Raw genomic sequence first — 114,973 nt, forward strand, 5'->3', positions numbered from 1 at the left:
GCGAGTGGATCACCATCGACGGCACGACCGGCCAGGTGATGCAGGGCGAGATCAAGATGCTGGAGCCCGAGCTTTCGGGCGAGTTCGGCACGCTCATGGGCTGGGCCGACAAGGTCCGCCGCATGAAGATCCGCGCCAACGCCGAAACCCCGCTGGACGCCCGCACGGCGCGCCAGTTCGGCGCCGAGGGCATCGGCCTGTCGCGCACCGAGCACATGTTCTTCGAGGGGGAGCGCATCGTCGCCGTGCGTGAGATGATCCTCGCGGATGACGAGGCCGGCCGCCGCGCCGCCCTCGCCAAGCTCCTGCCCATGCAGCGAGCCGATTTCGTCGAGCTCTTCACGATCATGAGCGGCCTGCCGGTCACGATCCGCCTCCTCGACCCGCCGCTGCACGAGTTCCTGCCGCACACCGACGCGGAGGTCGCCGAAGTGGCGGCCGCCATGGGCGCCTCCGAGGAGAAGCTCAAGCGCCGCGCCGCCGAGCTGCACGAGTTCAACCCGATGCTCGGCTTCCGCGGCTGCCGCCTTGCGATCGCCTATCCGGAAATCGCCGAGATGCAGGCCCGCGCGATCTTCGAGGCCGCCGTTGAGGCCGCGAAGTCCACCGGCCAGCCGGTGATCCCCGAGGTGATGGTCCCGCTCGTGATGGGCCGTCCGGAGTTCGACATCGTCCGCGAACGCATCCTCGCGATGGCGGCCGCGGTGGAAAAGGAAACCGGCGCCAAGCTGGAGTTCCAGGTCGGCACCATGATCGAGCTGCCGCGCGCCTGCCTGAAGGCCGACGAGATCGCCGAAACCGCGGAGTTCTTCTCCTTCGGCACCAACGATCTCACCCAGACGGGCCTCGGCATCTCGCGCGACGACGCCGCGAGCTTCCTCGGCCCCTACACGGCCAAGGGCATCCTGCCGTCCGACCCGTTCGTGACGCTGGACATCGAGGGCGTGGGCGAGCTGGTGAAGATCGGCGTTGAGCGCGGCCGCAAGGTCCGCCCCAACATCAAGCTCGGCATCTGCGGCGAGCACGGCGGCGACCCGGCCTCCATCGCGTTCTGCGAGCAGGTCGGCCTCGATTACGTCTCCTGCTCCCCCTACCGCGTCCCCATCGCCCGCCTCGCCGCCGCCCAGGCCGCGCTGGGCGTCAAGGCCGCCAGCAGCGCGTAACCGATCCACGTCGACGAGCAATACGGGAGGTCGGTCACTGGGTTCGCCCAAACCGCCCTCCTCGTCATTGCGAGCGCAGCGAAGCAATCCAGGGGCTGGGCGCGCTGTGCCGCCCCCGCCCAGCCCTGCCCCACCCCCTGGATTGCTTCGCCTTCAGCTCGCAATGACGAGAGGGTGGCCCATGGGCCTCGCCCAAAAACCGCCCTCCCCGTCATTGCGAGCGGAGCGAAGCAAGGGCTGGGCGCGAAGTACCGCCCCAAAGCGGCCCTGCCCCACTCACTGGATTGCTTCGCCTTCGGCTCGCAATGACGGGAGCCCGTGGGGCTCGCCCAAAACCGCCCTCCCGTCATTGCGAGCGCAGCGAAGCAATCCAGGGGCTGGGCGCGAAGTACCGCCCCAACGCGGCCCTGCCCCACTCACTGGATTGCTTCGCCTTCGGCTCGCAATGACGGGAGGGTGGCGGCCCGTAAGGCTCGCTCAAAACCGCCCTCCCGTCATTGCGAGCGCAGCGAAGCAATCCAGGGGCTGGGGCGGGGCGACCCGTTCGCCAAAAGATTTTCCTGCAACCGATGGTCGGTTCACCCGCCCAACCGGCAGCCGCATAATCAAGGGGATGAAAGCTCCCGCCGTCTACATCATGGCGAGCCGACGAAACGGCACGCTCTACACTGGCGTGACGTCGAACCTGCCTTCGCGCGTCCATCAACATCGTGAAGGCTTGCTCCGCGGGTTCACGTCCCAGCACGCCTGCAAACTGCTCGTCTGGTACGAGTGGCTGCCCACGATGCCCGATGCGATCTTCCGGGAGAAACAGCTCAAGGCAGGTTCGCGGCTTGCGAAGCTGCAACTCATCGAGGCCACGAATTCTGCATGGCGGGATCTATATCCAGATCTTGTCTGAGCGGATTTGGAACATCGAAGCCCGGCCCCGGCCTCTGGATTGCTTCGCCTTCGGCTCGCAATGACGGGAGGGTGGCCCATGTGGCTCGCCCAAGACTGCCCCTCCCCGTCATTGCGAGCGCAGCGAAGCAATCCAGGGGCTGGGCTTTGGGCTCGAACGGGCCAACGCCGTAAGCCCGCCCCTTGCGACGGCGTCGTCATTCACGGCATGGTGGCGCAGCTGCAGCGGAGCCTTGGAGCGCTTGTGATCAACCGCACGTCCGTCGTGTTCATCGGCGTTCTGGTCGGGTTCGGGGTGCTGCAGGGGCTCGCTTTCGCGCGCTGGCCGGAGCTCGAGAAGACGAGCGTGCCGAGCTTTCTGTGGCCGCTGATCGCCTCGCTGGTCATCGACGTGGCGATCCGGCCCGCCGTGGCGGCCGGGAAGCTCGCGGACCTGCGCACCGAAACCCGCTTCGCCGCCCTGCTGGGCAGCGTGCTGGCCTTCATGGCCGTGCGCTGGGCCGTCCCGACGCTCTAAGGCGCGGGTCGCCACGCGTAGGGCCGGTTTCCCCGACACTCAGAGCCCACCCACACGCCCCTCATCCTGAGGAGCGTCGCCCCTCGGCGGCGCGTCTCGAAGGATGAGGGGCATGGTGGGTTGGCAGGCCAGACGGAAACGAGACCGGCCCAGCCCTCAGGCCGAAGCCGGATCCCAGCCCGTCTCGCGGGGATCCTCATCGGCGTCGTCGGCCTCCATCGGCAGGCTCGCGCCCCGTCCCCGAAAGCCGGTCGCCAGCACGTAGAGCTCCGCCGAGTCGGCCCGGCTGGCCGACGGCTTCACGTGCCGCACGGTCGTGAAGTCGCGCTTCAGGTCAGACAGCAGCGTGTTCTCGGTGCCGCCCTGCAGCACCTTGGCGACGAAGGCGCCGCCGGGCGCCAGCACCTCGCGGGCGAAGGCGATGGCGAGTTCGGCCAGCGCGACGATCTTTAAATGGTCGGTCTTCTTGTGGCCGGTCGCGTTGGCGGCCATGTCGGACATCACCACGTCGGCCGGGCCGCCCAGCATGGCCTTGAGCCGGTCGGGCGCGTCCTCCTCCAGGAAGTCCATCACGGTGAACTCGACGCCCGGGATGGGGTCGATGTCGAGCAGGTCGATGCCGATCACCCGGCCCTTGCCCTTGCCGGAGCCGACCTTGGCGGCCGCAACCTGCGCCCATCCGCCCGGCGCCGCGCCGAGGTCCAGCACCTTCTGGCCCGGCTTGAAGAGGTGGAACTTCTCGTCCATCTCCATGATCTTGTATGCGGCGCGCGAGCGGAAGCCTTCGCGCTTGGCGCGCGCCACATAGGGGTCGTTGAGCTGGCGCGACAGCCACCGCGTCTGCGACACGGTGCGCTTCTTCGCGCTCTTGACCCGCTGCTTCAGGGACCGGCCGCCCGCGCGGCCGGAGCCCATGTCATCTGAACTCACGCGTTCGGCCTCCGGCCCGGAGCCCACACGCCATCTTCATCCATTAACTGCATCAAAATTCCTTCGCGCAGTCCCCTGTCGGCGATCCGCAAGCGGCCGGCCGGGAACGTGCGCCTTATGGCCTCGAGAATCGCGCACCCGGCCAAAACGAGATCGGCCCGCTCGTTGCCGATGCACGGATTGGCGGCCCGTTCCTCGAACGACATGCCAAGCAGGCGCTCCATCACGTCGGTGACGTCGCCGTCCTGCATCCATACGCCATCCACCTGCCGGCGGTCATAGCGCTTCAGGCCGAGATGCACGCCCGCGATCGTCGTGACGGTGCCGGATGTCCCCAGCAAGTGGAAGCGTTTGCAGCGCCGGGCCGAATCAACCTCCTGGGCGAATTCGGAAATAAGGCGCAGCACTTCGGCGACCATGCCCTCGAACCCGTCGCGGTCCACATGGACGCCGCCGTGGCGTTCGGCCAGTGTGACGACGCCAACGGGCAGCGACGTCCAGGCGCGCACCCGCTGGCGCAGGCTGCGGCGATCGCGCGCCGCGCCCGTCAGCCAGGCGAGCTCGGACGAGCCGCCGCCAATGTCGAACAGGATCGCGCCCTCGGCGTGCGGATCGGCCAGCGCGGCGCAGCCGGCCACCGCCAGATGCGCCTCCGTCTCGCGGTCCACCACTTCGAGGTCGAGCAGGGCCTCCTCGCGCACGCGCTGGATGAACTCGGCGCCGTTCTCGGCCGCCCGGCATGCTTCCGTGGCGATCAGGCGGGCGCGGGTGACGCCGCGCGCCTCCATCTTGGTGCGGCAGACCTGCAGGGCGTCGATGGTGCGGGCGATCGCGGCTTCCTTGAGCCGGCGCGATCCGCCGAGCCCTTCCCCCAACCGGACGATGCGCGAAAAGGCGTCGACGACGCGAAACCCGTCGCCGTTCGGGCGCGCGACCAGCAGGCGGCAATTGTTGGTGCCGAGATCCAGCGCCGCATAGGTGCGCCGTTCCTGGCTCATGCGCGAGCCCGCGACTGCGCCCGACGGCGCCGAACCGGCGCTTCGCCCAGGCGTCGCCAACAGCGAACTGCCAACCACGATCGGCGACGGATTCAGGGCTGTCGAAGAGCCCCGAGCGACCGATCCTGCTTCAGCAAACGCGCGAGCTCCTCCATCTTCGACCGGCGACACCGTCGGCACCCCTCTATCCACTTGGATGAGAGCTTACCAACGGGGGCCGTCCTGTCACAACAAAAACGAAGCCACCACCCGACCATCGCGGTGCGCGTGTGCGGCAAAGCGCCAAACGCGCCCCCTCAGCGGCGGCGCAGGAGCTCTTTCATGAGCGGCGCTTCGCCACGTCCGAGATCGATCCGACCGGATTTCACGATCGTTTCCACCCGGCCCCACAAGGCGCTGTGGGTCAGCGGTTTCGAGACCATGTCCCGGATTCCGACGTCCAGGGCGTTGTCGATGAGCTCGGGAGAGGGCTGGCCGGTCATCAGCAGGATCGGCGCCTGGAAATTCGGAACGCGCCGGAGCGCGCGCGCGACCTCGACGCCCGACACATGCAGGAGGTCGTCGGAGACGATCAGCAGGTCGGGGTTCGACCTGAGCGTCAGCTTGATCGCCGACGGGCCATCCGTCGCGTCGATGAAACGCTTCACCCCGGCGATGCGCAAGGTGTCGCGCACGATGCGCCGTGTAAACTCGCTGGACTCCGCGACCAATACCAGCATATCGGGAAGTTTCGGTGCGCCAATCATGTCGTCATCCCAGTTGTCTGACGACCATGCGCTCGCGTTTGTTTCCTTCAGTTGAACAGGATAGGTTAATTTAGGAAAATCTACACAACTCTAGCGGGCCCGCAATGCCATCGCTACTTACGATTGCAACTACTCGTCGCCTGAACCCGGAGAACGAAGTTTCTTTACGCCGGAGCGGCGCGATTTTGATTCGAGTCGCCTTTTCTTCGACGCCAGGGTCGGGCGCGTCGGGCGGCGCACCTTGGGGACGTGCGTCGCGCGGCGGATCAGTTCGACGAGCTTCTCCAGCGCGTCCTGCCGGTTCCGCTCCTGCGTCCGGAACCGCTGCGACGTGATGATCAGCACGCCGTCATTAGTGAGCCGGCTGCCGGCGAGAACCGACAGCCGCGCACGCACCTCGTCGGGCAGCGACGGGCTGTTCGCCACGTCGAACCGCAACTGCACGGCGGTCTCGACCTTGTTGACATTCTGCCCGCCAGGGCCCGACGCCCTGATGAAGCTCTCGTCGATTTCGCGCTCGTCGAGCGAGATGCGAGCCGTGATCCGGATCATGGCGCTCCGTTCCGCCTGCGACGGATCTTGCGGGAGACGGAACGCATGCGCAGAGTGCGAGCCGCGGCCGGCACATGAACGCACGGCCCTCGCCAGCGCAAGTCCCGGATGACGCCCAGCAAGCACCCCGTCACGACCGATGTCGTCCTCGTCGGCGCGGGCCACGCCCATGTGGCCGTGCTGCGCATGGCGGCGATGAAGCCTGTTCCGGGCGTGCGCTACACGCTTCTGACGCGCGAGGTGCACACGCCCTATTCGGGGATGCTGCCGGGGCTCGTGGCCGGGAACTACGGCTTCGACGACGCCCATATCGACACCGGGCCGCTGTGCCGCATGGCGGGCGCCCGCCTCTTCGGCGACGAGGCGGTCGGCATCGACCTCGCCGGGCGTCGGGTGATCTGCCGTGACAGGCCTCCCGTTCCGTTCGACCTCCTGTCGCTCGACATCGGATCGAGCCCCAACACGGGCGACATTCCGGGCGCCCGGGAGCACGCCATCGCGGTGAAGCCGATCGACCGCTTTCTCGCGGCGTTCGAAGCGTTGCGCGAACGGGTGCTGGCGGCCGGCGGCGCGCGCCGGATCGCCATGGTGGGCGGCGGCGCGGGCGGCGTGGAGTTGCTGCTCGCCGTGCAGGCTCGCCTGCGGCGGGACGTCGCCGCCGCCGGGCTCGACCCGGGCCGCCTCTCGTTTGCGCTGATGTCGCGCGGCGATGACATCCTGGAAGCGTTTCCGGAGGCATTCCGCCGCAAGGTCGCGGGCGTCCTCAAGGCGCGCGGCGTTTTGGTGCGGACCGGCGCGGCCGTTGTCGCGGTGGCGCCCGGCGCCGTGACGCTCGCGTCCGGCGAGACGCTGGCGGCCGACGACGTGCTGTGGACCACCCAGGCCGCCGCTCCAGCGTGGCTGCGCGATACCGGGCTGGCGGTGGACGAGCGCGGGTTCGTGCGGGTCGGGCCGACGCTGGAGAGCGTGTCGCATCGCGGGGTGTTCGCGGCCGGCGACATCGCGGCCTTCGAGGCGCGCTCGCTGCCAAAATCCGGCGTCTACGCGGTGCGGGCCGGGCCGGTGCTGGCCGGCAATCTGCGCCGCGCCGCCGCCGGAGAGGCCGGCGTGGCGTTCAGGCCGCAGCGGGAGGCCATGTATCTCCTCTCCACGGCCGACGGACGCGCGGTGGGCGCGCGCAACGGCTTCACCTTCGCGGGCCAATGGGTGTGGCGCTGGAAGGACCACATCGATCGCAAGTTCATGGATCGATTCAACAAACTGCCGCAAATGCCTGCGGGGGAATCCACAACCGACGGCGGTTTCGCCATGCGCTGCGGCGGCTGCGGGGCCAAGGTGGGCGCCACCGTGCTGGCCGGCGCCCTCGCGGACCTTCGCCCGCACAGCCGCCCGGAGGTCGTGCTCGGCCTCGACGCCCCCGACGACGCCGCCCTCCTCGACCGCGGCGGCCCGGAGCTGGACATTCAGACGGTGGATTTTTTCCGCGCGCCCGTGGACGACCCGTGGATGTTCGGGCGCGTGGCCGCGAACCATGCGCTGTCGGACGTGTACGCGATGGGGGGCGAGCCCGTGAGCGCGCTCGCGATCGTGACGCTGCCGCCGGCGTCCGAGCGGGCGCTTCGGGCGGACCTCGGCGCGCTGATGGCGGGCGCCAACGCGGCGCTCGCGGAGGCGGGCTGCGCGCTGGTGGGCGGGCACACGGGCGAAGGCGCGGAGCTCGCGCTCGGCTTCGCGGTCACGGGCTCCCTCGCGCGCGGGCGCGCGCTCGCCAAGGCGGGCGCCCGGCCGGGCGACGCGCTCGTGCTCACCAAGGCGCTCGGCACGGGCGCGCTCCTGGCCGCCGACATGCGCGGCCGCGCCAAGGCCCGCTGCGTGCAGGCCGCGCTGGCGCAGATGACGCGCTCCAACGCGGCGGCCGCCCGCATCCTGCGCGCCCACGCGCACGCCCTCACGGACATCACCGGCTTCGGCCTCGTCGGGCATTTGGGGGAGGTTTTGCGGGCTTCGGGGGTGGGGGCGGAGCTTTGGCCGGAGCGCGTGCCGGCTCTGGAGGGCGCCCGCGAGGCGCTGGCGCTGGGCGTGGCGTCGACGCTGCAGCCCGAGAACTTGCGGCAGCGCACGCTGCTGGCTGAGCCCGCGCTGGCGGAGCGGCATCCGTTGCTGTTCGACCCGCAGACCTCCGGCGGGCTGCTGGCGGCCATGCCGGCGGACGAGGCGCAGGGCTGCGTCCAGGCCTTGCGCGAGGCCGGCTACCCGGCGGCCGCGATCGTAGGGCGGATCGGCGAGCCGGGCGCGCCCCTGATCAGCCTTGCCGACGCCCCGCCGTCAGGGCTTGTCGGCGGCGCCGAGCTTGGGCGCGACGGGTGAGCCGCTCGCCACCGGCCGGGCGACCAGCGCCTCCCCGGCCCCCAGCGGCAGCAGCCGCCAGAAGATGAAGGCCGACATCATCGAGATGAGCCCGATCAACGCGAACACGTAAGGGAAATGGCTGCGATCCAGCACCTCGCCGCCCAGCACGTGGCTGGCCAGTTCCAGGCCGAGAGCCGCGATCGAGACGCCCACCGAGCCGGACAACTCCTGCAGCACGGTCGCGAAGGTGGTGGCCCGCGAGAGCTTCTCCACCGGCATGTCCGCATACGCGACGGCGTTGATCGACGTGAACTCGAGCGACCGCAGGAAGCCGCCCATCACCAGCAGCGCGGTCATCAGCACCATCGGGGTGTTGGGCCCGAACAGGCCCGGCGCGGCGACGAAGATCGACGAGATCACGGCGTTGATCACCAGCACCTTGCGAAAGCCGAAGCGCCGCAGAATAGGCGACGCCACGATCTTCATCACCAGCGCGCCGACGCCGGCCGCGAAGGTGGTGAGGCCTGAGTGGAAGGCGTCGAACCCCAGCCCGGCCTGCAGCAGCAGCGGCAGGAGGAACGGCGTCGCGCCGACGCCGACGCGAAACAGGAAGCCGCCGGTGACGCTGGCCCGAAAGGTCGGCAGGCGCAGCAGGCGCAGGTCGATCAGCGGGGCCTCGGCCTTCAGCGCATGGCGCACATAGATCGCCAGCAGCAGCAGCCCGCCGATGATCAACCCGGCCACCCCGTAGCCGGGCAAGAGCCCGAGCCCGGCCAGCGTGGCGCCGGTCAGTGAGGCGGCCAGGCCCGGCCCGACGAGCAGGAAGCCGATCGTGTCGAAGCGGGTGCGGACCTCCTCGCGGATGTCGGGAATGTGGATGGTGGCCAGCACGATCCCGACCGCCGCGACCGGGATGTTGATCCAGAAGATCCAGCGCCAGTTCAGATAGGTGGTGATGAAGCCGCCCACCGGCGGGCCCATGATGGGGCCGATCAGGGCCGGAATCGTGAGCCAGGCGAGCGCATCCACGATCTGGCTGCGGTCGATCGTGCGCAGCACCACGAGGCGGCCGACCGGCACCATCATGGCCCCGCCCATGCCTTGCAGCACGCGCGCGGCGACGAGGCTGGCGATGTCGGATGAAAAACCGCAGCCGATCGATCCGGCCGCGAAGATCCCCATGGCGAGGCGAAAGATCGTCCGGGCGCCGAAGCGGTCGGCGAGCCAGCCGGACGCGGGAATGAAGATCGCCAGCGCGAGCAGGTAGGATGTCAGCGCCAGCTTGAGGTGGATGGGGTTCTCGCCGAGGTCCTTCGCGATCGCGGGCAGCGATGTCGCCAGCACCGTCGAATCGAGGTTTTCCATGAACAGCGCCGTCGCGACGATCAGCGGCACCAGCCGTTCGGGCGGCAGGGCGACGCGGAATCTCGAGGGCGCGGGGGGCGGCATGGGCAATCGGCTCCCGGGGGCTGGCGGCCGGACGGCCCCCAATGCCACGATCGCTCCCGATGTTCCACCACGGGGGCGATCAATTTGCCGAAGGCATGCCTGCCTTGCGCGTGGGCGCCGTCTTGAGCAGCCGATCGCGTGGCGGAGCCTCACCGCGTGGTGGCAGACCTGCCCCGGGGCCTGGATTGCTTCGCTCCGCTCGCAATGACGAAGAGGGCCCTCGAGGGCGGGCCTTGAGGCCACTCTCCCCGAAAAGGCCTACACTTTTGCCRTCATCCCCGGCGGCGCGTAGCGCCGGAAAGGGGATCCAGAGGTGCGCGCCTTTCCCCTGGATCGCCTTCCCGACCCGCTGCGCGGGTCGCCGGGGATGACGGAGAGAGATGCGCCTTGCAGCACGGAGATGATGAAAGGGCATGCGCCCGCTGGACCGCGAGCCTTCAGGCTCGCATCTTTGCGGCGGCGGTGAGAAGGCGAGCCTGGAGGCTCGCGGTCCGGGTCACTGCCGCCGTTGCGCGGGGCAAGGCCGCTCAGCGGCGGCGGAACTGACCGCGCTGGGGCGGGCGGGCACCGGGGGGGCCGGCGCGCTCGTCCTTGTGGCGGAAGATGAGACGGCCCTTTTCGAGATCGTAGGGCGACATCTCCACCGTTACGCGATCGCCCGTGAGCGTCTTGATGCGGTGCTTCTTCATCTTGCCGGCCGTGTAGGCGACAATTTCGTGGCCGGTATCGAGCTGCACGCGAAAGCGCGCATCCGGCAGGATCTCGGTGACGAGACCCTCGAACTCCATCAATTCTTCCTTCGCCATTGCCAGTCCCGCGATGGTTCTTGCGGAACCGCCGTGTCGGCGCGCGGCGGTCCAAGGGTCGTTCCGGGCGCTATCAGCCGCACCCCGGCGTTCGTGCAGTCGGCCGGACGCCGGAGCGCCATCCGCAACGCGCATGGCTGCGGGATTCGGTCGCCATCCTCATATGAGATTTCGCCGCGACCCCGCAAGCCGCAAGCCTGCCCGGAGAGGCGGGATTTGGTTGAATAACCCAACATTCGCAACGCCGCCCGGCAAGGAACCTTCCTGCCTCGCTCGCGGTTAGCTCCGCAACTTCAACTCACGTCCCGGGCGCGGCCTGGCGGACGGCAACAGGAGCGACGCGATGCTGAAATGGGCCCTGATCTTCCTGGTGATCTCGATCATCGCGGGCGCGCTGGGATTCACGGGCGTCTCGGCGGCGGCCGGTCGGCTCTCCAAGATCCTGTTCGTGGTGGCGCTGCTGATCTTCGTCGTGCTGCTGGTGCTCGGCCTGATGGCCGGCGAAGCCATCTTCTAGGCGTAGATCCACTGCTCGGGGATGCGGATCTCGACCGTATCCCCGACGCGGATCACCCCTGCCCTTTCCACCCACGCCACGAGCCCGCGCTTGCGCGCGGCCTTGCGGACGAAGTCGAACGGCATGCCGGCGTCCCCGCCGACATTGCGGGCGATCATGCGGCCCGGGCCCTTGCAGGGCACGTTCTGCTCCTCGACGGCCAGCGACGCCGCGGTCGGAAAAAACAGTCGCGTGCCTCGCGGCAGCATGGACAGCGACGGCACGCCCTCGATCACCAGGTTTGCGCCCAGCCATTCGGGCCGAATCTCGGCGATCTCCATGCGGGCGGCGACTTCAGCCAGTTCCTGCGAACACACGATCGAAATCTGCCGCGCGTTGCGGATCGGCGTTCCGCGCGGATACCACGGAACCCGTGCATCCGCGGCCCGGGCGTGGCCGCGATGGCGCTCCCCAAGCAGGCCGTCGAGCGCGATGCCTTCAAGATCGACGCTGATCTGCGGAACGTCCCGCGTCTCGAACGTGTCGCCATCGGCGATCATCACCCGCCCGACGATGGCGGTGAGCTTGCGGGCAGGAACGATATCGCGCGTCATGAGGGCCTCCACGGCCATCCCTACGCGGTCGGGATTGGGCTGTCAGCCCCACAAGGAGAACCGCCTGGAGATTGAGGTCTGGATCGCCGGCTGAAAGCGCCGTCTGGAGTCCCTCGTCCTTCGAGACGCATCGCAAGGGGCGATGCTCCTCAGGATGAGGGGATCGTGGAGGCTGCTCCGCATTCAGCCCGGACCACCTGCACCCTCATCCTGAGGAGCAGGCCCGCTTGGGCCTGCGTCTCGAAGGACGAGGGCTCCAGAATGCATGATGCAGCTTACCCGCTGTATTCCTTGTCTCTTGAACTGCATCCCCGACGGCGTTGGAGCCGCTGACAGAAGTGAGGACCGCCTTACCGGATAGCCCCCGGCGGCATCCAGGGGCCGGCGGTGGCGGCTTCGTTGGCGGGGCCGGCCGACGCCATGTCCATCGCCGGGAGGCTTGCGCCGATGGCGGCGGGGGAGCTTCCGGGCCAGGGAGCGCGGTTGCGCAGCGAGGCGCCCAAGGACTGGATGCGCGATCCCACGGCGGTTTCGGCCGCCGTTTCGCGGACGTGCACGGCCACCACGCGGGCGACGACGCCGGCGGTGGACAGCGTGGCAGAGCCGGGAAGCGCCAGGCCGAAGCGCCGGCGCGCGACAACGCCGCAGCCGAGCGCGAGCGCGCCGAGCAGCGACAGGATCACGGGCATGTGCGAGCCCCCGACCGGCGCGGCGACGATCGACGCCGTGGTGACGGGATCGAGGTCGACCGCCTTGGCGGGAGCCGTCGCGGCGGAGATCGCTGCGGTGGTCGCAAGGCCGTTGTTCGCCGGAACGGTGATCGCCGGGATGGTCTTGGCCGGAACCTGGGCGGCCGCGATCAGGGCCGCGGACGCCGCCGGAGTCGCCGCGGTGGCCACCGTCGGCAGCGGCTCGGGCTTGCCGGCGGGCTTCGCGGCGGAGGCCGTCTGCGGCGGAAACGCCATCGGGGCGTTCGCCGCATAGGCGAGCGGCGCGTCCTTGGCGGCGCCCGCCACCATCACGGGGGCCGGGACGGCGTCGCCGATGGTGCGGTTCACCAGCTCGGCCATCTTGTCGTCGCGGCTTTTCTGGGTGGTTCCGCCCATCACCACCGCGATCACGCTGCGGTCGCCGCGTTTGACCGAAGCGAGCAGGTTGAAGCCGGACGCGTTTGTGAAGCCGGTCTTGATGCCGTCCATGCCTTCCAGGCGGTTCATCAGCCGGTTGTGGCTCGGCACCTTGGCGCCGGCATATTCAAAGCTCTTGGTGGCGAAATAGCCGAACAGGTCGGGGAAGCGCTCGCGCACCGCCTTGCCGAGCAGCGCGAGATCGCGGGCCGTGGTGATCTGCTGTTTGTTGGGCAGGCCCGACGCGTTCACGAACAGCGTGTTGCGCATGCCGAGTTCCTGCGCCTTCTCGGTCATCTTCTCGGCGAAGGCCTTTTCGGTGCCGGCCAGGTTCTCGGCGATCACCACCGCGACGTCATTGGCCGAACGGGTGACGATGGCCTTGATGGCGTCGTCGACCGAGATCGTCTCGCCCTTCTTCACGCCGAGGCGCGAGGGGGCCTGCGTGGTCGCGAAATACGATACCTGGAGCGGGGTATCGAGCTTCATCGCGCCCTTCTCGATTTGCTCGAACAGCAGATAGAGGGTCATCACCTTCGTGAGCGAGGCCGGGTGGCGCTGGCCGTCGACGTCCAGCCCGTAGAGCACCTTGCCGCTGACGGGGTCCAACACCATCGCGGACTGCGGCGGGGCCCAGCCGCCCGCCTTGGTGGAGCGACGCTTGGCCTCGGCCGGCGCCGAGAGGAGAAGAAGGGCCGCGCACAACAGCCACACACCCGTCGCGACGCCCGAACGAACGCGGGCCCCTATCGCGAACCGCTCCATGTCCTCACTCCAACTCAACGCGTAATGCAAGAAAGCCCCACGGACGACCAGAGCGCGAAAACGGTGAATCACGGGTTAAACGATCGAATTTTATCGGGATTTCTCAGCAGGGTTGCACACCGGGATGAGCTTGGGAGCGCTTGACAGCGGCGCCTGCGCCATGGACCGCTTGCGTTCGGATTACCGCCCCTGCGCTTCCGGAGCTGAACCATGGCCCACGCCCTCACGCCTTCCGCCACCCCGCCCCAGGCAGGGGACGGCGGCAACCAGCCGAGCCTCGACGGCGCGGCGGTGTGGGAGGCGAAGGTCGACCTCGCGGCGTGCTTTCGCATGGCGGCCCGCAACGGCTTCGAGGAGGGCATCTGCAACCACTTCTCGGCCCTGGTGCCGGGATATTACGACCTCTTCATCGTCAACCCATACGGCTACGCGTTTCGCGAGATCACGGCCAGCAAGCTGCTGATCTGCGACTTTCACGGCAACGTGGTGTCGGGCGAGGGCCAGCCCGAGGCGACCGCCTTCTTCATCCACGCCCGGGTGCACAAGAACCTGCCGCGCGCCCGCGTGGCCTTCCACACGCACATGCCCTACGCCACGGCGCTTTCCATGACGGACGGCGACCCGCTGATCTTCGCCGGCCAGACCGCGCTGAAGTTCTACGGCCGCACCGCCCTGGACGGGAACTACAACGGCCTGGCCTTGGACGAGCGCGAGGGCGACCGCATCGCGGCGGCGGCCGGGGACGCCGACATCGTGTTCATGAAGCACCACGGCGTGCTGGTGCTCGCCCCCACGATCGCGGAAGCCTGGGACGACCTTTATTACCTGGAGCGCGCCTGCGAGGTGCAATGCCTCGCTCTGGCTACGGGCCGCAGCGTGACGCCTGTGTCGACGGAAATAGCGGAGGCGGCCTCCCGCCAGATGCGCGAAGGCGACGCCGAGTCGGCCAGGTTGCACCTGCTCAGCCTGCGCCGGCAGCTCGACGCCGAGGAGCCGGCTTATCGGACGTGAGGGCACGGGCGAGGCTTCCAACCGCCTCGCAGCTTCCTTCGGCCCTAGATTGGTTCGACAGCCTCAATCCCCTCATCCTGAGGAGCATCGCCCCTTGGCGGTGCGTCTCGAAGGACGAGGGATTCCAGCTCACGCAAAATCACGAGCGCGCTGGACCCCTCGTCCTTCGAGACGCAGGCCCAAGCGGGCCTGCTCCTCAGAACGAGGGGATTTGAGCTGTGAGGGAGGGGTCCCCAGGAAGTAGCGGCTTTACTTCACCAGCTTCAACACATCGCGGAAGCGCGGGTGGCGGGCGTCGCCGAGCCACTCGAAGGCGACCATTTCGGCGGTGACGATGGCGGCGCCGGCGCCGCGCAGGCGGGCGATGGCGACGTCCTTGCTCTCCGGCCGGCGTGAACCGACGGCGTCCTGGACGAGCCAGACCCGGCGCCCGGCTTCGATCAGCCCCAGCGCGGTCTGCATGACGCAGACATGCGCCTCGCAGCCGACGACGACGATCTCGCGGCCGGCCGGCAGAAGCTCCAGGAAGCCGGGCTCGCGCACGGCGTCGAAATTCATCTTGCGGAAGAGCGTCGCGCCATCCGTAAGCAGCTCCGGCGCCGTGCCGCCGAGGCCTTCGGGGTTCTGCTCGGTGTAGATCACCGGAACGCTGAGTATCCCGGCCGCGTCGATCAGCCGGCGGGCGTTGGCCATCGCGGCCGCGCCGTCGTGGATGGACGGCATCAGCCGTCCCTGGAAGTCGATCACGAGCAGGACGGAGCGGTCCGCCGCCATCGTGAGCGCGGCGCTCATCCGCGCAGGCCCAGCCGGGTGAGGATGTCCTGCACCACCGCCTTGGGGCTCTGCTCCACGGAGACGTCGAGCACGTGCTCGTCGGGCGCGGGCCGCTCCAGCGCGGCGAACTGGCTGTCCAGCAGGCTCGTCGGCATGAAGTGGTGCTTGCGCGCCGCCATGCGGCCGGCGATCAGCGACTGGCTGGCCACGAGGTGGATCATCCGCACGCCGGGCCGGCCGCCGGCCAGCACGTCCCGATAGGCGCGCTTCAGGGCCGAGCAGGTCACGATGGCGCTGGTTCCGGCCGCGAGGTTCTGGTCGATCCACGCCGCGATGGCGGCGAGCCAGGGCGCGCGATCCACGTCGGTCAGCGCCTCGCCGCGCGTCATCTTGGCGATGTTGGCGGCGGGGTGGAATTCGTCGGCGTCCCGGTAGGGCCAGCCCAGCGCCTTGGAAAGGTTGCGCGCCGTGGTGGTCTTGCCCGACCCGGCGACGCCCATCACGACGAGAACGAGCGGCCCGCTCACGCCTTGGGGTCCTTCTGGAGGGCGGGCTTGGGCTCGACATGCCCGCCGAAGCCCTTGCGCATGGCCGACAGCACCTTCTCGGCGAAGGTGTGATCCTGCCGCGAGCGGAAGCGCGTGTAGAGCGCGGCCGTCAGCACCTCGGCCGGCACGGCCTCCTCGACGGCGGCCTGCACGGTCCAGCGGCCTTCGCCGGAATCGTCCACGTGGCCGGAATAGCCCGAGAGGTCCTCGTCGGCCGCAAGGGCCGTGGAGGTGAGGTCCAGCAGCCAGGACGTGATCACGCTGCCGCGCCGCCACACCTCGGCGATGTCGGCGACGTCGAGATCGAGCCGCAGCTCGGGCGCCAGCTGCGGGCTGTCGGCGTGGCGCAGGATGTCGAAGCCCTCCGCGATGGCCTGCATCATCCCGTATTCGATACCGTTGTGGATCATCTTGACGAAGTGCCCGGCGCCGTTGGGCCCGGCATGCAGGTAGCCGTGCTCCACGCGCGGGTCGCGGCCCTCGCGGCCGGGCGTCGGCGGGATGTCGCCCGCGCCGGGGGCCAGGGCGGCGAAGATCGGGTCCATCCGCTTCACCACGTCCTCCGGCCCGCCGATCATCAGGCAATAGCCGCGCTCGAGGCCCCAGACGCCGCCGCTGGTGCCGACGTCGAGATAGGCCAGGCCTTTTTGCGCGAGTTCGCCGGCGCGGCGGATGTCGTCCTTCCAGAAGGCGTTGCCGCCGTCGATCAGCACGTCGCCGGGCGAGAGCAGCGCGGCGAACTCCGCGATGGTGGCTTCCGTGATCGCGCCCGCGGGCAGCATCAGCCAGATGTGGCGTGGCGCCTGCAGGCTGGCCACCATGGCGGCGAGGTCCGCCACCGCGGTGGCGCCGTCCGCCGCGAGTTGCCGGCCGGGCTCGGGATTGCGGTCATAAACCACGCATTCGTGCCCGCTGCGCATGAGGCGGCGCACGATGTTCGCGCCCATCCGCCCCAACCCGACCATTCCGAGCTGCATCTGCCTCTCCGCTCAACCCTGCAACCGCCGCTGGCGCGACGCCGGACCGAACGGGAAATGACGAGCGCTGTCAATGGAGGGGCCGCAAGCGAGCAGCTCAAGCTGGCTCCGCAGGTTGGGAAAGTAGAACGACCGGCCATGTATGATGAAGTCTGAGAATCTTTATTCGCGCTGTGTCGCTGAAAGCACATCCAGCTTCATCGCGGCCATGTCGGGGCGTGCATCGGCGCAAATAGGCGCGAATCACTCCGCTCAAGCTTGTCGAATGTTCAGCAACGAGGCTGCAGCGCCGAAGATTTCATCCCCTCACGCCATCAGTACGATCACGCAGGCGTGAGCATGTGCCCCATTCCAGCCACATCCGGCCGTCAAGGACCCGTTAACCAACGACGAAGAGCCGCCCGCCAGCGGCAAAATGCTCGGAGCAAGTATGCGAGGGTCAATCGCCGAAATGCCGGCGTCCACCGACGCCGACCTTCCCGCGACCAACGCGGCAGATGCCGCCGTGTTCCCGAAAAAGACGGGTCCCGCCACCAAAGCGGTGCGCTGGTGCCTGGCCATCGTGGCCGGCACGGTTCTGTCGGGCATCGTCCCGGCGGTCGCGACCGCGCCGTCCGTGGCGTTCGTTCCCGCCAAGGAGTTCGACAGCGCCAAGCTGCCTTCCATCGCGATGGCGATCGCGCACAGCGTTCCGGGTTTCGCCGAGCGCAACGTCACCGGCCGCATCTTCGCGATGCCGAGCGACGCCTCGGCCGATGCGCCCGGCGAGGAGCTGCGCCTGCCCGAGGACAACCCGGTCGCGATCGGCCCGGATCCGGAAGAGAAGCTGCGCTTCGGCAGCCTCGGCGTGCCGCGCAAGATGGTGATGACGATGCTGCGCGCCGCCGAGCAGGCGGAGGTCGATCCGGTCTACCTCATGGCGCTCGCCGACAAGGAGTCGAGCTTCCGTCCGGAGGTCCGCGCCTCTACGTCCTCGGCCGAGGGACTGTTCCAGTTCATCGAGAGCACCTGGCTCGAAGTCGTGCACGATTACGGCTCGCGCCACGGCCTCGCCTTCGAGGCGTCGGCCATCGACACTGCCGGCGACAAGCCCGCCGTGAAGGATCCCGAGATGCGCACGCGCATCCTCGAGCTGCGCCGCGACCCCTATGTGGCGGCCGTGATGGCCAGCGAGCTCATGAAGCGCGACCGCGCCCAGGTGGCGTTCCGTATCGGCCGCGACCTCAAGCCCGCCGAACTCTACCTCACGCATTTCCTTGGCCCGTCGGACGCCGCGTCCCTGCTGGAGCTGCAGCGCAGCAAGCCTACCACGGCGGCTTCCAAGGAGTTCAAGGCGGCCGCAAAGGCCAACAAGAACATCTTCTTCGCCCGCAAGGGGCGCCGCCTGAAGCCGCTGAGCGTGGCCGAGGTCTACAACCTGATCGACTCGATGATCGGCCTGCGCCTCGCCCGCTACACCGGCGTCAGCGCCTTCGGCACGCCGACCGTCACGGCTTTGGCGGCCGATCCGAGCTGATCGACCGCTTTCGCCCGAACCTTGGCGTGGGCGCGGCGTTGAGACGCCATGCCCATGCTTCGCTCCAGCCTGGTTTTCATCTTCTTCTCGCTCGCGACGGCGCTGGCCGGCGCGCATGCCGCCTCGGCGGCGCCGCCCTCCGGCGAGAGCGCTGCGCCGCTTCCGCCGGAGCGCCCGCCCGAGTTGTCGTCTTCACCCCCGGCCGCGGCCGATGCCGTTCCGCTGCCGCCTGAGCGGCCGAGCGAACTCGCATCGCCCCAGCCCGCGCCCCAGAACGGCAAAGCGCCCGAGGCTTCACCCTCGCAGCAGGCCGCCGCGCCGCCGCCCGACGATGATCCCGAATGCCCCGAGCGCCTGGCGAAGCTCGGCGTCAAATCCAAGGCGCTGCCCGCCATCGCGGAGGGCGCCTGCGGGGCTACGACGCCGCTCGAAGTCGCCGGCCTGCCCGATGGCGTGGCGGTGTCGCCCCCGGTCACGCTCACCTGCCGCGCCGCCGAGGCGCTCGCGCTGTGGTCGCGTGACGTGGTCGGCGTGGCGGCCGACAAGGAGCTGTCCGCTCCGTTGTCGCGCATCGTGATCGGCACGTCCTATCAGTGCCGCTCCCAGAACCACCAGCAGGGCGCCAAGCTTAGCGAGCACGCCTTCGCCAATGGCGTCGACGTGGCGGGCTTCGAGTTCCACAAGCACGCTGCCGTCACGGTCGGCAAGGCCGATCCGGAAGGCCCGGAGGGGCGCTTCGCCGACGCGTCGCGGACGGGCGCCTGCCGCCTGTTCACCACCGTCCTTGGCCCCGGCACGAACGCCGAGCACGCCGACCACCTGCACCTCGACATGCGCGACCGGCGCAAGGGCTACCGCATCTGCCAGTAGGCGGGAACATGCGCCGCGCCACGGCATTGTCTCAGTTAGCAAGGTGCGGATTTGTAAGGGAGTTTTCGGATGCGTCGCGTGGCTTGGGTTCTCCTTCTCGGCGCCGTCGCGTGTCCTCTCGGCGCGCAGGCCAAATCAGGCGCGCCGAAGTTCGACCTGGAGGCCGTGAACGCCGCGGGCCTGCCGCCCGAAGCCGCGCCTCCGAAGGCCGGCAAGGCTGGCGCGAAGGCGCCGCCGGCGAAGTTCCAGCCGGGCTATCTCAAGGCCCAGGTCCTGCTCGACCGCCAGCATTTCTCGCCCGGCTCGATCGATGGCAAGGATGGAGAGAACTTCCACAAGGCGCTGTCGGCCTTCCAGCAGGCCCGACGGCTTCCGGTGAGCGGCAAGCTCGACCAGGCGACCTGGGACGCCCTGAACCAGGACGCCAAGCCGGCCCTCACCCGCTACGAGATCAAGGCGTCCGACATCAAGGGGCCGTTCACGAAGACGATTCCGGCCCAACTCGAAAAGCAGGCCAAGCTCGATCGCCTTGGCTACAAGAACCCGAAGGAGATGTTCTCCGAGCGCTTCCACCTCGAGGAGGCGCTGCTGGCGCAACTCAATCCCGGCAAAAGCTTCAAGAAGGCGGGCGACGAAATCGTCGTCCCGGACGTCGCGCGTGAAGGCGGCAAGATCAAGGTCTCGCGCGTCGAGATCGACAAGCAGGCCCGCCTGCTGCGCGCCTTCGGCGAGGACGGGGCGCTGGTGGCCGCCTATCCGGCCTCCATCGGCAGCGACGACAAGCCCGCCCCGAGCGGCTCGTTCAAGATCACGGGGGTGGCCCGCAACCCGGTCTACCACTACAACCCGAAATACGCGTTCAAGGGCGTGAAGACCACCGAGCCCTTCACGGTCGCGGCCGGCCCCAACAACCCCGTCGGCGCCGTCTGGATCGACCTGTCGGAGCCCAGCTACGGCATCCACGGCACGGCCGAACCCAGCCGCATCGGCCGCACCTACTCGCATGGCTGTGTCCGGCTCACGAACTGGGACGTTTCCGACCTGGCCGGCATGGTGAAGAAGGGCGTCGAGACCGTCTTCGAGGACACCTCGCCGCCCCAGATCGAAACCGGCGCGATCGTACAAAAATCCCCCGAGCCTCAGGCTGCGCCCGCCCCGGCAGCCCCGCCCGCAGTCGCGGACGCGAAAGCCATCCCCAGCTTCGTGGTGGCCCCGCCGTTGTCGGCCACCAAGGCGAAGTGAAGCGCACGGTGGCGCTTTCGCGGTTCGACGCCATATGGGGTTGAGCCAACTGGACTCCCTCGTCCTTCGAGACGCAGGCCCAAGCGGGCCTGCTCCTCAGGATGAGGGGCGTTGGTGCTGGACTTGGTGCAATGGCCTTCAGCCAAGAAGGATGTTGGGAAATCGTAGTGCGGCGCCGAAGTCGTAATGCGGCGCCGACCCAGAATCCCCTCATCCTGAGGAGCATCGCCCCTTGGCGATGCGTCTCGAAGGACGAGGGACTCCAGTGTGCGCCAACGGAGAGCTAAACGGCTTGCATACGAACGCGCCTGCTGGACAGCTGAGGCAAAAGCTCGAACTCTCCGCGGATGTAAGCTTCCTTTTTCTCCCTTCGCCACCCCTTCAACTGCCGCTCGGCCGCGATCGCGTCGAGCACGCGCTCGAAATGCACCGCATGGGCGAGCGTCACGGGTCGGCGCCGGGCCGTGTAGGCTTTACCCGACAGCGCCAGATTGTGTTCGCTCAAGCGCGTTTCGACGTCCTTGCGCGTAACGCCCACGTAGTAGCTGCCGTCGGCGCAAAGAAGGACGTAAAGCCAGCACCCCTGATCCATGCCGCCGTCCCCGGATCGTTGCAGCTGAGCTTGAGCTTAAGCGGCCTGTTCAAGCAAGCACGACAATGGTGCGCACTGGACTCCCTCGTCCTTCGAGACGCAGGCCCAAGCGGGCCTGCTCCTCAGGATGAGGGGCGTTGATGAAGCTGCAGCTAGTATTTTGCGCCACCCACCGTCCCCTCATCCTGAGAGCCTGGACGGGAAGTAGTTCGAAAACCCTCAATACCCTCATCCTGAGGAGCAGGCCGTCTTCGGCCTGCGTCTCGAAGGACGAGGGACTCCAGAATGCGAAGTGCTCAAGCCGCTGAGACGCAGGCTCAAGCTGGTCTGGCGTTAAGGTCTTGTGGCCGCCGGACCGCGAGGAGCTTGCAACCGCGAGCGGCGCCCCGTTCAATGCGGCATGACCGACGCTCGCATCCCCCTTCTTCGTGAACTCGAACGCCGCGTGTCCTGGCTCGCGGCGTGGACCATTCATAACGCCAATCACATTCGCCCGGCCGGCGAGGTGAAGGTGGGGGGCCATCAGGCCTCCTCGGCGTCGCTGGGCGCCATCATGACGGCGCTGTACTTCGCGGCGTTGCGGCCGCAGGACCGCGTCGCCGTGAAGCCGCATGCGTCGCCGATCTTCCATGCGATCCAGTATCTGGCGGGCAACCAGACCCGCGAGAAGCTGGAGAATTTCCGCAGCTACAAGGGGGCGCAGAGCTATCCGTCGCGCACCAAGGATGTGGACGACGTCGATTTCTCCACCGGCTCGGTGGGCCTCGGCGTGGCGCAGACGCTGTTTTCGTCGCTGGTGCAGGACTACGTGTCCGCGCATGGCTGGATGAAGAACCGCCCCGAAGGCCGGATGGTGAGCCTGATCGGCGATGCCGAGATGGACGAGGGCAACATCTACGAGGCCCTGATCGAGGGCTGGAAGCACGGGCTGCGCAACACCTGGTGGGTGGTGGACTACAACCGCCAGTCGCTCGATTCGGTGATCCGCGAAGGGCTGTGGAAGAAGTTCGAGCAGATCTTCGCCAATTTCGGCTGGGACGTCGTGATCCTGCGCCATGGCACGCTGCAGCAGGCCGCCTTCGCGGAGCCCGGCGGCGAGACGCTGCGCGATTGGATCGAGCGCTGCCCGAACCAGCTCTATTCGGCGCTGACGTTCCAGGGCGGCGCGGCTTGGCGCAAGCGGCTCTTAGACGAGATCGGTGACCAGGGGCCGGTGACCAAGCTGGTCGAGCGCCGCTCGGACGACGAGTTGCAGGCGCTGATGGTCAATCTCGGCGGGCACGACCTGCCGAGCCTCCTCGAGGCGTTCGAGCAGGCGTCCACGCACGACCGGCCTGTCTGCTTCATCTGCTACACGATCAAGGGCTACGGCCTGCCGCTGGCCGGCCACAAGGACAACCACGCCGGGCTGATGACGTCGACCCAGATGGAGAGCTTTCGCGCCCAGATGGGCGTGCGGCCGGGCCATGAGTGGGACAAGTGGGAGGCGGCCGGCGCCTCCGCGGCGGAGCTGGAAGCGTTCATCGCCAAGGCGCCGTTCTTTGGCGAAGGCCGTCGGCGGCTGAGCGCCGAGGCGGTGCCGGTGCCCGAGACGCTCGTGACGCCGGCGCCGGGCGGCAAGCCGGTGTCGACCCAGATGGGTTTCGGGCAGATCCTGAACGAGATCGCGCGCGAGCAAAGCCCGCTGGCGGAGCGCATCGTCACCACCGCGCCTGACGTGACGGTGTCGACCAATCTCGGCCCCTGGGTGAACCGGCGAGGGCTGTTCGCCCGCGAGAGCATGGCGGACACCTTCAAGGCCGAGCGCATTCCCTCGACCTATGCGTGGGAGTTCGGGCCCAAGGGGCAGCATTTCGAGCTCGGCATCGCCGAGTCCAACCTCATGATCATGCTATCGGCGCTGGGGCTGTCGCACTCCATCAACGGCGTGCGGCTCCTGCCGATCGGCACCGTCTACGACCCGTTCATCTACCGCTCGGCCGACCAGCTGAACTACGCCTGCTACCAGGACGCGCGGTTCCTGCTGGTGGCGACCCCGTCAGGCGTGACGCTGGCGCCGGAAGGCGGCGCGCACCAGTCGATCGGGACGCCGCTGATCGGCATGGCGCAGGATGGCCTCTGCGCCTTCGAGCCGGCCTTCGTGGACGAGCTCGCGGTGACGATGCGTTTCGCGTTCGACTACATGCAGCGCGACGGCGAAGGCGACCCGGACGAGACTACCTGGCTGCGCGACCAGACGGGCGGATCGGTGTATCTGCGCCTGTCGACGCGTCCGCTGGAGCAGCCGCACCGGGCGATGACGGCGGAGCTCAGCCGCGACATCGTCAACGGCGCCTATTGGATGAGGCCGCCCGGCCCCAACGCCAGCGTAGTCATCGCCTATCAGGGCGTGGTGGCCCCCGAGGCGATCGCCGCCACGGGGCTGCTGGCCGAGGATCGGCGGGATGTGGGGCTGCTCGCCATCACGTCGGCGGACCGGCTGAACGCCGGCTGGCAGGCGGCCGAGCGCGCCCGCCAGCGCGGCATGCACGACGCCACGAGCCACATCGAGCGGCTGCTCGCGCCGCTGTCGCGCGACTGCGGCATCGTCTCGGTGCTGGACGGCCACCCGGCGACGCTGGCCTGGCTGGGCGGCGTCTACGGCCACCGCCAGAAGGCGCTGGGCGTGGAGCATTTCGGCCAGACGGGCACGATCGAGGACCTCTATCGCCACCACGGTCTGGACGCCAACGCGATCGTGCACGCCGCGCAGGCGGTGAGCGCCGGGCGGACGGTGCGGTATTTGAAGGCGCTGCCTTGAACGTGCGCTCGTCAGAGGCGCGCCCCTTCTCCCCCCGGGAGAAGGTGGCCCGAAGGGCCGGATGAGGGACTAGCGGGTTGCATCGAGGCTCATCGCCGGGCTCCAGGCGTCAGACCCTCATCCGTCAGCTTCGCTGACACCTTCTCCCGGGGGGAGAAGGAGCGCGCGCAGCGGTCGCCGAGCAGGCGCCCTCCCCTTCGGGGGCGCCGCGCGCTATGTAGGGGTTTGTCTAGCCCTCGCGGCGGTCGCCCAGGATTTCCCGTGTCTCCCATCATTTCCGTCGAAGGCCTGTCGAAAACCTACGCGACGGGCTTTCAGGCCTTGAAAACCGTCGATTTGCAGATCGAGCGCGGCGAGATCTTCGCGCTGCTCGGGCCCAACGGGGCCGGCAAGACGACGCTGATCAGCATCATCTGCGGCATCGTGAACCCGAGCGGCGGGCATGTGCGCATCGACGGGCATGACGTGGTGGCGGATTACCGCGCAGCGCGCTCACTGATCGGGCTGGTGCCGCAGGAGCTCTCCACAGACATGTTCGAGACGGTGATCAACACCGTCACGTTCAGCCGGGGGCTGTTCGGCAAGCCGAAGAACCCGGCGCATATCGAGAAGGTGCTGCGCGACCTGTCGCTCTGGGAGAAGCGCGATTCCAAGATCATGGCGCTCTCGGGCGGCATGAAGCGGCGCGTGATGATCGCCAAGGCGCTGTCGCACGAGCCGCAGGTGCTGTTCCTCGACGAGCCCACCGCGGGAGTCGACGTGGAGCTGCGCCGCAGCATGTGGGAAATGGTGCGCGCCCTGCGGGCGACGGGCGTCACGGTGATCCTCACGACGCACTACATTGAGGAAGCCGAGGAGATGGCCGATCGCGTCGGCGTGATCCGGCAAGGCGAGATCGTGCTGGTGGAGGAAAAGGCCGCGCTGATGCGCAAGCTCGGGCGTCGGCAGCTGAAGCTGCATCTGCGCGAGCCGCTGGCGGCGCTGCCGCCGGGCCTCGTCGATCCGGCGCTGGAGCTCTCGGCCGACGGGACCGAGCTCACCTACACGTTCGACGCCACGGCCGACCAGGGCGGCGTCGCCGATCTGCTGCGGCGGCTCGCCCAGCACGAGGTGGATTTCAAGGACCTGCAAACCTCCGAGAGCTCGCTCGAGGACATTTTCGTCAGCCTGGTCCGGGGGCGGTCATGAACGTCTATGCGGTGAAAGCCATCTACCTGTTCGAGATGTCGCGCACCTGGCGGACGCTGATGCAGAGCATCCTGTCGCCGGTGCTGTCGACGTCGCTGTATTTCGTGGTGTTCGGCTCGGCCATCGGCTCGCGCATGGCCGACATCGACGGCGTGAGCTACGGGGCGTTCATCGTGCCCGGGCTGGTGATGCTGTCGATCCTGACCGAGAGCCTGTCGAACGCGTCGTTCGGCATCTACATGCCGCGCTTCTCGGGGACGATCTACGAGGTGTTGTCGGCGCCCGTGTCCGCCATGGAGATCGTGCTCGGCTATGTGGGGGCGGCGGCGACCAAGTCGGTGATCCTGGGGGTGATCATCCTCCTCACGGCGCGGCTGTTCGTGCCCTACGGGATCGCGCATCCGTTTGTGATGCTGCTGTTCCTGGTGCTGACCTCGGTGACGTTCAGCCTGTTCGGCTTCATCATCGGCGTGTGGGCCGACAGCTTCGAGAAGCTGCAGATCGTACCGATGATGATCATCACCCCCCTCACCTTCCTGGGCGGCAGCTTCTACTCCATCAACATGCTGCCGCCGGTGTGGCAGACCGTGACGCTGTTCAACCCGGTCGTGTACCTCGTCAGCGGCTTTCGCTGGAGCTTCTTCGGGGTGGCGGACGTGCATGTGGGCGTGAGCCTGGCGATGACGTTCGTGTTCATGGCCGCCTGCCTGCTGATCGTCTGGCGCATCTTCGCGACCGGGTACAAGCTGAAGAACTAGCCTGCCCCGTTCCAGCCTCAAACGAGGCGCAAAGCCCCGGGGTGACGGTCGACGTCCCGGGAGGGAAAAGAACACGGCCGAACCGGCAGGAAACTCAGTGCGGCGCGTCGCGTTCTCGCACACCAGGGACGAGGTCTCATGACCGACGCGCAGCTCCGGCTGGACCACCACCGCATCCTGGTGGTCGAAGATGAAGGCATGATCGCGCTGGACCTCGCGCAGGCGCTCGAGAACCTCGGCGCCGAGGTGGTCGGGCCGGCGGCGGACATCAAGTCGGCGCGGGCGCTGCTGGCCGATGCGCGCTCGCCGATCTCGATCGCGATCCTCGACATCAACCTGCGAGGCGAGCTGGTGTTTCCGCTCGCGGACGAGCTGCGGGCGCGGCAGACGCCGTTCATGTTCGCCAGCGCGTACGAGCACCCGATGCTGCCGCCCCACTTCGCCAGCGTGCCCATCTGGGGCAAGCCGCTGGACACGGCCGCCTTCGCGCGGGCGCTCGCCGGGTTGCTGGCGAACCGGCCCAAGCCGACGCATCGGCGCTGAGGCAGGGCCGACGGGCCGCAACGGCTTGCACAACGCGCGCTTGGGTTGCATTAACCAGTTCGAACGCCATTCTGCGTTTGAGGCTTGGCCATCCGTGGCCGGCGCCGCGAGGTGTGAATGCTCGATTTCCTGCGCCGAAGATCCCGCACCGTTCCGGAGGCGCCCCCGGCGCCGTCGTCGCGGCTGACGGAGGATCTGGACAGGATCCTGGCGGCCATGGATCCCGCCCACGAAGGCGACCGGTCACAGCGGGTAGAAGCGCTCACGACCGCCGTGGCGGCCCTGAATGCGCTGATGTGCAAGGGCGCGGATCACCGCTATTCGGGCATCGACTATGCCGAACTGCGGGGCGTCGTGGGCGACTACCTCGAGCGTTCCGCGTTCCCGGTTCTCGTCGGCCGGCTGGGCGACCTGCCCATCACGTTGAGCCTCGTGACGGCGGCCGCGAAAGACTGCCAAATGACCCAGACAGGGCAGGATGACGCCTTGCTGGCCGAAATTCGCAACCGAGCGGCGGCTATCATCAGCCAGCTAAACCGGTGCGTGCTGGCCTAGTCCAAGGGCCTAGTTCCCGAGAGCTATTCGGACCTCTCTCTTGCAGGGTTTTGATGAGGGATTTGTCAATTGACAAACTCGCGAGATTGCTATGGGTTCGCACTTCGGTGCGCGAAAGCGCCCGGGCCGGCGTGGGGGTCGGGGGGCCTCTGCGTGGCGGCGTGATGTCGAGGGGGCATCACGCCGCCCGGCTTTCCCAGGGCGACTTTTCGGCGTCGGTCTAGTTCCATCGGGATATGAATAAGGCGCGGATCGCTCCGCGCCTTCTCGATTCAAAGACCCATTTAGCCAGCTCTCAGTCGAGGCGGAACTTCTCAAACTCGCGATGCTCGGCCTGGATCTTGCGGACCGTGCCGGTGATCGACCGGTACACGATGGTCTCGGTCTCGATCACGTCCTTGCCGAAGCGAACGCCAGTGAGCAGCGCGCCGTCGGTGACGCCGGTCGCCGACACGATCACGTCGCCATTGGCGAGGTCGGTCATGCCGTACTTCTTCTTCGGGTCGGCGACGCCCATGCCGCGGGCGCGCTCCACCTTCTCGGGCGTATCCAGGATCAGGCGACCTTGCATCTGGCCGCCGACGCAGCGCAGCGCCGCCGCGGCCAGCACGCCCTCGGGCGCGCCGCCGATGCCAAGGTAAAGATCGATGCCCGTCTCGTGCTGCATGGCGGTGAAGATCACGCCGGCGACATCGCCGTCCGTGATCAGGCGGATCGACGCGCCGGTCTTGCGGACGGCGGCGATCAGGTCGGCGTGGCGGGGACGGTCCATGATGAGCACGGAAAGCTCATGCGGCTTGCAGCCCTTGGCCTTGGCGAGTGCGTGGACGTTGTCTGTCGGCGAAGCGTCGAGGTCGACCACGCCCTCGGGGTAACCCGGGCCGATCGCGATCTTGTCCATGTAGACGTCGGGCGCGTAGAGCAGTGAGCCGGCCTGGGCCATCGCCATCACGGCGATCGCGCCCGGCATGTCCTTGGCGCAAAGCGTGGTGCCTTCCAGCGGGTCCACGGCGATGTCGACCTTGGGGCCGCGGCCGTTGCCAACCTTCTCGCCGATGAACAGCATGGGGGCTTCGTCGCGCTCGCCCTCGCCGATCACGATGGTGCCCTCGATGGGCAGCTTGTTCAGCTCGCGGCGCATCGCGTCCACGGCGGCCTGGTCGGCGGCTTTCTCATTACCATGGCCGCGCAACCTGGCGGCGGAGACCGCCGCGCGCTCTGTCACGCGCACGAGTTCCATCGAGAGGATGCGCTCGATCACGTCCTTCGGTTGGACGTTGATGTCATGGGTAGTGTCGGTCACGGGCGATCCCCAGGCTGGTGGGTGGGCAGGAGACTCGATTCAGAGTCTGGGTTTATTGCGGCGAAGACGCACAGCTGCGCTAAAGGTTGCACCATTGCGCGATAACATTCCGGCTGGCGAATGGAACCCGCACGAAAGGTTTACGCGCGCTCGATCCGGATAACCTGCGGCGGCTCGGTGACGTACCCGTCGGCCAGCATGGCGTCGATGGCGCCCCGAATGGCCGTCTCGGTGGTGGCGTAAGTGATGAGCACCACCGGCACGGGCTCGCCCGAACGGCCGGTCATGTCGGCGGAGCGCGGACCGCTGCGCCGCTGCACGATGCTCTCCAGGGAAATCTGGCGCTCGGCCATGCGGGTCGCGATGGCGGCCGCCGCGCCGGGTCGGTCCGCGACGGAGAGGCGGACATAGTAACCGCCCTCGTGCCGCTGCATGGGCGCGCGCTCGGCCGTTTCGAGGCTGGCGACAGGCTGGCCGAAGGGATGGAGCGCGACGCCGCGCGCCACGTCGACCAGATCGGCCAGAACCGAGGACGCCGTTGCGTCACCGCCGGCCCCCGGGCCCACGAGCGTCAGTTCGCCGACCGGGTCGGCCATTACGTTCACGGCGTTTGTGACGCCCATCACCTGGGCGATCGGCCAGGTCTTCGGGGTCATGGTCGGATGGACGCGCTGCTCGATGCCGGTGGCGGTGCGCTCGGCGACGCCCAGCAGCTTGATGCGATAGCCGAGGTCGTCCGCCATCTTGAGGTCCAGCGGCGTGATGGCGCTGATGCCTTCCACATGGATCGCCTCGGCGTCGATTTGGGTGCCGAAGGCCAGGCTGGTCAGGATCGCCAGCTTATGGGCGGTGTCGAAGCCGCCGACGTCGAAGGTCGGGTCCGCCTCGGCGTAGCCGAGGCGCTGCGCATCGGCCAGGACCTCGTCGAAGCCGAGGCCTTCCAGCTCCATGCGGGACAGGATGTAGTTGCAGGTGCCGTTCAGGATGCCGGAGATCCGGTGCACGGCGTTGCCGGCCAGCGTCTCGCGCAGCGCCTTCACGATCGGGATGCCGCCCGCCACCGCGGCCTCGAAGCCGATGGTCGCGCCGTTGCGCTCGGCCAGCGCCGCCAGCGCCGCGCCATGGTGGGCGAGCAGCGCCTTGTTGGCGGTCACCACCGGCCGGCCGGCCGCCAGCGCGGCCTCGACGACCGCCTTGGCGGGCCCGTCCGATCCGCCCATCAACTCCACGACGCAGTCGACGCCCGGCGCACGCGCCAACGCCACGGGATCATCGAACCATTCGAAGCCCGAGAGATCGACGCCGCGGTCGCGGGTGCGATCGCGCGCCGAAACGGCCGCCACCACGAGAGACCGGCCGCAGCGCGCCTGCAAGGCGTCGGCGTTGCGCGCCAGGAGGCGCACGAGCGACGCCCCGACGGTGCCAAGGCCGGCGATGCCGATGCGGAGCGGCTCAGCCATTCTGGATGATTCCTGTACGATAGAGGCGCGGGACAACCCGCGCGCCGCCTGTGCGAAAGAGGCGTGGTATCAACCGCGCGCCGCCAATGGAACGACGTTGTGCAATGTTTTCTCGGCCGTTTCAAGAAAGCGGCGGACATTGCGGGCGGCCTGCCGGATGCGCTGCTCGTTCTCGACCAGGGCGATGCGGACATACTCGTCGCCGTGCTCGCCGAAGCCGATGCCGGGCGCGACCGCGACCGAAGCCTTCTCGACCAGGATCTTGGAGAATTCCAGGCTGCCCATCTCGCGGAACGGCTCGGGGATCTTCACCCAGGCGAACATGGAGGCGTTGGGCGCGTGGAAGTCCCAGCCGGCGCGCGAGAACGAATCGACCAGCGCGTCGCGGCGCTTGCGATAGACCTCGCGCATCTCGCGAATGCAGTCGTCCGGGCCGTTGAGGGCGGCGGCCGCCGCGACCTGCACGGGCGTGAACGCGCCGTAGTCCAGATAGCTCTTCACGCGCGCCAGGGCGGCGAGAAGCCGCTCGTTGCCGACCGCGAAGCCGACGCGCCAGCCGGCCATCGAGAAGGTCTTGGACAGCGACGTGAACTCCACGGCGACGTCCATCGCGCCGTTCACCTGCAGCATGGAGGGCGGCGGGTCGTTCTCGTCGAAATAGACCTCCGCATAGGCGAGGTCCGACAGGAGGATCAGCTCGTGCTTCTTCGCGAAGGCGACGAGGTCCTTGTAGAAATCGAGCGACGCCGTGAAGGCGGTCGGGTTAGCGGGGTAGCAGGTCACCACCGCGATGGGCTTGGGGATGGAGTGCACGACCGAGCGCTCCAGCGCGCGGATCATGTCCTCGTTCGGCTCGGCCGGCACGGAGCGGATGACGCCGCCCGCCATCAGGAAGCCGAAGGCGTGGATCGGGTAGCTCGGGTTGGGCACCAGAACGACGTCGCCGGGCGCCGTGATGGCCTGCGCCATGTTGGCGAAGCCTTCCTTGGAGCCGAGCGTCGCGATGACCTGCGTGTCGGGGTTCAGCTTCACGCCGAAGCGGCGGCCGTAGTAGTTCGCCTGGGCGCGGCGCAGGCCGCCGATGCCCTTGGAGGCGGAGTAGCGATCCGTGCGCGGTTTGCCGGCGGTTTCCACCAGCTTGTCGATGACGTGCTTTGGGGCGGCGAGGTCCGGGTTGCCCATGCCGAGGTCGATGATGTCGGCGCCAGCGTTGCGTGCGGCGGCCTTGATCCGATTCACCTGCTCGAAGACGTAGGGAGGCAGTCTCTTGATGCGGTGGAAATCGGTCGTCATGGCGCTTGGTCCCGTGAAAACAAATCCCCCTGCCCGGCCCGTCCGGTCGGGGGCGTTGCAATGAACCCGGCGCGTCACGCAACGACGGCCGGCGTCCGCCGCCGCGCATGCGAAGCAGCGCGCCTGCTTACCACCAAGCAGGCGCGCTCGCACGCATTCGTTGGTTGAGCAGCCTGGATCGCGGGCTAGAGCGGCGCCGCCGGCTTCGGCTTGGGCTTGTCGCCGGGCTTGGCCTTGGCGGCCGTGACCGGCGGCTTGCGGCCGCCGAGGCGATCGTGCCGGGCGCGCGTGCCTTCCATCTCGGCCTCGAGCGCCTTCACCTGATCGGGCTTTCGCGGAGCGGGGCCGCCGCGGGCCGGCGGCACGACGCCCACCGGCATGTACTCCAGCGACTGCGGCCGGCTCTTGGCCACGAAATCCGCCGGGGGCGGAACATTGGTGGTGATGTTGAGCTTGTCGGTGACGCCCTTGACGCCGGGGTTCTCCGAAAGCGGCTGCGCCGAGCAACCGCCGCCGCCGACGGCGAGAATTACGAGCAGAATTCCGGCGCCAAAGCGCTGGCCAAACTTGCCTGGGCGTCCGATTCTCACGAATGCTTCTCCGTCATTCGGCGTTGATACCAAACGCCTAGGAATGCCCGACGATTTTTTTGGCCTTAAACGGCGCGTCGCCCGTTATTATGTCGGCAACGAGCGCCCCGGCAAGGGACGCCGTGACGCGAAGGGGACTCAGGGACATGCAGGGCGGCGACCAGAACCACCAGACTCAGTTCCCTGTTGCGGATGCGGAAGCCCTTGCAACCAACTCCGCGCGCCTCATGGAGGAGCTCGGAAAGGCGACCGCCGCAGCGTTGAAGCCCGTCGAGGAAGGCCGCGTCAAGCCCGGCGTGAGCAGCGAAGTCAGCGACATGGTGAAGACGCTGGGCCAGGTGGCCGAGCACTGGGTGGCGGATCCGCAGCGCCTGATCATCGCGCAGACCAGCCTGACCAAGGGCTTTCTCGACCTGTGGACCGGCTCGATGAAGCGCATGCAGGGCGAGCACCCCATGCCGGTGGCCACGCCGGAGCCGAGCGACAAGCGCTTCAAGGACCCGGAATGGTCCGAGAATCCGGTGTTCGACTTCATCAAGCAGGCCTACCTGATCACCTCGCGCTGGGCCGAGGACCTGGTGAAGGAAGCCGATGGCATCGACCCGAAGACCAAGCACAAGGCCGAGTTCTATGTGCGCCAGATCGCCAGCGCGCTGGCGCCGACCAATTTCGTCGCCACCAACCCCGAGCTGATCCGCGAGACCCTGAAGGAGAACGGCGAGAACCTCGTGCGCGGCATGAAGATGCTGGCCGAAGACATCGAGGCCGGCCAGGGCACGCTGAAGCTGCGCCAGACCACGGCGGGCAATTTCGCCGTCGGCGTCAACATGGCGACCACGCCCGGCAAGGTGGTGTTCCGCAACGACCTCATGGAGCTGATCCAGTACGAGCCCGCGACCGAGCAGGTGTTCAAGCGCCCGCTGCTGATCGTGCCGCCGTGGATCAACAAGTTCTACATTCTCGACCTCAACCCCGAGAAGTCGTTCATTCGCTGGGCCGTGTCGCAGGGGCTCACGGTGTTCACCATCTCCTGGGTGAACCCGGACGAGCGGCAGGCGACCAAGAGCTTCGAGGACTACATGCGCGAGGGCGTTTTCGCGGCCCTCGACGCGATCGAGAAGGCGACCGGCGAGAAGAAGGCGACGGCCATCGGCTATTGCGTCGGCGGCACGCTGCTCTCGGTGGCGCTGGCCCACATGGCGGCGACGGGCGACGACCGGATCGACAGCGCGACGCTGTTCACCACGCAGGTCGACTTCACGCATGCGGGCGACCTTTCGGTGTTCGTGGACGAGGAGCAGGTGCGCCACACCGAGGACAAGATGTATGCGCGGGGCTATCTCGAAGGCTCCAGCATGGCGTCGGCCTTCAACATGCTGCGGCCGAACGACCTGATCTGGCCCTATGTGGTGAACGTGTACCTGAAGGGGCAATCGCCCTTCCCGTTCGACCTCTTGTACTGGAACTCCGATTCCACCCGAATGCCGGCCGCGAACCACTCGTTCTACCTGCGCAACTGCTACCTGGAGAACAAGCTCTCCAAGGGCGAGATGGAGGTGGGCGGGATCAAGCTCGACCTCTCCAAGGTGACCATCCCGATCTACAACCTGGCGGCGCGCGAGGACCACATCGCGCCGGCGAAGTCGGTGTTCCTAGGCTCGCAGAGCTTTGGCGGCGAGGTCACCTACGTGCTGGCGGGCTCGGGCCATATCGCGGGCGTCGTGAACCCGGCCGGCAAGCCGAAATATCAGTACTGGACCGGCGGCAAGCCGCAGGGGCTGCTGGAAGACTGGATCGACAACGCCAGCGAGCACCCGGGCTCCTGGTGGCCGCACTGGATCCAGTGGATCGCCGCGCAGGCGCCCGAGAAGGTGAAGGCGCGCAAGCCCGGCGGCAAGAAGCTGAAAGCGCTCTGCGACGCGCCCGGCGAATACGTGAAGGTGCGCGCCTGAGCGGTGTGGGCAGCATCACTGGCTGTTCTGGACATCCGACAATGCCCTCGTCCTGAGGAGCAGGCCCGCTCGGGCCTGCGTCTCGAAGGACGAGGGTTCCAGGAGGCTCAATCATCGTGCGCTCTGGAGTCCCTCGTCCTTCGAGACGCATCGCCAAGGGGCGATGCTCCTCAGGATGAAGGTTTTCCAAGAGCTCCTGCGGTTTCGCCCTAAAGCTACTAACGCTTGAACAACCCGCCAGACACTCAGAGAAATGCGCCAGTCTGCAGCCAGGCCTGCGCTCGTTAACTCCCGCTCAACCTTACTCATCGATAACTGAAATCGTTCGACCTTTCGGTCTTTACGGTCACGTCCGAGTAACGGTTCTCGCGCGTCGCGCGATATCGGGTGGGGTTGCGTTCGCATGGTTTCGAGTGTGCGTTGGGCGTGCGGAACGGTGGCTCCCTGGGCCCTGGCGGCCGGCGTTCTCGTTTCGATGGCGGCCGACGCCGGCGTCGACGCTTCGGGCGGATACCAGGTGGCCGCGATGTCGGCCGCGCCGGTCGGGATCGCCGGCATGCTGGTGCCGCCCTCCGGCGGCGGGGTCGCGCAGCTCGGCTTCGGCCCCACGGTTTCGCCAGGGCGCTACGGCCTGATCCACACCGCCCGCCTGCCCGCCGTGGAGCCTTCGGCCGACGCCTATGCGGGCGCGCCGCAGCCGCGGGCGGAGCTGAAGACGCAGACCAAGGGCTTCCCGGTGGTGGATCGCAGCCACAAGGGCGACCCCATCCTGGTGCTGCGCCCGAGCCTTTCCCGCTCGGCCCCGCTGCGCCGGGGCGACGGCATCGCGACGGGCATGAATGTCGACCTGCTGCCGCCCACCATCCTGCTGCCGCCGAGCTACGACGCGCCCGATTCGGTGACGAGCTTCGAACCCAGCGCGGACGCGACGTCCACCACGCCGGTCGGCACGGCCGATTCGTCGGGCTCGGGCCAGTCGCAACTCACATCCGCATCGCGCGCCTCCGGGGCGACCACCACGGGCGTGGGCTCCACGCCGACCGTGCCGCGCGCCGTGGCGCTGTCCTCGGCGACGCCCGCCCCGGCCGACGCCACCCCAATCGAGATCGCGGCCGCGCCGGTGTCGCTGGACGGGCTCAACGCCCTGAAGGCGCGCCTGCCCGCAGGCGGCGGCATGACGATCGTCGCCAAGCCGGACGAGAGCGGCCGGCCCAGCTACGCCAGCCTGATCGACCCGGAAAACCTCAACAAGGAAGAGCGCTGCCTCGCCGAGGCGGTGTATTTCGAGGCCCGCAGCGAGCCCGAGGAGGGCCGTGCGGCGGTCGCCCAGGTGGTGCTGAACCGCGTGAAGAGCGGGCTCTATCCCAGCACGGTCTGCGGCGTCGTCTACCAGAACCGGGCGCGGAAATTCGCCTGCCAGTTCTCGTTCGCATGCGAGGGCAAGGCGCTGAAGATCACCGAGGCCGAGAGCTGGAAATCGGCCGTGCGCATCGCCCGCGAGGTCACGTTCGGGCAGACCTACAACGCCGAGGTCGGCGGGGCCACGCACTACCATGCCAACTATGTGCGGCCGTTCTGGGCCAAGCGCCTGAAGAAGATGGACGTGATCGGCCGCCACATTTTCTACAAGCTGAAGCCGGGGCAGACCTGAAACGCCGAGCACGCGCGTAAAAAGGCAATCCACAACCGATATAAATTAACTTGATTTTCGTTATTACAAGCACTCCGGCTGTCTGCTTCGCACTGGTCCTCGGGCTTCCACCAGATCGACGCAACGCAGACAGCCCGGTCCTCGGAGCCCCACCGGGCGCTCAAGTCATCTCTGTTCGTCGAAGGCCAGCGCGCGGCGCCGTGCGCTGGCCCGGCGAAAGCATGATCTAACCCGAGATGGCGATATCCAGCCCGAGATCCAGCACCGGCGCGGAGTGCGTCAGGGCGCCGACCGAGATCATGTCCACGCCCGACTCGGCGATGGCCTGGACGCTGTCCAGATTGACCCCCCCGGACGCCTCGGTGCGCAGCCGGCCAGCGATGCGACCGACCGCGACCGCCATGTCGGCCGGGGCCATGTTGTCGAGCAGCACCACGTCCGCGCCCTCGGCCAGCACGGCGTCGAGCTGGTCCAGCCTGTCGATCTCGATCTCGATCTTGACCAGGTGCCCGACCGCCGCCTTGGCGGCCCGCAGCGCCTGCGTGACGCCGCCCGCCACCGCGATGTGATTGTCCTTGATCAGCACCGCGTCATCGAGCCCGAAGCGGTGATTGGCGCCGCCGCCGCATTTCACGGCGTATTTCTCGAACGCGCGCATCCCGGGCGTGGTCTTGCGGGTGCAGACGATGCGGGCCTTCGTGTGCTTCACCCGCTCCACGAAGGCGGCCGTCATGGTGGCGATGCCGGACAGGCGGCCCATGTAGTTCAGCGCCACGCGCTCGGCCGACAGCACCGACTGCGCCGGACCCGAAATCCTGGCCACGACGCCGCCGGGGACGACGCGGTCGCCGTCCTGCAGCGCGGGCTCAAAGCGCACGGCCGGATCGAAGATGCGGAACGCGGCCGCGGCGAGCGGGAGGCCCGAGATCACGCCCGCCTTGCGCGACGCGATCACGGCCTCGGCGGTCGCGCTCGGCGGGATGGTGGCGAGCGTCGTGATGTCGCCGGCGCGGCCGAGGTCCTCCTCCAGGGCGCGCCGGACGGCGTCGTCGATCAGCAGAGGATTGAGGAACAGCGTCGTCATGGAGGGATCCTGGTCAGGCCGCGCGCGTCTGGCTGGCGAGGAAACGCGCCTCGGACAGGTTCAGCCGCGAGCGGCGCGCGAAGAGCGGATTCGGCTCGGGATAATCCGAGCGGTAATGGCCGCCGCGGCTTTCGGTGCGGGCCAGCGCGGAGGCGGCGATCAGCGTCGCGGTGGTGAGCATGTTGCGAACAGTGGCGCCCTGCGCCTCGCCCGTCATGGCGGTGATCTCCCGGCAGGCCTCGGCAAGCCCGGCGCCGTCGCGGATCACGCCGACGCGCGCGCTCATGGTCTGCCGCAGGCGCGCCAGAATGGGCTCGTCCTCGGCCGCAAAGCCGCTCGCCGGCGCGTCCTCGGCGGTCCGGGGTTCGGCGTCCAGCATCGGCAGCGGGGTGGACCCGAGGTCCGCCGCGATGCGGGCCGCGAACACCACGGCCTCCAGCAGCGAGTTGGACGCCAGGCGGTTGGCCCCATGTACGCCCGTCGACGCGACCTCTCCGGCGGCCCAGAGGCCCGCCACCGTGGAGCGGCCGCGGACATCCGTCCAGACGCCGCCCATGTGGTAGTGCTCGGCGGGCGCGACCGGGATGGGCTGCGTGACGGGGTCGATCCCGGCCTGCATGCAGGCCGCGTAAACCGTCGGGAACCGCTCCGGGAACTCCGCGCCGACCGCCTGCCGACAATCGAGGAACGCGCCTCGACCGGCCGCAATCTCGGCGAAGACGCCCCGGGCCACGATATCGCGCGGCGCAAGCTCCCCGTCCGGATGGATCGCCTGCATGAAGCGGCGGCCCTCACGATCCACCAGCCAGGCGCCATCGCCGCGCAGCGCCTCGGTGGCGAGCGGCGCGGGATCGCGCCCGATGTCGATCGCGGTGGGGTGAAACTGCACGAACTCGGCGTCGGCGATCAGCGCGCCCGCCTGGGCGGCCAACGCCACGCCATGGCCGTTGGCCTGCGGCGGGTTGGTGGTGACCGCGAAGAGGTGGCCGACGCCGCCGGTGGCGAGCACGACGGCGGCCGCCGGCAGCACACGGGCGATCGCGGCGCGGCCGCCCTCGCCCCGGCTCACCACGCCATTGACGCGATCGCCATTGCGAACGAGGCGTTCGGCGACCTCGCCCTCCAGCACGGTGATGGACGGCGTCTTGCGCACGGCCGCGACCAGCGCCTCCATGATGGCCTTGCCGGCCATGTCGCCGCGCACGCGCACGATGCGGCGCTCCGAATGGGCGGCCTCTCGCGACTGCACGAGGTGGCCTTCCAGGTCCTTGTCGAACGGCACGCCGTAGGCCAGCAGGTCGTGGATGCGGTCACTCGCCTCGCGCGCCATGCCGAGCGCCACGGCCTCGTCGACCAGGCCGGCGCCGGCCACCACCGTGTCGGCGGTGTGCTTCTCGGGGCTGTCGCCCTCCGACATCGCGGCCGCGACGCCGCCCTGGGCCCAACTCGAGGAAGCGCCCTCCCCGATCGGCGCGGCGGCCAGCACGGTGACGGGGCGCGGGCTGAGCTTCAGCGCGCAAAACAGCCCCGCGAGGCCACCGCCGACGATGATGATGGGTGCGGCCATGAGGATGGCCCTTTCTTGAGAGCGGACGAGGGCGCGGGCCACGAGGTCCGCCGTCGAGGCGCAACGCCGTGTGGGCCGCAGGCTGCGGAACGGCGCGGAGGGATGCGGAAGCGGGACGGGCGCCCGCTTCCGCCGCAGCTCAGTTCTTCAGGTTGATCATCCGCTCGATCGGCAGGCGGGCCTTTTCGGCGATCGCCGGGTCGATCAGCACCTCCTCGCGCATGTTCACCAGGCTATCGAGGATCTTCGGCAGCGTGATGCGCTTCATGTGCGGGCAGAGGTTGCAGGGGCGGACGAACTCCACCTTGGGGGCTTCGGCCGCCACGTTGTCGGCCATGGAGCACTCCGTGACCATGACGACGCGGCGCGGCTGCTTGGTCTTCACCCAGTCGATCATGTGCGCGGTGGAGCCGGTGAAATCGGCTTCCGCGATCACGTCCGGCGGGCATTCCGGGTGAGCGATGATCCGGATGGTCGGGTCGGCGTCCCGGTAGGCGCGCAGCTCGGCCCCGGTGAAGCGCTCATGTACCTCGCAGTGGCCCTTCCAGAGGATGAGTTGCACCTTGGTCTGCGTCTGGACGTACTTCCCGAGATACTCGTCCGGCAGGAAGATCACCCGGTCGACGCCCAGGCTCTCCACCACGTGCACGGCGTTGGAAGACGTGCAGCAGATGTCGGTCTCGGCCTTCACGTCGGCGGACGAGTTCACATAGGTGACCACCGGCACGCCCGGATACTTCTGCTTCAGCAGCCGCACGTCCGCGCCCGTGATCGAGGCCGCCAGCGAGCAGCCGGCGCGGCTGTCGGGGATCAGGACCGTCTTCTCCGGGCTGAGCAGCTTGGAGGTCTCGGCCATGAAATGGACGCCGCACTGGACGATGATGTCCTCCTTCGCCTTCGCGGCGAGGCGGGCGAGCTGGAGGCTGTCGCCCACCACGTCGGCGACGCAGTGGAAGATCTCGGGCGTCTGGTAATTGTGCGCCAGGATCACGGCGCCGCGCTGGGCCTTGAGCTCGTTGATGGCCTTCACGTAGGGCGCAAAGAACGGCCACTCCACGGACGGGATGACGTCCTTCACCTTCTCGTAGAGGTGCGCGGTCGCAGCCTCGACTTCGGGCGTCCACGCGATGGTCGGCATGGGCAGCACGCCAAAGCGGCGCTGGGCCGGCGTCAGCTCGGACGCGGGCGCGACAGGCGGGAGGGGAGCGCGGGCTCCGGCGGCGGCGAATTGGGCTTCCATGGCGACCCCCTAATGCTCACATTGAGCATAAGAAGAACCGGACAAGACCGACCAGGCCTGGAAGCGAGATCGGTCCACTTATGCTCACTGTGAGCATAAGTATTATAGGCACGGCGCCCGGGCTTGGAAAGGGGTCGCGACGAATTTGTGACGCCCGCCCGGGCCGTGCTTCAGCGCGGCCGCATCCAGACCGGCAGCATCAGGCGCATCGTCGCGGTGCTCAGCGACAACCAGATCCGGAACGCCTGCTCGACCGCGACGACGGGCAGTATCGCGGCCTTGATGGAGTCGTCCTGCCGGTTCACGAAACGGGGCTGCCCATCCGAGAACGCGTCGATATCCGATTGTGTGATCATGACGTGTGCTCCGACCAGGCCAGAAGACCTGTTCTCGCTGCAACGCAGCATAGGGCAGGATCGATCCATCGGAAAGCATTCCACCACCCGGGTTGCGCGCCGGCGCTTGGCGAACCACCGATAGACGTGTATCTACACATCATGGTTCGCACACCCCTCCCTGTCGACCTGCCGCAGGATCTGCCGCTGTGCTTCGCGCGCTCCGCCAGCATGGCGGCGCGCGCGCTGGTGCGCGTCTATAACGCCCATATGCGCGAATCCGGGCTGCAGATGGCCCAGTTCTCCGTGCTGGCGGGCCTCAGGATCGATCGCTACGACAGCCTCTCCCACCTGGCGGACGGGCTGGCGCTGGAGCGCACGACACTTTTGCGCAACCTCGACCAGCTGCGCCGCGCCGGCATGGTGGCCCCCTGCGAATCGGAAGGGCGCGGCAAGCGCTACCGGCTCACACCGGCCGGCGAAGCCGCGTTGGCCAAGGCCATGCCGTTCTGGCGGAAGGCGCAGGACGCTTTCGCGGCCGAACTCGGGCCCGATGCGGCGCTCACCTACAAGCGCGAGCTTTCGACCCTGCGCCGCGCCGCCGAGACGCTGGCGGCCGATCTCGACGCGGACCCCGAAAGGAAGGCCGCGCCCGACGCGCCTTCCCGCTGACACGCACCGTTTGCAAGGAGCGCCCATGTCCCCCGATACCGTCGCGCTGAATCCCGCCGATGAACAGCCCGCCATCCGCTACGGCGTTCTCCCCCTCCACGAGGTCGCGGCCGTGTCGGGCCTCGACTTCCTGCGCGGCATGATCGCCGGGATCTATCCGGCGCCGCCGATCGCCGAGATCTCCGGCATGCGCCTCGGCCGCGCCGACGAGGGCGAGGTGGAGTTCGAGGGCGCGCCCACGCACGCCTTCATGAACCCGCTCGGCACCATCCATGGCGGCTGGACCTCCATCATGCTCGACACCGTGATGGCGTGCGCGGTTCACACCATGCTGAAGGCCGGCCAGGGCTACACCACCGCCGAGTTCAAGGTGCATTTCGTGCGGCCCGTGCTGCCGAGCTCCGCGCCCGTGCGGGCGGTCGGTTCCGTGATCCACGCCGGCGGCCGGCTGGCGACCTCCGAGGGCAAGCTTTACGACGCCCGCGGCCGCCTGCTGGCGCATGGCACCGAGACCTGTTTCGTGTTCGACGTCCCGAAGGCGGCCGCGGCGGCTTGATCGATCGCATTCGGCGATCGAAGCCATCACAAGCCCTGACTTTTAGAATCCAACCCGCGCGCCTAGCATCGCGCTCCTCGCTTCTCCCCCGGAGTTGTCCATGAGCACCGCAGCCGATCCATCCATGGCGCGCAAGGCTTCGCGTTATGCGCCGGAGTTGATCCTCGCCGCCGGCTGCCTGTGCGGGCTGATCACCTTCGGTCCGCGCGCCACGGCCGGGCTGTTCCAGATCCCGATGAGCCAGGAGTTCGGCTGGGGCCGCGAGGTGTTCTCCTTCGCGATCGCGATCCAGAACCTGCTGTGGGGCGTCGGCCAACCCTTCGCGGGCGCGCTGGCGGATCGCTTCGGCACTGTCCGGGTGCTGATCCTCGGGGCCGTGTTGTACGCCGCCGGCCTCGGGGTGATGTCGGTCGCGAGCACGCCCGGCATGATGACGGTGGGCGCGGGCGTGCTGATCGGGTTCGGGCTTTCTGGCTGCTCGTTCAACCTGGTGCTCGGCGCCTTCGGAAAGATCCTGCCTGAGAAGTGGCGCGGGCTGTCGTTCGGCCTCGGCACGGCGGCCGGCTCCTTCGGCCAGTTCCTGTTTCCGCCGATCGGCTCGATCCTGATCGACCGCATCGGCTGGCAGCAGACATCGGTGATCTTCGGCCTCACGGTGCTGCTCGTGATCCCGCTGTCCTTCATGCTGGCGACGCGCGGCAACGCCTCCGAGGCGGCCGCGAAGGGGCCCTCGCAGTCGATCACGCAAGCGCTCGGCGAAGCCTTCCGGCATCCGAGCTACGTTTTGCTGGTGCTGGGCTTCTTCACCTGCGGCTTCCAGCTCGCCTTCATCACCGCGCACATGCCCGCCTACCTCAAGGACCAGAACCTCCCGGCCTGGGTGGGCGCGTGGACGCTGGCGATCATCGGGCTCGCCAACGCGGTGGGCTCGCTGACGTCGGGCTGGCTCTCGGGGCGGATGTCCAAGCGCTGGCTGCTGTCGGGCATCTATCTCGCCCGGTCGGTGGCCGTGCTGGTGTTCATCATGATGCCGCCCTCCCCGGCCAACGCGCTGAGCTTCGGCGTCGCGATGGGGCTCCTGTGGCTCTCCACCGTGCCGCCGACCTCGAGCCTCGTGATCCTGATGTTCGGCACGCGCTACCTGTCGATGCTGTTTGGCTTCGCCTTCTTCTCGCATCAGGTCGGCGGCTTCCTGGGCGTGTGGCTCGGCGGCGTGCTTTACGAGAAGACCGGCTCCTATGACGTGGTGTGGTGGCTCTCGATCGCGCTCGGCGTGGCGTCGGCGATCATCAACATCCCGATCCGCGAGGCGCCGGTGGCGCGGCCCGCCCTGGCCTGAGATCGGGCTTCCGGTCTGCGCAGGCCCGCACCTCCGGCGGGCTTGCGGCCTCCCGGGCGCGGCGCCACAACTTCGCGCAAGAGAAGCGCTCAGGCGAGGAGATGGGTATGGCGACGTTCCGCGCGGTGGTGGTCGACAAGGGCGAGCAGGGCTACGGCTGCGGCTTTCGCGACTTCGACGAGGCCGACCTGATGGACGGCGACGTCACGGTGCGGGTCACGCATTCGACCGTGAACTACAAGGACGGCCTCGCGATCACCGGCAAGGCCCCGGTGGTGCGCCGCTTCCCGATGATCCCGGGCATCGATTTCGCCGGCGTGGTGGAGAGCTCCAGCCATCCGGACTGGAAGGCCGGCGACGAGGTCGTGCTCGACGGCTGGGGCACGGGCGAAACGCATCTGGGCGCCTATGCGCAAAAGGCGCGCGTGAAGGGCGACTGGCTGATTCCGCGACCGGCGGGCCTCAGCCCGGCCGAATGCATGGCGATCGGCACGGCCGGCTACACGGCGGCGCTCGCCGTGATCGCGCTGGAGAAGCATGGGCTGACCCCCGACAAGGGCCCGGCCGTGGTGACGGGCGCGGCCGGCGGCGTCGGCTCGGTCGCGATCGCGCTCCTGTCCAAGCTCGGCTGGCATGTGATCGCCTCCACGGGGCGGCCCGAGGAGGCCGACTACCTGAAGGGCCTCGGCGCGGCCGAGATCATCGACCGCAACGAGTTGTCCGCGCCCGGCAAGCCGCTCGGCAAGGAACGCTGGGCGGCGGGAGTCGATTCGGTCGGCTCCACCACGCTGGCCAATTTGCTGGCGCAGACGCGCTACAACGGCGCGATCGCGGCCTGCGGGCTGGCGGGCGGCATGGACCTGCCCTCCTCCGTCGCGCCCTTCATCCTGCGCGGCGTCGCGCTGCTCGGCGTCGACAGCGTGATGGCCGCCAAGGCGCGCCGGCTCGAGGCCTGGTCGCGGCTGAACCGCGACCTCGACCGCGCCAAACTGGCCTCGCTGACCACCACCGTGCCATTCGACAAGGTCATCGAGACCGGCAAGGCCATCCTCGACGGAACCGTGCGCGGCCGCGTGGTGGTGGAGATCGGCTGAGCGCCAGAAGCGCGTCGTTCACCGTCATCCCCGGCGACCTGCGAAGCAGGTCGGGAAGGGGATCCAGGAGACTGGGCTGGGTCTCGGCGCTCACGCCTGGATCCCCTTCCCGGCGCTGCGCGCCGCCGGGGATGACGGAGAGAGTTGCGCCCGAATGCCCCGATTGAAGATCGCGACCCAACCGCGCAAACAAAAACGCCGCCGGTTGCCCCCCGGCGGCGTCAACTCTCTGATCCGAGCCCGGATCAAGCTCTTGGCGCTTCTGGTCCCGGCTGTCCCGCCGGGATGGCCGGCCTCAGAACAGTCCGAGGACGACGGCGCCGACCAGCGCGAAAGCCGCGCACATGGCCATCATGTTGAGCCGCTGCACCAGGGCCATGAGGTCCTCCTCCTGCGGTTAACATTGCACTAACGCTAGCAGCCTCGCCGTGTTCCGCAAGCCCTTTTGTTGCTGCGGCGCAACGTAGGAAAGTTATTTCAAATGCTGCGCAGTCCGTTCATGCGCCCGTCATGTTTTTGCTTGTCAACGTCCCGCGAATCCAGACGCTCAACTCTTGCGACTTGGATCCGCGAAGTTTTGGAATGCATCCTACCGGGAAACCCTCGAAGAAGACGCTTTGATTTCTATTGCAGCGCCTTGATCGCCAACTCGAGGAAACGAGCGGCCGCGAGTGCGCGGGAATCGCGCGCGAAGGGCGTCACGATCTGGATTCCGATGGGCAATCCGTCGCTTGCGCGCAAACCCGGAACATTCACGCAAGGCGTGCCCAGCAACGTGAACAGCCTGTTGAAACGCGCCTCGCCGGTTGTGGCCCGCGCGGGCGCGGGTCCGGGCGCCGAAAGCGTCAGCAGGACGTCGACTTCCGCAAAGAGGTCCTTGGCGGCGTTGCGGGCCCGTCGGGCCGCGCCGCGCGCGCGGTCGTAGTCGTCGGTGGACACGGCCTCGCCTGCCGCGAGCGCCGCCGCGAGGCCGGGCGGGATCGCGGCGCGCTGGGTGCGCCACTCCCAGCCGAGCGAGGCGTGCAGCTCGTACTGGTAGATGGTGGGCTGCAGCCGGTCCGCCTCCACGAGCGCGTCGGGCAGCGTGACCGAGCGGACGGAGGCGCCCTGCCCGGCCAGGGCCGAGGCGGCCCGCTCCAGCGCGGCTTCCGATTCGGGGCTGCGCTCGCCCGCATGCGGCATGGTGGAGACGCCATAGCGCAGGCTCGCCGGATCGTCCGCGAACGCCATGTCGCGCCCGCTGATCGCCGCAAGCGCATAGGCAAGGTCGTCCGCGGTCGCCGCGAAGAGGCCGAGCGTGTCGAGCGTCCAGGCGGTGGTCTTGGCGCCAACCGTCGGCAGGAGCCGAAAGGATGGCTTGATGGCGGCGACGCCGCAGAAGGACGCCGGGCGGATCACCGACCCGGCCGTCTGCGTGCCGATCGCGAGCGGGATGAGCCCGGCCGCCACGGCGGCGGCAGACCCGGCCGAGGAACCGCCCGGCGTCCGCGTTGCGTCGTGCGGGTTCAGCGTGGGAGCGGGATCAAGATATGCGAAGGCGGTGGTCTCGGTCTTGCCGATGATCGAGCCGCCGAGCTCCCGCACCCTGTTGACGATGGCGGCGTCGGCCCGCGGACGCCATCCGCCATAGATGGCCGCGCAGCCCATCTCGGTCGGCAGGTCGGCGGTGTCGATGATGTCCTTGACGCCCACCGCGACGCCGGCCAGCGGCCCCGCGCCGGGCGCGGCGGCGCTATTCGAGGCGAAGCTCGCGAAGGCCTTCAGGTCGCCGTTGCGCGCCTTCGCGGCCGCCATCGCGGCCTCCACGGCGGCGGCAGGCGCAAGCTCGCCGGCCTCGATGCGGCGGTGCGTCTCGATGAGCGACAACATGGTTCGGCTGCTCCGTGCGAGCGACCAGGCCCCACGTCCTCGGCGTGGCCTGGCGCTCGGCTGAGATGGCGATCAGGACGCCTCGGCGTCCCCATCGTGCTGCGGCTTGATGGACTGCAGCAGCCGCTGGCACTCCACCAACTCCGACAAGGCGCCTTGCAGGCGCCGGATGGCGTCCGGCGACATCACGATGCCGCCGGCGGTGGACACGAGCGCGCCGCGCGTGGCGCCGGTCTCGGGCGGCGACAAGGGGTTGTCGTCCCCGTCGTCGCTCTCGCGCTCATCCGGCTCGAAATCGTCGTCGTCGCCTGCCCGCCCCTGGCTGGGCGGCGGCATGGGAGCCGTGATCTCGCCGCGACCGAGAGCCTGGACGGAGCGCAGGCCCTGTTCCTTCAGGATGCGCTGCACGCCCTTGATGGTGTAGCCCTGCCCGTAGAGCAGCTGGCGGATGCCGCGCAGCAGGTCCACGTCGTCCGGGCGGTAGTAGCGCCGGCCCCCGCCACGTTTCAGCGGCCGGATCTGGGCGAAACGCGTCTCCCAGAACCGCAGGACGTGCTGCGGCAAATCAAGGTCGTCAGCGACCTCGCTGATGGTGCGAAAGGCGTCAGGACTCTTGTCCACCGCTGGCCCCCGGGCAGACTGTCACGCAAGATTGGCCGCGCCGTTTACGGTTCGGCGGCCGGCGGCTTCGACCGCGATGGTGGGTCAATCCTCTTCGCTTCCGGCTTCGAGCCCGTTGATGCGGGCCTTCAGGATGTTGGATGGCTTGAAGATCATGACGCGGCGGGGCTCGATCGGCACCTCGACGCCGGTTTTCGGGTTCCGGCCGACGCGCTCGCCCTTGGAGCGCACCACGAAGGACCCGAAGGACGACAGCTTCACGGTCTCGCCCTCGGCGAGGCAGTCCGAGATTTCCTTCAGCACCAGCTCGACCAGCGCGGACGATTCCGTGCGAGACAACCCCACGCCCTTGTAGACCGCCTCGCTCAGCTCGGCTCTCGTGATGGTGCGTTCAGCCACGCTCGTCCCCCGACTGGTCATTCTTCGTTGAGAATCGCTGGGCCTTGCGACGAGAAAACGCCGGTAGCCCTCTGAAAACCGAAGGCTATTCGCGCGCGACGGGCTGGTCAACGCTGATGATCTGCCTCTGGTGGATTACAACTTCGACGCGAAACTACAGAGCGGATCACCAGCGGATCAGCGCCGAGCCCCAGGTGAAGCCGCCGCCCATGGCCTCGATCAGCACGAGCTGGCCCGGCTTGATGCGCCCGTCCGCGCAGGCGGCGCCCAAAGCGAGGGGAATCGACGCCGCGGAGGTGTTGCCGTGATCCTCCACGGTGATCACCACGCGCGACGAATCGATGCCCAGCTTGCGGGCCGTGGCGTCGATGATCCGGCGATTCGCCTGGTGCGGCACGAACCAGTCGATCTGGTCGGCGGTGACGCCGGTTTGCCGGAAGGTTTCCTCGATGGTCTCGGCCAGGTTGGTCACCGCGTGGCGGAAGACCTCCTTGCCCTCCATCCGCAAATGGCCCGTGGTGGCCGTGGAGGACGGGCCGCCGTCGACATAGAGCTTGTCGAGATGCCGGCCATCGGCGCGCAGATGCGTCGAGAGGACGCCCCGGTCGCTGAGTTCGCCGTCACCGCGCCGGGCTTCCAGCAGCACCGCGCCGGCGCCGTCGCCGAACAGCACGCAGGTGGTGCGGTCGGTCCAGTCGAGAATGCGCGAGAAGGTCTCGGCGCCGATCACCAGCGCGCGCTTGGCCGCACCCGTGATCAGGAACTTGTCGGCCGTCGCGAGCGCGTAGACGAAGCCCGAGCACACCGCCTGCATGTCGAAGGCCGCGCCGGTGCTGGACCCCAGGGCCGCCTGCACCTGCGTGGCTGTGGCCGGGAAGGTGAAGTCCGGCGTCGCGGTGGCGACGATGATGAGGTCGACGCTGGAGGCGTCCACGCCCGCCGCGTCCAGCGCCGCGCGCGCCGCCCGCGTGGCCAGAACGGAGGTGGTCTCCTCCTTGGCGGCGATGTGTCGGTGGCGAATGCCGGTGCGCTCGAGGATCCATTCGTCGGAGGTGTCCACCATGGTGGACAGCTCGGCGTTGGAGAGAACGCGCTCGGGCAGGCTATGGCCGCAACCGATGACAACAGAACGCAATGACATCACTCAGAAGTCTCCGGCGACGCGACGGCTTCGGCGGCCGCGTTCGGGAAGTTGACCTCGAGACTGTCGCGAATCTTCGACAGCAGATCGTGTTTGACCATGTCATAACCCAGATCGATGGCGGCTGCGAACCCCATTGCGTCCGTGCCGCCATGGCTCTTGATGACGATGCCGTCGAGGCCCAGGAAGACGCCGCCATTGGCCCGGCGCGGGTCCATCTTGGCGCGCAGCGCGTCGAACGCGCCCTTGGCGAAGAGGTAGCCGATCTTGGCCATGAGGGTGCGGCTCATGGCGCTGCGCAGGTAGGAGGCGATCTGCTTGGCGGTGCCTTCGGCGGTCTTCAGCGCGATATTGCCGGCGAAACCCTCGGTGACGATGACATCCACCGTGCCCTTGCCGATGTCGTCGCCCTCGACGAAGCCCGCATAGGTGAGATGGGGAAAGTTCGTGTCCTTCAGGATGCGCCCGGCGGACTTCACCTCCTCGACGCCCTTGATCTCCTCCACGCCGACATTCAGCAGGCCGACGCTGGGCCTGTCGATGTCGAACACGATCTGCGCCATGGCGGAGCCCATGATGGCGAGATCCACGAGGTGGCGCGCATCCGCCCCGATGGTCGCGCCGACGTCGAGCACGATGCTCTCGCCCTTCATGGTGGGCCAGATGGCCGCGATGGCGGGCCGGTCCACCTGCGCCATGGTGCGCAGGCAGAACTTGGACATGGCCATCAGCGCGCCGGTGTTGCCGGCCGACACGGCGGCGTCGGCCTCGCCCTTCTTCACCGAATCGAGCGCGCGCCACATGGACGACTTGTAGCGGCCCTGGCGCAGCGCCTGGCTCGGCTTGTCGTCCATCCGGATAGCGACGTCGGAATGCACGAAGGTGGTGACGGCCTTCAGCGCCGGGTGCTGGTCCAGCAGCGGCAGGCACTCCTCCGAGCGTCCGTGAATCACGAAGGCGGTGTCGGGGCGGCGCACGAGCGACAGGGCGGCGCCGGGAATCACCACGGAGGGACCGTGGTCTCCCCCCATGGCGTCGAGCGCGATCCGCACTTTGGTGTTCATTCGAGAAGGCCTGCCCGGAAACGGAAGGATCACGCCATGCGGCGCGCGGGCTCGCGCGGCCGGCGGACAATAGCGAAGCGGCGGCGCGAGGCAACCTTGATCTCGGCTATGTCCGGCCCGCCGACTCCCGCGCGGCGGCTCAAGACGGGTCGTCCCGCTTGGCGGCCGCGAGCGCCGCGAAGGGCGAGTCGGCCGGCCCGACGTCCTCCTCGTGCGCGAAGGTCTCGACGCCGGGCTTGCGCGGATAGGGATCGAGCCCGAGCGCCAGGAACTCGGCCGTGAGCGCGCCGAGATCGATCTTGCCGTTGATGATGGGATCAGGCGCGTCGATCATCTCGGAGGAGCGCTCCTCGTCGCCCTCCTGGGCGCGCGGCTCGGGCACGTCCTCGGAGTATTTGAGGTCGACCTCCTCGGACACCGCCGAGGGGAACTCCTCCAGCGTGACGACGCAGGTCTGGCGGATGTCGCCCGTCACCATGCCTTTCACCGTCACGGTGCGGCCGCGGCCCGAGACCTTGAACCGGCCTTCCAGCCGGTCGACGCCGACGAGCTTGTACTCCTGCGCCAGCGCGGCCCGCTCGGCCTCGGTCGCGACCACGACGACGTCCGAGCCGCCGGCCTTGATGGTGTTGACGTCGAAGGGCCGCGACAGAAGCGGCGGCGGGCCCGGCGGCAGGGTCGTGGTTTGGGGCTGTCTCATGGCGCGCCTTTGAAAAACGGATCAGGCTGCGGGAACGGCAGCGTCGCGCTCGCGATGGTCTCGAAGCTGGCGGCGTCGAACGCCGCCACGGAAGCGCGCAGGTAAGCGGCGAGCGCGGCGGCCTGCGGGGCGCGCTCGGGAGCCTTGGCGTAGACGTTGCGCAGCAGGGCGTCCTCGAGCGGCTCGGCGCCGCCCAGCGCGTCCTCATAGGCCTTGGCGCGGCCATAGAACGCGCTCGCCAGGGTCTTCATGCGCTTGGGCACCACGACGTCGCCGACGCCGAGCTCGCGCAGCGCGTGGTCGAGATGCTTGAAGGTGGCGTCCACCAGGTCCTGCGCCAGGTCGGGGCCGGGCTCCGGCAGGGTCTTCAGCCGCCGCAGCACCACGAATGCATGGATCACCAGGAGATCGAAGCGGCCGTCCACGGTGTCGGGCACGGCGCCTTCGCGATACAGGGCCGGCGCGCGCGAAGCCTGCGCGACGGCGGCGTAGAGGCGATCGACGATGTCGGCGTTGGGATCGCGTCGCCTGAAAAGGCCCAAGATCATGTGCGCAGTTCCCGCGGCGGGAGAGGTCGCGTTGCTCCAGGGGCCCGCCGCGGCGCTCCTTGCAATTCGGTCGGACGCGGGTTACGGCATCCCGGCCGGTTCCGGCAAGAGAAATCGTCGGCGCGAGCCGATCCCCACCTCTCACCGGCCCGAACGGGCGGCTTCCTGGAGTGATTACATGGCGCTTCACAAGTTGTCGGAAAGGTCCCTCTTCGCCGCATGGACGCTGCGCGCCGCTTTCGGCGCCGCGCTCGCGGTCGGCCTTTCCGCCTGCAACACCGAGCCGCAGACACGCGGCTATGTTCTGGACGAAAAGCTCCTGAACGAGGTGCGTGTCGGCACGGACGCCCAGAAGGTGCTGTCCACCATGGGCTCGCCTTCAACGGTGTCCACGGTCGGCAACCAGACCTGGTACTACATCAGCCAGAAGACCTCGCGCCCGCTGCAGTTCATGAACCCGACCGTGATCGACCAGCGCGTGCTGGCCATCAACTTCAACAAGGGCATGCGGGTGGAGAAGATCGCCTCCTATGGCCTGCAGGACGGCGTCGTGTTCGACTTCATCAGCCGCACGACGCCCACAGGCGGCAACGAGCTCTCGGTCGTGCGCCAGCTCCTGCGCGCCACGGGCCAGGGCGTGATCTGAGGCCCCTGCCCGGCCGCACGGCCCGGCGAGCGCCTTCCTCCCGCCAGAAACGACGAAGCCCGCGGCGAACCGCGGGCTATTTTGTTGGCTATGCTTGTGGGGGCTCGCGTGAAGTCTCCGGCCGCTCACCCTCGATACCCTCATCCTGAGGAGCGTCGCCTCCCGGCGATGCGTCTCGAAGGACGAGGGACTCCAGTTCGCGACTGACTTCGAGGCTCCTGGATCCCCTCGTCCTTCGAGACGCAGGCCCGAGGGGGCCTGCTCCTCAGGATGAGGGGCGTTGAGGAACGCCATCCCACTCTGGAAGCGCTACGTTCAAAGCGCCACTATCGAAACGCCGTCCCGCGGAGCGGGACGGCGGTGCGGATCAGGCCGCGCCGATATGGGCGAGGATCGCCAGCAGCAGCAGGGCCACGATGTTGGTGATCTTGATGGCCGGGTTCACGGCCGGGCCGGCGGTGTCCTTGTAGGGGTCGCCGACTGTGTCGCCCGTGACCGAGGCCTTGTGCGCGTCGCTGCCCTTCAGGTGCTTCACGCCGTCCTTGTCGATGAAGCCGTCCTCGAAGGACTTCTTGGCGTTGTCCCAGGCGCCGCCGCCCGACGTCATCGAGATGGCGACGAAGAGGCCGTTCACGATCACGCCCAGCAGCGAGGCGCCGAGCGCCGCGAAGGCCGAGGCCTTGGAGCCCGACAGCGCCAGCACGCCGAAATAGGCGACCAGCGGGGCGAGCACGGGCAGCAGCGAAGGGATGATCATCTCCTTGATCGCCGCCTTTGTGAGCATGTCCACCGCGCGGGCGTAGTCCGGCTTCTCGGTGCCCTGCATGATGCCGGGCTTCTCCTTGAATTGCCGGCGCACCTCCTCGACGACCGATCCCGCGGCGCGGCCGACGGCCGTCATCGCGATGCCGCCGAAGAGGTAGGGGATGAGCCCGCCGAAGATCAGGCCCGCCACCACATAGGGGTTCGACAGGTCGAACGAGACCTGGCCGACGCCCTTGAAGTAGGGGAACAGGGTGGAGCCTGCCTTGTTCGCCTCGCCGATGAAGTATTGCAGGTCGTAGCTGTAGGCCGCGAACAGCACGAGCGCGCCGAGGCCGGCCGAGCCGATGGCGTAGCCCTTGGTGACCGCCTTGGTGGTGTTGCCCACGGCGTCCAGCGCGTCGGTGGAGTGACGCACTTCCTTGGGCAGGCCCGCCATCTCGGCGATGCCGCCGGCGTTGTCGGTGACGGGGCCGAAGGCGTCCAGCGCGACGATCATGCCGGCGAGGCCGAGCATGGTCGTGACCGCGATGGCGGTGCCGTAGAGGCCGGCGAGCTGGAAGGTCGAGATGATGCCGCCGACGATCACCATGGCGGGCAGCGCCGTCGACTCCAGCGAGACCGCGAGGCCCTGGATGACGTTGGTGCCGTGGCCGGTGACCGACGCCTGGGCGATCGACACCACCGGGCGCTTGCCGGTGCCGGTGTAGTACTCGGTGATCCAGACGATCAGGCCCGTGACGACGAGGCCGACGACGCCGCAGATCAGCAGGCGCGTGCCGTTGACCACGATGTCGCCGCCCATGGCCTTGACGGTGCCGATGTCGCCGAAACCCACCGTGCCCCAGGTCGCAATCGCGAGGCCGACGACGGAAAGCAGCGTGCTCGCCCACAGGCCCTTGTAGAGTGCGCCCATGATGGAGTTGTCGCTGCCGAGCTTCACCATAAAGGTGCCGACGATGGAGGTGACGATGCACACCGCGCAGATCGCGAGCGGGTACAGGATCGTGGCGCTGAGCACGGGCTGGCCGGCGAAGAAGATAGCGGCGAGCACCATGGTGGCGACCACCGTCACCGCGTAGGTCTCGAACAGGTCGGCCGCCATGCCGGCGCAGTCGCCGACATTGTCGCCGACATTGTCCGCGATGGTGGCGGGGTTGCGCGGGTCGTCTTCCGGAATGCCGGCCTCGACCTTGCCGACGAGGTCGGCGCCGACGTCAGCGCCCTTGGTGAAGATGCCGCCGCCGAGGCGGGCGAAGATGGAGATCAGCGAGGCGCCGAAGCCGAGCGCGACCAGCGAGTCGATGATGACGCGCAGTTGGGCCGGATCGTTGATCGACAGGCCCATGGGGCCGATCAGGATGGTGTAGTAGACGGCCACCCCGAGCAGCGCGAGGCCCGCCACCAGCATGCCGGTGACCGCGCCCGCCTTGAAGGCGACGTCGAGGCCGGCCGCGAGCGAGACCGAAGCCGCCTGGGCGGTGCGGACATTGGCGCGCACCGACACGTTCATGCCGATGAAGCCGGCCGCGCCCGACAGCACCGCGCCGATCAGGAAGCCGATGGCCACCTTGAGGCCGAGCAGCCACGCAATGATGACGAAGAGGACGACGCCCACCATGCCGATGGTGGTGTATTGCCGCTTCAGGTAGGCCTGTGCGCCTTCCCGGATGGCGGCCGCGATTTCCTGCATCCGCTGGGTGCCGGCGTCGCGACGATTTACGTCGGCGCTCGCCCACACCCCATAGACGACCGCCAATAGGCCGCCAATGATGATCAACGCTAAAGTCATTGTGCCGTCCTTGCAGTTCCCACGCGGTGCAGCCCTGTTCCACGGGTGGCGGACGGGCCGTCATCATTGCGCGCCCCATGCAGGACGCGGCGCAAGCGTTGCAAAAACGCGAGACGGACGCAAACGGACTTTCGCCTGAGTTCAGGGATTTCGGCCGGTTTCACCGCGTCGCACCATCGCGGCGCGCTCGCGGGGCCGCGGCCCTGCTGAACAAGGCCGCCAAAGCCGCGAGCAACGCCGGGGCCACAACCATGTTGACGATGCTCCACCCGCCCGACGCGAGCAGGCCGCCGGAAAACAGCGAGCCGGCCGCCATGGCGCCGAAGATGATGAAATCGTTCAGGGACTGCCCGCGGGTGCGCTCCTCGGGGGCGAGGCTTTCGACTACGAGCGTGGTCGCGCCCACAAAGGCGAAGTTCCAGCCGACGCCGAGCACCGCGAGGCCGAGCCAGAACCGCCAGAGTTCGATACCGCCCAGATTCACCACGATGGCGAAACCCAGCAAGGCGAGACCGGCCAGGATCATCCGGCGCGCGCCGAAGCGACTGACCATCGCGCCCGACACGAAGCTCGGCGCATACATGCCGAGCACATGCCACTGGATGCCGAGGTTCGCGTCCGCGTTGGAGTGGCCGCAGAGCGTCATTGCGAGCGGCGCTGCCGTCATCACCATGTTCATCACCGTGTAGGCCACCAAACCGCAGAACACCGCCAGGAGATACGGCGGCCGCCGCAGCAGCGCCGAGGCGGGCGTGGGCGGCGCGCCTGACGGCGTCGCAGCCAGAGGCGCCCGGAAGAACGCGACCGCCACGAGCGCGAGCAACGCCAGCGCGCCCTGCGCGAGATAGCTCGCCACATAGGGCGCGGGGCCAAGGTCGAAGCTGTGCTGGACGGCCTGGGGCCCGAGAATCGCGGACGCCACGCCGGCCACCAGCACATACGAGATGGCCTTCGGGCGGAACGCATCCGTCGCCCCGTCGGTGGCGGCGAACCGATACGTGAGCGACACGGCGGCGTGAAAGCCGTTCAGGAAGCAGGCCAGCAGAAACAGTTCGAACGACGCCGCCACGATGGCGTAGCTCGCCAGAGCGCCGGAGAGGACGCCAAGGGTCGTTCCGAGCAGCAGGGCCGGCCGGCGTCCCCACCGCCGCGAGATCGCCCCGACCGGCACCGTGCTGAGCGCCATGCCGACCACGAAGATCGAGATGGTCGCGGTGGCCCAGGCGGGCTCCGGCGCAAGAGTGGCCCCCACGATGGCGCCGGTCGCAAACAGCACCGTGATCGCCGCGCCCGAAAACGCCTGGGTGACCGACAACGCCAGGGCGTTTCGACGGGCGAGGCCGTCGCCTATGAGTTCACGCGGTGACACGCCGTCATGCTGGACCGGCGTGGCCCGCCTCTTCTGTGAAGCAAGTCACAGAAGAGGGGGCGATCCGCAAACTTTACTCGCGAAGATTGTATTTATTTGTGCGGCTCAATCGAATTTCATCGAGAATGAAAGTATTCTTGCTCGTCAATTGAGATTACGTGGCCATTCGCGGCCGCATTCCTCTCCAGGCCAACAGCCCCAGCCCGAGAAGCGCCGGCAGGAACACCACCTGGTTCACGGCGGCCCAGCCGGCGGTCGCCAGGATGTGGCCGGACGAGAACGAGCCGATCGCCATCGTGCCGAAGACCAGGAAGTCGTTGAAGGCCTGCACGCGCGTGCGCTCGGCGGGCTCGCAGCTTTCGGTGACCAGCGCCGAAGCGCCAATGAAGCCGAAGTTCCAGCCAAGCCCGAGCAGGATCAGGCCCGTCCAGAAATGCGCCACGGTGACGCCGGAGATGTCGACCAGCCCGGCGCCGCAGAGCAGCACCAGTCCGGTCGCGATGACACGCGGCGCGCCGAAGCGGGCGATCAGCGAGCCGGTGAAGAAGCTCGGCCCGTACATCGCGATGACGTGCCACTGGATGGCGAGGTTGGAGTCCGACAGCGGATGGCCGCACATGCGCATCGCGAGCGGCGCTGATGTCATCACGAGGTTCATCAGCGCGTAGCTGATGACGCCGCAGAGCGCCGCCACGATGAAGCGCGGCTGGCGCACTATCACGGCCAGCGGCCGGGCGCCCCCTCCCCCGTCCGGACCACGAGGCGGCAAGGGAATGCGGACCCGCGACAGCACCGCCATGGCCACCATGGCGACAACCGCCTGGGCGAGATAGCTCGCCGCGAACACGTAGGGCGGCCAGGAATCCATGGTGAACTGGATCAGCTGCGGGCCGAAGACGCCCGCCACGACGCCGCCCGCCATCACGTATGAAATCGCGCGCGGCCGGAAGCCCGGGCTTGCGGTGTCGGCCGCCGCGAAGCGGAAGGATTGCGCCACGGCGGCGTAGAAGCCGCCAAAGAATGTCGCGAGCGAAAACAGCGCGAAGGACCCCTGCAGGATCGCCAGGCAGGCGAGCAGGCCGGTCAGCGCACCAGCGCCTGCGCCGGTCATGAACGCCGCGCGGCGACCGTAGCGGCGCGCGATGGCGCCCACCGGCAGCGTGCCGGACGCCATGCCGAGCACGAAGATGGAGATCGGCACCGTCGCGTAGGCGGGATCGGGCGCGAGCTGCGCGCCGATGATCGCCCCGGTGGCGAAGATCACGGTCGCATTGGCGCCGGCCAGCGCTTGCGCGATGGCGAGGATCAGCGCGTTGCGCCGGGCGAGGCGGTCGTCGATGAGCGGGGCGTGCATGGGGGCTTTCAAAAGTGGCTGAACGAGCCCTGGGCGAGGCTCACAGGGGCGCCGTCGCGGCTGAGAAGAAGCTCCGCGGCCGGGGATGCGACGACTTCGCCGATCGGCGTCATCGGCACGCCGAGCGCGGCCGCGTGGGCGCGAAACGCGTCCACGTCCGTGTCCGCGACCGTGCACAGGATCTCGTAATCGTCGCCGCCCGTGACGGCGCGCTCCAGCAGCGCCGGCTCCCGCGCCACCGCCGCCGTGGCGGGCGGCGAGAGCGGCACGGCGTCGAGCGCGAGGCGGCCGCCGAGGCCGGAGGCCTTCAGCATCTTGCGGAGGTCGCCGACGAGCCCGTCCGAGACGTCCATGGCGGCGCGCGCATGGGCGAGCAGCGCCGGGGCCAGCGCCAGCCGCGGCTGCGGGCGCAGGTAGCGGTCCAGCAAATGGGCGCGGCCGGGGGTGTCGAGCGCGCTCGCCCAGGGAGCGTGCGGGTCGAGCCGCAGCGCCAAGCCGAGCGCGGCGTCGCCGATCGTGCCGGACACCAAAATGGCGTCGCCCGGCCGGGCGGCCATGCGCACCGGCATGCGGCCGGCCGGGACGGAGCCCAGCGCCGTCACCGAGATGGTGAGCGGGCCCGGCGTCTTCACGGTGTCGCCGCCCAGCAGCGGGCAGCCGGTCGCGTCGGCGCCGGCCTGCAGGCCGCGGCTGAAGGCGGCCAGCCAATCCTCCGTCCAGTCGGGCGGCAGCGCGAGCGCGAGGAGAAAGCCGCGCGGGGCGGCGCCCTTGGCGGCGAGGTCGGACAGGTTCACGGCCAGCGCTTTCCAGGCGATGTCGGCCGGTGGGTCGTCGGCGAAGAAGTGGACGCCCGCCACGATGGCGTCGACCTTGAGCACGAGGTCGCGCCCCATCTCGCCGGGCAGGCGCGCGGCGTCGTCCAGGAGGGCCATGCCGCCCTCCCCGGCCATGGGCCGAAAGTACTTCGCGATCAGTTCGTCTTCGGACGGCCGATGGGACGTGATGCCAACCTCCCGCCGTCGCTCTTGGCCGCTCAGGCCCGCTGCTTGGTCAGCTCGTCGCCGCGCACGTCGCGCGCGATGGTGTCGAGCACGCCATTGACCATGCCGGCCTCGTCGCCGTCGTAGAACGCGTTCGCGACGTCGACATATTCGGTGATGGCGACCCGCGCCGGCACATCCTGGCGGCGGATGAGCTCGTAGGCGCCAGCACGCAGGATGGCGCGCAGCACGGCCTCGATGCGCTTCAGCGGCCAGCCCTTGGCCAGCGCGGCGTCGACCTTCTGGTCCACGAGCCGCTGGTCTTCCACCACGCCGGACACGATCTCGCGGAAGAAGCCGGCGTCGGCGGGCTTGAACTCCATGTCCTCGATCTCGCGACCCATCCAGTAGGCCTCGAACTCGGCCACAGCGTCGAGCACGCCCTTGCCGGACAGCTCCATCTCGTAGAGCGTCTGCACGGCCGCGAGCCTGGCGGCGGAGCGCTTTTCGCGTTTGTCGCCGCGGTTATCGCCCCGGTTCTCGCCCTTGGCCATTCGGTCAGATCCTTCCCGCCGCGAGGCGGCGCTTGATACGGAGCACGGCGAGAGCCGCTTCGGCGGCGCCGCCGCCCTTGTTCATCTCGGCGACCCGGGCGCGCGCCCAGGCCTGCGCGTCGTTCTCCACCGTCAGGATGCCGTTGCCCAGCGGGATGCGGCGCTGCACGGAAAGGTCCATCAGGGCGCGGGAGCTCTCGCCCGCCACGATGTCGTAGTGGCCGGTCTCGCCGCGGATCACGCAGCCGAGCGCCACCACAGCGTCGAAGGGCTGGCCGGCCGCCTCGGCGGCGTCCAGCGCGATCGCGATCGTGGCGGGGATCTCCAGCGCGCCCGGCACGGTGAGCACCGTCACGTCCGCCTGCTCGGCCTCGGCCACGCCCTTGGCGCCGGCCAGGAGTTCGTCGGCGAGATCGTCGTAGAAGCGCGCCTCCACGATCAGGAGGCGGCCCTTGGTGGGCACGCCGTCATGCGTGGCGCGGGCTGGGCGGGGAGCGGCCATGGGCGGAACTCGGCAAATCTTCGCGGGATCGGTCGTCGCGGGAGCGGCTGTCAGTAGCCCTGCTCGCGCGCTTCTGCAAGCCGCGCGGCGTAGCGGGCCATCTGGTCGACCTCCAGGTTGATCTTGTCGCCCGCCTTCCAGCCGCCCAGCGTGGTCACCTCCAGCGTGTGCGGGATCAGGAACACGGTGAAGAGGTCGCGCTCCACGCTGTTCACCGTGAGCGACACGCCATCCAGCGCCACCGAGCCCTTCTCGGCGATGAACTTGGCGAGGCCCTTGGGCGCGCGCAGCGTAAAGCGGGCCGTCGGCCCCCAGGCGCCGCCCTCCTCCGAGGTCACGTCGTCGCGCGCCACGATCTCGGCGACGCCGTCGACGTGGCCGGAGACGAGATGCCCGCCGAGTTCGTCGCCGATCTTCAGCGAGCGCTCCAGGTTGAGCCGGCGGCCGACCTGCCATGCGCCCACGGTGGTGCGCGCCAGCGTTTCGGCGGCGGCGTCCACCGTGTACCAGCAGCCGCCCTCCGGCCGCGGGCCGAACCCCGTGACGGTGAGGCAGGGCCCGCCGGTCGCGATGGAGGCGCCCATCTCGATGGTGGCGGCGTCATAGGCGGAATGGACGCGCAGGCGCTTCAGCGAGCCCTGGTGATCCTCCACGGCGACGAGTTCGCCCACGTCCGTGACGATTCCGGTGAACATCAGCGTCTCCTTGCGAAGCTTTGCCAGAGATCCCGGCCGAGCGGGACCGGCGCGGTCCGCTCCACATGGGGATCATGATCGATGAAACGCGCCAGCGAGGGGCCGATCGCCGGCAGGCCCGGTCTGCCGAGCGGCTCGGGCCCGGTGAGCAGCTCCAGCGCGTCGACCTGCCCGACCGCCGCGAGGGCGTCGGCCAGCGTCGGCCCACCCTCGCACAGGACGCGCGTGACGCCCTGCGCGGCGATTGCCCCCAGCGCGGCGAGCAGATCAAGCCCCTGCCCTTTCGCAGCGCGGGGAACGCGCAGCACCGTCACGCCGGCTGCCGCCAGCGCGGCCTCGCGACCGGCCGGCGCGTCGGCGGCGGCGACCACCCAGGTCGGGACCTCGCGCGCGGTCCGGGCGAGCACGCTCGTCGGCGGCGTCCGCAGATCGGTGTCGAGCACCACCCGGACGGGCGAGCGCCCTTCCAGCCCCGGCAGCCGGCAGGTGAGCAGCGGATCATCCGCCAGCACGGTGCCGACGCCGACCAGAATGGCGTCGTGCTGCGCCCGCAGCATGTGGGCGCGCGCCTGCGCCTCCGGCCCGGTGATCATGAGCCGCGGCCCGTCCGCCGCGCCCGCGAAGCCATCGGTCGTCTGCGCGAGCTTCGCCGTCACCATGGGCCGGCCCTCGACCATGCGCTTGATGAAGCCGCGATTGCCCCAGCGCGCCTCGCGGCCGAGCACGCCGACCGCGACGTCAATGCCGTGCGCCCGCATCATGATGTGGCCGCGGCCGTTGACGCGCGGATCGGGATCCTCGATCGCCGACACCACGCGGGCGATCCCGGCCTCGATGATGGCGTGGCTGCACGGCCCGGTCTTGCCGAAATGGGAGCACGGCTCCAGCGTCACCGAGAGCGTCGCGCCGCGCGCCGCCTCGCCGGCCTGCGCCAGCGCGACGGGTTCCGCGTGCGGCCTGCCGCCCGGCTGCGTCCAGCCGCGCCCAAGGATGATGGGCCCTTGCGGGCCGGGCCTCCACACCACCGCGCCGACGGCGGGGTTCGGCCAGGTGTTTCCCAGCCCGCGCCGCGCCAGCGCCAGCGCGATCCGCATGGTGGCGACGTCGTCGGTGGCGGCTTTGTCGGCCGTCGCGAGGCTCATGACGGCTCGCGCGCGCTCGCCTTTGCGCGCGGCGGCGTCGCGGCCTCGTCCGGCCCGGAGAGTTCGCCCAGCAACTCCTCGAAGTCCCTGGCTTCGCGAAAATCCTTGTACACGGAGGCGAAGCGCACATACGCGACGTCGTCGAGCGCCTTCAGGCCCTCCATCACGAGCTCGCCGATGGTGGCGCTCGGGATCTCGCCGTCGCCGAGGCTTTCAAGCTGGCGCACGATGCCGTTGATCATGCGCTCTACCCTCTCGGGCTCCACCGGCCGCTTGCGCAGCGCGATCTCGAGCGAGCGCACCAGCTTGTCGCGATCAAACGGGATGCGCCGTCCCGAGCGCTTCACCACCATGAGCTCGCGCAACTGCACCCGCTCGAAGGTCGTGAACCGCCCGCCGCAATCCGGGCACACGCGCCGGCGCCGGATCGCGGAGCTGTCGTCCGTCGGGCGCGAGTCCTTCACCTGCGTGTCGAGGCTGGAGCAGTAGGGGCAGCGCACGGGCTTGGTGTCCTGACCTGTTTACTTCACGCCCCAGGATACCCTGATCCTGAGGAGACATTGTGCAGCGGCGCCGTCATCCCCGGCGGCGCGGAGCGCCGGGAAGGGGATCCAGGGCCGAGGCGCTCACTCCTGGATCCCCTTCCCGACCTGCTGCGCAGGTCGCCGGGGATGACGGGGAGAAATTCAGGCTTGAAGCCTCACGCGTAGATCGGGAACCGCCGCGTCAGCTCGGTGACCTTGGCCTTCAAGGCCTCCTCCACGCCGGCGTTGTTCTCCTCGCCGTTCTTGGCCAGCCCATCCAGCGTCTCGACCACCAGCTCGCCGACGCGCTTAAACTCGGCGATGCCGAAGCCGCGCGAGGTGGCGGCGGGCGTGCCGAGGCGGATGCCCGACGTGATGGTCGGCTTGGCGGTGTCGAACGGCACGCCGTTCTTGTTGCAGGTGATGTGGGCGCGGCCGAGCGAAGCTTCGGCGGCCTTGCCGGTGAGGCTCTTGGGCCGCAGGTCGACCAGCATCAGGTGGTTGTCGGTGCCGCCCGTGACGATGTCGTAGCCGGCGATCCTGATCGTGTCGGCCAGCACCTTGGCGTTGTCCACCACCGCGCGGGCGTAGAGCTTGAACTCGGGCGCCAGCGCCTCGTTGAACGCCACCGCCTTGGCGGCGATCACGTGCATCAGCGGGCCGCCCTGCAGGCCGGGGAACACGGCCGAGTTCATTTTCTTGGCGATGTCCTCGTCATCCGTGAGAATCAGGCCGCCGCGCGGGCCGCGCAGGGTTTTGTGCGTCGTGGAGGTGACGACGTGGGCGTGTGGAAACGGCGACGGATGCGCGCCGCCCGCCACGAGACCGGCGAAATGCGCGATGTCGACCATGAAATAGGCCCCGACCGCGTCGCAGATCTGGCGGAAGCGGGCGAAGTCCCAATGGCGGGCGTAGCCGGAGCCGCCCGCGATGATGATCTTGGGCTTGTGCTCCTGGGCGAGGCGCTCCACCGCGTCCATGTCGACCATCTGGTCTTCAGGCCGCACGCCGTAGCTCACCACGTTGAACCACTTGCCCGACATGTTGGGCGCGGCGCCGTGCGTGAGATGGCCGCCGGCCGCCAGATCCAGGCCCATGAAGGTGTCGCCCGGCTTCATGAGGCCAAGGAACACGGCCTGGTTGGCCTGCGAGCCGGAATTCGGCTGGACGTTGGCGAACTTGCAGCCGAACAGCCGCGTGGCGCGCTGGATGGCCAGCGTCTCGGCGATGTCGACGAACTGGCAGCCGCCATAATAGCGCCGGCCCGGATAACCCTCGGCGTATTTGTTGGTCATCACCGAGCCCTGCGCCTCCAGCACGGCGCGCGAGACGATGTTCTCGGAGGCGATCAGTTCGATCTCATCCCGTTGCCGACCGAGTTCCTTGCCGATGGCGTCCGCGATCTCGGGATCGCGATCCGCCAGGGAGGCGGCGAAGAAGCTGTTCGACATGTGGCTCTGGCGCGCTTGGCTGGACATCGGGTGGGTCTCCGGCCCCATGGGCGTTTGGACGGGTCGGTTATCGGCGGCTTGGCGTCGCGGCGCATCCCGGCGAGCGACATGGAGCGTCGCATCCGCAAGATGTGGGGGGTCTATACTCCACTGCGCCCCAGATTGGCCAGTGGGCAGGTTGGCGCTGCGCACAACCCCGGCACCCCTCCCCGTCATTGCGAGCGGAGCGAAGCAATCCAGGCGCCGGGCGTAGCGCCCGGCATCAGCTGGATTGCTTCGCTGGCGCTCGCAATGACGGAAGCGGTTCGCCGTTTTCTACGCCCCCGACGATGCTCACTCTCTCCGTCATCCCCGGCGGCGCAAAGCGCCGGGAAGGGGATCCAGGGGTGAGCGCGGCGGCTCTGGATCCCCTTCCCGACCTGCTGCGCAGGTCGCCGGGGATGACGAGGGAGAGCTCGCAAAGCAGGAGCTGCAGCGTGCTGTCTGGCGGTGACACCCTCCCCGTCATTGCGAGCGAAGCGAAGCAATCCAGGCGCCGGGCGTAGCGCCCGGCATCAGCTGGATTGCTTCGCTGGCGCTCGCAATGACGGCGGGGATTGCATTCACACGGCCGGGAGCGTGGCCTTCACCCTGGCGTGGCCGCCCAGGTAGGCGGCGCGAATGTCTTCGTTGCCCCAGAGGTCGGCGGGCTTGCCGCTGAGCACGAGGCGGCCGGTTTCCAGCACGTAGCCGCGGTCGGCCACCGAGAGGCCCATGCGGGCGTTCTGCTCCACGAGCAGCACCGTGGTGCCGAGCCGGCGGATCTCGGCGATGATCGAGAACACCTTCTGGACGATCACGGGCGCGAGGCCGAGCGAGGGCTCGTCCAGCAGAAGGAGCTTGGGCTTGGCCATCAGCCCGCGCGCCACCGCGACCATCTGCTGCTGGCCGCCCGAGAGCGTCCAGCCGAGCGCGTCCGCGAAGGGGCGGATGTCCGGGAAGAGGTCGAACATGCCGTCCGCCTCGGCGCGGATCTGCGCCTTGGTGAGGCCCTTCCGGTTGGAGGCGCCCAGCATGATGTTCTCGCGGGTGGAGAGGCCGGGAAACACCCGCCTCCCCTCCGGCACATGCGCGATGCCGCGCCGGACGATGTCCTCCGGCCCGGCGCCGAGGATCGACTGGCCCTCGAACAGGATGTCGCCCGACACGGGCTTCACCAGCCCGGAGATGCTGCGCAGCGTGGTGGACTTGCCGGCGCCGTTGCCGCCCAGCAGCGTCACCACCTCGCCGGCCTCCACGGCGATCGTCAGGCCGTGAAGGGCCTCGATCTCGCCGTAGCGGACCACCAGATCCTTGCACTCAATGAGGGGCATCTGGCTCGCTCCCGAGATAGGCGGTGACGACGTCGGGGTGGTTGAGCACCGACACGGGGTCGCCATCGGCGATGCGGCGGCCGAAATTCAGCACCGTGATGTGCTCGGCCACGTCGCTGACCAGCGTCATGTCGTGGTCGATGATCAGGATGGTGAGGCCCTTGGCGGCGATGCGCTTCAGGAGGCCGGTGAGCTCCACCTTCTCGGTGGAGTTCAGGCCGGCGGCCGGCTCGTCCAGCAGCAGCAGCGTCGGGTTGCCGGCCAGCGCCCGGGCGATCTCGATCAGGCGCTGGTGGCCATAGCTGAACGAGGTCACCATCTCGTCGGCCCGGTCGCCCAGCCCGACGAAGGCGAGCGCCGCGCGGGCCCGGGCGTCCAGCGCGTGATGCGCCTTGCCGACCGGGTTGCCGGGATGCTCGGCCCCGATGATCACGTTCTCGACCGCCGTCATGGAGCGGAACAGCCGAATGTTCTGGAAAGTGCGGCCGAGCCCCGCGATGGTGCGGCGGTGCGGCGGCAGGTTGGAGACGTCGGTTCCGTCCAGCACCATCTTGCCGGCGGTGGGCGTGTAGATGCCGGAGAGGACGTTCAGCGTCGTGGTCTTGCCCGAGCCGTTCGGCCCGATCAGCGCATGGACGCTGCCGCGCTTCACCGTGAAGCTGACGCCATCCACCGCCTTGAGGCCACCGAAATGCTTGGCCAGCCCCTCGACGCGCAGCACCTCGTTGTCGTGGCCCACCGAGCCGCGCAGCTCCAGGGCGGCGGCGGCGGCCGGAACGGCGGCGACGGCGGCTTTGCCGAAGCGACGCGTCCATTGCGAGAACCAGCCCCAGATGCCGTCCGGCATGAACAGCACGATCAGGATCACGGCGAGGCCGTAGATCGCCAGATAGAGGCCGGGGATCGCCTTCAGGAAGCGCAGCCATTCGGGGATCAGGATCAAGAGCCCGGTGCCCACCACCGCGCCGATGGGCGACGCGACGCCGCCGAGCAGCACCATGGTGAGGAACACGATGGACTCGGCGAAGGAGAACTGGTCCGGGCTCACGTAGGCGAAACCGCCGGCGAACAGCGCGCCGCCGAGCCCGCCCAGCAGGGCGCAGATCGCGAAGGCCGTGACCTTGGTGCGCTGGACGTCGATGCCCGCCACGCTGGCGGCGAGCTCGTTGTCGCGCACCGCCCGCATGGCGCGGCCGAGCGGCGATGCCGGCAGGCGCCAGACGATGTAGCCGACGACGGCCAGAACGGTGACGCAGAACGCGAGGTAGCCCTGCGCGGAGGTGAACAGGCCGGGGCGCGGGATGCGCGACACGCCGTCCGGCCCGTGCGTGACCGGGATCCAGTTCACCATTACGAGCGTGACGATCTGCTGGAAGCTGATCGTCACCATCGCCAGATAGTGCCCGCCGAGGCGCAGCGTCGAGGTGCCCAGGAAGGCGCCGGCCGCCAGCACGAGCACGAGGCCGATGCCGATGCAAAGCCAGAAGTTCAGGCCGTAGTCGACCGTGCCGAGCCCGACCGCATAGGCGCCAAGGCCGAAGAAGGCGGCCTGCGCGAGGTTGATCTGGCCGCAGAGGCCGAGCACCACCGTGAGCCCCATCACGGCGACCGAATAGGTCGCGGCCTGCATGAGGATGTTGGTGATGTAGCCGTCGAAGGGGTGCGTGGCCGCGTAGTAGACCACCACGGCGGCGAGCGCGATGTAGCCGAGGAGGCCGATGGGGGCGGTTCGGCGAACCGCCGGAGGAGCGTCCGTGATGCTGGTCATGCCTTTTCAGCCACCCGTTCGCCGAAGAGGCCCTGCGGCCTGAACACGAGGAAGAGCACCAGAACCAGGAAGGCAAAGCCATCCTTGTAGGGCACCGAGATGTAGGCGGCCCCGAAGGTCTCGATCACGCCGAGCGCCAGCCCGCCGATGATCGCGCCCGCAACGTCGCCGAAGCCGCCGATGATCGTGGCCGCGAAGGCCTTCAGCGCGATGGTGCCGCCCATCTGGATCGACACGAACAGGATGGGGGCGACCAGGATGCCGGCGAGGCCGCCGAGCACGGCGCTGTACACGAAGGTGATCATGATCATGGTGGCGACCGGGATGCCCAGCAGCGAGGCCATCTCCTTGTCCTGCGAGGTCGCCTGCAGCTTCTTGCCGAGCAGCGTGTGCTCGAAGAACCAGTACTGGAAGGCCACCAGCACCATCGTGACGACGATGATCAGCAGGTACTGGCTGTCGAGGTAGACCGGGCCGACATTGAAGCCGGGCGTCTCGAACACGGGCGACAGCACCTGCGGCTGCGGGCCGTAGAGCGCCAGCATGGTGTTGGCCACCAGGATGGAGGCGCCTATGGTGGAGATGATCACCGGCAGGTAGGTGCGGTGGCGCAGCGGGTAGTAGACGCCGAGGTTGAAGATCACCCCGTAGAGCGCCATTCCGGCCAGCGCCAGCAGGAAGGAGAGCCAGTAGGGCCACTCCAGGTCCACGGCGAAGATCACCATCAGGAAGGCCGCCACCATGGAGAACTCGCCCTGGGCGAAGTTCACCACGTTGGTGGCGCGGAAGATCAGCACGAAGCCCAGCGCCACGAGGGCGTAGACCGAGCCGATGCCGATGCCCGTGAAGAGCAGTTGCAGAACGAGATCCATGACGACCTTTCGAAGCTGCCTGGCAGGAGACCAGCAGGCAGCGCGCGTTTGAAAAGCGTTCGATCAAACGCGCCGTCATCCCCGGCCGGAGCGGCGCAGCCGCGGAGGGGAAGGGGATCCAGGCCTCTTCGGAGAGACTGCGCTGGATCCCCTTCCCGGCGCTGCGCGCCGCCGGGGATGACGGCGGAGGGAAACCTCAGTCGTTGAACTCGATATGCTTGGCGAAGGCGATCTTGCCGCTCTTGTTCTGCACGATGTTGTAGCCGTGCAGGCCGTCGCCGTTCTGGTCGAAGTTGTACTCGCCCTCGGCGCCCTTGTAGCCCTTGATGGACAGCATGGCCTCGCGCACGGCCTGCGGGTCGGTCTTGCCGGCCTTGTTGATGGCGGTCGCGAGCAGGCTCACGGCGTCGTAGCACCAGGAGGACTGGTTGTCGGGATCCACCTTCATGACGGCCCGGTACGCGTCGGCGTAAGCCTTGGCCTCGGGGCTGGAATCCTCGGCGTAGTCGGCGACGCCGTAGGTGTTGTAGAGCGCCGGGCCGGCGAGCTTCAGCGCCGTCACGTTGACGATGGAGGGCGAGCCCACCCACGGCGCGGTGACGCCGAGCTGGCGCAGCTGGCGGGCGAAGATGCCGAGGTCGTTCTCGAAGGTGAAGTAGGAGCCCAGCACGTCGATGCCGGCCTGCTTCAGGGCGAGCACGACGGGCGTGAAGTCCTGCGACTGGTTGCTGTAGCCCTGGATGATGGCGGGCTTCACGCCGGCCTTCTCGAGCGCCTCGGCCAGCGCCTTCGCGCCATTCGTGCCGAAGGCGTCGGTGGAGTGGACGATGCCCCACTTCTTGAGCTTCAGCTCATCGAGGCCAAAGGTCGCGATCACGCGGCCAGAATAGCCGTCGTTCGGCCGGCAGCGGAACAGCCAGGGATTGCCGAGCTTGGTGAGCGTCGGGTCGGTGCCGCCGAACATGGTCGGCTTGGCGTTCTTCAGGATGTCCGGCGCCATGGCGTGCATCTGCGTGGAGCGGATGGAGCCGATGAAGGCCGAGATGTCGGCGTTGGTGGCGAGCTTGGAGAAGGCCAGCACCGCGCCGGGGTTGGTGGTCTGGTCGTCCTCGGTGACGATCTCGAGCTGCTTGCCCAGCACGCCGCCGGCCTTGTTGACCTTCTCGAGCGCGAGCTTGGCGCCCGCCATGGCGTATTTGCCGGCTTCCGCCGCCGGGCCCGTGATCGGCACGACCTGGCCGATCTTGATCGTGCCGCCCTGGGCGCTTGCGCCCCGCAGCACCGCGGGAGCCGCGAGGCCAATCGCCAATCCGGACGTGAAGACGCGCCTGGTCACCTGCATGGACAGTTCCTCCGTGATGCGCCGTCTGCTCGCGGCGTCATTCAGCATTGAATCCATTAGAGGATAGCGGCAGGAACTTTGTCCACGCCGTTTCGCGCAAATAACGGTGATTGACTGCCGATTAGGCAGGATCTGCGCAGCCGGCGGTTGCGCTCAGCCCGAAACCAGCCAGGCGGCGAGCGGGAACGTCAGGGTCGCCAGGACGGTGGAGACCAGGATCGCACCCGCCACCGGCCGGTCGCCGGTGCCGTAGCGCTCGGCGATCACGAAGGCGTTGGCGGCCACCGGCACGGCCGCATAGAGCACGCCGGCCTTCACCCAGAACGGATCGAGCCCGAGCGCGCGCAACGCCAGGAATACCGCCAGCGGATGCAGCACGAGCTTGGCCAGCGCCAGCGGAACCACCCGCCACAGGTCCGGCCGCACCCATTGCGCCAGCGCGAGCCCGAGCGCGAAGACGCCGGCCGGCGCCGCCGCCCCGCCCAGAAAGGCGAGGAACCGATCGGCCGGCTCGGGCAGCGCGATCCCGGCCAGCGACAAACCCGCGCCCGCCATGATGGACATCATGAAGGGGTTCAGCACCGTGCCCTTGGCGAGCCGCCACGCGATCGCGCCGGGGGAACCGACGCCCCTCCCCGCCTCGATCAGCCCGATGCAGAGCGGCACCACCAGGGCCGTGTCGCAGATCAGCCCCATCGCGACCGGCGCGGCGGCGCGCTCGCCCAGAAACGCGATGGTGAGCGGAATGCCCAGGAACGCGAAATTGCCGCCCACCAGGCATTGCGCCCGCGACACCGATTCCGGAAACGGCAGCCGCGTGACCCGCCGCGCGGCCTGCAGGCCGACGCCGAGCAACGCGACGGCCACGATCGCGAGGCCGCCGATATAGGCCGGGTTCCACAACTCCGCGATGGGCTGGCGGGCCATCACGCGAACCACCATGGCGGGCGTCGCGATCATGAACGCGAAGGTGTTCAGCACCTTCACGGCCTCGGGCGCGAACAGCCCGCGCCGGGCTGCCCAGACGCCGACCGCGATCACGGCGAAAAAGGGCGAGCTCGTCGCCAGGAACTGCAGCATGGGGGAGCGCCGGCCGCCCGCACAGCCGGGCCAAGCCCGTTTAACCCATCGGGCGCGCCAGTCGAGCGCCGAAACGGCGCAGCAGCCGCGCGCCGGCGCTGAGCGTCCACTCTCCCCCCCAGGGAAGAGGGACAGGGTGAGGGCCGCTGGGCGGGGATCTCGGAGGTTCAACAAGGCGGCGGCGCCCTCACCCCAGCCCTCTCCCTGTTCCATGGAGAGGACGCGCGTTTGGGCGCTGAAGGATAAATGAACGGTCCATGGCGCCGCGCGTCCCCTCTCCCCCGCCAGGGGAGAGGTACAGGGTGAGGGCCGCTGGGCGAGGATCTCGGAGGTTCAACAAGGCGGCGCCGCCCTCACCCCAGCCCTCTCCCTGTTCCAGGGAGAGGGGGCGCGTTTGGGCGACGGAAAGAATTAGAGGCTCGCGACCACCACGAGGCGCTTGATTTCGCCGCGCATGAAGGCCTGGAGGAAGCGGTCGTAGTCGCGGATGGAGACGCAGCCGTTGGAGTCACCGCCTGGTCCGAGCATGAAGGTGTGCGCCAGCAGGCCGTCGCGGCCGTAGATGGCGGCCGTTCCGCCCACGGGCGTGAGGCGGATGGCCTGGACCCCGTGGAAAAGCGTCTCGCGCAGCGTCAGGTCGTAGGTGTGGGGCGGCGTCGGGCCCTTCATCCGCTCGCGGACGTAGCGGATGTCGTCCTTGCGGTCGCCCAGGCCCGAATGCGCCTCCAGCTTTTCGCCGCTGGGCAGGTGCACGGTGCGGGACGCGATGTCGTAGATGGCCGTGCCGGCCGTGGCCGTGCTGGGGGCCGGCGTCACGCGCTGTAGCGGGCCGCGCATCAGGAGTTCGTCCTGCGGGGCCGCATAGGCGAGCTGCGGGCCGTTGTTCTGCTTGGGCTGCGAGCCGAAGAGCTTCTCGAAGAAGTTGCGGTCGTCGGCCGGGGCGGCCTGCGCGACGGCCGGGACGCCGCGCCGACGCGGAGCCTCCATGGCGATGCGCGGCCCGCCTGGAACGGGCAGCCGGAACTCGGAGGGACGCGGCAGCGGCAGCGGCGCGGCCTTGGCGATCACGGTCTCGGCTTCCGGATCCTCCGGGTCGTCCTCGGCGTCCGCAACCGCGGGCGCGGGAACCGAAGCGAGAACGATGGCGGGAGCGCGCGACGGCTCCGCCGCGCCCCAAGCGAAGCTCGCGGGCATCGGGGCGCTCTGCGCCAGCGGCTTGGCCGGAACGCCGAGCGAAAAGCCGGGCTCCATCAGGGGCTGCATCTGCGCGTAGGCGACCTCGAACGCCTTGGCGGTGAAGGCCGCGGGCGTGGCCGAGCCGTTTTTCGGCTCCAGCGCGTAGGAATCCTCGAAGGTCTTGGCCGTGAAAGCCAGCGGCGAGGCCGGGCCGTTCACCCGAACCGGCGAGCGGTTGCTGGTGGTCAGCGGCGCTTCGGGAGCGGGCGCGGTCATGACCGCCCAGGCGGCCGCGCCCGCAGTCATGCAGGACAGAACCACCACCGCGGCCGAACTGAATCCGCGGCGTGAGCTGGACCGGGCAACAACGCCGTTTGAACGCGAAGAGAAGGACCGCATACGCTACGTTCTCTCAAGCACAGCCCGCTGTGGATTGGCACAAGCCCAGCTCTAGGCGGGTCACTCAACTGTGCTCAATAAGGCGCGCGCATGGTTAATCGGCCGTGAAGCGCAGAAGCATTGCCTCAAAAAAATGCGGACTGCAAGTTGCACTGGGATTCTACGGACGCGCTCAGCGGCGCGCGACGAGGCCCAGATCCTCCCGGCGCTGCTGTTCGGCCACCGAGGTGGACAGCCGAAACACGTCGCGCGAGCGGATCGCGCCGATCAGCCGATCGGGCTTTTGCGGGTCCACGACGGGCAGCACGCCGCGGTCGTCCTGGCCGAAGATCGCCACCACGTCGGCCAGTGTCGCGGTGGGCGAAACCCGCACCACCGGCGTGCCGATCAGGTCGGCGGCCGCCAGAGGCAGGTCGGGCTCGTTCTCGACGACCTCGACCAGCGCGGGATCCACGAGGCCAAGCAGGCGGCCCTTGTCGTCCTGCACGGCCACGGCCTTGTTGCCGGCGTGCGACACGGCCCGCGCCACCTGCTCCAGGCTGGCGCTGGCCGGGAGCACGAATTTCGCCGGCCGGATCAGCTCGGCGATGCTCACCGTGGTGAGCCGGCTGATGTCGTGGCCGCCCTCCAGCGCGAGGCCGCGCTGCTGGAAGCGCCACGTCGCGAAGCTGTAGCCAAACAGCCGGTCGGTGACGAGCGACGACAAGACGGCGCCGAGCGCCACCACGAGGGACGCCTCGTAGTTGCCGGTGCTCTCCAGCACCAGAAAGGCCATCGCGAGCGGGCTGCCGATGATGCAGGCGCCCAGCGCCGCCATGCCGACCAGCGCGCACAGGGTGGGGTTCGCGACCGGCACATAGGGAAGCAGCTGCGAGAGCCAGGCCACCCCCTGCCCCAGTAGCGCGCCGATAAACAGCGAGGCGCTGAACAGGCCGCCGCGAAAGCCCGCGCCCAGGCTCAGCGCGGACGCCAGCGCCTTGGCGCCGAGCAGCCCCACCGCGAGGCGTCCGACGATCTCGCCGTTCACGGCCTCGTCGATCGCCGCGTGGCCGCTGCCCAGGATGCCGGGCGCGAGAAAAGCCAGCGACGCCAGGCCGAGCGCGCCGAGGACCCGCCTGATCGTTTCGGATTTCGTCAGCCGCGCCAGGGCGCGCTCGACGCCGCCGACAAGCACCATGACGGCGATGCCGAGCAGCGCGGCCAGGATGCCGATCACGGCCGAGACGGGGTAGTCCGTCCACACGGCCGAGGCCGTTTGCCGGATCACGAACGGCCTCGGGCCGCCATCCAGCGCCGTCACGGCCATGAAGCCGCAGATCGCCGCCAGCGCGACGGGAGCCAGAGATCGCTTGTTGTAGGTGCCGAGCACGAGTTCGAAGGCGTAGAGCATGCCGGCGATGGGCGCCTGATAGGCGGCCGAAATGGCGGCCGCCGCCCCCGCTCCCACGAGCAGCCGCAGGTCCGAGCGCGGCAGCTTGAGCCGCCGGCCGAGCACCGAAGCCAGCACGGCGCCGGTCTGCGTCACCGCGGCCTCGACGCCCACGGACGCGCCGAAAGACACCGACAGGAGAATGGGCAACACCACCGCGACCCCGTCCTCCCAGGTCAGGTAGCCGCCATGCAGGGCGTTCGCCTCCACGGCGTCGGAAGGCGGCCTGTCGGACAGGCGCGAAGTGAGCCAGGTGGCGAGCGAGACCAGCAGGGCCCCAACCACCAGCGCCGCGCCGACGCGCCAGGGCGCGGTGTGGTCCGGCACCGCGACGCGGTTCTCGGCCGCGAAGCCCAGCGCCGCCCGCTGCGCCCAGATCACGAGATGATGAACCGCGAACACGCAGGCGCCGGCCGCCACCCCGACCAGGCAGGCGCTGGCCAAAAGCGCCAGCGGCGTTCCGGAGCGGTTTCGAAACAGCCGGCGCCAGCGCGAGGTCGCGACCGTTCCGGCCGCCGCGGGCGTCGGGGTACGACGGCCCACGCGCTTCCCCAGACGGTCCATGCCGTCCCGCCAGAGCGCGCCAAAACCGCTGTCCGCCATGCCGTCCGTCCCGATCGGCCGAGATTGATCGCCTAGCCGCGACCGCGAAGCCTCGCCGTTCGTACCACGAACGCGCCGCCCTGCCCGAACGCTTCAAACGGAACAGGGATGCGTGCGACGCCGTCGCGCTTTCGGGCCGAGGCGGCCCGCGGGTCCGGCCTCGGGCGCCAGCGCCGGCGGCAATTTCGCCCGAGCGTCTTCGCGACCTGCGGGATTGGCCGTACAACGGCCAACATTCGTGCCCTTGTTGAAAGCAGAACAGCCTGAAAGCTCCGCTTAAGCTCACCTGCCCTTCGTAGTGAGCCGGACTGGATCATTCCTGTTCAACGTGTTTCCTTTCCGGCCTGCATCGCCGGTTCAGCCGCAAGCGGGCCGGAAAGCGATTCATTTTCGTGTCATCTTCACCTGGACTTGCCGTGATCCGATTCATCTCAAGCCTGTCGAAGCGTCTGTCCCGTCGCGCCCTCTTTGCGCTCTGCCTGGTTCTCGCCGCCGCCGTCACGGCCGCGATCGCGATTCCGGTGGTGCGCATGCAGCCGGCCGACATGTCCTACACGGCCTTCGCCAAGGCGGCGGCGAGCGGTGAAATCGCCCGGGTGACGGTGGGCGAGGACGCGATCCTGGTTTACCGCCGCACCGGCGGCGACGCGGTCGTGAAACTTCCGGCCGGCTTGCTGGACGCGGCCTACCTGGATCGCCTCGCGGCGTCGGGCGTCGAAGTCGACCTCAGCGGACGCCATTGGGACCTGCTCGGCGTGCTCGGCGGCCTGGCGTCCTTTCTGCTGATGGGCGTCGCCGTGGTTGTGATGGGCCTGCAGCTCGACCTGCGCGGCAAGCTCTCCTGGCCGGCGACCGCCAAGGCGACGCCCTTTCGGTTCAGCGACGTCGCCGGGCTGGAGGAGCCAAAGGCCGAGGTGGCCGAGATCGTCAGCTTCCTGAAGAACCCAGAGTCGTTTGCGACCGTGGGCGCGCGCGCGCCTCGCGGCGTGCTGATGGTGGGACCTCCGGGCACCGGCAAGACGCTGCTGGCGCGGGCGCTGGCCGGCGAGGCCGAGGTGGCGTTCATGGCGGTCTCGGGCAGCGACTTCTCGGCCGCGCTGGTGGGCGTCTCCAAGAGCCGCGTCGCCCGGCTGTTTCGTGAGGCGCGCCGCAAGGCGCCCTGCATCCTGTTCATCGACGAGCTCGATTCGATCGGCAAGAAGCGCGCCGCCGGCGCCTCGGCGGCCGAGCGTGAATACGACACCACCCTCAACCAGCTCCTGGTGGAGATGGACGGCTTCCACGGCTCGGACGGCGTGATCGTGGTGGGGGCGACCAACCGGGTCGACGTGCTCGACCCCGCCCTGCTCCGGCCGGGCCGGTTCGACCGTCAGGTCCATGTCGGGCTGCCGGACATCGCCGGGCGCGCCGCCATCCTGGCCGTGCATTGCGCCAAGCGGCCGCTGGCCGAGGACGTCGAGCTGCGCGTGATCGCGCGCGGCACGCCGGGCTTCTCGGGCGCGGAACTGTCCAACCTCGTGAACGAGGCGGCCGTTCTGGCCGCCCGCGTCGGCGCGACCACTATCACGGCGGAGCATTTCGCCGGCGCGCACAAGAAGCTGCTGATGGGCCTCGAGCGGCGCAGCCTGGTGCTGGACGCCGGGGAATTGCAACTCGTCGCCGTGCACGAGGCCGGCCATGCGCTCTGCGCGACGCTGCTGCCGGCCGCCGACCGGGTGCATTCGGCCACCATCGTTCCGCATGGCGGCGCGCTCGGCATGGTGATGCGGCTGCCCGAGAAGGACCGGCTCTGCGTGCCGCTCGACAAGCTGCGCGCCGACCTCGTGGTCGCGATGGGCGGCCGGGCGGCCGAGGAAGCGGTTTTCGGCCCCGACAAGGTGACCACCGGCGCGGCCTCCGACATCGCGTTCGCGACCGACCTCGCCACCCGCATGGTCACCGAATGGGGCATGAGCGCCGCCACCGGCAAGATCAAGGTGACGCTGCGCGACGGCGACCTGCCGCAATCGGTGCGCGACGAGGTGCGGGCGCTGGTGGAGCAGGCCTACCGGGCGGCCCGGCTCATCGTGGACGACCGCCGCGACGCGCTGGACCGGCTGACGCAGGCCCTGCTCGACCGCGAGACGCTGAACGGCGCAGAAGTCGTTGCCGTGATCGAGGGCGCGGCCTCCGACGGCGCGGAGCCGCTGCGGGCCGCTTAAGGCCGGTTCCGACGGCCCCAAGATTCCGGTGTTTCTCTTGAAAGCCGGCCAGCGAAAGAGCGCTGGCCGGCTTTTTCGTGAGCAAAACCGCGAGGCAGGCAAAGCGATGGCATTAACCTGGAACGCTTAATGATTGGCTCGATTGGACTAGTCCAAAGGTTAATCGTCGAATGGTTTTCAAAGCATCAGAGCTCTCTCGAATAGGCTTTAAGGATGCTCTTTAACTAGGTTGAACAACCTAGGGTTGCTATTTGAATTGAATTGTAACTACTTGAGGCGACGTTACGGGAGCTTGTCGCCCAGGTGCTCATCCAGCTGACCCAGTCGGAGGCCGCCAGCCGCAAGGCTGGCCGCAAGGTTGCGATCGTCGGCGCGGGGCCGGCGGGGCTGACCTGCGCGGCGACGCTGCTGGACGCCGAAGCCGGCCTGGCCATCACGGTTTTCGAGGAGACGGCCGACATCGGCGGCATCTCGCGCACGGTGGTCTACAAGGACTGGCGCTGCGACATCGGCGGGCACCGGTTCTTCAGCAAGGTCGAGGTCGTGAACGCCTTCTGGCAGCGCATGCTGGGGCCCGACTTCATCGACGTCGACCGGCTGAGCCGCATCTACTACCGCGGGCGGTTCTTCCAGTACCCGATCAAGGTGCTGGACGTGCTGTGGAAGCTCGGGCTCTACGAGAGCGTGCGCGTCGGCCTCAGCTACCTGAAGTGGCAGGTCCGCCCCAGCCGCACCGAAGAGTCCATGGAGCAGTGGGTGATCAACCGCTTCGGCGGGCGGCTCTACAAGCACTTCTTCCGCAGCTACACCGAGAAGGTCTGGGGCCGCTCCGGCTCCACCATCCGGGCCGACTGGGCCGCGCAGCGCATCAAGTCGCTGACGCTCTGGGGCGCGCTGAAGAACGCCTTCACGGGGACCAGCAAGGAAACCTCGCTGATCGACCGCTTCCGCTACCCGCGGCTCGGCCCCGGCATGATGTGGGAGCGCGTGCGCGACTACTGCGTCGAGCGCGGCGCGACCGTGACGATGCGCAGCTCCGTCTCCCGCATCCGCCGCGACGGCGACCGGATCACGGGCGTCGAGACGATGTCGGAGGGCGGCGAGACCGCGTTCCACCCCTGCGACGCGCTGGTGTCGTCCATGCCGCTGCAGGACCTCGTGCTGCGCATGGATCCGCCGGCCCCGCCGGCCGTGCAGGACGCCGCGCGCCGGCTCGGCTATCGCGACTTCCTGATCGTGATGCTGATCCTGGACCATCCGGATCCGTTTCCGGACAACTGGGTCTATGTGCACGAGCCCGACGTTCAGGTCGGCCGCATCCAGAACTTCCGCGCCTGGTCGGCCGAGATGTGCCCGGACCCGACCAAGGCCTCCATCGGCATGGAGTATTTCTGCCAGGAGAACGACCAGCTCTGGGCCTCGTCGGACGCCGACCTCATCGCGCTCGGCGCGCGGGAGCTGCAATCGATCGGCTTCGCGCCCGCCACCTCGGTGGTGGACGGCACGGTGATCCGCCAGCCCAAGGCCTACCCGGTCTACGACGAGACCTACAAGGCCAATGTCGACGCCATCCGCGACTGGCTGAACACGCTCGAGAACGTCCAGGCGATCGGGCGCAACGGCATGCACCGCTACAACAACCAGGATCACTCGATGCTGACCGGCATGCTGGCGGCGCAGAACATACTGGGCGGCGACCACGACCTGTGGGAGGTCAACACCGAGCGCTCCTACCACGAGGATTTCGTGGTCCGCGAGCCGAAGGGCGAGCATGTTTGAGGCGCCCGCCACACCGGCCGGCGCGTCCCTCCAGCCCGGCCTCCTGCCCGGCCCCATCTCCGGCGCCTCGCCCCGCGCCCCCCTGCCCGGCAGCCTCGCGGTCGTGATCCCGGCGCGCAACGCGGCCGCGACCATCGGCGCGTGCCTTGCCGCGCTGGCGGCGTCCGAGCGCCCGGTCGGAACCGTGATCGTGGTCGACGACGCCTCCACGGACGACACCGGCGCCATCGCGCTCGCGGCCGGCGCGCAGCTCATCGTCAATCGGCAGGTCCGCGGCGCGGCGGAGTCGCGCAACATCGGCGCAAGCGTCAGCGGGGCCGACCTCCTCGTCTTCGTGGACGCCGACGTGGCGGTTGCGCCGGATGCAATCGGCCGCCTCGAACAGGCCTTCGCGTCCGAGCCCATGCTCGCAGCCGCTTTCGGCAGCTACGACGACGCCCCGCACGCGCGCAACGTCGCATCGCTCTACGGCAATCTGCGCCACCATTACGTTCATGCCCGCGAGCGCGAAGGCGCGGAGGCGACGACCTTCTGGACCGGGCTCGGCGCCGTCCGGGGCTGCGTGTTCGAGAAGCTCGGCGGCTTCGAGCCCGGCCGCATGGCGATAGAGGACATCGAATTCGGCATGCGGGCCAGCGCCGCAGGCCTCCTCATCCGCATCTTTCCATCCGCGCAGTGCAAGCACCTCAAGCGCTGGACGGTCGCGTCGCTCATGCGCACCGACATCTTCGTGCGCGCCATTCCGTGGGCCGAGTTGATCCTGAGCGGGAACGGGCCCGACACGGCCCTGAACCTGCGCCTCGGCGAACGCCTTTCCGCCGTCGCGGCCTGGATGGCGGTGGTTTTCGCCTTGGCGACCGGCTTCTTTCCGCCGCTTTGGGTCGTGGCGGCCTATGGCCTCGCCATGTGGCTTGCGATGCAGCTCGGCTTCCTGCGGCTGCTGATGTCGACCGCCGGCTGGAAGACCCTCCCGGTGCTGGGCCTCCATTTCCTCTACTATCTCTACGCCAGCGTCAGCTTCGCGTCGGTGTCCGCCCGCAACGCGATCGCGCCCCGCTCCTGGATGGAGCCCGAACCGTCGCCGGCGGCGGGCCGGCGCTTCGCGCTATGACGTCCCCCGCCATCAGACAGGCTCCGGGTCCGGCGTCCGGCTCGGCCCCCGGCGCAACGGCCGGGCTGCGCGCCGGGCCCTGGCTGGTCGGACTCGCTGCCGCGCTGCTGGTGGCGGCCGCCGTCGGGGCCGCCCTGCTGGCGACGTGGGATCCCGCCGCGATCGCACGGTTCGCCCAGGCCAACCGGGCGGTCAGCGCCAATGAGGGCCAGTTCCAGCTCGATATACCCGGAATGCAGACGCGCGCCGCCTGGGCGGCAGCCGTCTATGCGGTTCTCGCGCTCGGGGTGATCGCCGGCGCTCGCCCGCTCTCCGGCGCGTTCGACCGGGTGTTTGGCGAAACCGGCCGAATCGTCGGCCACTGGCCGGCGGCCCTGCAGGGCATGAGCTTCGACATCTGGTGGGTCGGTGTCCTCACCGGGTGCACGCTGGTGGGGCTGATCGTGGCGGGCGCGCTCGTGCCGATGCGGCTCGATGAGAGCACCACCTTCCTGAACTTCGCCAATCGCCCGGTCGCGATCGCGCTCGGCTACTACGCCACGCCCAACAACCACATCCTGCATACGCTGCTGATGAAGGTCTCGGTCGCGCTGTTTGGCGAAAGCCCGCTCGCCATCCGGGCGCCCGCGATCCTGTTCGGCGCCATGCTGCCGTCGCTCGCCTATGTGGCCGCCCGTCGGCTGTTCGATCCGACCATCGGGCGCGTGTTCTCGGTGCTGTTGCCCGGGAGCGCGTATTTCCTGGAGATCGCCGCCAATGCGCGCGGCTACTCGATCGTGCTCGCGGCCTTTCTGGCCGGGATGGCGTTGCTGCCCGGCGCCCTGCGCGGCCGACGCGCCGCCGCGGCCGGCCTTTGCCTCGTGGGCGTCGTCGGCGCCTATGCGGTGCCGATCATGGTCTACCCGTTCGCGATCCTGCTGCTGTGGCTCGTGATCGGCGGCATGGTGGGCCCGACCGCCACCGCGATCTCCGGCCTTCGCACCGCCGTGATGATCGGGGCCATCACGCTGGTCGTCACGCTGCTGCTGTACTCCAGCGTGCTCGTCGTCACGGGCGTGGCGGACGCCGGGCCGGTCCAGATCATCGCGTCGGGGCTCGACGCTGGCGCTCCCGCCGACGTGGCGGCTCCGGACGAGCGTTTTCTCACGCTCGCCCAGTTCCTGCGCGAAGCCGTGGGCCAGTGGCTCTTTCCCCTGACCGGCTGGGCTGCCCCGGCGGCGGCCGTCCTGGTCCTGGTCGGCGTCGTCGCCAGCATCGCGCATTCGTGGCGCGGGGCCAGCCTCGTGGCCGCCACCACGCTTGGCGTCGCGACCGTCTACCTGATGAGCGCCCGTGCGGCTCCGCCGCCGTGGTCGCTTTGCTTCCTGTACGTGCTGGCGATCCTGATGGCGTCGTGCGGCTGGGTCTCCTGCTGCCGGCTCGCTCTGCCTCGACGCATCGCCACGCCCACAGCGGAAGCCGGCTCCGTCGCATTGGCGCTCGGCCTCGTGGCGGCGACGCTCGCGTCGTCCTTTCCGCATGGCGTGCCGAAAGCCTTCCACTTCCCGGATGGCCCGGTCGTGGCCCGCGCGGTCGCGGACCTGCTCGGGGACGACGACATGATCCTGAGCCGCGAGGCCGAATATCCTCCGCTGCGCTACGCGCTGCGCCGCCTTGGCGCTCCGTGGCGCCAGCCCCGCATCGCCCCGAACGCCGAGCGCGAGATCCCGCCCGGCCGCGGCGTTCTCGTGGTGGACCGCCGCGACAGCGGCGAGCCGCCTCTCGAGGAAGGGCGGCTTCCGGCCTCGTTCCACCTCGTTCGATCGTTCGATTTCAAGGACGCGGTAGTCCGCTATTATCGCGCGGAAAGCCCACCGCCTTCTCCCCCGGCGCAATCGCCATGAGCCTCTTCATCGAGAGCCCCATCGCCGTCAGGGAGCGCCGCTCGTGACCGCAGTCGTGTTCGTTCTGCAGATTTTGGCCGTAACGGCCGCCTCGGTTCTGGCGGCGGCGCTGGGCGTCGCGATCCTGCGCCGCAACGCGCTGACCGCCCTTGCGGTATTTGCATATCGGCCGCCGCCCTCCATGCGCCGTCCGGACGCACGCTGCCCGAGGCTCTGGGTCGCGGTCGCGTGCCGCAACGAGGAAAAGCGCGTCTTCGAACTCGCCGATGCGCTCGGCCGGCTGGATTATCCGGCCGACCGCATCCGCTTTGTTCTGATCGACGACACGTCCTCCGATTCGAGCGCGCGCCTCATGGCCGAGATCGCCGCCGCCCGCGGAGCGGCCTGGACGAGCGTGGCTCTCTCCGGGGCGCAGCGTGGCAAGGCGCAGGCGCTGCACGAAGGCCTCGCCGCCGTCACGATGGAAGACGACGACCTCCTCCTCGTGCTCGACGCCGACCACCGGCCGGAGCCGGGCGCGGCGCGCAGGCTGGTGGACTGGTTCGACGATCCCACAGTCTCGGGCGTCGCCCTGCACCATCCGGTGATCGCCGCGAGCCGGAGTCTGGTGTCGGCCTTCTGCTTCCTCGAACAGGCGATCACCGAAGAGGTGACGTCGCGCGGCCAGGACGCCGCCGGGCTGGCGATCAAGTTCGCCGGGTGCTGGGCCTGTCGCGGCGCCATATTTCGCAGGCACTATCCGGACGGGGCGGCGCTCGACGGTTTCCAGATCATGGATGACAGCCTGTTCACGGCGTCCATCCAGGGCCAGAACGGCCGCATCCGCTACGCGTCGGACGTCCGCGTCTGGCAGGCCGTGCCCTCGACGGTGCGGGGCTATGTCGACCAGCACCTGCGCTGGTCGTCGAGCCTGACCACCACCGCTCCGGTCAGCATGCGCCAGGCCGGCCAGAACGGGAGCGCCCTCGCGCGGGCGGACGCCTATCTGGCGCATGCCGGCTATTTCGAGCGTCCGGCCCTCGCAGCCCTGCTCGCGCTGGCGGCCGTCAGCGGCCTCGCGGGCCTCAGCATCGTCCCCGCGGTGGCGCTGCTGATCGTGATCTGCGCTTATCTGGCGACGGTCGCCGCCCAGGTCGCGGCCGCGCTCGTGCTCGAAAAGGCCGATCCAAAACTTTGGGCGATGACGATCGCGTCGCTGGCGCTGTTGCCCCTCGACGCCGCGGTCGCGGTGCTCGGCTCCTGGCGAGGTCTGCGCCGGCAGCGGTTCGAGTGGACCGTGGAGCATCGGTCGTGACGCAGGTGGAGCACGCCGCCACCCGGGGCGGCAGACACAACGGGCAACTTCACGTCATCCAGGCCGCCTCCGGCTGGCCGACGCTCGACCTGCGTGCGCTGTGGGACGCGCGCGAGCTCCTGATGCTGCTGGTCTGGCGCGACATCAAGGTGCGCTACAAGCAGACCGCGCTCGGCGTCGCCTGGGCGGTGCTGCAGCCGCTGCTCGCCACCGCGATCTTCACGGCCGTGTTCGGTCGGCTGACCTCGACGCTGGCGGAGGGCGCGCCCTACCCGGTTTTCGTACTCGCCGGCATGACGCTCTGGACGCTGTTCTCGAGCGGCCTTTCGGGCGCGTCCGACGGTCTCCTGAAGAACGAGCAACTGGTGAAGCGGGTGTATTTCCCCCGCCTCGTGATCCCGCTCGCGGCGGTGCTGTCGCCCGTGTTCGACGCCGTGTTCGCCAGCGTGGTGCTGATCGTCTGCCTGCTCGTGTACGGGGTGGAGCCACGGGCGAGCTGGCTTTTCGCGCCCGTCTTCATGCTGTTGGCCGTCGCGGCGGCCTTCGGGATCGGGGCGATGCTTTCGGCCCTGAATGCGCGCTACCGCGATGTCCAGCACGCGGTGCCCTTTTTTATCCAGGTTGGCTTCATCGCATCGCCGATCGCCTATGCGTCCAGCAGCCTTCCGGAAGGCTACCGGACGCTGTTTGGCCTGAACCCCGTGGCGGGGCTGATCGAGGGCTTCCGCTCCTGCCTCTTCGGGACTGCGCTGCCGGTGGGCGAGCTATCGCTCTCCCTCGCGGTGATCGCCGTTCTGGCCGTGGTCGGCGCCCTGGCGTTCAGGCTCGGCGAGCGCACGCTCGTCGACGTTCTCTGAGGGGCCGCATGGACGCCATCAGGGCCGAGCGCCTCAGCAAGAAATATCTCGTCAGCGCTGCGCGCGACAGCCACCCGACGCTGCGCGACGCCCTTGCGGGGATCGGCCGGCGGCTGAAGGGCGCGGGCGACCCCGCCGACCGCCAGCCCTTCTGGGCGCTGCGGGACGCGAGCTTCACGGTGAAGCAGGGCGAGGTGCTGGGCCTCGTGGGCTCCAACGGCGCGGGCAAGAGCACGCTTCTCAAGATCCTGTCGCGCGTGATCGAGCCGACCGGCGGGCGCGCCGAGATCCGCGGCACGATGGGCTCTCTGCTGGAGGTCGGCACCGGCTTTCACCCCGAGCTGACGGGGCGCGAGAACATCCTCCTGAACGGCGTCATCATCGGCATGTCGCGCCGAGACGTGCTGGCGCAGTTCGACGCGATCGTGGCCTTTTCGGGCGTGGAGCGCTTCATCGACACGCCGGTGAAGCGCTATTCCAGCGGCATGTATCTGCGCCTCGCCTTCAGCGTCGCGGCGCACCTGCGCACCGACATCCTCCTGGTCGACGAGGTGCTGGCGGTCGGCGACGCCGAATTCCAGAAGAAATGCCTCGGCAAGATCGGCGAGATCGCGGGCGACGGCCGCACGGTGGTGTTCGTCAGCCACAATCTCACGGCCGTCCAGAACCTGTGCACGCGGGCGCTGCTGCTGCGCAACGGCGAGGTTGTGGCAGACGACGCGCCCCGCGCCGTGGTGGCGCGCTATCTCGACAGCGCGCCCGACGTGGCGGCGGAACGCCGCTGGAGTGCCGTTGACGCGCCCGCCAATGACCGTGTCCGCCTGCGCCGCGCCGCCGTTGCGCCGGAAGGCGGACGGCCTGGCGATCCCATCACGGTGCGCACGCCCATCGTCGTGGAGGTCGACTACGATCTGCTGGAGAACGGCCCCGAGGCGGCCGGCGCGCTGGTAGTGTTCAACGAAGCCGGGCTCGTGGTGTTCAGCGTCGGGCCCCTGCGTCCGCCAAGGTCCGTCGCGGCGGGCCGCTACCGGGACCGCTGCCTGATTCCGGGCGACCTCATGAACAACGGCCGATACCGCATCGAGATCAGCTACACGGTTGCGGGCGCGTCGCATGATCTTCAGGTTGCAGACGCGATTGTGTTCGCCGTAGAGGATGCGCCGGACTTCCGGCATGGCTGGCAGGGCGAATGGCCGGGCGCGGTTCGCCCCGCCCTGCCGTGGGACACGGTCCGCCTCGATGAACCGAAGGACGTTTCGGCTCGGCGCGGCGCGGGCGCACGGACGGAGGCTTGCTGATCATGAAAGTCAGCGTCCTGATCATGACCTACAATCACGAACGCTATGTCGGTCGCGCGTTGGACGGCGCGCTGATGCAGCAAACGTCGTTTCCGTTCGAGATCCTGGTCAGCGAAGACGCGTCCACGGACGCGACCCGGTCGATCGTGCAGGAGTACGCAGCGCGCCATCCCGACAAGATCCGGCTGATCCTGTCGGAACGAAATGTGCACACGAACGAGATCGTCACCCGGGGGTTGCGCGCCGCGCGCGGCGACTACGTGGCGCTGCTCGATGGCGACGACTTCTGGACCGCTCCCGACAAGCTTCAGGCGCAGGCCGACTTCCTGGACGCCAACCCGGATTGCGCCCTTTGCGTCGCCAATTCGTATGTGGTCGACGAAGCGGTCGATCCCGTGCTGGGGGAGCTCTGGACCAGCTCGGCCGAAGCGCCCGTCCGCGGCTTCGACGAAATGCTGCACGGCAATCCCTTCACGACCAACACGGCGGTGCTGCGGCGAAACGGGATCCCGCTGATCGGCGACTGGTACACGGCTTTGTTTCCGGCCACCGACTGGCCGCTCTACCTTCATCAGGCGCAATATGGCTCGGTGTGCTTCATCAACCGGCCACTCGGCGCCTACCGCCTCCATGCGGGCGGGCTGTACTCGCCGCTCAGCCGGGCGACCAAGCTGCGGGCCTGGGCGAACCTGTACGACAAGGTCGCGCTGGCGATGCCCGAGCGGGCCCGCGCGGTGCGCCGGGCCGGCTTCCGCTCCCTTCAGGACTTCGCCTGGGCCTATCTGCGCGAGGGCGACGCCGCCGGGGCCCGCCTGGCCGTTCGGCTCGCGCTGGGGCTGGGCTGGCCGTCGCTTCGGGCCGCGCCCGAACTCGTCCGCTTTGCGATCGAAGCCCTGCTGCGCCGCGCCGCGCCGCCCGCGCCGGGTCCGGCCCCATGAGCGCTCCCGTCATTCCGCCCGTCCCGCCCGGCGTCCACCGCCCGTTCTGGTCGGTGATGATCCCGGCCTATGACTGCGCCGCCACCCTGGGCGACACCCTCCGCTCCGTCCTCTCCCAAGCCCCCGACGCGGGGGTGATGGAGATTTCTGTTTTGGATGACGCGTCCCCGGGCGCGGGGGTGGGCGAGGTCGTGCGCGCGGTGGGGGGTGGGCGCGTCGGCTATGCGCGCAACCCCGCCAATTTGGGCGTGGGCGGGAACGCGAACGCGTGCCTCGCGCGGGCGCGCGGGCGGGTCGTGCACCTGCTGCACGCGGACGACAGCGTGGACGCGGGCTTCTACGCGGCCATGGGCGCGGCCTTCGCGCGCACGCCGGGCCTGGGCGCCGCCTTCGCGCGGGCGCGCTACGTCGACGCGCAGGGCCGCGAGCTCGGGCTCAGCCCGGAGGCGCCCGCCGGCGTGATCCCGGGCGCGGCCGCGTTCCTGGCGCGCGAGCAGCGCATCATGACGCCCGCGATCGTGGTCGCGCGCGAAGCCTACGAGCGCGTGGGCGGCTTCGACGCGCGCCTGCACGCCAGCGAGGACTGGGAGATGTGGGTGCGCGTGGCCGCGCGCTATCCCGTGTGGGGGGAGGCGCGGGTGCTGGCGTCGTACCGGGTGCACGAGGCGTCCAATACGGGGCGGCACGCGCGGGTCGGGCGCGACGCGTATTTCAACGCGCTGGCGATCGACATCATGAACGCGCATCTGCCGGCCGACGTCGCCGCCGAGGTGCGGCGGGCGGCGCGCGCCACCTATGCGCGTTCGGCCCTGGAGGCGGCGGCGGCGGCCTTCGTGGCGGGCGACATGGCGCGCGGCTTCGCGCAGATCCGCGGCGCCTTGCGGCTGAGCCTGTCCGGCGAGGTTCTGCTCGGAGCCGCCGCCGCGCCCCTGCGCGCCGCCTCGCGCCGCCTTCTGGGCGCGGCGCGCCCCCACCCTGCCGCGCCCCCGCAAAGGAACGCCCCTTGACCCCGTCCAGCGCGCCCCGGCCCTCCGCGCCGCCACAGAACGCCCAAACCATCACGGTGGTGGTGAACGTCTACGCCGAGGAGCCCGCCCACCTGCGCGAGGCCCTGCGGAGCGTTTTCGACCAGACGCGGCGCCCCGAAGAGGTGGTCGTCGTGGAGGACGGCGCGAAGCAGGATTACGGCGCGGTCTACGCCGAGTTCCCGGGCGTCCGGGTGATCGCGCAGCCCAATGCCGGGCTCGCGGCGGCCCGCAACGCTGGCTGGCGCGCCGCGACGGGCGCCTTGGTGTGCTTTCTGGACGGCGACGACCGGCTCGCGCCCGCCGCGCTGGAGACCAACGTCGCCAGCCTGGCGGCCCACCCGGATGCAGCCTTCGCGTTCGGCGGATACCGCTTCGTGGACCGCAACGGCCGGCCGACGCTGGACGCCATTCAGCCGCAGGTCGGCGACAACGCCTGGCGCGCGTTTCTTCGGCAGAACGTCGTCGGCATGCACGCGACGGTGCTCTACCGGCGCAGCGCCATCGAGGCGGCGGGCGGCTTCGCCGAGGACCTGCGGGCCTGCGAGGACTACGACCTCTACCTGCGCCTCGCGCGACGCCATCCGGTGGCGCAGAGCCGCGAGATCCTGGCCGACTACCGACGCCACGACGAGAACATGTCCAACGACCTGCCGATGATGATGCGCACGGCTCTCGCCGTGCTGGAGCGTCATCGCGCCGAGGCCGAACGCGACCCGCAGGACCGGACCGCCCATCAGGCCGGCATCCGTTTCGTGAAGACCTTCTACAGCGGCCAGCAACTCCTGCAGGCGCGCGACCGCCTCGTCGCCCAGGGTCCGGGCGGCGTGCCGGTTCGCAATCTCCTGGCGGTGTGGCGCGAGGCGCCGGTCGATCTTCCGCGCATCGCGGCCCGCGAGATCGTGTCCCGGGCCCGCACGGCGCTGAGCCGCGGCCGGATCGACATGGGCAGCCTCGACCGCGCGACCCCGGTGAGCCGGCACTTCGGCTATGACCGCGGCACGCCGGTGGATCGCCGCTACATCGAGCAGTTCCTCGAGGCGCATCGCGCCGACATCCAGGGCCGCGTCCTCGAAGTCGGCGACAACGCCTATACGCGGCAGTTCGGCGGCGAGCGGGTCACGCTCAGCGAGGTGGTGCACATCAGCCCGGACGTGCCGGGGGTGACCTATGTGGCGGACCTCGCCGACGGCGTCGGGCTACCCTCCGACACGTTCGACTGCGTGATCTGCACCCAGACGATCCACCTGATCTTCGACATCCAGGACGCGGTGCGAACGCTGCACCGCATCCTGAAGCCCGGCGGCGTGCTGCTGATCACCGTTCCGGGCGTCTCCAGCGTCGATGGCGGCGAATGGGGCGGCAACTGGCTGTGGTCGCTAACCCAGGCGGCCCTGGACCGGCTCCTCGGCCTCGCCTTCCGCAAGGACGACTGCGAATTCACGACCTATGGCAACGTCTACGCGGCGGTAGCCTTCCTGCATGGCCTCGCGCAGGAGGAAGTGGACCTCGCCAAGGTCGACGCCCGGGATGGCCAGTATCCGATGATCGTAGCGGCGCGCGCCGCCAAGCGGGCCGACGCCGTCCATGGCGCCTGACTGGCGCAGGGCCCTGCTGCGGCTTCGCCACGGCCCCGAGCGGCCCGGCGATCCCGTGATCCTGATGTATCATCGCGTCGCCACGCCGGCGCATGATCCCTGGGAGCTCGCCGTCAGCCCGACCCGTTTCGCCGCGCAGGTCGAGGCGCTGACGCAGCGCCGTCGCGTCGTTCCGCTGGATTGGCTGGCCAGAGAGCTCGCCGAGGGTCGGACGCCGCAGGGCGTCGCCGCGATCACGTTCGACGACGCCTATCTGGACGTGCTGGACAACGGCGCGCCCGTGCTGGAGCGCTTCGGCGCGCCCGCCACCCTCTACGTTCCGACCGGCTTGCTCGGGCGCCCGGGCGAGTTCTGGTGGGACGCGTTGGCGCGGCTGATCCTGGGCGCGCCAACCCTGCCGCCGCGGTTGATCGTGGACCCCAAGGCGCCGCCGATCGACGCCGGAGGCGACCGACGGGCCGTGATGCTGGCCGTGTGGAAAGCCCTGCGGGTCTATTCGGACCGGGACATCCAGAATCATCTTACGTCGTTAAGTCAGCAATTTGCGGGCGTTCCTTCGCCTGATGCGCAAAGTCGTCCCATGACGGCCGAACAGGTTTCGCGGCTGGCGGCCGGCGGGCTCGTCCAGATGGGCGCGCATACGCGCACTCACGCGTCGCTGCCGCGGCTCGACGCCGCCGCGGCCGAGCGCGAGATCGTCGACAGCGTGGCGGCCCTGCGGGAGATCACCGGCAAGTCGCCATCGGGTTTCGCCTACCCGTTCGGGGATCACGACGCCGCAAGCGTCGCGGCGGTGCGCAGGGCCGGGCTCGCCCACGCCACCACGACGCGACACGGCCGGGCGCGCGCCGGCTCCCACCCGTTGAGGCTGCCGCGCGTCGCCGTCGGCGACTGGGATGCGCCGACCTTCGTGCGCCGCGCCCTCGGGGACGCGGCATGACGGCCACGGCTCCGATCGTCTCTGTGATCATCATCTTTCTCAATGCGGAGCGGTTTCTGGCGGAGGCGATCGCCAGCGTGCGCGCGCAAACCCTCGACGCGTGGGAGTTGATCCTGGTCGACGACGGGTCCACGGACGCCAGCCGCGAGATCGCCGAGGCGGCCGCGCAAGCCGATCCCGCGCGGGTGCGATACCTCCACCATCCCGGCCGCGCCAATCTCGGCATGAGCGCATCCCGCAACGCCGGGGTGCGGGCCGCGCGCGGGACCTATGTGGCGTTCATCGATTCCGACGACGTGTTCAAGCCCGCCAAGCTGGAGCAGCAGGTCGAAGTCTTCCGCCGGAACCCCGACGTGGAATTCGTGTACGGCCGCAGCCTCATGTGGTTCAGCTGGGCCGGGGCCGAGGCCCCACAGGAGGATTTCTGCTACGATCTCGGCGTTCCGGCCAACTGCCGCTACGCCCCGCCCCGCCTGTTTCGCGTCCTGATCCACAATCGCGCCCAGACGCCGACGCCGTGCAACGCGATCATGACCAAGGCTCTCATCGAGCGTGTGGGCGGGTTCGACGAGAGCTTTCGCGGGCTGTTCGAGGACCAGTTCTTCTTTGCCAAGGCTCTTTTAGCGGCCCCCGCCTGGGTCGATGACCGGATCTGGGCGCTGTATCGCCAGCACCCGGCGAGCTACATGGCGCAGTTGCGGCCGGGCAAAGAACTGGACGGCCGGCGTCGCCGGTTTCTCGACGCCGTATCGGCCCATTTGGCGCAGCAGGCGCGCGCGCCGCTGGGCGCCCGGCTGGCGCTCTGGCGCGCGCGGCTCGACATCCTCCTCCGGGCGCTGCGCCGCGTCGCGCGGGCCGGGCATTTCGGCGGGGAGCCTGCATGACGCCCCGCGTGTCGGTGATCATGCCGTTCATCCGCGAAGCCGCCTTCATCGGCGAAGCGATCGCGAGCGTCCGGAACCAGTCCTCCGGCGCCTGGGAGCTGATCCTGGTGGACGACGGGGCACAGGACGGGAGCCGACCGATCGCGGACGCGGCGGCGGCCGCCGACCCCGCACGCATCCGCGTGCTCCCGCCCGACCCGGCCTCGAAAGGGGCCGCGGCGGCGCGCAACCGCGGGATCGCGGAGGCCCGGGGCGAGTTCGTGTGCTTTCTGGACGCCGACGATCTGTTCCTGCCGGGCAAGATCGCCAGCGAGCTCGCGATCCTGGAGGCGCATCCGCGGGTCGGCATGCTGTATGGCCGGACGCAATGGTGGTGGGAGGACGGCGCCCGTCGCCCGCGCACCGATCGGCTGGGGCTTCGCCCCGACCGCGTCTACGAGCCCCCTCGCCTGCTCGACCGGATCCTGATCCGCCGGCGGGGCGACAGCCCGTGCACCTGCGCGGTGATGATCCGTCGCGCGCTCGTGCTGGAGGCCGGCGGCTTCGACGAGCGCTTCCGGCTCTACGAGGACCAGTCGCTGTGGGTGAAGCTCTTCTTGAGAACACCCGTTTTCGTATCCTCGCTGGTGAACTGCCGCTACCGGCAGCATGCCGGCTCCACGTCCGCGATCGCCACGCAGGACGGCGAATACACGCCCACCGGCCCGCACGCCGCCCATGCGGCCTTTATCGCCTGGATCGAGGACGAAATCGGACGCGCCGCGCCCGACCCCGCGCTAACCAGGGCGCTGGCCTGGCAACGCTCGCTCTACGGCTTGCGAACGGACACGCCCCTGCGACGCCTGTGGACGCGGCTGCGCTGGCGTTTCGGGGTGTGACGCCGTGAGCGGCGTGCTGAGTGACATGCGGATCCGCAGGGCGGCGCGAAGGACGAGATGTCCAGCGCGCACGACTGTTGAGCTTGCTGGAGCCCTCCTGCTCCGAGACGCCTCGCCAAGCGGCGATGCTCCTCGGAGCCTGGCCGAAACGTCGTTAGCACACCCTCGATACCCTCATCCTGAGGAGCAGGCCGTCTTCGGCCTGCGTCTCGAAGGACGAGGGAGACCAGCTTGGGCGACAAATTCAGCCTTCTGGAACCCCTCGTCCTTCGAGACGCCATGCGAAGTCGCATGGCTCCTCAGGATGAGGGGCGTTGAGCGATCTCAGGGTGAGGGGATTGTTGCGTTTTCGGCTAGGTTTTCGAGATGACAGAATCGGCGGATCATCGGCCGGGCGCTCAGGTCGGGACACGGACCCTCACAAGCCGCTTGGCGGATCGCATCCGGCACAGGTTGCTGGATTGGCTGGATGCGGTCGGGGGCACGCGGCCGGACGCGCCCGCGGCGGCTACGGCTGGCGAGCCTACCGGGATCGCGTTCGTGGGCTGCGGCTTCGTAGCCGATTTCTACGCGGCCAACCTCCCCCTGCACCCGGACTTGCGGCTCCGGGGCGTGTTCGACCACGACGCCGGGCGTTGCGCGGCGTTTGCGGCGCGCAATGGGTGCCGCGCCTATGGATCGCTGGAGGCGCTGCTGGCGGACGACGCGGTCTCGATTGTCGTGAACCTCACCAACCCGGCCAGCCACCATGGGGTGAGCCGGCGGGCGCTGGAGGCCGGGCGGCACCTTTATTCCGAGAAACCGCTCGCGATGACGCTGGAACATTGCGTCGACCTGGTCGATCTCGCGGCCGAGCGCAAGCTGCGGCTGGCGGCGGCGCCCTGCATCATCCTGGGCGAAACCGCGCAGACGTTGCGCGCCCTGCTGGCCCGCAACGAGATCGGCGCGGTGAGGCTGGTTTATGCCGAGCTCGACGATGGCAAGGTCCACCAACTCGAGCCCGATGAGTGGCGCAGCCCGGCCGGCACGCCCTGGCCCTGGCGCGACGAATTCACCGTCGGGTGCACGCTGGAGCATGCGGGGTACCATCTCGCCTGGCTGGTGGACCTTTTCGGGCCGGCCGCCACCGTGACGGCGTTCGCCACGACGGCGGCGCCGGGGAAGCATGCCGCCCTGCCGGCGCGCGAGGTGGGGCCCGACTTTTCGGTGGCGTGCATCCAGTTCGAGAGCGGCGCGGCGGCGCGGCTGACCTGCAGCATCGTCGCGCCACATGATCACACGCTGCGGATCATCGGCGATGCCGGCGAGATCACGGTGGACGAGTGCTGGCATTTCGGCGCGCCCGTGCGGGTGCGCCGCGATGGCGGCGTGGCGCAACGGGCCGATTCGCACCCATGGGTGCGACGCCACCCCGTTCTGCGGCGGCTGTTCGGCCTTATGGGGCGCGTCTCCGAGCTGAGCCCCAAAGCGGGCTGGCGGCGCGCCCTGCGGCGCCACGAGATGGACTACGCGCTCGGGATCGCCGAACTGGCCGCCGCCATCCGGGAGAAGCGCCCGTGCCGGATCACGCCGGAATTCGTGCTGCACGTGAACGAAATCGCGCTCGCGATCAGCAGCGCGGTTGGCGGCGCGGGACCGGTTCGGCTCTCGACGGGCGCGCGGCTGCGGGCGGTTCTGCCGGAAGCCGGGGCCGCCGATGTGGGATGACGACGCCGACGCGGTGGACTGGGCGCCGGCGCGTGACATCGCCGTGCTCGGCGCGGGCTTCATCGGGACGCGCTGCGTCGAGATGCTGTCGGGCGATCCGGGCTGGCGCGTGCGGCTGGTGACGCGCCATGCGGCGGCCCCCGCTCGGCTGGCCGGCCTGGCCGAGCACAGGCAGGCGGACGCGCTGGACGCGGCCGCGTTGGCGCGCGCCCTGGAGGGCTGCGCCGTGGTGGCGAACTGCGCCGGCGGCGACTGCGATTTCATCCTCGACGCCGTGCGCCCGCTCGTGGATGCGGCCGCGAAAGCCGGCTGCGGGCGCATCGTGCATCTGAGCACCGCGGTGGTGCACGGGCAGGCGCCGCCGCCCGGCTGCGACGAGACGACGGCGCTGCCGGCCGGGCAGCACCTGCCCTACAATCTGGCGAAACGGCGGGCCGAAGCGGAGCTGTTTCGGCGTGGGCGCGCGGCGGGCGTCGATGTCGTGGCGCTGCGGCCCGGCATCGTCTACGGGCCCGGCTCGCGCTGGCTGGCCGAGCTTGCGGCGGCCGCACGCAGCGGATCGCTGGCGCTGGTGGGCGGAGGCCAGGGCCTGTGCAACGCCATCCATGTGGACAATGTCGTCACCGCGATCGCGCTGGCCGCGACCGTGGAGGCCGCGGCCGGCGAGGCGTTTCTCCTCGGCGAAGGCGACGGAACGCTGACTTGGCGCGCGCTGGCCGAGGCCGTGGCGTCGGCCGTGGGGGTGGCCGGCTTGCGGGTGGCGGACCGGCTCCCGGTCCGGCTGATGTCGCCCATGGAGGATAGGCTGGAGGACCTGCGCTGGACGACGCCGGTGCGGTCGGCGGCGCGCCATGCGCCGGGGCGGCTCGCCTGGGCGACGGAGGCTGTGGTTCGGCGCGCGCTGGGAACGCCGGCCGCGGAAGATCTCGAGGCGACGCTGCTGCACACGGCCTCGGCGCGGCCGGGCTGGAGCAAGGCCGCGGCGGCGCTCGGCTACCGCCCGCTGACGCGGCGGGAGGACGCCTGGCCGGAGATCGCGCGGTGGTTAAGGGAGACGCCGGCGGGGTGACGTGAGAGCCGGAAATCTAACCAGGGGTTGCATTGCCGATGCGCGCCGTGGAACATCCCCGGCATGGCTCAGACTTACAAGCTCAATCCCGCCCGCGGTGAGACGCTCGCCAACCAGATGGGCCGCCTCAACGGCGCGATGGCGCCCGGCGACGTGATCCAGCTCGCGGCCGGATTTCACGGCGACCCGGTCATCACGAAGGCCAATGCGGGCGCAGTGACGGTGATCGGCGAGCCCGGCGCAGTTGTCGGCCACACTGTGCTGGCGGGCGCCAAGCAGTGGTCGTTTCGCGGGATCAGCTTCCGCGGCGTGGACCCGGCCGCCAACGAGCGCGCCCTGAACCGGCTGGTGGACGTTTCGCCGACCAGCGCCGACATCGTCTTCCAGGAGTGCACCTTCGCGACCGTGGACGACAGCGCCGCCTGGACGGCGGACGACTGGGTCGTGAAACCCTATAACATCGCGCTGATGATGCGCGGCGACGCATGCTCGGTGGTGAAGTGCCGCTTCTTCAATGTTCGCAACGCGCTCTCGCTGTCGGGGCGGGGCAATCGCGCCACCGATAACGTCATCGAGCATTTCGGCAACGACGCGATCCAGTTCGGCGCCGACGGAATCGTGATCGCCCGCAACGTAATCCGGCTCGGCCGCCACACGCCGCGCGAACAACTGCACGCCGACGGCATGCAGGGTTATCCGCGCCCGCAGGAGGGCGTCTATTCGGACGTGCTGATCGAGGACAACAGCATCGACATGACCGGCGCGCCCGGAGACTCGCTGCAGGGCATTTCGGCGTTCGACGGGCGCTGGCGCAACGTGCGGGTGCTGCGCAACCGCGTCACCATCCGTGCCTGGCACGCCATCACGTGGTACGGCGTGGATGGGATCGAAATCGCCGGCAACGCCGTCGCGCTGGCGCCGGGATCGGATCCGAAGCTGACGCCGTGGATCAGCGTCGACAAGGCCAAGGACGGCCGCCCATCAAGCGCGATCAACGTGCACGACAACGACTGCCGGACATATCGGCTGCCACCGGGGGTGAGACGCTAGGCCCGGCTGAAGACGGGGGAGGTTCCGCTCATGATGAAATCCTACCTGAAAGGCAAGGTGCGCCGGCTGCAAAGGCAGGGACGGATGCCGCTGTTGACCCGAACGGCCGCAATGCTGTGGCAGCAGCACAAGCTCCTCAAGGATTACATGAACTTCCCGGCCGTGAACGCAGCCCTGGATCGCGGCGCCTTCGACGGCGACCTCGCGGCGAGCGCCGACCTGGTGCTCGGCGGCTTCAACGGCGCAATCCGGCCGATCCAGAACCGGGACGAGCTGGTTGAGTTCCTGCACACGGTGCAGGCCCTCAAGCCGCGCACCGTGATGGAAATCGGAACCGCTAAGGGCGGCACGCTCCTGCTTTTGTGCAAGGCGGCGAGCCCGGACGCCACGGTGATCAGTCTCGACCTGCAATATGGCCGCAATGGCGGCGGCTACCCACGCTGGAAGGAACGCACTTTTCGCAAGTTCGTGAGCCCGGGGCAGACGCTGCATCTCATCCGCGGCGACAGCCACCAGCCGTCGTCGCTAGCGCAGGTCGAGCGGTTGCTCGACGGACGGAAGCTCGATCTGCTCCTGATCGATGGCGACCATTCCTATGAGGGCGTGCGCAAGGACTTCCAGATGTACAGCCCGCTGATGTCGGAGACGGGCGTGATCGCCCTGCACGACATCGTCGAGAACGCGTATGACGAGTCGATCGACGTGCATCGCTTCTGGAACGAGCTCGAGGGCTCGCGTCGAACGGTCAGGATTACGCGCGCGGTTCATCGCAACATGGGGATCGGGCTCGTTTTGCCGGACGAGACGTCGCAGCCGGCCGAGGCGACCACCCCGCATCGCGTGGCGCCGCTGCCCTAGACCCGGCGGCGATCGCGCCTTAAGGATCGAGCCCGGAACGGTCCCGGCGTGACCGACGTCAAGGCATCTCCTGTTTAGCCGGCGACGTTAACAGCCGTTTCAACGTGGCGTCCGGGACCTCCCGTTCGCGCGAGCGGCTTTATCGCTCGTTCGGCCCAAGGCGTGCCTCCCGCATGGACACGCCTCCCTCACCCGGAGTTTTCTGGATGCTGATCGCCCGACACCGCCCGTCCGCGAAAGCCGATTTCGACAGCATCCAGTATCTGCGCTTCGTCGCGGCCAGCATGGTCGTGATGGTTCACGCCTTCCAGCAGGTCGCCCGTTACCTGAACACGCCTGGCGAACGCCAATTCGAATTCGGGGCGGCCGGCGTCGACATCTTTTTCGTGATCAGCGGGTTCCTGATGGTGTTCATCACCCAATCGCGGGAGAAGAGCGCCGGCCAGTTCCTGGCGCATCGCTTCCTGCGCGTCGGCCCGATCTACTGGATCATCACGCTGGCGACATGCCTGATCGCTCTTGTCGCGCCCCAGGTGTTCTACACGACCGTGCTGGACCTGCCGCACATCATTGCGTCGATGCTGTTTATCGCGTGGCCGCATCCCATCATGAAAGACGCGTGGCCGGTTTTCACGATCGGATGGACCCTGAACTACGAGTTCGCCTTCTACGTGATTTTCTCGGTCGCGCTGGTCATCAATCATAGGCGTCGGCTCGCCATCACGTCGGCCATTCTTGCCCTGCTGGTGCTCGGTGGAGCCATCCTCCAGCCCGAAAACGCCATTCTGGCCTTCTACACGAACCCGATTCTTCTGGAGTTCATCTTCGGCATGCTGGCGGCCGAATGCGTGATCAAGGGCTACCATCTCAGGCTCGGCGCTTCGATCATCCTCCTCGTCGCCTTCGCGATCGTGGTCACGGTCGAGCAGATGGCGTCGATCAATTTTTCACGCGTGTCGTCCGGGCGGGTTCTGTACTGGGGCATCCCGGCCACCATGCTGTTTGTCGCCGCCGTTTCGCTCGACATCCAGGGCTATATCGGCCGGAGCCGGGTTCTCCGCCTGCTCGGCGACGCCTCATACTCGATCTATCTGACCCACATGTTCTGCGTGGGTTTTCTGGGCATCGTCTGGAAGAAGCTCCCGGTCAGCGGCGCAGTGGGGGGAGCCACGCTGGCGGTCGCCTGCCTGCTGCTCTCCTGGGCCGCCGGAACGGTGTTTCACCTTCTGGTCGAAAAACCGGCCGTCAACGCCGCGAAGCGCATGGTGCTCACGCGCGCATCCAGACCCCGATCAGACGCCATCGCGGACAAGCCGATCTAGGCCGGCCCGAAGGCGGCCGGCAGCCGCGCCGGCTTTTCCGCTCTCACCAGAGCCCGTCCGGCGATGGGTGGTTCCGCGTCGCGTTTCCCGTGCGGCGCGACAGCAGCCGGCTGGCCTGCTTCGTCGCGAGAGTCGGCATGCGCGTTAAGCGAAAATAGCTTTGCGTCAAGCGAAAATATCTTGCCAACAGTCGATTAGTTTTTTCTGCACAAAGCTCCAAGCAGCACAGATTTTCACGTGCTTGGCATCCAGGCTGATTTACAGAGTTTACTCTATGCAACTCTTTGGACAACGTCGAAACTATTGAGTAATATGCCGTTTCAATTCTTTTGTAAGTGGTTTCACGTATGCGATAAATCTGTTTGAAGCTGAAACGGTAGCGTTAATGATGCCTTAATCTGCCCGTAGCCAAATCGGATCCGGTCAACGAATCGGGACATCCAAGGATCATCTAAGGCGGGCCGGCGAGCTCGCCAGCGGGGCAGAGATCACATGATAGCTACGACGGAACTGCGCTCCATCGCGTCTCAGAACGCATTGTCCACTTTGCCGGCTGCGCAAGGGACTGTCGGCGCCACGACCGCTACGACTTCAATGCAATCGTTCAAGAGCCTGGACGCGTCCGACGGCGTCTTCTACGCGCGCTCCATCAACACGCTGGCCGTCACCAAGGCCGGCGCCGTGTTTGAAGGCGTCGACTTCTCCGGTGTGCAGGTCAACGTTCAGGCTGACAACGTTCAGTTCCGAAACTGCCATTTCGACGCACGCGTCGGCGCCTATGGGGTCAACGCGTTCGCGGGAACATCCAATCTCACCATCGACCACTGCACATTCGACGGCCTCAAGCTCGACCGTCCCTATGCGGACTTCGTCACGTCGCGCGGCGCCAATACGGTGATCACCAACAGCGCGTTCATCAACGCGCCCGAGGATGCGCTCGCGATCGTGAGCGGAAAGATTTCCGGCAACTACATCAGCGGCGGCGGCTTCCGCACCGCGGCGCACAGCGACGCCATCTATATCGGCAAGACGATCGGTCCGGTGACGATCGACGGCAATATCGTCGACTGGCGCACCTCCGCGGGGGCGCGGGCCGAAACCAACAACGCCGTGCGGGTCACCGGCGAGGCCGGCAACGTCGCCAACGTGCTGGTGACCAAGAACATTCTTCTGGGCGGCTCCAACACGGTGCTGGTGACCGACGGCGCCACGATCACGCATACGGCGGGCCAGATCGGCTCCGTCACCGGCGTGCGGGTTGTCGACAACGTTGTCGACTTCGGCAAATACGGAAACCTTTACCTGCAGGACCGGCCGGCCGATCTCGTCTACACGGGCAACCACTACGCGACCGGACCCCTGGCGCATGCGGGCTCCGCCTCCGTCGCCCCGGCGATCAACCTGTCGCTCCTGCACGCCGTCGTGGCCACCACGGCGACCGCCACTCTGAACGGCACGGCGGCCGCCGACAAGCTCATCGGGGGCGCAGGCACCAACCTCGTGATGGCCGGCTCAGGCGACGACTACATCCAGGGCAATGGTGGACGCGACTTCCTGAGCGGCGGGCTTGGCCGGGACGTCTTCGCCATCAAGACGCTCACGGACGGACGCGACTTTGTCTCGGACTTCATCCAGGGCCAGGACAAGATCGACCTTTCGGCGCTCGCGCCCGGAATGAACGTCACGAATTGGACATGGGCAGGAGCGAAGGCCTTCACCGGTGCGCCGTGGCAGCTGCACTACATCATCGCCAACGGCAAAACGGTGGTGGAGCTCGACAAAAACGGCGACATGCAGGCGGACTTCGCGATCGACCTCCAGGGCTCCCACGCGATGACGCTGGCAGACTTCGTGCTCAGCCATTCCGGCGTGAGTTTGCAACCCGTGGTGACCGCCCCGTCGACCCCCATCCTGCAGCCGACGACGCCCACCGAGCCCGCCCCATCCGACACCGGCAACAGCAAGCCGGTGACGACAGCCGGGGCCGCGCTGGCCGCCGTGTCTGATCCCGTATCCGCGTTTGCGCCGGCAAAAGTCGCAAAGGTCGGGAGTTTCGCCTTCACGGACGCCGATATCGGCGACGGGCACCATGTGTCGGTTTCGACACTCGGAGCGGGGTATATCGGCTCTGTCACCGCCACGGTCGCCAAGGAGGCGTCCGGACAGCAGGTCGGGGCCGTGACGTGGAAGTACGAGGCTGCAACCAAGGCGCTCGACGCGTTGTCGGCCGGCGAGGTCGCGCACCAGCGCTACGTGATCCGTGTCGACGACGGCGAGGGCGGCGTCGCCAACAAGGTGGTCGCCGTGACGCTCACCGGCACGGAGGACAAGCCCAAGATCGCCGGCTCGACGCAAGCCGCCGCCTATGAGGGGCAGTCCGCCACGATCTCGAAGCATGGCGTCCTCAACGTTTCCGACATCGATCGCCGCGACACTCTGACGACGTCCGTTGTCAGCAAGGAGGTTCACCTCACGGGCGCGGCCGGGCAGGACCTGACGCACGAGTTGACGACGGCGCAACTCGATCAGTTCAAGCGCGCGATGGATTTCGACACCGGCGCGGTGGGCGGCAACAAGGGAACGGCGGACTGGTCCTTCACCCTGAGCGACCAAGCCATCCGCTTCCTGGACGCGCATGAAACGTTGAGCGTGGAAACCACCGTTGCGGTGGCCGACCAACATGGCGGACGGGCGACGACCGACGTCGTGATCACGCTCAAGGGCGTGGACGACCACGCCTCGGCGCTGTCGGCCGCGATCCACTCGGATTACCTGCTGGTCTGAAGCTGAAGGACCCGACACGAATCAGAACGCGCGGGACAGGGTCCCGCGCGTTTTGCGTTTTGGAGCTGAGCTTCTGGCGGCCTCAGGCGACGCCGCTGGACGCCAGCCGTTTGCGGTTGGCGCGCCAGAGCAGGAGCCCGAAAGCGATCGCGACGACCCCCGAAAACCCTGCGCCTGCGGTCGGCCCCGGCACGGTGACGACCGGCGGCTTGACGGCCGTCGTGGTGGTTCCGACCAGGCTCGCGAAGGCGGCCCGGGCGGAGCGCCCTGCCCCGCCGCCGCCGAAGCCGGAGCTGGGGATGCCGCCGCCGGCCTGGGAGACGCCTCCGGAGCCGGCCTCGCCGACGCCGCCGCCGATGAGGGACGCGTTGGTGCCGCCCAGCGGGCTTGCGGCGGGCGCCGGGGACGACGCCGCGCCGATGCCGACGGCCGCCGTGGAGACGTCGCCGGTGGCCTGGCGGAAGGCCGTCATGATTTCAGGATTGGAGACCGTCAGCACGGCCGCCTGGATCTGCTGCGCCACGTCGGGCGAGGTCTTGGAGCAGGCCTGCGTGACTTGGCCGAGCGCGGCGCCGATGGAGGAGCGCTGCTCGGCGTTGGCGTTGGCCGCGAGAGCAAGGACGGACTGCGTCAGGTCGGTGTTGGCGAGAAGCAGCTCGCGGACCTGCTTCACCATGAGGCCGCCGCCCTCGGGGCTGGCCGTCATCAGCGAGGTTGGCTGCGCGATGAAGCTGTCCATGTCGGCCGCGCTGGCGCGGCCAAAAGCGGAGCGGCACTCGGCCGCCTGCACGACATTGATGGTTGCAGCCACCGCAAACAACGCGACGGCGCCGGCAAAAGCCCGCATCTCATTCCCCGACGAATCAAAGCCCGGTTGGGCGATCGTGACGATAACTCCAGCAAATTGAATGCCATAGTTTCATTCTCATTTAGCTCAATTCGCGGTGCATTTAGCGCCAGCGATGTTGCCGGGCAGCAACGTTTATGAAACGCGACGCGACTGTTCGTTTCAAAATGGAGCGTAAGCTAAGCAAGCTTATCGCAGTTGCGAGGAGAGAATTTCAGAGGCCGGGAGCCTCCTGTTTCCAAACGGCTTTCCAGCTTGAGCGCATCTGCTGGCGAACGGCGCAGGACGTCGGGATTCGCCTCCGTAGTTTGACGCACCGCACAATAGGGGGTAATCACAAGGGAGATTGTTCGGGCAACGTGTGAACGCGACAGAGAGGTTAATCTTCCATGCAGGTGACGACCCTGGACCTTGTCGGCCCACTTCTGGTGAAACCACAGGTTTTCGGCGACGCGCGTGGCTGGTTTTCCGAGACCTTTCGTAAAAATGTACTCGAACAGGCTGGCGTTGACTGTGACTGGGTTCAGGACAACCAGTCTTTCTCGGTGAATGCTGGCACGGTGCGCGGCCTTCACTTTCAGCTGGCGCCGCACGCGCAGGCGAAACTGGTGCGCGTCCTGGCGGGCAGCATTCTCGACGTCGCGGTGGATCTGCGCCGGTCGTCGCCCACTTATCTGAAGCACGTGGCCGTGAAGTTGGACGCCGAGCATGGCGAGCAGCTCTATGTTCCGGCAGGCTTCGCGCACGGCTTCTGCACGCTCGAGCCCAACACCATGGTGGCCTACAAGGTGAGCGCCTACTACAGCCGCGAGCACGACCGGAACCTGGCCTGGAACGATCCCGAACTCGGGATCGCATGGCCGGTCACGGCCGCCGACGCCGTGCTGTCCGACAAGGACCTCGCCGCGCCATCAATTGGCCAACTCGGCCACGCATTCGATTGAGCCTACGCGGCGCTGATTTGTTTTCGGAGATTCCACCCATGCGCATTCTGGTCACCGGCGGTTGCGGCTTCATCGGCTCGGCGCTCGTTCTGCAGCTCGTGCAGGACCTCGGCCACGAGGTTCTCGACGTCGACGCCATGACGTATGCGGCGAACCCGCTGTCGCTGGCTCCCCTGGCCGGCAACCCGCGCCACAAGCTGGTGGAGGCCGACATCTGCGACGCGTCGCGGATGCGGGTGCTGGTGTCCGACTTCAAGCCGCAGGCGATCATGCATCTGGCCGCCGAGAGCCATGTCGACCGCTCGATCACGAGCCCGGGCGCCTTCGTGCGCACCAACGTGGCCGGCACGCAAAGCATGCTGGACGCGGCGCGCGCCTATTGGGACGGGCTGCCGCCGGCCGAGAAGGAGGCGTTCCGCTTCCTTCACGTGTCGACGGACGAGGTCTACGGCTCCCTGGGACAGGACGGCTTCTTCACCGAGGACAGCCGCTACGACCCGCGCTCGCCCTACTCGGCCTCCAAGGCGGCGTCCGACCATCTGGCCCGCGCCTGGGGCGAGACCTACGGCCTGCCGGTGCTGATCTCCAACTGCTCCAACAACTACGGCCCGCGGCAGTTTCCCGAGAAGCTGATCCCGCTGATGATCCTGAACGCGCTCGCGGGCAAGTCCCTGCCCGTCTACGGCGACGGGCTGAACGTGCGCGACTGGATCCATGTGGACGACCACGCGCGGGCGCTGATCGCCATCCTGGAGCGCGGACGGGTCGGGCACACCTATCTGGTCGGTTCGCGCTCCGAGCGCACCAACATGCAGGTCGTGAACGCGTTGTGCGCCGCCTTCGACCGACTGCGCCCGCAGGCCGGGCCGCACGAGAAGCTGATCACCTTCGTTACCGACCGCCCGGGTCATGACCGGCGCTACGCCATCGACCCGACCAAGGTGGAGCGCGAGACCGGCTGGAAGCCGCAAAAGAGCTTCGAAGAGGCGCTGCAGGAGACCGTGGCCTGGTATCTGGCGAACGAGGATTGGTGGCGGCCGATCCAGCAGGGCGTATACCAGGGCCAGCGGCTCGGCCTCGCGGCGGCGCGGGCGTGACGATGCGGGTTCTCGTTCTCGGCGGCGCCGGGCAGGTCGGCCTCGAGCTGCAGCGCTTGCGCTGGCCTGAGGGCGTGAGCGTGGTCGCGCCGGGGCGCGACGCGCTGGACCTCGCCGACGAAGGCGCCATCGAGCGCGCGATCGCGGATGGCGGCTTCGGGGCGGTGATCAACACGGCCGCCTACACGGCCGTGGACAAGGCCGAGCAGGACGTGGCCGCCGCATGGCGCGCCAACGCGATGGCGCCGGCCATCCTGGCCGCCGCTACCGCGCGGGCGGGCGTGCCGATCGTGCATGTCTCCACCGACTATGTTTTCGACGGCCGCAAGGGCGAGCCATACGAGGTCGGCGACGCGGTGGCGCCGCTCGGCGTCTACGGGGCCAGCAAGGAAGGCGGCGAGCAGGCGGTTCGCACCGCCAACCCGCGCCACGCCATCGTCCGCACGGCCTGGGTGGTGAGCCCGCACCGGGCGAATTTCGTGAAGACCATGCTGCGGCTGGCGGGCGAGCGCCCGGCGCTGCGGGTGGTGGACGACCAGTGGGGCAACCCCACGATCGCGGCGGACCTCGCGGCCGCGCTGGCGCAGATCGCGCTGCGATTGGCGCAGGATGCGACCGCGCCGGCCGGGACCTACCATTTCGCCAACCGCGGCGACGTGTCGTGGCGAGGCTTTGCGGCCGAGATCATGGCGCAATCGCAGGCGCGGGGCGGTTCTTGCGTGCCCGTGGAGGCGATCACGACGGCGGATTTCCCCACCCCGGCCCGGCGGCCGGCCAATTCGCGGCTATCCACGCGCGCCGTCACGGCGGCGTTCGGGATCGAGCCCAGGCCGTGGCGTGACGCGCTCGGCGACATTCTCGACACTCTGCTTGGTCCCGGACGGACGGGCTGATGCGCATTCAGGAGACCAGCAGATGAAGGGTATCGTCCTGGCCGGCGGCTCCGGCACGCGGCTGCACCCCGCCACGCTGGCGGTGAATAAGCAGTTGTTGCCCGTCTACGACAAGCCGATGATCTACTATCCCGTGTCCGTGCTGATGATGGCCGGCATCCGCGAGATCCTGATCATCTCGTCGCCCGAATATCTCGACAACTACAAGCGCCTGTTCGGGACCGGCGAGCAGTTCGGCGTCACTTTCAGCTATGCGGTGCAGCCTCGCCCGGAGGGGCTGGCGCAGGCCTTCGTGATCGGCCGCGATTTCGTGGGCGACGACCAGGTCGCGCTGGTGCTGGGCGACAACATCTTCCACGGCGCGGGCCTGATCGAGCTTTTGCGCCGGGCGCGCAGCCGGGCTACCGGCGCGACCGTGTTCGCCTATCATGTCGAGGACCCCGAGCGGTACGGCGTGGTGAGCCTCGACAAGGCCGGCAAGGCCGTGAAGATCGTCGAGAAGCCGACCAAGCCGGAATCCAACTGGGCGGTCACGGGGCTTTATTTCTACGACAACGCCGTGCTCGACATCGCGGCCGCCGTGAAGCCCTCGCCGCGTGGCGAGCTGGAGATCACGGACGTCAACGCCGCCTATATGGAGCGCGGGTCGCTGCATGTGGAGCTGATGTCGCGCGGCTATGCGTGGCTCGACACGGGCACGCATGACAGCCTGCTGGAGGCGAGCGAGTTCGTGCGCACCATCCAGCATCGCCAGGGCATGCAGATCGCCGCGCTGGAGGAGATCGCCTTCCTGAACGGCTTCATCGACAAGGCGCAGCTGCTGGAACGCGCGACGCTGTTCGAGAAAACCGCCTATGGGCGGGCGCTGCGCAAGCTCGCGGACGATCCGCGGCCGCTGGTTTAAACGCTCGGCGAGGCCGCGCGTTGTCGTTCTTTGCTGCCGAAGCGGAGACGGAACATGAGATTGATAGCCATGCTGCTGGGCGCGCTTGCGCCCGCGGCCCCCATTGCGCTCGCCGCACAGGTTCGGCCGCCCTGCCCGCCCGGCGAAACCGTGGATCGGCGCTGCCCGAGCAGCCCGGTCTACAACCGGCGCGGAGTCGACATTCAGCCGGACCGGCCGAGCGGCAGTCCGTTCCAGAGCCCTTTCGGCAACCAGGGTTCGTCGAACGGTCTCACCGACCAGCAACGCCGGATCCAGCAGCGTAACCAGGGCAACTGAACACCGTTGCCGAAGCCGCCTTCACGCGGCTTCATCGCACCTTATCGCGACGCCGCCTTACACGGCTTCGCCGCATTGCATGAAAGGGCACTCGTCTTGGACGCAGCCGCCAACACAACGTCGCTCGCCGCCTCCCACACGGGCCCTGCCCGCTCCTGCGTGATCGTGGTCGAGAACCTGCCCGTGCCGTTCGACCGCCGCGTCTGGCAGGAAGCGCGCGCCCTGCGCGCCGCCGGGTGGAAGGTGACGGTGATCTGCCCGCTTACCGACAAGTACCCGCTCAAGCGCGAGACGATCGACGATATCGAGATCTATCGCCACCCGCTGCCTTTCGAGGCGCGCGGCGCGGCCGGGTTTCTGATCGAATATGCGGCGGCGCTGTTTCACGAGGCGCGGCTGCTGATCACGGTGGCGCGCAACGAGGGCTTCGACGTCATCCAGGTCTGCAATCCGCCGGACCTGCTGTTTCTGGTGGCGGCGCCGTTCAAGCTTTTCGGCAAGAAGCTCGTCTTCGATCATCACGACGTGTCGCCGGAGCTCTTTGCGGCAAAGTTCAACAAAAAGGGCTTCCTCCATACGGCGCTGCTGGCGGTCGAGAAGATGACCTTCAAGGCCGCCGACCTCGTGATCTCGGCCAACGACACGTTTCGCGACATCGCGATCGCGCGTGGCGGCAAGAAGCCGGAGGACGTCGTCGCGGTCTACAGCGTGCCGGACCGGTCGCGCCTGCGCCGGGTGGAGCCCGACGCTGCCGTGCGCCAGGGCGCCCGGCTGCTGCTCGGCTATGTGGGGATCATCGGCGACCAGGACGGCGTCGACCACCTCGTCCGGGCGACGCACATCCTGAAGACGCGCCACGGCGTTCCGGACATCCGCACCGTGATCGTGGGCGACGGACCCGCCCTCGCGAGCGTGCGCGAGCTGGCGACGAGCCTCGGCGTCGCCGACATGGTGACGTTCACGGGCTACCTCTCGGGCGAGGCGCTGCTCGCGCATCTGAGTGCGTTCGATCTCGGCGTGATCCCGGATCCGGTGAACGAGTACAACGACAAGATTTCGATGAACAAGGTCTTCGAATACAGCGCGCTCGGCATTCCGATCGTCTCGTATGACCTCACGGAAACGCGCCGTCTTCTCGGAGAGGCCGGCAACTACGCCAAGACGCCCGATCCCGAGGGCCTGGCCTCGACGATCCTGGAGATCCTGTCCGATCCGGAGCTGCGGGCCAGAAAAGCGGCCCTGGCCAAGAGCCTCGCGGACGCGGCGTTCAGCTGGGACCGCGAGGCCGCCAAATACGTCTCGGCGTTCAATCGCCTGGCGCCCGTAACGGCTTGAACGCGTTATCGTCACGTTCACGCCGCGATGATGTCATGCAATCGCGTCATGCGCTGCCCGAAATATTTTGGTTTCAGGTATCGTCAGCGCGAAGGCGCGTTTAGTCGACGCCGATCACAAGCGAGATGACGCCGTCCATGCTCGACGCGCCCCAGCGAGCCCCCTTGAAACGCATCAGCGCCGCGGACCTAGGTCCGTCGGATGCGGGAGAAATTGCGTTCTTCATGGGCGTCCTGCGCAAGCGCAGGCGGTTGATCGGCGGCATCACGGCGCTGGGCGCCATCCTCGGCGTGCTCGTGCTGTTCACCGCGACGCCGACCTACAAGGCCCGCTCGGTGGTGCTGATCGACTTCAAGCGTCTCGCCGCGCTGGACGAGGACTTCTCGACCTCGAGCGGGCGCATCGACAGCTCGGCCGTGCTCAGCCAGATCGAGATCCTGAAGTCGGAAAGCGTCGTGAACCGGATGGTGATCGACGAGAAGCTCGACGAGGACCCCGAATTCGTCGGCAAGCTGCCGCTGCCTTTGCGGCTGCTGGGCGTCGTCGGCATTCTGCCGAACCCGATGGACGCGCCCCAGGCCGAGCGCCGGCGCCTCGCCGCCGAAGCCGTCGTGAAATCCATGGCGGTCGACCGGATCGACCTCTCCTACGCGATCTCGATCGACTTCGTCGCCCGGACCGCCGAAAAGGCCGCCCGCTTGGCGAATTCCGTCGCGGCCATGTACATCCAGGACCAGCTGGAAGCGAAGCGGGACGCCTCCGAGAAGGCGAGCTCCTGGTTCAGCGGTCGCATCGCCGAGCTGCAGGCGGACGTGGACGCGGCCGACCGCAAGGCGGTGGAATACCGGCTGCGTAACGGCATCATGAGCTCGGACGGCAAGTTCATCGACGAGCAGCAGCTCGCCGACGTGAGCCAGAAGCTCCTGCAGGCGCGGCTGACGCGGTTCAGCGCCGAAGCCAAGATCGCCCAGATCGGCCAGATCATCGCGACCGGCGCCGTGCAGGGCGCGCTCGTCGACGAGCTCTCCAACGAGGTGATCGTGCCGCTGCGCAACGCCTACCTCGAGGCCAAGCGACAGGCGGCGGAGATCTCGCTCCGCTATGGCGCGAAGCACGAGTCGGTGACGCGCATCCGCCAAAGCATGGTGGAAATCGAGAATTCCATCGCGGACGAGTTCAAGCGAATCCAGCAAGGCGCGAAGAGCGACGTCGAGATCGCCAAGAGCCGCGAACAGACGCTGCAGAACGAGCTGAACGAATTGGCGCGCCTGTCCGCCGCCGCCCAGGGCGCCCGCGTGGAGTTGAGCCAGCTCGAGAGCACGGCCTCGGCCGTGAAGAGCATCCGCGACACCTTCATGCAGCGCTATGTGGAGGGCATCCAGAAGCAGGGCTTCCCGATCACCGAGGCCAGGGTGATCACCAAGGCGCCGACGCCCGTGAACCCGAGCTTCCCGACGCCGAGCAAGGCGATCGGCGGCGCGACCTTGCTGAGCTTCGGCTTCGCGTTCTGCCTTGCCATAGCCCTGGAGGCGTTTTCGCGCCGTATCCGCACGCGTCGGCAGGCCGAGGAGGCCACTCTGGCGCCCTGCATGGGCTTTCTGCCGATCATCGGGCAACAGCCGCAACTTGCGACGCCGGCCGGCGCGGAGGACGACCGCCACCGCACGCGCCGCAATGCCCGCCTGCAGTTCGCTACGCGTGCGCCGTTCAGTCTCTATGCCGAAACGCTGCGCGCCCTGAAGGTTTCGGTCGACATCCAGCGTCCCGGCGAGTCCGTGGTGATCGGCGTCACGTCCTGCGCCAGCGACGACGGTGGAACGACCGTCGCCGGAAACCTGGCCGAGCTCTGTGCGCGCGGCGGGGAGCCGACACTGCTGATCGACGGCAACATGCGCCGCCCCTCCCTCTCCAATCTGCTCGCCCCGCACGCCACCGCGGGCTTGCAGGAGGTGTTGCGCAGCGAACGCCAGTTGGCCGACGCGCTGTTTCGGGCGGAGAACCCCGCCCTCACCTTCATCCCCGCGGTCGGCTACGGCCAGAACGCCGCCGAAGCGGGCGGCCGAGTGATCGAGCTCACGGCTTTCGGGCGCCTGGTGAGCGTTTTGCGCGAGCACTACCGCTACATCATCATCGACCTGCCGCCGATCGGCGCCGTCGCGGATGCGCGGCTGTTGTCGGACCTGATCGATTCATTCGTCCTGGTGCTGAAGTGGGATCGCACCGAGGCGCATGTGGTGCGCGAGTGCCTGCGGGCCAACCGCGAGGTGGCCCAGAAGCTGATCGGCACGGTGCTGAACCACGCCGACATGCAGGGGCTGGTGCAATCGCGCGAAGCCTATGCGGTGCAGTCCGCGTATCTCAGCCATCCGTCGTGAGTTCCTGCATGACCATGGCCCACCGCAATGCATTCTCAGGAGCACGATGAATGGTTTCTGCTGACCTGAACGGCTCGACGCCTCCGGGCGCGAACCCGACGGCGGCGCCGCGCATCGCGGTCGTCATTCCCCACTACCAGGATCTCGAAAACCTCGGACGTTGCCTCGACTGCCTGTCGCGGCAGACGCTTCCGGCAACGGACTTCGAGGTCATCATCGCGGACAACAATTCGGCCTGTGGCCTTGCGGCCGTGGAGGCCGTGGCGCAGGGGCGTGCGCGCGTCATTCTGGCCAGGGAGCAAGGGGCGGGTTCAGCACGGAACGCGGGCGTTGCGGCCTCGGCATCGGAATTCATCGCATTCACGGACAGCGATTGCCGCCCGGAACCCGGCTTTCTGGAAGCAGGCGTCGCGGCGCTCGCGAGGGACGACATCGTGGGCGGCTGCGTGAGGGTCGACACCGACGATCCCGCATCGCTGACGCCGAGCGAGGCCTACGAGAAGATCTTCGCCTTCAAAAATGAGCGGTACATCCGCGAAAAAAGCTTCTCGGTGACGGCCGCGCTGTTCGTGAGCCGGCGCGTGTTCGACGCCGTGGGCCCGTTCCGCAACGGCGTTTCGGAAGACTATGAGTGGTGCGTGCGCGCGGTCGGCCTCGGCTACCGGCTGGGCTACGCGCCGGATGCGCTGGTGGGGCATCCGGCGCGGCGAAACTGGGCGGAGCTGCGAAAGAAGTGGCGCCGGCTGACGCAGGAGTCCTACGGGGTCGCGCTGGAGCGCCCGCTGGGGCGTTATCTCTGGCTCGGTCGGAGCTGGGCCGTGCTGGCGTCAATCTTGCCTCACACGGTTCAGATCGCGATGTCGCGCGACGGCGTGCACGGCAGGAACAAGCTCGAGGCCGCAGCCGTGCTGGTGCGCCTGCGACTGATGCGCTTCATCTGGGCGCATCAGGTGGCGTTGAGCTCGCCTCCCCGCTCGCAGGCTTCGGGGCAACCCGGGCATCCGCCCGGAGCGCCTGCGGACGGAAAGGACCAGCGGCCGCCCTTATAGGGCTGTCGCGCTTCGAAAGGCTTGGCGAGCGTAAACAAAGGAGAAGACTTAATCGGCGAATAACCTTAACACACGCAATACAACCTCTCAGTTGTATCAATTTAACGTACTGTGGATCAACGTGGATGCAGTGTGCCTGTCTGGCCACACGCACTGTGGAATCTAAGTCCGCCTAGCCTCGATGACTCGCGATAATGCTCAATGGCCTTTATGGCTTCCTGTTGGACGCATGTGCCGCAGCGTTTAGGATCCGTGCTTATGATTAAACCGATGCCCAACACGCGCGTCGCCCTTGTCGTCGCGATGGCGTTCTTGTCGGGCTGCGACACGCTTCCGACCTCGGGCCCCGGCCTGATGACCAACCCGCCGGTGGTCGACCCCCAGGAAATCCTCCCGCATTTGATGATCCAGGCGACCCCGAGCGTCGCCGCGATGGTTTCGCAGGCCGTGGAGACCGGCAGCCTGGGTTCCTTCGCGTCGCGTGGCGGAGCCGCCGACATCCGGCTCGGCGTCGGCGACGTCGTGAGCGTCACGATCTTCGAAGCCTCGGCCGGCGGCCTCTTCATCCCGAGCGAGGCCGGCTCGCGCGCCGGCAATTTCGTCACCATTCCGGACCAGCAGGTCGACCGGAACGGCACCATCTCGGTTCCGTATGCGGGCCTCGTGCGCGTGCTGGGGCGCCGCATCCCGGAGGTTCAGGCCGACATCGAGCAGCGCCTGCGCAACCGCGCCATCGAACCCCAGGTGATCGTGGCGCTGCGCGACCAGAAGGCCACGCAGGTGAGCGTGCTCGGCGAGGTCAACCAGCCCGCCCGCTTCGCCGTGAACCCGGCCGGCGAGAAGATCCTCGACGTGATCGCGCGCGCCGGCGGCCCCAAGGGCCAGGGCTATGAGAGCTTCGTGACGTTGCAGCGCGGCACACAGAAGCGCTCGGTGTATTTCAACCGCATCGTCAACGACCCGAGCAACAACATCTATGTGCGGCCCGGCGACACCGTTTACGTGTATCGCGAGAACCGCTCCTTCGTGATCCTGGGCGCGGCCGGACTGAACGGGAAGTACAACTTCGAGTCCGAGCAGCTCACCGCGGCCGAAGGCGTCGGCAAGGCGGGCGGCCTCCTGGACGAGCGCGCCAATCCGTCGGCGGTGTTCATCTACCGCACCGAGCCCCGGAGCGTGGCGGCGCGGCTGGGCCTCGACCTGACCAACTGGCCGGCCGGCGACGTGCCGATCATCTACAACTTCAACCTGCGCAGCCAGGAAGGGTTCTTCACCCTCAAGCAGTTCCAGCTGCGCGACAAGGACGTCGTTTACGTCGGCAACGCCGCCGCGGTGGAGCTCGCCAAGGCGCTGAACATCATCCGCATCGGCGTTGCGACCGTGAACGAAGGCAACGACCTGCGCTACCTGCGCCGGTAATCGCCCAAGGGCGCCGCGCATACGGCGGCGCCCGGAGCCGCAATCCTGACCATTCAGCGCCGGCGCGCCTCTCGCGCCGGCGCAAACGATTCCGACAAGGCGCTGATGACAAACTCCGTATCGATCGTCTCGTGCTCGAATTCGGACGAGATCCTTCGCCAAAACCTTCTTCGGTCCCCGGACGTGGCTTCCGGCGCAATGTCCGTCCGGGCGCTCCAGGGCAAGCGGTCCGCAGCGGCGGCCTATGCCGAAGCGCTGCTGGATCCTCCCTCCCCCATCGTGGTGTTCGCCCACCAGGACATCTATTTTCCGGCCGGCTGGCTCGAGAAGCTGCACAAGGCGATCGCCGACATCGAGGCCGTTGACCGCAACTGGGCGGTGATCGGGATCTATGGAGCCAAGCAGGACGGTTCGCAGGCCGGCTACCTCTACGACACGTCGACGCGCCGGCTCCTGGGCTCGCCGCTGGTGCGGCCCGAGAAGGTCGCGATCCTGGACGAGATCGTGCTGGTGGTTCGCGCCGCGAGCGGCGTCACCTTCGATCCCGACCTGCCGGGCTTCCATATGTACGGCACCGACATCGCGCTGTCGGCCGCGAAGGCGGGCCAGAGCGTCTGGGTTGCGGACATCCCGGTCGTGCACAATTCGGCGTCGATCCCGACGCTGGACGCCAGCTTTGGGGAGGCCTGGCGGTTCGTGAGCCGCAAATGGCGGTCCGTGTTGCCGGTGCCGAACCTGATGTGCAAGTTTTTGGACGGCGGCGACTGGCCGCTCTGGAAGTGGCGCATCAGGAATCGGATCTACGTGATGCTCGGCAAGCGGAAGCTTTACCGACGCCTGGACGATCCCACCCCTTACGCGCGTTCGTCCGGCTTCGAGTGAAGCCGGACGATTGTTGCTCGATCGGTTGGCGTGGAGCGCTGCTACACCAGCAGCATGTGGCTGAGCTGGGTGGTGAGCTGGGCGTTGAGGGCGGCCGGGTCCATGTCGTGGTGCAGGGTGACTGAGATGTCCTGCTTGGCCGCGCCGCCGTGGCCGTCGTTGATCATCAGCGTGTAGGTCTGGACCTTGTCCACCGTGAGCTTGGACAAGGCGGCGTCGTCGACCTGGAACGTCCAGTTCACGGCGTCATGGCCGTTCGGCGCGTCGAAGACGGAGGCCTTCAGCGTTCCGAGATAGCCGGTCTGGGCTGCCCGCACGGTGACGGTGTGCTTGTCCGAGAGATCCGCGTCAAAGAACGAGACGGCCCCGGTCTCCTGGTGGAGGCTGGTTTGTCCGGGGACGAGATCCGTGGTGGAGCCGCGATAGACGTCACCCGCGACATTGGCGGCGGTCTGCACATCGAACAGCGGGTTGTCGTTGATCCCCTTCATGGTGATCACGACGTCCTTGGTGGTCTGGCCGCCATTGTGGTCGTCGACCAGCACCTTGCTGGTCAGCGTGACGCTGTCGTTCTGGCCGAGGAAATCCAGCGTCTTGTCAGTCGCAAAGTAGCTCCAGGCCGCCGTACCCTTGTTGGAGCCGATGTCCCCGGTCTGGATCGAGAAACCCTGCTTGATGGTGTCGATCTGCGCCTGGCTCAGGAGGCCGCTGAGGTTCACGCCCGCAGCCGACTTCAGGACGACGTCCTGGCCGACGAGTGAGGTCGTCAGCTGGTCAGTGAGGTCGGCGTCCGCAAAGGTCAGCACGCCCGTCTTCAGGTAGGTCGAGGCCCCGCCCTCGTACCAGGCGGCGCTGGAGGAGCCCGTCACGGTGGGAGCGTCGTTCGCGCCGACGAGCACGATCGAGATGTCCTGCTTGATCAGGCCGCCCTTTCCGTCGTTGAGGGCGACGGTGTAGAGCTGCGTCTGCTGCTGGCCTGCTGCGAGCAGGTCGAGCGCGCGATCGGGGGCGCTGAACGTCCAGACCACTTCGCCGATCTTTGCGCCGGTGGAGTCCTGGGCCACGCTCGCGTTGAGCGCTCCGATGTAGCCCCGGCCGACGGCCGCGACGGAAACGACATGCCGGTCGCTGACGTCGGCGTCCGTGAACTGGAAGCCGCCCTGGACGCTGCGAACCAGATTGCTGGCGGTCAGGCCGGCCGTCTCGGCGAGCGTCGCGGATGCGATGGCGCCGGGATTGATGACCGGCCCGTCATTCTGGCCGGCGATCGTGATGACGATGTCCTTGGTGGCGAGCCCACCATGGAGGTCGTCGGCGATGACCTTTGTGGTCAGGGTCAGGGTCTCGTTCGAGCCGAGGCTCGCCAGGGTGGCGGCCGACGCGCTGTACGTCCATACGGTGGAGCCACCGTCCCCGGTGGTCGTGCTGGACAGGCTGAACCCCGCCTTGAGCGCGTCGAGCTGAGCGGCCGTCAGGTAGCAGGTGTTGTCGACGCCCATGCCGTTCTTGAGGACCGCGCTTTGCGCGCCGACTTTGAATGCAACGGCGTCGTGGTCGGCATCCGTGGCGATCAGAACGCCGGATCCAATCAAGCCTGCATTCTTCTGCTGCACAAAGGCCGCTGACGCCGCGCCGCTCAGGGTGGGAGCCTGGTTGAGCGGAGCGAAGTCCTTGCTATCGAGCAGGATCAGGTCCGACAGCGAGATGGGCTGCGTCCCGTTCAGCTGGACGCTGAAGTCCGCATTCATGTCGCCGTTGATATCCAGCTGCAGCAAGGTCGTGCCGGCCTGGAAGGTGTATCTGAGCTGCCAGGCCGCTCCTGTGAACTGCTCGGAGCCGGTCCACGACCAGCCGGACAGTTCCTTTGGAGCTCCGGTGAAGTGGGCGAGATAGATCTTGTCCTCGCCCTTGGTGAAGTCGGAAATCCAGTCCATCCCATCGGCGACTGAATTGAAGACGAAGATGTCCTTGCCGGCGCCGCCGCTGGTGTAGTCGCGACCGCCGCCGCCGATGATGACGTCGTTGCCCGCGCCTCCCTCGATCAGGTTGGTGCCGGCGCTGCCGACGAGATAGTCCGCCCCCGCGGTCCCGGCGACCCGGTCGGTCAGGCCGATCGCCGTGATGGTCTTCATCCCGGCCATGTCGGGCAACGTGCCGATCACGCTCGCGTCCGGGTGCATCGGCGTCCCGCTGGCGTTGTGGTTGCCCGAGTAAAGCAGGTCGGCCGGCTTGTTGAGCTGGTAGAGATTGCCGAACTGGCCGTAGTCGACGACGTTGTTGACCACATCCACATTCGTGACGGTGCCGACCTGCGAGGCCGTATGCGTCATGGTCGCCCCATCGGTGACCAGAACGCTGTAGGAGCCGCCCAGGATGATGTTGCCCTTCACGGTGACGTCAGAGACGTCGCCCGCCTCGCCGGTGATGCGGACCGCGTTGTTGGTGCCCGTCGCGGCGTCCGGAGAGGAGCGCCAGTCGATCACGTTGTCGGAGATCATGACCGGGCCGATCGTCTTGCCGATCCAGACGCCGTCCGCATGCGCGCCGGTGACATAGCCGCCACCGCCGATGTAGTTGCCCGAGATCGTGCCGCTCTGGATGCTGATCGCATCGGAGGGGGCGTTCACGAACACGCTGTTCGTCACGACCGTGTTGAGGCCGCGCGACGTGATGAAGTCGTTGTAGAACTTGTCGAGCTTCAGGCCGTCGAAGTTGCAATGATCGATCGTCAGGTTGCTCGTGCCGGGCAGACCATTGATCGCGTAAGTCCCGGCTGAAGCATCGAAGTTGCAGTTCTTGAACGTGACGTCGTTTACCTGAACGTTGATCGAAACGCCGCTGAAATCGATGTCGGAGAAGTTCACGCCGCTCTTGGTGATCACGAGCGTGTTCAGAGCCTTCGCGTAGTAGACGCCGTCCGCGGGGGTCAGCGTCGTGAAACTCCGCATCGCGGAAACTTGCGTCGTGGCGCCCACGTCACCCGTGATCGCCGCTAGTCCAGACATACCGTTGTTGCCAGCAATCTGCTGAAGATCAGCCGCCATAATCACGAGAGTGCCCCCAGGGTTTTTACTGATAAGCGCGTCTAAACGCTTCCTGGAGACAGTTCTGGCAGAGCTCTTTTGATTGGCTGTTTAACGTATCGGTCTAATTTTACGGGCTTCTACTTTATCTTTTCATTAGCCTTTTTGCGGCCGCAATCGCGGTGTCCCGCAGCGCTCGCATGGGTTGAAAGATGGCGGTCTCGGCCGCTTGTTCGGCGGGCGAGATCTCGTGAAGCGGCACCCCATCGCTCAAGGCGAACTGCCGGCGGATCGCGCCGGGAGAGATGCGGCGGCCCCGGACGCGGTTTGAAACGTTCTGGCCGTGGATCACCTGCATCCAGCCCGGGTCCCCGGCCACCTGCTTGATCGGCGCGACCCGGCTCAGCTCCATGTGCGGCGCGATAAAGATTGTCGAGCAATCTGCGAGCGACTCCGACAGCGACGCGAAGGCGTTGGACAGATGCTCATGCCGGTAGACGCGGCCGCCGCTCCAGATCACGCCCTGTGTGACATTGAGCACCTGCATGACGCCCGGCGTGGCGGCATTGCGAACGCGTTCGACGAAATCCCTGGCGAGAGCGTCGTCATTGTCGAGCCGCGTCGTGATAACCCAGTCGTCGCCAGGCGCGGCCGAGCGGACCACATCCTCCTGGATGCGCGCCAGGCTGAAATCGTCCAGGTCGCCGAACCGCACCCGAAGCTGCGGCATGGTGTCCGCATAAGCGGCGGCTCGTTCCTTGTAGGGCGACGGCGTCTCGGCGTCGAAATAGACGTACCAGGTAAAGTCGCCGTTGGTTTGCGCCTTCACACTGGGAAGGCAGAATGTCTCGAAGAGTTCGAACCTGTTCTTCAGCCAGTCGGCGCTCGCCCTGATCGTCCCTTCGCGCCCCAGCGTGGGGATGTTGAAGCGCGTGAGTATGACGTGGGTGACCATGGGATGCTCGCTCCTCGTTAAGAGACGGCCCGCTCGCGACCGTTGATCGGCGGCCCGAACATGGCCGCCGGAACCGGAGGCATAGCCGCCCTACCGATTATGCGCAAAGCCCTGAAGCGTTAAACCGGGGGGATGGACGCCTGCAACGGCCGTTCTCGGGGCCTGACAGCCCAAGCACCCGTCTGCCAGAAAGGCGAGCCGTAGCTTCCGGCGGTCCGCCCTTTGTTAGGCGGCCTTTACCGTGCCGCCCTTGCACGAACAGCTACGGCAGGCCGCGGCCCACGGTCATGGACGTTTTCACGCAAGTGAAATCAAGCGGGCCTCGCCCGCCATGCGGGGCCAGACAAGAACGCCACGCGAGTGGCGCCTTGCCTGATTTGCCGTCCGCCAGCTCCGACGAAGATTTCAGACGACCAGGAAGTCTCCCGCGTGGAGATCCTTGACGAAGCCGAAGTGGGCGAGCGTCGTTACGTGATGCTGCCCGGAAGCATCGACCGTGCTCCAAAACAGGTTGTTTGCGCTCGTGTCGAGCACGAAGGTCTTGTCGCCAGCTGTAGCCGCCGCGCCGGTGACGAACTGCGCCGAGGCGATTTGCCCGGTCGGCAACCCGAATGTCCCACCGCTTACGGCGATCGAGTCCCATCCGCCAACAAACGAGTCGATGGCCTTGGGGACACTCGGCAAAGCCGAGAAGTTGAACTGATCGGCCGCCTCATGGGTCAGCGCGATCGAGACGTCCTGCTTGACGCTTCCACCACGCCCATCGCTGATGGTCAGAGAGTAGGTTTGAACGCGGTCGCCGATGAGCTTTTGCATCGTGGCGTCGTCGACGTCGAAGCTCCAGCCTACTACGCCGCCACCCGGGCCATCGGACATCGTCGCCTTGAACACCCCGACATAGCCGGTCTGAGCCGCCCGGATGGACACGCCGTGAGCATCCGTAAGGTCGGCGTCGGCGAAGCCGACCGCTCCGGTCTCGTGATGAACGAGAGCCCCGTTCACGAGGGCCAGATCGTAGGTGTCGCCCTGAACGACCTTTCCGGCCAAGCCGGCGTCGTTGGAAGCACCCGGCACAATGGTCGGGGCGTCGTTGACGCCCTTCATGGTGATGACGACGTCACGCGAAACGAGCCCGCCGTTCTTGTCATCGACCTGGACCGTGGTCGTGAGCGTCACGGCGTCGTTCTGCCCTAAGAAATCCAGACCCTTGTCCGAAATGTTGTACGTCCAGGTCGCCGAGCCTTTGTTGGACCCGAGTTCGCCGACCGGCATCGCGAAGCCGTTCTTGATCAAAGCGATCTGGTCCGCGGACAGCAACGCAGTGACATCCACGCCGGCCGCGCTCTTGAGCACGACAGACTGCCCGGCGATTGAAACGGCCAGCTTGTCGGTCAGGTCAGCATCCAAGAAGCTCAGAACACCTGATTTCGTGTAGCTCGTGGCTGTCCCCTCATACCAGGCCGCCGAGGACGTGCCTGTAATGGTCGGCGCGTCATCGGTTCCGATCAGATTGATCGTGACGTCCTGCTTGGTTGAACCGCCCTTCCCGTCCGCGATCGTGACGGTGTAGACCTGCGTGAGTTGCTGGCCCGCGGCCAGGAAATCGATACCGCGGTCCGGGGTTGAATAAACCCAGTTGATCGACCCTGCACTGCCGCCTGTGGTGTCGGTCGCCACACTGGCGGTCAATGAACCGACATAGCCGCCCTGCTTCGGCGTGACGCCCACCACGTGGCGGTCTGAAACGTCCGCATCCTTGAAGGCGAACCCACCCTGCACCGCCCGCACGGTGGAGGACGCAGTCATGCCGGCCGTTTCGAGCACGCTCGCATTGGTGATGGCCGCGTCCGGCACAATGACCGGTCCATCATTGGCGCCCACGAGAGTCAGGACGATGTCCTGGCTGGCGACGCCGCCGCGGTGATCATCGACCTGCACGCTGGTGGTCAGCGTGGCGAATTCGTTTGAACCGAGCGCATCAAGAATTGCGTCCGAGCCGCTGAAGAACCAGGACGCCTGTCCGGAATTCGACCCGATGGCGCCGCCGTTGATCCCGAACGCGCCCTTGATGGCGCCGAGCCGATCGGCGGAAAACAGGGCTGTGGTGTCGACGCCCATGCCGGTCTTGATCGACAGGGTTTGCGCGGACGCCGCAACCGTCAGCACATCCGTCGCATCCGGGTCTGAGACCGTCAGGAGGCCGCCCGGGGCGTAGCTCGCCAGAACGCTCTCCGTCACGGTGGCTTTCGCAGCGCCGGTAATGGTGGGCGCGCGCTCGGGTCCACCAAGATGGATCACGAGGTCGCCGGACGCGGATCCACCCTGCCCGTCACTCACCGTCACGGTGAACTGATCGGCGAGATCGAGCCCAACATAAGCGGGGGCCGCCTGATAGCTGTA

Annotated in this window: 98 protein-coding genes and 1 pseudogene (2 of these 99 running past the window's edge); 51 read left to right on the plus strand and 48 right to left on the minus strand. The window is 68.3% G+C overall.

What is annotated here, in order from left to right:
* The 3 genes from ppdK to AC1DSZ_RS10495 form a co-directional block, all read left to right on the plus strand.
* Nucleotides 1–1,163: the final stretch of a pyruvate, phosphate dikinase gene (ppdK, locus tag AC1DSZ_RS10485; RefSeq protein WP_476838308.1), read on the plus strand. The gene continues 1,516 nt to the left of window position 1, outside the view; 1,163 of the gene's 2,679 nt are visible here — the last part of the coding sequence; its start codon lies beyond the left edge, outside the window; its stop codon occupies nt 1,161–1,163.
* Between the two features lie 613 nt (nt 1,164–1,776).
* Nucleotides 1,777–2,064, plus strand: a complete 288-nt coding sequence (locus tag AC1DSZ_RS10490) for a GIY-YIG nuclease family protein (RefSeq protein WP_476838309.1) — start codon at nt 1,777–1,779, stop codon at nt 2,062–2,064.
* 243 nt (nt 2,065–2,307) lie between these two features.
* A complete protein-coding gene (locus AC1DSZ_RS10495) occupies nt 2,308–2,580 on the plus strand; it encodes a hypothetical protein (protein ID WP_476838310.1) in 273 nt (90 codons plus the stop codon).
* A 156-nt stretch (nt 2,581–2,736) separates the two neighbouring features.
* Here the strand turns inward: AC1DSZ_RS10495 and AC1DSZ_RS10500 are convergent, their stop codons facing one another.
* The 4 genes from AC1DSZ_RS10500 to arfB form a co-directional block, all read right to left on the minus strand.
* Entirely contained in the window at nt 2,737–3,495 is a 759-nt protein-coding gene (locus AC1DSZ_RS10500; RefSeq protein WP_476838495.1) for an RlmE family RNA methyltransferase, read from the minus strand.
* An 11-nt stretch (nt 3,496–3,506) separates the two neighbouring features.
* The gene (locus AC1DSZ_RS10505) at nt 3,507–4,508 is read right to left on the minus strand and encodes a Ppx/GppA phosphatase family protein (protein WP_476838311.1); all 1,002 of its coding nucleotides are present in this window, start codon (nt 4,506–4,508) and stop codon (nt 3,507–3,509) included.
* Nucleotides 4,509–4,804: 296 nt separating this feature from the next.
* Nucleotides 4,805–5,254, minus strand: a complete 450-nt coding sequence (locus AC1DSZ_RS10510; protein ID WP_476838312.1) for a response regulator — start codon at nt 5,252–5,254, stop codon at nt 4,805–4,807.
* Nucleotides 5,255–5,383: 129 nt separating this feature from the next.
* Entirely contained in the window at nt 5,384–5,806 is a 423-nt protein-coding gene (arfB, locus tag AC1DSZ_RS10515) for an alternative ribosome rescue aminoacyl-tRNA hydrolase ArfB (RefSeq protein ID WP_476838313.1), read from the minus strand.
* 108 nt (nt 5,807–5,914) lie between these two features.
* On the opposite strand from arfB, the gene selD reads away from it, so the two are divergent.
* Nucleotides 5,915–8,173: a selenide, water dikinase SelD gene (gene selD / locus AC1DSZ_RS10520; RefSeq protein WP_476838314.1), complete on the plus strand. Its 2,259-nt coding sequence runs from the start codon at nt 5,915–5,917 to the stop codon at nt 8,171–8,173.
* Here selD and AC1DSZ_RS10525 read toward each other — a convergent pair.
* Nucleotides 8,132–9,604 (minus strand): DHA2 family efflux MFS transporter permease subunit, encoded by a 1,473-nt coding sequence (locus AC1DSZ_RS10525; RefSeq protein ID WP_476838315.1) that lies wholly within the window; start codon nt 9,602–9,604, stop codon nt 8,132–8,134. The genes selD and AC1DSZ_RS10525 overlap by 42 nt on opposite strands.
* A 527-nt stretch (nt 9,605–10,131) precedes the next feature.
* Nucleotides 10,132–10,410 carry a translation initiation factor IF-1 gene (gene infA / locus AC1DSZ_RS10530; protein ID WP_188517410.1) on the minus strand — a complete coding sequence of 93 codons (279 nt, stop codon included), beginning with the start codon at nt 10,408–10,410 and terminating at the stop codon, nt 10,132–10,134.
* Nucleotides 10,411–10,753: 343 nt separating this feature from the next.
* Here infA and AC1DSZ_RS10535 point away from each other — a divergent pair, with 343 nt between their 5' ends.
* Entirely contained in the window at nt 10,754–10,927 is a 174-nt protein-coding gene (locus AC1DSZ_RS10535; protein ID WP_476838316.1) for a DUF1328 domain-containing protein, read from the plus strand.
* On the opposite strand, the gene AC1DSZ_RS10540 is transcribed toward AC1DSZ_RS10535, so the two are convergent.
* Nucleotides 10,924–11,520, minus strand: a complete 597-nt coding sequence (locus tag AC1DSZ_RS10540) for an MOSC domain-containing protein (RefSeq protein WP_476838317.1) — start codon at nt 11,518–11,520, stop codon at nt 10,924–10,926. The two genes, AC1DSZ_RS10535 and AC1DSZ_RS10540, sit on opposite strands and share 4 nt — an antisense overlap.
* A 350-nt stretch (nt 11,521–11,870) precedes the next feature.
* Nucleotides 11,871–13,412 carry a D-alanyl-D-alanine carboxypeptidase family protein gene (locus tag AC1DSZ_RS10545; protein WP_476838318.1) on the minus strand — a complete coding sequence of 514 codons (1,542 nt, stop codon included), beginning with the start codon at nt 13,410–13,412 and terminating at the stop codon, nt 11,871–11,873.
* Nucleotides 13,413–13,622: 210 nt separating this feature from the next.
* Between AC1DSZ_RS10545 and AC1DSZ_RS10550 the strand changes: the two genes are divergently transcribed.
* Nucleotides 13,623–14,423, plus strand: coding sequence for an aldolase (locus AC1DSZ_RS10550; RefSeq protein WP_476838319.1), 801 nt, complete (start codon nt 13,623–13,625; stop codon nt 14,421–14,423).
* 249 nt (nt 14,424–14,672) lie between these two features.
* Here the strand turns inward: AC1DSZ_RS10550 and AC1DSZ_RS10555 are convergent, their stop codons facing one another.
* From AC1DSZ_RS10555 to gnd, 3 genes are read right to left on the minus strand one after another with little or no spacing between them, the layout of a single operon-like run.
* Entirely contained in the window at nt 14,673–15,215 is a 543-nt protein-coding gene (locus tag AC1DSZ_RS10555) for an isochorismatase family protein (protein WP_476838320.1), read from the minus strand.
* A complete protein-coding gene (locus AC1DSZ_RS10560; RefSeq protein ID WP_476838321.1) occupies nt 15,212–15,724 on the minus strand; it encodes a gluconokinase in 513 nt (170 codons plus the stop codon). The genes AC1DSZ_RS10555 and AC1DSZ_RS10560 overlap by 4 nt, the downstream gene beginning before the upstream one ends.
* On the minus strand, nt 15,721–16,722 hold the full coding sequence (gene gnd, locus AC1DSZ_RS10565; RefSeq protein WP_476838322.1) for a phosphogluconate dehydrogenase (NAD(+)-dependent, decarboxylating): 1,002 nt from the start codon (nt 16,720–16,722) through the stop codon (nt 15,721–15,723). Before gnd ends, AC1DSZ_RS10560 begins: the two co-directional genes overlap by 4 nt.
* 430 nt (nt 16,723–17,152) lie before the next feature.
* Between gnd and AC1DSZ_RS10570 the strand changes: the two genes are divergently transcribed.
* From AC1DSZ_RS10570 to AC1DSZ_RS10580, 3 genes are all read left to right on the plus strand, one after another.
* The gene (locus AC1DSZ_RS10570) at nt 17,153–18,238 is read left to right on the plus strand and encodes a transglycosylase SLT domain-containing protein (RefSeq protein WP_476838323.1); all 1,086 of its coding nucleotides are present in this window, start codon (nt 17,153–17,155) and stop codon (nt 18,236–18,238) included.
* Between the two features lie 48 nt (nt 18,239–18,286).
* A complete protein-coding gene (locus AC1DSZ_RS10575; RefSeq protein ID WP_476838324.1) occupies nt 18,287–19,108 on the plus strand; it encodes an extensin-like domain-containing protein in 822 nt (273 codons plus the stop codon).
* A gap of 69 nt (nt 19,109–19,177) precedes the next feature.
* Nucleotides 19,178–20,350 carry a L,D-transpeptidase family protein gene (locus AC1DSZ_RS10580; protein ID WP_476838325.1) on the plus strand — a complete coding sequence of 391 codons (1,173 nt, stop codon included), beginning with the start codon at nt 19,178–19,180 and terminating at the stop codon, nt 20,348–20,350.
* Between the two features lie 283 nt (nt 20,351–20,633).
* Here the strand turns inward: AC1DSZ_RS10580 and AC1DSZ_RS10585 are convergent, their stop codons facing one another.
* On the minus strand, nt 20,634–20,942 hold the full coding sequence (locus AC1DSZ_RS10585; RefSeq protein WP_476838326.1) for a GIY-YIG nuclease family protein: 309 nt from the start codon (nt 20,940–20,942) through the stop codon (nt 20,634–20,636).
* Between the two features lie 400 nt (nt 20,943–21,342).
* On the opposite strand from AC1DSZ_RS10585, the gene AC1DSZ_RS10590 reads away from it, so the two are divergent.
* From AC1DSZ_RS10590 to AC1DSZ_RS10610, 5 genes are all read left to right on the plus strand, one after another.
* Entirely contained in the window at nt 21,343–23,742 is a 2,400-nt protein-coding gene (locus AC1DSZ_RS10590; RefSeq protein WP_476838327.1) for a transketolase, read from the plus strand.
* A 261-nt stretch (nt 23,743–24,003) separates the two neighbouring features.
* A complete protein-coding gene (locus AC1DSZ_RS10595; RefSeq protein WP_476838328.1) occupies nt 24,004–24,930 on the plus strand; it encodes an ABC transporter ATP-binding protein in 927 nt (308 codons plus the stop codon).
* The gene (locus AC1DSZ_RS10600) at nt 24,927–25,688 is read left to right on the plus strand and encodes an ABC transporter permease (RefSeq protein ID WP_476838329.1); all 762 of its coding nucleotides are present in this window, start codon (nt 24,927–24,929) and stop codon (nt 25,686–25,688) included. The genes AC1DSZ_RS10595 and AC1DSZ_RS10600 overlap by 4 nt, the downstream gene beginning before the upstream one ends.
* Nucleotides 25,689–25,826: 138 nt before the next feature.
* On the plus strand, nt 25,827–26,231 hold the full coding sequence (locus AC1DSZ_RS10605) for a response regulator (RefSeq protein WP_476838330.1): 405 nt from the start codon (nt 25,827–25,829) through the stop codon (nt 26,229–26,231).
* A gap of 117 nt (nt 26,232–26,348) precedes the next feature.
* A complete protein-coding gene (locus AC1DSZ_RS10610) occupies nt 26,349–26,786 on the plus strand; it encodes a hypothetical protein (protein WP_476838331.1) in 438 nt (145 codons plus the stop codon).
* A gap of 295 nt (nt 26,787–27,081) precedes the next feature.
* Here the strand turns inward: AC1DSZ_RS10610 and glpX are convergent, their stop codons facing one another.
* From glpX to AC1DSZ_RS10630, 4 genes are all read right to left on the minus strand, one after another.
* Nucleotides 27,082–28,089 (minus strand): class II fructose-bisphosphatase, encoded by a 1,008-nt coding sequence (gene glpX / locus AC1DSZ_RS10615; protein WP_280514641.1) that lies wholly within the window; start codon nt 28,087–28,089, stop codon nt 27,082–27,084.
* A gap of 140 nt (nt 28,090–28,229) precedes the next feature.
* Nucleotides 28,230–29,549 carry a homoserine dehydrogenase gene (locus AC1DSZ_RS10620; protein WP_476838332.1) on the minus strand — a complete coding sequence of 440 codons (1,320 nt, stop codon included), beginning with the start codon at nt 29,547–29,549 and terminating at the stop codon, nt 28,230–28,232.
* A 69-nt stretch (nt 29,550–29,618) separates the two neighbouring features.
* Nucleotides 29,619–30,842: an LL-diaminopimelate aminotransferase gene (locus AC1DSZ_RS10625; protein WP_476838333.1), complete on the minus strand. Its 1,224-nt coding sequence runs from the start codon at nt 30,840–30,842 to the stop codon at nt 29,619–29,621.
* A 185-nt stretch (nt 30,843–31,027) separates the two neighbouring features.
* Nucleotides 31,028–31,432: a hypothetical protein gene (locus AC1DSZ_RS10630; protein WP_476838334.1), complete on the minus strand. Its 405-nt coding sequence runs from the start codon at nt 31,430–31,432 to the stop codon at nt 31,028–31,030.
* A gap of 146 nt (nt 31,433–31,578) precedes the next feature.
* On the opposite strand from AC1DSZ_RS10630, the gene AC1DSZ_RS10635 reads away from it, so the two are divergent.
* Together AC1DSZ_RS10635 and AC1DSZ_RS10640 are read left to right on the plus strand one after the other, a co-directional pair.
* Nucleotides 31,579–33,384: a PHA/PHB synthase family protein gene (locus AC1DSZ_RS10635; protein ID WP_476838335.1), complete on the plus strand. Its 1,806-nt coding sequence runs from the start codon at nt 31,579–31,581 to the stop codon at nt 33,382–33,384.
* A gap of 436 nt (nt 33,385–33,820) precedes the next feature.
* Nucleotides 33,821–35,035, plus strand: coding sequence for a cell wall hydrolase (locus tag AC1DSZ_RS10640; RefSeq protein WP_476838336.1), 1,215 nt, complete (start codon nt 33,821–33,823; stop codon nt 35,033–35,035).
* 226 nt (nt 35,036–35,261) lie between these two features.
* Here the strand turns inward: AC1DSZ_RS10640 and nadC are convergent, their stop codons facing one another.
* The 4 genes from nadC to AC1DSZ_RS10660 form a co-directional block, all read right to left on the minus strand.
* On the minus strand, nt 35,262–36,119 hold the full coding sequence (nadC, locus tag AC1DSZ_RS10645) for a carboxylating nicotinate-nucleotide diphosphorylase (RefSeq protein ID WP_476838337.1): 858 nt from the start codon (nt 36,117–36,119) through the stop codon (nt 35,262–35,264).
* Nucleotides 36,120–36,132: 13 nt separating this feature from the next.
* Nucleotides 36,133–37,686, minus strand: a complete 1,554-nt coding sequence (locus AC1DSZ_RS10650) for an L-aspartate oxidase (protein ID WP_476838338.1) — start codon at nt 37,684–37,686, stop codon at nt 36,133–36,135.
* A 139-nt stretch (nt 37,687–37,825) separates the two neighbouring features.
* Nucleotides 37,826–38,926, minus strand: a complete 1,101-nt coding sequence (gene nadA, locus AC1DSZ_RS10655) for a quinolinate synthase NadA (RefSeq protein ID WP_476838339.1) — start codon at nt 38,924–38,926, stop codon at nt 37,826–37,828.
* Between the two features lie 170 nt (nt 38,927–39,096).
* Nucleotides 39,097–39,282: a hypothetical protein gene (locus AC1DSZ_RS10660; RefSeq protein WP_476838340.1), complete on the minus strand. Its 186-nt coding sequence runs from the start codon at nt 39,280–39,282 to the stop codon at nt 39,097–39,099.
* A gap of 141 nt (nt 39,283–39,423) precedes the next feature.
* On the opposite strand from AC1DSZ_RS10660, the gene AC1DSZ_RS10665 reads away from it, so the two are divergent.
* The 4 genes from AC1DSZ_RS10665 to acuI all read left to right on the plus strand — a co-directional run bounded on the left by AC1DSZ_RS10665 (nt 39,424) and on the right by acuI (nt 42,922).
* Nucleotides 39,424–39,933, plus strand: coding sequence for a MarR family winged helix-turn-helix transcriptional regulator (locus AC1DSZ_RS10665; RefSeq protein ID WP_476838341.1), 510 nt, complete (start codon nt 39,424–39,426; stop codon nt 39,931–39,933).
* 25 nt (nt 39,934–39,958) lie between these two features.
* On the plus strand, nt 39,959–40,489 hold the full coding sequence (locus AC1DSZ_RS10670) for a PaaI family thioesterase (protein ID WP_476838342.1): 531 nt from the start codon (nt 39,959–39,961) through the stop codon (nt 40,487–40,489).
* Between the two features lie 100 nt (nt 40,490–40,589).
* The gene (locus AC1DSZ_RS10675; RefSeq protein ID WP_476838343.1) at nt 40,590–41,828 is read left to right on the plus strand and encodes an MFS transporter; all 1,239 of its coding nucleotides are present in this window, start codon (nt 40,590–40,592) and stop codon (nt 41,826–41,828) included.
* A gap of 107 nt (nt 41,829–41,935) precedes the next feature.
* Entirely contained in the window at nt 41,936–42,922 is a 987-nt protein-coding gene (acuI, locus tag AC1DSZ_RS10680; protein WP_476838344.1) for an acrylyl-CoA reductase (NADPH), read from the plus strand.
* 624 nt (nt 42,923–43,546) lie between these two features.
* Here acuI and AC1DSZ_RS10685 read toward each other — a convergent pair.
* The 7 genes from AC1DSZ_RS10685 to AC1DSZ_RS10715 all read right to left on the minus strand — a co-directional run bounded on the left by AC1DSZ_RS10685 (nt 43,547) and on the right by AC1DSZ_RS10715 (nt 49,264).
* Nucleotides 43,547–44,791: an amidase family protein gene (locus tag AC1DSZ_RS10685; protein WP_476838345.1), complete on the minus strand. Its 1,245-nt coding sequence runs from the start codon at nt 44,789–44,791 to the stop codon at nt 43,547–43,549.
* Nucleotides 44,792–44,863: 72 nt separating this feature from the next.
* Entirely contained in the window at nt 44,864–45,412 is a 549-nt protein-coding gene (locus AC1DSZ_RS10690; RefSeq protein WP_188517382.1) for a MerR family transcriptional regulator, read from the minus strand.
* Between the two features lie 84 nt (nt 45,413–45,496).
* On the minus strand, nt 45,497–45,811 hold the full coding sequence (locus AC1DSZ_RS10695) for an integration host factor subunit alpha (RefSeq protein ID WP_188517381.1): 315 nt from the start codon (nt 45,809–45,811) through the stop codon (nt 45,497–45,499).
* Nucleotides 45,812–45,977: 166 nt separating this feature from the next.
* On the minus strand, nt 45,978–46,955 hold the full coding sequence (locus tag AC1DSZ_RS10700; RefSeq protein WP_280514640.1) for a beta-ketoacyl-ACP synthase III: 978 nt from the start codon (nt 46,953–46,955) through the stop codon (nt 45,978–45,980).
* Entirely contained in the window at nt 46,952–48,016 is a 1,065-nt protein-coding gene (gene plsX / locus AC1DSZ_RS10705; protein WP_476838346.1) for a phosphate acyltransferase PlsX, read from the minus strand. The genes AC1DSZ_RS10700 and plsX overlap by 4 nt, the downstream gene beginning before the upstream one ends.
* A 139-nt stretch (nt 48,017–48,155) precedes the next feature.
* Nucleotides 48,156–48,716, minus strand: a complete 561-nt coding sequence (locus AC1DSZ_RS10710; protein ID WP_476838347.1) for a YceD family protein — start codon at nt 48,714–48,716, stop codon at nt 48,156–48,158.
* A complete protein-coding gene (locus tag AC1DSZ_RS10715) occupies nt 48,713–49,264 on the minus strand; it encodes a ubiquinol-cytochrome C chaperone family protein (protein WP_476838348.1) in 552 nt (183 codons plus the stop codon). Before AC1DSZ_RS10715 ends, AC1DSZ_RS10710 begins: the two co-directional genes overlap by 4 nt.
* 178 nt (nt 49,265–49,442) lie before the next feature.
* Between AC1DSZ_RS10715 and AC1DSZ_RS10720 the strand changes: the two genes are divergently transcribed.
* Nucleotides 49,443–49,910, plus strand: coding sequence for an outer membrane protein assembly factor BamE (locus AC1DSZ_RS10720; RefSeq protein WP_476838349.1), 468 nt, complete (start codon nt 49,443–49,445; stop codon nt 49,908–49,910).
* A gap of 367 nt (nt 49,911–50,277) precedes the next feature.
* Here AC1DSZ_RS10720 and AC1DSZ_RS10725 read toward each other — a convergent pair whose 3' ends face one another.
* From AC1DSZ_RS10725 to AC1DSZ_RS10800, 16 genes and pseudogenes are all read right to left on the minus strand, one after another.
* Nucleotides 50,278–52,464, minus strand: a complete 2,187-nt coding sequence (locus tag AC1DSZ_RS10725; RefSeq protein WP_476838350.1) for a sodium-translocating pyrophosphatase — start codon at nt 52,462–52,464, stop codon at nt 50,278–50,280.
* A 160-nt stretch (nt 52,465–52,624) separates the two neighbouring features.
* Nucleotides 52,625–53,851 (minus strand): annotated as a pseudogene (locus AC1DSZ_RS10730) (MFS transporter); the annotation flags it as partial.
* Between the two features lie 136 nt (nt 53,852–53,987).
* Nucleotides 53,988–55,187 carry an MFS transporter gene (locus AC1DSZ_RS10735; protein ID WP_476838351.1) on the minus strand — a complete coding sequence of 400 codons (1,200 nt, stop codon included), beginning with the start codon at nt 55,185–55,187 and terminating at the stop codon, nt 53,988–53,990.
* Between the two features lie 8 nt (nt 55,188–55,195).
* Nucleotides 55,196–56,119, minus strand: a complete 924-nt coding sequence (thiL, locus tag AC1DSZ_RS10740; protein WP_476838352.1) for a thiamine-phosphate kinase — start codon at nt 56,117–56,119, stop codon at nt 55,196–55,198.
* Nucleotides 56,120–56,220: 101 nt separating this feature from the next.
* Nucleotides 56,221–56,721, minus strand: coding sequence for a transcription antitermination factor NusB (nusB, locus tag AC1DSZ_RS10745; protein WP_476838353.1), 501 nt, complete (start codon nt 56,719–56,721; stop codon nt 56,221–56,223).
* Between the two features lie 4 nt (nt 56,722–56,725).
* Nucleotides 56,726–57,223, minus strand: coding sequence for a 6,7-dimethyl-8-ribityllumazine synthase (gene ribH, locus AC1DSZ_RS10750; RefSeq protein WP_476838354.1), 498 nt, complete (start codon nt 57,221–57,223; stop codon nt 56,726–56,728).
* A gap of 50 nt (nt 57,224–57,273) precedes the next feature.
* Nucleotides 57,274–57,918 (minus strand): riboflavin synthase, encoded by a 645-nt coding sequence (locus tag AC1DSZ_RS10755; RefSeq protein WP_476838355.1) that lies wholly within the window; start codon nt 57,916–57,918, stop codon nt 57,274–57,276.
* Complete coding sequence (gene ribD, locus AC1DSZ_RS10760; RefSeq protein WP_476838356.1) at nt 57,918–59,060, minus strand: bifunctional diaminohydroxyphosphoribosylaminopyrimidine deaminase/5-amino-6-(5-phosphoribosylamino)uracil reductase RibD; 1,143 nt, start codon at nt 59,058–59,060, stop codon at nt 57,918–57,920. The genes AC1DSZ_RS10755 and ribD overlap by 1 nt, the downstream gene beginning before the upstream one ends.
* Nucleotides 59,057–59,560 (minus strand): transcriptional regulator NrdR, encoded by a 504-nt coding sequence (gene nrdR / locus AC1DSZ_RS10765; RefSeq protein WP_476838357.1) that lies wholly within the window; start codon nt 59,558–59,560, stop codon nt 59,057–59,059. The genes ribD and nrdR overlap by 4 nt, the downstream gene beginning before the upstream one ends.
* A 200-nt stretch (nt 59,561–59,760) precedes the next feature.
* The gene (gene glyA, locus AC1DSZ_RS10770) at nt 59,761–61,062 is read right to left on the minus strand and encodes a serine hydroxymethyltransferase (RefSeq protein ID WP_476838358.1); all 1,302 of its coding nucleotides are present in this window, start codon (nt 61,060–61,062) and stop codon (nt 59,761–59,763) included.
* 575 nt (nt 61,063–61,637) lie between these two features.
* Complete coding sequence (locus AC1DSZ_RS10775) at nt 61,638–62,387, minus strand: ABC transporter ATP-binding protein (protein ID WP_476838359.1); 750 nt, start codon at nt 62,385–62,387, stop codon at nt 61,638–61,640.
* Nucleotides 62,374–64,155 carry a branched-chain amino acid ABC transporter ATP-binding protein/permease gene (locus AC1DSZ_RS10780; protein ID WP_476838360.1) on the minus strand — a complete coding sequence of 594 codons (1,782 nt, stop codon included), beginning with the start codon at nt 64,153–64,155 and terminating at the stop codon, nt 62,374–62,376. Before AC1DSZ_RS10780 ends, AC1DSZ_RS10775 begins: the two co-directional genes overlap by 14 nt.
* Nucleotides 64,152–65,027 (minus strand): branched-chain amino acid ABC transporter permease, encoded by an 876-nt coding sequence (locus AC1DSZ_RS10785; protein ID WP_188517366.1) that lies wholly within the window; start codon nt 65,025–65,027, stop codon nt 64,152–64,154. The genes AC1DSZ_RS10780 and AC1DSZ_RS10785 overlap by 4 nt, the downstream gene beginning before the upstream one ends.
* Before the next feature lie 196 nt (nt 65,028–65,223).
* Entirely contained in the window at nt 65,224–66,369 is a 1,146-nt protein-coding gene (locus AC1DSZ_RS10790; RefSeq protein ID WP_476838361.1) for an ABC transporter substrate-binding protein, read from the minus strand.
* 153 nt (nt 66,370–66,522) lie between these two features.
* Complete coding sequence (locus AC1DSZ_RS10795) at nt 66,523–67,449, minus strand: AEC family transporter (RefSeq protein WP_476838362.1); 927 nt, start codon at nt 67,447–67,449, stop codon at nt 66,523–66,525.
* Nucleotides 67,450–67,860: 411 nt separating this feature from the next.
* Entirely contained in the window at nt 67,861–68,901 is a 1,041-nt protein-coding gene (locus AC1DSZ_RS10800; protein ID WP_476838363.1) for a DUF2778 domain-containing protein, read from the minus strand.
* On the opposite strand from AC1DSZ_RS10800, the gene AC1DSZ_RS10805 reads away from it, so the two are divergent.
* Nucleotides 68,900–69,079 carry a hypothetical protein gene (locus tag AC1DSZ_RS10805; protein WP_476838364.1) on the plus strand — a complete coding sequence of 60 codons (180 nt, stop codon included), beginning with the start codon at nt 68,900–68,902 and terminating at the stop codon, nt 69,077–69,079. The two genes, AC1DSZ_RS10800 and AC1DSZ_RS10805, sit on opposite strands and share 2 nt — an antisense overlap.
* A gap of 117 nt (nt 69,080–69,196) precedes the next feature.
* On the opposite strand, the gene AC1DSZ_RS10810 is transcribed toward AC1DSZ_RS10805, so the two are convergent.
* On the minus strand, nt 69,197–71,056 hold the full coding sequence (locus tag AC1DSZ_RS10810; protein WP_476838365.1) for a chloride channel protein: 1,860 nt from the start codon (nt 71,054–71,056) through the stop codon (nt 69,197–69,199).
* Nucleotides 71,057–71,472: 416 nt separating this feature from the next.
* Here AC1DSZ_RS10810 and AC1DSZ_RS10815 point away from each other — a divergent pair, with 416 nt between their 5' ends.
* From AC1DSZ_RS10815 to AC1DSZ_RS10905, 19 genes are all read left to right on the plus strand, one after another.
* A complete protein-coding gene (locus tag AC1DSZ_RS10815) occupies nt 71,473–73,257 on the plus strand; it encodes an ATP-dependent metallopeptidase FtsH/Yme1/Tma family protein (RefSeq protein WP_476838366.1) in 1,785 nt (594 codons plus the stop codon).
* 303 nt (nt 73,258–73,560) lie between these two features.
* Entirely contained in the window at nt 73,561–75,036 is a 1,476-nt protein-coding gene (locus AC1DSZ_RS10820; RefSeq protein WP_476838367.1) for an NAD(P)/FAD-dependent oxidoreductase, read from the plus strand.
* Nucleotides 75,029–76,147: a glycosyltransferase family 2 protein gene (locus AC1DSZ_RS10825; protein WP_476838368.1), complete on the plus strand. Its 1,119-nt coding sequence runs from the start codon at nt 75,029–75,031 to the stop codon at nt 76,145–76,147. The genes AC1DSZ_RS10820 and AC1DSZ_RS10825 overlap by 8 nt, the downstream gene beginning before the upstream one ends.
* Complete coding sequence (locus tag AC1DSZ_RS10830) at nt 76,144–78,030, plus strand: hypothetical protein (protein WP_476838369.1); 1,887 nt, start codon at nt 76,144–76,146, stop codon at nt 78,028–78,030. Before AC1DSZ_RS10825 ends, AC1DSZ_RS10830 begins: the two co-directional genes overlap by 4 nt.
* Before the next feature lie 43 nt (nt 78,031–78,073).
* The gene (locus AC1DSZ_RS10835) at nt 78,074–79,324 is read left to right on the plus strand and encodes a glycosyltransferase family 2 protein (protein ID WP_476838370.1); all 1,251 of its coding nucleotides are present in this window, start codon (nt 78,074–78,076) and stop codon (nt 79,322–79,324) included.
* Nucleotides 79,321–80,181 carry an ABC transporter permease gene (locus AC1DSZ_RS10840; protein ID WP_476838371.1) on the plus strand — a complete coding sequence of 287 codons (861 nt, stop codon included), beginning with the start codon at nt 79,321–79,323 and terminating at the stop codon, nt 80,179–80,181. Before AC1DSZ_RS10835 ends, AC1DSZ_RS10840 begins: the two co-directional genes overlap by 4 nt.
* A gap of 8 nt (nt 80,182–80,189) precedes the next feature.
* Nucleotides 80,190–81,479: an ABC transporter ATP-binding protein gene (locus AC1DSZ_RS10845; protein WP_476838372.1), complete on the plus strand. Its 1,290-nt coding sequence runs from the start codon at nt 80,190–80,192 to the stop codon at nt 81,477–81,479.
* A gap of 2 nt (nt 81,480–81,481) precedes the next feature.
* Nucleotides 81,482–82,417 carry a glycosyltransferase gene (locus AC1DSZ_RS10850; protein ID WP_476838373.1) on the plus strand — a complete coding sequence of 312 codons (936 nt, stop codon included), beginning with the start codon at nt 81,482–81,484 and terminating at the stop codon, nt 82,415–82,417.
* Nucleotides 82,414–83,424: a glycosyltransferase gene (locus AC1DSZ_RS10855; protein ID WP_476838374.1), complete on the plus strand. Its 1,011-nt coding sequence runs from the start codon at nt 82,414–82,416 to the stop codon at nt 83,422–83,424. Before AC1DSZ_RS10850 ends, AC1DSZ_RS10855 begins: the two co-directional genes overlap by 4 nt.
* Complete coding sequence (locus AC1DSZ_RS10860) at nt 83,421–85,040, plus strand: glycosyltransferase (RefSeq protein WP_476838375.1); 1,620 nt, start codon at nt 83,421–83,423, stop codon at nt 85,038–85,040. The genes AC1DSZ_RS10855 and AC1DSZ_RS10860 overlap by 4 nt, the downstream gene beginning before the upstream one ends.
* Nucleotides 85,030–85,980 carry a polysaccharide deacetylase family protein gene (locus tag AC1DSZ_RS10865; protein ID WP_476838376.1) on the plus strand — a complete coding sequence of 317 codons (951 nt, stop codon included), beginning with the start codon at nt 85,030–85,032 and terminating at the stop codon, nt 85,978–85,980. Before AC1DSZ_RS10860 ends, AC1DSZ_RS10865 begins: the two co-directional genes overlap by 11 nt.
* Nucleotides 85,977–86,864: a glycosyltransferase family 2 protein gene (locus tag AC1DSZ_RS10870; RefSeq protein ID WP_476838377.1), complete on the plus strand. Its 888-nt coding sequence runs from the start codon at nt 85,977–85,979 to the stop codon at nt 86,862–86,864. The genes AC1DSZ_RS10865 and AC1DSZ_RS10870 overlap by 4 nt, the downstream gene beginning before the upstream one ends.
* Complete coding sequence (locus tag AC1DSZ_RS10875) at nt 86,861–87,742, plus strand: glycosyltransferase (protein ID WP_476838378.1); 882 nt, start codon at nt 86,861–86,863, stop codon at nt 87,740–87,742. The genes AC1DSZ_RS10870 and AC1DSZ_RS10875 overlap by 4 nt, the downstream gene beginning before the upstream one ends.
* A gap of 429 nt (nt 87,743–88,171) precedes the next feature.
* Nucleotides 88,172–89,449 (plus strand): Gfo/Idh/MocA family protein, encoded by a 1,278-nt coding sequence (locus AC1DSZ_RS10880; RefSeq protein ID WP_476838379.1) that lies wholly within the window; start codon nt 88,172–88,174, stop codon nt 89,447–89,449.
* Nucleotides 89,439–90,518, plus strand: coding sequence for an NAD-dependent epimerase/dehydratase family protein (locus AC1DSZ_RS10885; RefSeq protein WP_476838380.1), 1,080 nt, complete (start codon nt 89,439–89,441; stop codon nt 90,516–90,518). Before AC1DSZ_RS10880 ends, AC1DSZ_RS10885 begins: the two co-directional genes overlap by 11 nt.
* Nucleotides 90,519–90,581: 63 nt before the next feature.
* On the plus strand, nt 90,582–91,568 hold the full coding sequence (locus AC1DSZ_RS10890) for a right-handed parallel beta-helix repeat-containing protein (RefSeq protein WP_476838381.1): 987 nt from the start codon (nt 90,582–90,584) through the stop codon (nt 91,566–91,568).
* Nucleotides 91,569–91,598: 30 nt separating this feature from the next.
* A complete protein-coding gene (locus AC1DSZ_RS10895) occupies nt 91,599–92,426 on the plus strand; it encodes a class I SAM-dependent methyltransferase (protein ID WP_476838382.1) in 828 nt (275 codons plus the stop codon).
* A 206-nt stretch (nt 92,427–92,632) separates the two neighbouring features.
* Nucleotides 92,633–93,748, plus strand: a complete 1,116-nt coding sequence (locus AC1DSZ_RS10900; protein WP_476838383.1) for an acyltransferase family protein — start codon at nt 92,633–92,635, stop codon at nt 93,746–93,748.
* 594 nt (nt 93,749–94,342) lie between these two features.
* Nucleotides 94,343–96,532: a VCBS domain-containing protein gene (locus AC1DSZ_RS10905; protein WP_476838384.1), complete on the plus strand. Its 2,190-nt coding sequence runs from the start codon at nt 94,343–94,345 to the stop codon at nt 96,530–96,532.
* A gap of 82 nt (nt 96,533–96,614) precedes the next feature.
* Here AC1DSZ_RS10905 and AC1DSZ_RS10910 read toward each other — a convergent pair whose 3' ends face one another.
* Complete coding sequence (locus AC1DSZ_RS10910) at nt 96,615–97,379, minus strand: hypothetical protein (protein WP_476838385.1); 765 nt, start codon at nt 97,377–97,379, stop codon at nt 96,615–96,617.
* 389 nt (nt 97,380–97,768) lie between these two features.
* Here AC1DSZ_RS10910 and rfbC point away from each other — a divergent pair, with 389 nt between their 5' ends.
* The 10 genes from rfbC (at nt 97,769) to AC1DSZ_RS10960 (ending at nt 108,595) form a co-directional block, all read left to right on the plus strand.
* Nucleotides 97,769–98,323, plus strand: a complete 555-nt coding sequence (gene rfbC, locus AC1DSZ_RS10915; protein ID WP_476838386.1) for a dTDP-4-dehydrorhamnose 3,5-epimerase — start codon at nt 97,769–97,771, stop codon at nt 98,321–98,323.
* Between the two features lie 38 nt (nt 98,324–98,361).
* Nucleotides 98,362–99,420, plus strand: coding sequence for a dTDP-glucose 4,6-dehydratase (rfbB, locus tag AC1DSZ_RS10920; RefSeq protein ID WP_476838387.1), 1,059 nt, complete (start codon nt 98,362–98,364; stop codon nt 99,418–99,420).
* Nucleotides 99,421–99,422: 2 nt separating this feature from the next.
* Nucleotides 99,423–100,313 (plus strand): dTDP-4-dehydrorhamnose reductase, encoded by an 891-nt coding sequence (rfbD, locus tag AC1DSZ_RS10925; RefSeq protein ID WP_476838388.1) that lies wholly within the window; start codon nt 99,423–99,425, stop codon nt 100,311–100,313.
* Between the two features lie 22 nt (nt 100,314–100,335).
* Nucleotides 100,336–101,217: a glucose-1-phosphate thymidylyltransferase RfbA gene (gene rfbA / locus AC1DSZ_RS10930; protein ID WP_476838389.1), complete on the plus strand. Its 882-nt coding sequence runs from the start codon at nt 100,336–100,338 to the stop codon at nt 101,215–101,217.
* A 54-nt stretch (nt 101,218–101,271) separates the two neighbouring features.
* Nucleotides 101,272–101,535 (plus strand): hypothetical protein, encoded by a 264-nt coding sequence (locus AC1DSZ_RS10935; RefSeq protein WP_476838390.1) that lies wholly within the window; start codon nt 101,272–101,274, stop codon nt 101,533–101,535.
* Nucleotides 101,536–101,631: 96 nt separating this feature from the next.
* Nucleotides 101,632–102,870, plus strand: a complete 1,239-nt coding sequence (locus AC1DSZ_RS10940; RefSeq protein WP_476838391.1) for a glycosyltransferase family 4 protein — start codon at nt 101,632–101,634, stop codon at nt 102,868–102,870.
* A gap of 164 nt (nt 102,871–103,034) precedes the next feature.
* Nucleotides 103,035–105,245 (plus strand): Wzz/FepE/Etk N-terminal domain-containing protein, encoded by a 2,211-nt coding sequence (locus AC1DSZ_RS10945; protein ID WP_476838392.1) that lies wholly within the window; start codon nt 103,035–103,037, stop codon nt 105,243–105,245.
* A gap of 50 nt (nt 105,246–105,295) precedes the next feature.
* Nucleotides 105,296–106,294 carry a glycosyltransferase family 2 protein gene (locus AC1DSZ_RS10950; RefSeq protein WP_476838393.1) on the plus strand — a complete coding sequence of 333 codons (999 nt, stop codon included), beginning with the start codon at nt 105,296–105,298 and terminating at the stop codon, nt 106,292–106,294.
* Nucleotides 106,295–106,564: 270 nt separating this feature from the next.
* Entirely contained in the window at nt 106,565–107,713 is a 1,149-nt protein-coding gene (locus tag AC1DSZ_RS10955) for a polysaccharide biosynthesis/export family protein (protein WP_476838394.1), read from the plus strand.
* A 105-nt stretch (nt 107,714–107,818) separates the two neighbouring features.
* Complete coding sequence (locus AC1DSZ_RS10960) at nt 107,819–108,595, plus strand: hypothetical protein (RefSeq protein WP_476838395.1); 777 nt, start codon at nt 107,819–107,821, stop codon at nt 108,593–108,595.
* A 41-nt stretch (nt 108,596–108,636) separates the two neighbouring features.
* On the opposite strand, the gene AC1DSZ_RS10965 is transcribed toward AC1DSZ_RS10960, so the two are convergent.
* From AC1DSZ_RS10965 to AC1DSZ_RS10975, 3 genes are all read right to left on the minus strand, one after another.
* Nucleotides 108,637–111,543, minus strand: coding sequence for a calcium-binding protein (locus AC1DSZ_RS10965; protein ID WP_476838396.1), 2,907 nt, complete (start codon nt 111,541–111,543; stop codon nt 108,637–108,639).
* Nucleotides 111,544–111,763: 220 nt separating this feature from the next.
* Nucleotides 111,764–112,573 (minus strand): glycosyltransferase, encoded by an 810-nt coding sequence (locus tag AC1DSZ_RS10970; protein ID WP_476838397.1) that lies wholly within the window; start codon nt 112,571–112,573, stop codon nt 111,764–111,766.
* A 405-nt stretch (nt 112,574–112,978) separates the two neighbouring features.
* Nucleotides 112,979–114,973 carry the 3' end of a beta strand repeat-containing protein gene (locus tag AC1DSZ_RS10975; protein ID WP_476838398.1) on the minus strand. It continues 5,307 nt past the right edge of the window, so only the last 1,995 of its 7,302 coding nucleotides appear in the window; its start codon lies beyond the right edge, outside the window — the gene reads right to left on this strand; its stop codon occupies nt 112,979–112,981.

It is taken from the genome of Alsobacter sp. P4_H11 (genome assembly GCF_056400925.1).

Bases quoted from the DNA above. Each gene is read 5' to 3' on its own strand.
- AC1DSZ_RS10490 (WP_476838309.1), top strand. From the start codon at position 1,777: ATGAAAGCTCCCGCCGTCTACATCATGGCGAGCCGACGAAACGGCACG.
- AC1DSZ_RS10500 (WP_476838495.1), bottom strand. From the start codon at position 3,495: ATGGGCTCCGGCCGCGCGGGCGGCCGGTCCCTGAAGCAGCGGGTCAAG.
- AC1DSZ_RS10505 (WP_476838311.1), bottom strand. From the start codon at position 4,508: ATGAGCCAGGAACGGCGCACCTATGCGGCGCTGGATCTCGGCACCAAC.
- AC1DSZ_RS10510 (WP_476838312.1), bottom strand. From the start codon at position 5,254: ATGATTGGCGCACCGAAACTTCCCGATATGCTGGTATTGGTCGCGGAG.
- arfB (WP_476838313.1), bottom strand. From the start codon at position 5,806: ATGATCCGGATCACGGCTCGCATCTCGCTCGACGAGCGCGAAATCGAC.
- selD (WP_476838314.1), top strand. From the start codon at position 5,915: ATGACGCCCAGCAAGCACCCCGTCACGACCGATGTCGTCCTCGTCGGC.
- AC1DSZ_RS10525 (WP_476838315.1), bottom strand. From the start codon at position 9,604: ATGCCGCCCCCCGCGCCCTCGAGATTCCGCGTCGCCCTGCCGCCCGAA.
- infA (WP_188517410.1), bottom strand. From the start codon at position 10,410: ATGGCGAAGGAAGAATTGATGGAGTTCGAGGGTCTCGTCACCGAGATC.
- AC1DSZ_RS10535 (WP_476838316.1), top strand. From the start codon at position 10,754: ATGCTGAAATGGGCCCTGATCTTCCTGGTGATCTCGATCATCGCGGGC.
- AC1DSZ_RS10540 (WP_476838317.1), bottom strand. From the start codon at position 11,520: ATGACGCGCGATATCGTTCCTGCCCGCAAGCTCACCGCCATCGTCGGG.
- AC1DSZ_RS10545 (WP_476838318.1), bottom strand. From the start codon at position 13,412: ATGGAGCGGTTCGCGATAGGGGCCCGCGTTCGTTCGGGCGTCGCGACG.
- AC1DSZ_RS10550 (WP_476838319.1), top strand. From the start codon at position 13,623: ATGGCCCACGCCCTCACGCCTTCCGCCACCCCGCCCCAGGCAGGGGAC.
- AC1DSZ_RS10555 (WP_476838320.1), bottom strand. From the start codon at position 15,215: ATGAGCGCCGCGCTCACGATGGCGGCGGACCGCTCCGTCCTGCTCGTG.
- gnd (WP_476838322.1), bottom strand. From the start codon at position 16,722: ATGCAGCTCGGAATGGTCGGGTTGGGGCGGATGGGCGCGAACATCGTG.
- AC1DSZ_RS10570 (WP_476838323.1), top strand. From the start codon at position 17,153: ATGCGAGGGTCAATCGCCGAAATGCCGGCGTCCACCGACGCCGACCTT.
- AC1DSZ_RS10575 (WP_476838324.1), top strand. From the start codon at position 18,287: ATGCCCATGCTTCGCTCCAGCCTGGTTTTCATCTTCTTCTCGCTCGCG.
- AC1DSZ_RS10580 (WP_476838325.1), top strand. From the start codon at position 19,178: ATGCGTCGCGTGGCTTGGGTTCTCCTTCTCGGCGCCGTCGCGTGTCCT.
- AC1DSZ_RS10585 (WP_476838326.1), bottom strand. From the start codon at position 20,942: ATGGATCAGGGGTGCTGGCTTTACGTCCTTCTTTGCGCCGACGGCAGC.
- AC1DSZ_RS10590 (WP_476838327.1), top strand. From the start codon at position 21,343: ATGACCGACGCTCGCATCCCCCTTCTTCGTGAACTCGAACGCCGCGTG.
- AC1DSZ_RS10600 (WP_476838329.1), top strand. From the start codon at position 24,927: ATGAACGTCTATGCGGTGAAAGCCATCTACCTGTTCGAGATGTCGCGC.
- AC1DSZ_RS10605 (WP_476838330.1), top strand. From the start codon at position 25,827: ATGACCGACGCGCAGCTCCGGCTGGACCACCACCGCATCCTGGTGGTC.
- AC1DSZ_RS10610 (WP_476838331.1), top strand. From the start codon at position 26,349: ATGCTCGATTTCCTGCGCCGAAGATCCCGCACCGTTCCGGAGGCGCCC.
- AC1DSZ_RS10620 (WP_476838332.1), bottom strand. From the start codon at position 29,549: ATGGCTGAGCCGCTCCGCATCGGCATCGCCGGCCTTGGCACCGTCGGG.
- AC1DSZ_RS10625 (WP_476838333.1), bottom strand. From the start codon at position 30,842: ATGACGACCGATTTCCACCGCATCAAGAGACTGCCTCCCTACGTCTTC.
- AC1DSZ_RS10635 (WP_476838335.1), top strand. From the start codon at position 31,579: ATGCAGGGCGGCGACCAGAACCACCAGACTCAGTTCCCTGTTGCGGAT.
- nadC (WP_476838337.1), bottom strand. From the start codon at position 36,119: ATGACGACGCTGTTCCTCAATCCTCTGCTGATCGACGACGCCGTCCGG.
- AC1DSZ_RS10650 (WP_476838338.1), bottom strand. From the start codon at position 37,686: ATGGCCGCACCCATCATCATCGTCGGCGGTGGCCTCGCGGGGCTGTTT.
- nadA (WP_476838339.1), bottom strand. From the start codon at position 38,926: ATGGAAGCCCAATTCGCCGCCGCCGGAGCCCGCGCTCCCCTCCCGCCT.
- AC1DSZ_RS10660 (WP_476838340.1), bottom strand. From the start codon at position 39,282: ATGATCACACAATCGGATATCGACGCGTTCTCGGATGGGCAGCCCCGT.
- AC1DSZ_RS10665 (WP_476838341.1), top strand. From the start codon at position 39,424: ATGGTTCGCACACCCCTCCCTGTCGACCTGCCGCAGGATCTGCCGCTG.
- AC1DSZ_RS10670 (WP_476838342.1), top strand. From the start codon at position 39,959: ATGTCCCCCGATACCGTCGCGCTGAATCCCGCCGATGAACAGCCCGCC.
- AC1DSZ_RS10675 (WP_476838343.1), top strand. From the start codon at position 40,590: ATGAGCACCGCAGCCGATCCATCCATGGCGCGCAAGGCTTCGCGTTAT.
- acuI (WP_476838344.1), top strand. From the start codon at position 41,936: ATGGCGACGTTCCGCGCGGTGGTGGTCGACAAGGGCGAGCAGGGCTAC.
- AC1DSZ_RS10685 (WP_476838345.1), bottom strand. From the start codon at position 44,791: ATGTTGTCGCTCATCGAGACGCACCGCCGCATCGAGGCCGGCGAGCTT.
- plsX (WP_476838346.1), bottom strand. From the start codon at position 48,016: ATGAACACCAAAGTGCGGATCGCGCTCGACGCCATGGGGGGAGACCAC.
- AC1DSZ_RS10710 (WP_476838347.1), bottom strand. From the start codon at position 48,716: ATGAGACAGCCCCAAACCACGACCCTGCCGCCGGGCCCGCCGCCGCTT.
- AC1DSZ_RS10715 (WP_476838348.1), bottom strand. From the start codon at position 49,264: ATGATCTTGGGCCTTTTCAGGCGACGCGATCCCAACGCCGACATCGTC.
- AC1DSZ_RS10720 (WP_476838349.1), top strand. From the start codon at position 49,443: ATGGCGCTTCACAAGTTGTCGGAAAGGTCCCTCTTCGCCGCATGGACG.
- AC1DSZ_RS10725 (WP_476838350.1), bottom strand. From the start codon at position 52,464: ATGACTTTAGCGTTGATCATCATTGGCGGCCTATTGGCGGTCGTCTAT.
- AC1DSZ_RS10735 (WP_476838351.1), bottom strand. From the start codon at position 55,187: ATGCACGCCCCGCTCATCGACGACCGCCTCGCCCGGCGCAACGCGCTG.
- thiL (WP_476838352.1), bottom strand. From the start codon at position 56,119: ATGGCCCTCCTGGACGACGCCGCGCGCCTGCCCGGCGAGATGGGGCGC.
- nusB (WP_476838353.1), bottom strand. From the start codon at position 56,721: ATGGCCAAGGGCGAGAACCGGGGCGATAACCGCGGCGACAAACGCGAA.
- ribH (WP_476838354.1), bottom strand. From the start codon at position 57,223: ATGGCCGCTCCCCGCCCAGCCCGCGCCACGCATGACGGCGTGCCCACC.
- AC1DSZ_RS10755 (WP_476838355.1), bottom strand. From the start codon at position 57,918: ATGTTCACCGGAATCGTCACGGACGTGGGCGAACTCGTCGCCGTGGAG.
- ribD (WP_476838356.1), bottom strand. From the start codon at position 59,060: ATGAGCCTCGCGACGGCCGACAAAGCCGCCACCGACGACGTCGCCACC.
- glyA (WP_476838358.1), bottom strand. From the start codon at position 61,062: ATGTCCAGCCAAGCGCGCCAGAGCCACATGTCGAACAGCTTCTTCGCC.
- AC1DSZ_RS10775 (WP_476838359.1), bottom strand. From the start codon at position 62,387: ATGCCCCTCATTGAGTGCAAGGATCTGGTGGTCCGCTACGGCGAGATC.
- AC1DSZ_RS10780 (WP_476838360.1), bottom strand. From the start codon at position 64,155: ATGACCAGCATCACGGACGCTCCTCCGGCGGTTCGCCGAACCGCCCCC.
- AC1DSZ_RS10785 (WP_188517366.1), bottom strand. From the start codon at position 65,027: ATGGATCTCGTTCTGCAACTGCTCTTCACGGGCATCGGCATCGGCTCG.
- AC1DSZ_RS10790 (WP_476838361.1), bottom strand. From the start codon at position 66,369: ATGCAGGTGACCAGGCGCGTCTTCACGTCCGGATTGGCGATTGGCCTC.
- AC1DSZ_RS10795 (WP_476838362.1), bottom strand. From the start codon at position 67,449: ATGCTGCAGTTCCTGGCGACGAGCTCGCCCTTTTTCGCCGTGATCGCG.
- AC1DSZ_RS10805 (WP_476838364.1), top strand. From the start codon at position 68,900: ATGACCGCCCAGGCGGCCGCGCCCGCAGTCATGCAGGACAGAACCACC.
- AC1DSZ_RS10800 (WP_476838363.1), bottom strand. From the start codon at position 68,901: ATGACCGCGCCCGCTCCCGAAGCGCCGCTGACCACCAGCAACCGCTCG.
- AC1DSZ_RS10810 (WP_476838365.1), bottom strand. From the start codon at position 71,056: ATGGCGGACAGCGGTTTTGGCGCGCTCTGGCGGGACGGCATGGACCGT.
- AC1DSZ_RS10825 (WP_476838368.1), top strand. From the start codon at position 75,029: ATGTTTGAGGCGCCCGCCACACCGGCCGGCGCGTCCCTCCAGCCCGGC.
- AC1DSZ_RS10830 (WP_476838369.1), top strand. From the start codon at position 76,144: ATGACGTCCCCCGCCATCAGACAGGCTCCGGGTCCGGCGTCCGGCTCG.
- AC1DSZ_RS10845 (WP_476838372.1), top strand. From the start codon at position 80,190: ATGGACGCCATCAGGGCCGAGCGCCTCAGCAAGAAATATCTCGTCAGC.
- AC1DSZ_RS10850 (WP_476838373.1), top strand. From the start codon at position 81,482: ATGAAAGTCAGCGTCCTGATCATGACCTACAATCACGAACGCTATGTC.
- AC1DSZ_RS10855 (WP_476838374.1), top strand. From the start codon at position 82,414: ATGAGCGCTCCCGTCATTCCGCCCGTCCCGCCCGGCGTCCACCGCCCG.
- AC1DSZ_RS10865 (WP_476838376.1), top strand. From the start codon at position 85,030: ATGGCGCCTGACTGGCGCAGGGCCCTGCTGCGGCTTCGCCACGGCCCC.
- AC1DSZ_RS10870 (WP_476838377.1), top strand. From the start codon at position 85,977: ATGACGGCCACGGCTCCGATCGTCTCTGTGATCATCATCTTTCTCAAT.
- AC1DSZ_RS10875 (WP_476838378.1), top strand. From the start codon at position 86,861: ATGACGCCCCGCGTGTCGGTGATCATGCCGTTCATCCGCGAAGCCGCC.
- AC1DSZ_RS10885 (WP_476838380.1), top strand. From the start codon at position 89,439: ATGTGGGATGACGACGCCGACGCGGTGGACTGGGCGCCGGCGCGTGAC.
- AC1DSZ_RS10890 (WP_476838381.1), top strand. From the start codon at position 90,582: ATGGCTCAGACTTACAAGCTCAATCCCGCCCGCGGTGAGACGCTCGCC.
- AC1DSZ_RS10895 (WP_476838382.1), top strand. From the start codon at position 91,599: ATGATGAAATCCTACCTGAAAGGCAAGGTGCGCCGGCTGCAAAGGCAG.
- AC1DSZ_RS10900 (WP_476838383.1), top strand. From the start codon at position 92,633: ATGCTGATCGCCCGACACCGCCCGTCCGCGAAAGCCGATTTCGACAGC.
- AC1DSZ_RS10905 (WP_476838384.1), top strand. From the start codon at position 94,343: ATGCAATCGTTCAAGAGCCTGGACGCGTCCGACGGCGTCTTCTACGCG.
- AC1DSZ_RS10910 (WP_476838385.1), bottom strand. From the start codon at position 97,379: ATGCGGGCTTTTGCCGGCGCCGTCGCGTTGTTTGCGGTGGCTGCAACC.
- rfbC (WP_476838386.1), top strand. From the start codon at position 97,769: ATGCAGGTGACGACCCTGGACCTTGTCGGCCCACTTCTGGTGAAACCA.
- rfbB (WP_476838387.1), top strand. From the start codon at position 98,362: ATGCGCATTCTGGTCACCGGCGGTTGCGGCTTCATCGGCTCGGCGCTC.
- rfbD (WP_476838388.1), top strand. From the start codon at position 99,423: ATGCGGGTTCTCGTTCTCGGCGGCGCCGGGCAGGTCGGCCTCGAGCTG.
- rfbA (WP_476838389.1), top strand. From the start codon at position 100,336: ATGAAGGGTATCGTCCTGGCCGGCGGCTCCGGCACGCGGCTGCACCCC.
- AC1DSZ_RS10935 (WP_476838390.1), top strand. From the start codon at position 101,272: ATGAGATTGATAGCCATGCTGCTGGGCGCGCTTGCGCCCGCGGCCCCC.
- AC1DSZ_RS10950 (WP_476838393.1), top strand. From the start codon at position 105,296: ATGGTTTCTGCTGACCTGAACGGCTCGACGCCTCCGGGCGCGAACCCG.
- AC1DSZ_RS10955 (WP_476838394.1), top strand. From the start codon at position 106,565: ATGCCCAACACGCGCGTCGCCCTTGTCGTCGCGATGGCGTTCTTGTCG.
- AC1DSZ_RS10960 (WP_476838395.1), top strand. From the start codon at position 107,819: ATGACAAACTCCGTATCGATCGTCTCGTGCTCGAATTCGGACGAGATC.
- AC1DSZ_RS10965 (WP_476838396.1), bottom strand. From the start codon at position 111,543: ATGCGGAGTTTCACGACGCTGACCCCCGCGGACGGCGTCTACTACGCG.
- AC1DSZ_RS10970 (WP_476838397.1), bottom strand. From the start codon at position 112,573: ATGGTCACCCACGTCATACTCACGCGCTTCAACATCCCCACGCTGGGG.